Source organism: Agrobacterium sp. 22-221-1 (assembly GCF_053522445.1).
This window is the reverse complement of the sequence record NZ_JBNWCL010000002.1, coordinates 284,233-399,575: the sequence shown is the minus strand read 5'-3', so window position 1 is coordinate 399,575 and position 115,343 is coordinate 284,233. Positions and strand designations below refer to the sequence as shown.

General features: G+C 60.3%; 96 protein-coding genes (2 of these 96 only partly in view). 62 read left to right on the top strand and 34 right to left on the bottom strand.

Annotated features, from left to right (window positions below):
- The 4 genes in view from ACQZ5N_RS05285 to ACQZ5N_RS05270 are tightly spaced (at most 37 nt apart) and all read left to right on the top strand, a layout consistent with a single transcriptional unit that may run on beyond the window.
- Nucleotides 1-453, top strand: the end of a protein-coding gene (locus tag ACQZ5N_RS05285; protein WP_448732311.1) for an ABC transporter ATP-binding protein. The gene continues 627 nt to the left of window position 1, outside the view; the window shows 453 of its 1,080 coding nt (coding positions 628-1,080); its start codon lies off the left edge, out of view; it ends in the stop codon at nt 451-453.
- Nucleotides 454-490: 37 nt separating this feature from the next.
- Nucleotides 491-2,215 carry an L-arabinonate dehydratase gene (araD, locus tag ACQZ5N_RS05280; RefSeq protein ID WP_448732310.1) on the top strand — a complete coding sequence of 575 codons (1,725 nt, stop codon included), beginning with the start codon at nt 491-493 and terminating at the stop codon, nt 2,213-2,215.
- An 11-nt stretch (nt 2,216-2,226) separates the two neighbouring features.
- Nucleotides 2,227-3,024, top strand: coding sequence for an NAD-dependent epimerase/dehydratase family protein (locus ACQZ5N_RS05275; RefSeq protein ID WP_448732309.1), 798 nt, complete (start codon nt 2,227-2,229; stop codon nt 3,022-3,024).
- 34 nt (nt 3,025-3,058) lie between these two features.
- Nucleotides 3,059-3,769 (top strand): ribonuclease activity regulator RraA, encoded by a 711-nt coding sequence (locus ACQZ5N_RS05270; RefSeq protein WP_448732308.1) that lies wholly within the window; start codon nt 3,059-3,061, stop codon nt 3,767-3,769.
- Between the two features lie 3 nt (nt 3,770-3,772).
- On the opposite strand, the gene ACQZ5N_RS05265 is transcribed toward ACQZ5N_RS05270, so the two are convergent.
- Nucleotides 3,773-6,124: a response regulator transcription factor gene (locus ACQZ5N_RS05265; protein WP_448732307.1), complete on the bottom strand. Its 2,352-nt coding sequence runs from the start codon at nt 6,122-6,124 to the stop codon at nt 3,773-3,775.
- Nucleotides 6,125-6,260: 136 nt separating this feature from the next.
- On the opposite strand from ACQZ5N_RS05265, the gene ACQZ5N_RS05260 reads away from it, so the two are divergent.
- The 19 genes from ACQZ5N_RS05260 to ACQZ5N_RS05170 all read left to right on the top strand — a co-directional run bounded on the left by ACQZ5N_RS05260 (nt 6,261) and on the right by ACQZ5N_RS05170 (nt 30,762).
- Nucleotides 6,261-7,289 (top strand): ABC transporter permease, encoded by a 1,029-nt coding sequence (locus tag ACQZ5N_RS05260; RefSeq protein ID WP_035221058.1) that lies wholly within the window; start codon nt 6,261-6,263, stop codon nt 7,287-7,289.
- A complete protein-coding gene (locus ACQZ5N_RS05255) occupies nt 7,289-8,170 on the top strand; it encodes an ABC transporter permease (RefSeq protein WP_020813268.1) in 882 nt (293 codons plus the stop codon). The genes ACQZ5N_RS05260 and ACQZ5N_RS05255 overlap by 1 nt, the downstream gene beginning before the upstream one ends.
- Nucleotides 8,171-8,174: 4 nt before the next feature.
- Nucleotides 8,175-9,821: an ATP-binding cassette domain-containing protein gene (locus ACQZ5N_RS05250; protein WP_448732306.1), complete on the top strand. Its 1,647-nt coding sequence runs from the start codon at nt 8,175-8,177 to the stop codon at nt 9,819-9,821.
- A 17-nt stretch (nt 9,822-9,838) separates the two neighbouring features.
- Nucleotides 9,839-11,395: a hydantoinase/oxoprolinase N-terminal domain-containing protein gene (locus ACQZ5N_RS05245; RefSeq protein WP_448732305.1), complete on the top strand. Its 1,557-nt coding sequence runs from the start codon at nt 9,839-9,841 to the stop codon at nt 11,393-11,395.
- On the top strand, nt 11,388-12,521 hold the full coding sequence (locus tag ACQZ5N_RS05240; protein WP_059753279.1) for a DUF917 domain-containing protein: 1,134 nt from the start codon (nt 11,388-11,390) through the stop codon (nt 12,519-12,521). The genes ACQZ5N_RS05245 and ACQZ5N_RS05240 overlap by 8 nt, the downstream gene beginning before the upstream one ends.
- Nucleotides 12,522-12,564: 43 nt before the next feature.
- On the top strand, nt 12,565-14,160 hold the full coding sequence (locus tag ACQZ5N_RS05235) for an ABC transporter substrate-binding protein (RefSeq protein ID WP_448732304.1): 1,596 nt from the start codon (nt 12,565-12,567) through the stop codon (nt 14,158-14,160).
- Between the two features lie 116 nt (nt 14,161-14,276).
- The gene (locus tag ACQZ5N_RS05230) at nt 14,277-15,353 is read left to right on the top strand and encodes a DUF917 domain-containing protein (protein WP_003524597.1); all 1,077 of its coding nucleotides are present in this window, start codon (nt 14,277-14,279) and stop codon (nt 15,351-15,353) included.
- Nucleotides 15,350-16,888 carry a hydantoinase/oxoprolinase N-terminal domain-containing protein gene (locus ACQZ5N_RS05225; protein WP_448732303.1) on the top strand — a complete coding sequence of 513 codons (1,539 nt, stop codon included), beginning with the start codon at nt 15,350-15,352 and terminating at the stop codon, nt 16,886-16,888. The genes ACQZ5N_RS05230 and ACQZ5N_RS05225 overlap by 4 nt, the downstream gene beginning before the upstream one ends.
- A gap of 45 nt (nt 16,889-16,933) precedes the next feature.
- Nucleotides 16,934-17,878: an isoaspartyl peptidase/L-asparaginase family protein gene (locus ACQZ5N_RS05220; RefSeq protein WP_174036852.1), complete on the top strand. Its 945-nt coding sequence runs from the start codon at nt 16,934-16,936 to the stop codon at nt 17,876-17,878.
- Nucleotides 17,879-17,993: 115 nt separating this feature from the next.
- Nucleotides 17,994-18,899 carry a LysR family transcriptional regulator gene (locus ACQZ5N_RS05215; protein ID WP_125145754.1) on the top strand — a complete coding sequence of 302 codons (906 nt, stop codon included), beginning with the start codon at nt 17,994-17,996 and terminating at the stop codon, nt 18,897-18,899.
- A 180-nt stretch (nt 18,900-19,079) separates the two neighbouring features.
- Nucleotides 19,080-20,024 carry an ABC transporter permease gene (locus ACQZ5N_RS05210; protein ID WP_104679684.1) on the top strand — a complete coding sequence of 315 codons (945 nt, stop codon included), beginning with the start codon at nt 19,080-19,082 and terminating at the stop codon, nt 20,022-20,024.
- Entirely contained in the window at nt 20,021-20,839 is an 819-nt protein-coding gene (locus tag ACQZ5N_RS05205) for an ABC transporter permease (protein WP_078052511.1), read from the top strand. Before ACQZ5N_RS05210 ends, ACQZ5N_RS05205 begins: the two co-directional genes overlap by 4 nt.
- Nucleotides 20,836-22,470 carry an ABC transporter ATP-binding protein gene (locus ACQZ5N_RS05200; protein WP_448732302.1) on the top strand — a complete coding sequence of 545 codons (1,635 nt, stop codon included), beginning with the start codon at nt 20,836-20,838 and terminating at the stop codon, nt 22,468-22,470. Before ACQZ5N_RS05205 ends, ACQZ5N_RS05200 begins: the two co-directional genes overlap by 4 nt.
- 13 nt (nt 22,471-22,483) lie before the next feature.
- On the top strand, nt 22,484-23,320 hold the full coding sequence (locus tag ACQZ5N_RS05195) for a serine hydrolase (RefSeq protein WP_448732301.1): 837 nt from the start codon (nt 22,484-22,486) through the stop codon (nt 23,318-23,320).
- 36 nt (nt 23,321-23,356) lie between these two features.
- A complete protein-coding gene (locus ACQZ5N_RS05190) occupies nt 23,357-24,901 on the top strand; it encodes an ABC transporter substrate-binding protein (protein ID WP_448732300.1) in 1,545 nt (514 codons plus the stop codon).
- Between the two features lie 126 nt (nt 24,902-25,027).
- On the top strand, nt 25,028-26,470 hold the full coding sequence (locus tag ACQZ5N_RS05185; protein ID WP_448732299.1) for a M20 family metallopeptidase: 1,443 nt from the start codon (nt 25,028-25,030) through the stop codon (nt 26,468-26,470).
- A gap of 517 nt (nt 26,471-26,987) precedes the next feature.
- Entirely contained in the window at nt 26,988-27,917 is a 930-nt protein-coding gene (locus ACQZ5N_RS05180; RefSeq protein ID WP_003524584.1) for a sugar ABC transporter substrate-binding protein, read from the top strand.
- 239 nt (nt 27,918-28,156) lie between these two features.
- Nucleotides 28,157-29,698 (top strand): sugar ABC transporter ATP-binding protein, encoded by a 1,542-nt coding sequence (locus ACQZ5N_RS05175; RefSeq protein ID WP_059753249.1) that lies wholly within the window; start codon nt 28,157-28,159, stop codon nt 29,696-29,698.
- A gap of 32 nt (nt 29,699-29,730) precedes the next feature.
- Nucleotides 29,731-30,762 carry an ABC transporter permease gene (locus tag ACQZ5N_RS05170; RefSeq protein ID WP_003524582.1) on the top strand — a complete coding sequence of 344 codons (1,032 nt, stop codon included), beginning with the start codon at nt 29,731-29,733 and terminating at the stop codon, nt 30,760-30,762.
- An 81-nt stretch (nt 30,763-30,843) separates the two neighbouring features.
- On the opposite strand, the gene ACQZ5N_RS05165 is transcribed toward ACQZ5N_RS05170, so the two are convergent.
- Nucleotides 30,844-31,599, bottom strand: a complete 756-nt coding sequence (locus tag ACQZ5N_RS05165) for a gamma-glutamyl-gamma-aminobutyrate hydrolase family protein (RefSeq protein ID WP_020813283.1) — start codon at nt 31,597-31,599, stop codon at nt 30,844-30,846.
- 304 nt (nt 31,600-31,903) lie between these two features.
- Between ACQZ5N_RS05165 and ACQZ5N_RS05160 the strand changes: the two genes are divergently transcribed.
- The gene (locus ACQZ5N_RS05160) at nt 31,904-33,001 is read left to right on the top strand and encodes a TRAP transporter substrate-binding protein (protein WP_003524575.1); all 1,098 of its coding nucleotides are present in this window, start codon (nt 31,904-31,906) and stop codon (nt 32,999-33,001) included.
- Between the two features lie 384 nt (nt 33,002-33,385).
- Here ACQZ5N_RS05160 and ACQZ5N_RS05155 read toward each other — a convergent pair whose 3' ends face one another.
- Both ACQZ5N_RS05155 and ACQZ5N_RS05150 read right to left on the bottom strand, forming a co-directional pair.
- On the bottom strand, nt 33,386-34,855 hold the full coding sequence (locus ACQZ5N_RS05155) for a TRAP transporter large permease (RefSeq protein ID WP_003524574.1): 1,470 nt from the start codon (nt 34,853-34,855) through the stop codon (nt 33,386-33,388).
- Between the two features lie 32 nt (nt 34,856-34,887).
- On the bottom strand, nt 34,888-35,427 hold the full coding sequence (locus tag ACQZ5N_RS05150) for a TRAP transporter small permease subunit (RefSeq protein ID WP_020813285.1): 540 nt from the start codon (nt 35,425-35,427) through the stop codon (nt 34,888-34,890).
- A gap of 415 nt (nt 35,428-35,842) precedes the next feature.
- On the opposite strand from ACQZ5N_RS05150, the gene ACQZ5N_RS05145 reads away from it, so the two are divergent.
- A complete protein-coding gene (locus tag ACQZ5N_RS05145) occupies nt 35,843-36,067 on the top strand; it encodes an aa3-type cytochrome c oxidase subunit IV (RefSeq protein ID WP_003524572.1) in 225 nt (74 codons plus the stop codon).
- Between the two features lie 69 nt (nt 36,068-36,136).
- Entirely contained in the window at nt 36,137-36,670 is a 534-nt protein-coding gene (locus ACQZ5N_RS05140) for a hypothetical protein (RefSeq protein WP_448732298.1), read from the top strand.
- Between the two features lie 16 nt (nt 36,671-36,686).
- On the opposite strand, the gene ACQZ5N_RS05135 is transcribed toward ACQZ5N_RS05140, so the two are convergent.
- Complete coding sequence (locus ACQZ5N_RS05135; protein ID WP_448732297.1) at nt 36,687-37,940, bottom strand: NAD(P)/FAD-dependent oxidoreductase; 1,254 nt, start codon at nt 37,938-37,940, stop codon at nt 36,687-36,689.
- Between the two features lie 318 nt (nt 37,941-38,258).
- Between ACQZ5N_RS05135 and ACQZ5N_RS05130 the strand changes: the two genes are divergently transcribed.
- Complete coding sequence (locus tag ACQZ5N_RS05130) at nt 38,259-39,995, top strand: methyl-accepting chemotaxis protein (RefSeq protein WP_020813289.1); 1,737 nt, start codon at nt 38,259-38,261, stop codon at nt 39,993-39,995.
- Nucleotides 39,996-40,078: 83 nt separating this feature from the next.
- Here ACQZ5N_RS05130 and ACQZ5N_RS05125 read toward each other — a convergent pair whose 3' ends face one another.
- The 8 genes from ACQZ5N_RS05125 to ACQZ5N_RS05090 all read right to left on the bottom strand — a co-directional run bounded on the left by ACQZ5N_RS05125 (nt 40,079) and on the right by ACQZ5N_RS05090 (nt 49,964).
- A complete protein-coding gene (locus ACQZ5N_RS05125) occupies nt 40,079-41,395 on the bottom strand; it encodes an LLM class flavin-dependent oxidoreductase (protein WP_448732296.1) in 1,317 nt (438 codons plus the stop codon).
- Between the two features lie 18 nt (nt 41,396-41,413).
- Nucleotides 41,414-42,760, bottom strand: a complete 1,347-nt coding sequence (locus ACQZ5N_RS05120; protein WP_448732295.1) for an MmgE/PrpD family protein — start codon at nt 42,758-42,760, stop codon at nt 41,414-41,416.
- A 4-nt stretch (nt 42,761-42,764) separates the two neighbouring features.
- Nucleotides 42,765-43,565, bottom strand: coding sequence for an amino acid ABC transporter ATP-binding protein (locus ACQZ5N_RS05115; protein WP_448732294.1), 801 nt, complete (start codon nt 43,563-43,565; stop codon nt 42,765-42,767).
- 12 nt (nt 43,566-43,577) lie between these two features.
- Nucleotides 43,578-44,360 (bottom strand): amino acid ABC transporter permease, encoded by a 783-nt coding sequence (locus tag ACQZ5N_RS05110; protein WP_059753232.1) that lies wholly within the window; start codon nt 44,358-44,360, stop codon nt 43,578-43,580.
- Complete coding sequence (locus tag ACQZ5N_RS05105) at nt 44,357-45,100, bottom strand: amino acid ABC transporter permease (protein WP_035221002.1); 744 nt, start codon at nt 45,098-45,100, stop codon at nt 44,357-44,359. The genes ACQZ5N_RS05110 and ACQZ5N_RS05105 overlap by 4 nt, the downstream gene beginning before the upstream one ends.
- Before the next feature lie 195 nt (nt 45,101-45,295).
- Nucleotides 45,296-46,132 (bottom strand): transporter substrate-binding domain-containing protein, encoded by an 837-nt coding sequence (locus ACQZ5N_RS05100; RefSeq protein WP_003524556.1) that lies wholly within the window; start codon nt 46,130-46,132, stop codon nt 45,296-45,298.
- A gap of 409 nt (nt 46,133-46,541) precedes the next feature.
- The gene (locus ACQZ5N_RS05095) at nt 46,542-48,830 is read right to left on the bottom strand and encodes an NADP-dependent malic enzyme (RefSeq protein ID WP_448732293.1); all 2,289 of its coding nucleotides are present in this window, start codon (nt 48,828-48,830) and stop codon (nt 46,542-46,544) included.
- A gap of 159 nt (nt 48,831-48,989) precedes the next feature.
- Entirely contained in the window at nt 48,990-49,964 is a 975-nt protein-coding gene (locus ACQZ5N_RS05090) for a LysR family transcriptional regulator (protein ID WP_448732292.1), read from the bottom strand.
- Between the two features lie 325 nt (nt 49,965-50,289).
- Here ACQZ5N_RS05090 and ACQZ5N_RS05085 point away from each other — a divergent pair, with 325 nt between their 5' ends.
- The gene (locus ACQZ5N_RS05085) at nt 50,290-52,719 is read left to right on the top strand and encodes a glucose/quinate/shikimate family membrane-bound PQQ-dependent dehydrogenase (RefSeq protein ID WP_448732291.1); all 2,430 of its coding nucleotides are present in this window, start codon (nt 50,290-50,292) and stop codon (nt 52,717-52,719) included.
- 281 nt (nt 52,720-53,000) lie between these two features.
- The gene (locus ACQZ5N_RS05080; RefSeq protein WP_448732290.1) at nt 53,001-54,431 is read left to right on the top strand and encodes a mannose-1-phosphate guanylyltransferase/mannose-6-phosphate isomerase; all 1,431 of its coding nucleotides are present in this window, start codon (nt 53,001-53,003) and stop codon (nt 54,429-54,431) included.
- A 64-nt stretch (nt 54,432-54,495) separates the two neighbouring features.
- Here the strand turns inward: ACQZ5N_RS05080 and ACQZ5N_RS05075 are convergent, their stop codons facing one another.
- Nucleotides 54,496-55,218, bottom strand: a complete 723-nt coding sequence (locus tag ACQZ5N_RS05075; RefSeq protein WP_448732289.1) for a CPBP family intramembrane glutamic endopeptidase — start codon at nt 55,216-55,218, stop codon at nt 54,496-54,498.
- A 221-nt stretch (nt 55,219-55,439) separates the two neighbouring features.
- Between ACQZ5N_RS05075 and ACQZ5N_RS05070 the strand changes: the two genes are divergently transcribed.
- The 6 genes from ACQZ5N_RS05070 (at nt 55,440) to ACQZ5N_RS05045 (ending at nt 61,726) form a co-directional block, all read left to right on the top strand.
- Nucleotides 55,440-56,672: an ABC transporter substrate-binding protein gene (locus ACQZ5N_RS05070; protein ID WP_059758544.1), complete on the top strand. Its 1,233-nt coding sequence runs from the start codon at nt 55,440-55,442 to the stop codon at nt 56,670-56,672.
- Between the two features lie 143 nt (nt 56,673-56,815).
- Nucleotides 56,816-57,718, top strand: coding sequence for a carbohydrate ABC transporter permease (locus ACQZ5N_RS05065; RefSeq protein ID WP_269832192.1), 903 nt, complete (start codon nt 56,816-56,818; stop codon nt 57,716-57,718).
- The gene (locus ACQZ5N_RS05060; RefSeq protein ID WP_448732288.1) at nt 57,711-58,652 is read left to right on the top strand and encodes a carbohydrate ABC transporter permease; all 942 of its coding nucleotides are present in this window, start codon (nt 57,711-57,713) and stop codon (nt 58,650-58,652) included. Before ACQZ5N_RS05065 ends, ACQZ5N_RS05060 begins: the two co-directional genes overlap by 8 nt.
- A 5-nt stretch (nt 58,653-58,657) precedes the next feature.
- Nucleotides 58,658-59,746, top strand: a complete 1,089-nt coding sequence (locus tag ACQZ5N_RS05055; protein WP_059758596.1) for an ABC transporter ATP-binding protein — start codon at nt 58,658-58,660, stop codon at nt 59,744-59,746.
- Between the two features lie 57 nt (nt 59,747-59,803).
- On the top strand, nt 59,804-60,568 hold the full coding sequence (locus ACQZ5N_RS05050) for a sugar phosphate isomerase/epimerase family protein (RefSeq protein ID WP_448732287.1): 765 nt from the start codon (nt 59,804-59,806) through the stop codon (nt 60,566-60,568).
- 24 nt (nt 60,569-60,592) lie between these two features.
- Nucleotides 60,593-61,726, top strand: a complete 1,134-nt coding sequence (locus ACQZ5N_RS05045) for a Gfo/Idh/MocA family protein (protein WP_448732286.1) — start codon at nt 60,593-60,595, stop codon at nt 61,724-61,726.
- Between the two features lie 259 nt (nt 61,727-61,985).
- Here the strand turns inward: ACQZ5N_RS05045 and ACQZ5N_RS05040 are convergent, their stop codons facing one another.
- A complete protein-coding gene (locus ACQZ5N_RS05040; RefSeq protein ID WP_003523778.1) occupies nt 61,986-62,123 on the bottom strand; it encodes a hypothetical protein in 138 nt (45 codons plus the stop codon).
- Between the two features lie 224 nt (nt 62,124-62,347).
- Here ACQZ5N_RS05040 and queC point away from each other — a divergent pair, with 224 nt between their 5' ends.
- Genes queC through queE form a run of 3 tightly spaced genes read left to right on the top strand, consistent with a single transcriptional unit; the run spans nt 62,348 to nt 64,166 of the window.
- Nucleotides 62,348-63,058, top strand: a complete 711-nt coding sequence (gene queC, locus ACQZ5N_RS05035; RefSeq protein WP_448732285.1) for a 7-cyano-7-deazaguanine synthase QueC — start codon at nt 62,348-62,350, stop codon at nt 63,056-63,058.
- Nucleotides 63,058-63,414, top strand: a complete 357-nt coding sequence (gene queD / locus ACQZ5N_RS05030; RefSeq protein WP_080854548.1) for a 6-carboxytetrahydropterin synthase QueD — start codon at nt 63,058-63,060, stop codon at nt 63,412-63,414. The genes queC and queD overlap by 1 nt, the downstream gene beginning before the upstream one ends.
- Entirely contained in the window at nt 63,411-64,166 is a 756-nt protein-coding gene (queE, locus tag ACQZ5N_RS05025; RefSeq protein WP_448732284.1) for a 7-carboxy-7-deazaguanine synthase QueE, read from the top strand. Before queD ends, queE begins: the two co-directional genes overlap by 4 nt.
- Nucleotides 64,167-64,411: 245 nt before the next feature.
- On the opposite strand, the gene ACQZ5N_RS05020 is transcribed toward queE, so the two are convergent.
- The 6 genes from ACQZ5N_RS05020 to ACQZ5N_RS04995 form a co-directional block, all read right to left on the bottom strand.
- Nucleotides 64,412-65,461 carry a Gfo/Idh/MocA family protein gene (locus ACQZ5N_RS05020; protein ID WP_269832186.1) on the bottom strand — a complete coding sequence of 350 codons (1,050 nt, stop codon included), beginning with the start codon at nt 65,459-65,461 and terminating at the stop codon, nt 64,412-64,414.
- 6 nt (nt 65,462-65,467) lie between these two features.
- Nucleotides 65,468-66,253: a ThuA domain-containing protein gene (locus ACQZ5N_RS05015; RefSeq protein WP_046801358.1), complete on the bottom strand. Its 786-nt coding sequence runs from the start codon at nt 66,251-66,253 to the stop codon at nt 65,468-65,470.
- 57 nt (nt 66,254-66,310) lie between these two features.
- Nucleotides 66,311-67,339, bottom strand: a complete 1,029-nt coding sequence (locus ACQZ5N_RS05010) for an ABC transporter ATP-binding protein (RefSeq protein ID WP_020811482.1) — start codon at nt 67,337-67,339, stop codon at nt 66,311-66,313.
- 10 nt (nt 67,340-67,349) lie between these two features.
- Nucleotides 67,350-68,183 carry a carbohydrate ABC transporter permease gene (locus tag ACQZ5N_RS05005; protein WP_448732283.1) on the bottom strand — a complete coding sequence of 278 codons (834 nt, stop codon included), beginning with the start codon at nt 68,181-68,183 and terminating at the stop codon, nt 67,350-67,352.
- Nucleotides 68,180-69,154 (bottom strand): carbohydrate ABC transporter permease, encoded by a 975-nt coding sequence (locus ACQZ5N_RS05000; RefSeq protein ID WP_448732282.1) that lies wholly within the window; start codon nt 69,152-69,154, stop codon nt 68,180-68,182. The genes ACQZ5N_RS05005 and ACQZ5N_RS05000 overlap by 4 nt, the downstream gene beginning before the upstream one ends.
- Nucleotides 69,155-69,218: 64 nt before the next feature.
- On the bottom strand, nt 69,219-70,484 hold the full coding sequence (locus tag ACQZ5N_RS04995) for an ABC transporter substrate-binding protein (RefSeq protein WP_448732281.1): 1,266 nt from the start codon (nt 70,482-70,484) through the stop codon (nt 69,219-69,221).
- A 269-nt stretch (nt 70,485-70,753) separates the two neighbouring features.
- On the opposite strand from ACQZ5N_RS04995, the gene ACQZ5N_RS04990 reads away from it, so the two are divergent.
- The 3 genes from ACQZ5N_RS04990 (at nt 70,754) to ACQZ5N_RS04980 (ending at nt 72,564) form a co-directional block, all read left to right on the top strand.
- Nucleotides 70,754-71,767 (top strand): substrate-binding domain-containing protein, encoded by a 1,014-nt coding sequence (locus ACQZ5N_RS04990; RefSeq protein WP_020811486.1) that lies wholly within the window; start codon nt 70,754-70,756, stop codon nt 71,765-71,767.
- Nucleotides 71,768-71,941: 174 nt separating this feature from the next.
- The gene (locus ACQZ5N_RS04985) at nt 71,942-72,139 is read left to right on the top strand and encodes a hypothetical protein (RefSeq protein ID WP_003523793.1); all 198 of its coding nucleotides are present in this window, start codon (nt 71,942-71,944) and stop codon (nt 72,137-72,139) included.
- A gap of 230 nt (nt 72,140-72,369) precedes the next feature.
- Nucleotides 72,370-72,564: a hypothetical protein gene (locus ACQZ5N_RS04980; protein ID WP_080854899.1), complete on the top strand. Its 195-nt coding sequence runs from the start codon at nt 72,370-72,372 to the stop codon at nt 72,562-72,564.
- Here the strand turns inward: ACQZ5N_RS04980 and ACQZ5N_RS04975 are convergent.
- Nucleotides 72,533-73,114, bottom strand: a complete 582-nt coding sequence (locus ACQZ5N_RS04975; RefSeq protein ID WP_020811488.1) for a DNA-3-methyladenine glycosylase — start codon at nt 73,112-73,114, stop codon at nt 72,533-72,535. The two genes, ACQZ5N_RS04980 and ACQZ5N_RS04975, sit on opposite strands and share 32 nt — an antisense overlap.
- 97 nt (nt 73,115-73,211) lie before the next feature.
- On the opposite strand from ACQZ5N_RS04975, the gene ACQZ5N_RS04970 reads away from it, so the two are divergent.
- The 4 genes from ACQZ5N_RS04970 to ACQZ5N_RS04955 all read left to right on the top strand — a co-directional run bounded on the left by ACQZ5N_RS04970 (nt 73,212) and on the right by ACQZ5N_RS04955 (nt 76,413).
- Nucleotides 73,212-73,595: a hypothetical protein gene (locus ACQZ5N_RS04970; RefSeq protein WP_448732280.1), complete on the top strand. Its 384-nt coding sequence runs from the start codon at nt 73,212-73,214 to the stop codon at nt 73,593-73,595.
- A complete protein-coding gene (locus tag ACQZ5N_RS04965; protein ID WP_448732279.1) occupies nt 73,592-74,377 on the top strand; it encodes an SDR family oxidoreductase in 786 nt (261 codons plus the stop codon). The genes ACQZ5N_RS04970 and ACQZ5N_RS04965 overlap by 4 nt, the downstream gene beginning before the upstream one ends.
- Before the next feature lie 175 nt (nt 74,378-74,552).
- Nucleotides 74,553-75,608 (top strand): L,D-transpeptidase family protein, encoded by a 1,056-nt coding sequence (locus ACQZ5N_RS04960; protein WP_020811491.1) that lies wholly within the window; start codon nt 74,553-74,555, stop codon nt 75,606-75,608.
- 19 nt (nt 75,609-75,627) lie between these two features.
- Nucleotides 75,628-76,413, top strand: coding sequence for a L,D-transpeptidase (locus tag ACQZ5N_RS04955; RefSeq protein ID WP_059758579.1), 786 nt, complete (start codon nt 75,628-75,630; stop codon nt 76,411-76,413).
- Nucleotides 76,414-76,465: 52 nt separating this feature from the next.
- Here ACQZ5N_RS04955 and aptA read toward each other — a convergent pair whose 3' ends face one another.
- The gene (gene aptA / locus ACQZ5N_RS04950) at nt 76,466-77,800 is read right to left on the bottom strand and encodes an omega-aminotransferase AptA (protein WP_448732278.1); all 1,335 of its coding nucleotides are present in this window, start codon (nt 77,798-77,800) and stop codon (nt 76,466-76,468) included.
- A 145-nt stretch (nt 77,801-77,945) separates the two neighbouring features.
- Here aptA and ACQZ5N_RS04945 point away from each other — a divergent pair, with 145 nt between their 5' ends.
- From ACQZ5N_RS04945 to ACQZ5N_RS04930, 4 genes are all read left to right on the top strand, one after another.
- On the top strand, nt 77,946-78,494 hold the full coding sequence (locus ACQZ5N_RS04945) for a cupin domain-containing protein (RefSeq protein ID WP_003523802.1): 549 nt from the start codon (nt 77,946-77,948) through the stop codon (nt 78,492-78,494).
- Nucleotides 78,495-79,113: 619 nt separating this feature from the next.
- Nucleotides 79,114-79,794 carry a sugar transferase gene (locus ACQZ5N_RS04940; protein WP_003523803.1) on the top strand — a complete coding sequence of 227 codons (681 nt, stop codon included), beginning with the start codon at nt 79,114-79,116 and terminating at the stop codon, nt 79,792-79,794.
- A gap of 194 nt (nt 79,795-79,988) precedes the next feature.
- Entirely contained in the window at nt 79,989-81,245 is a 1,257-nt protein-coding gene (locus ACQZ5N_RS04935; RefSeq protein WP_448732277.1) for a polysaccharide biosynthesis/export family protein, read from the top strand.
- Nucleotides 81,246-81,252: 7 nt separating this feature from the next.
- A complete protein-coding gene (locus ACQZ5N_RS04930) occupies nt 81,253-82,563 on the top strand; it encodes an O-antigen ligase family protein (protein ID WP_448732276.1) in 1,311 nt (436 codons plus the stop codon).
- A 78-nt stretch (nt 82,564-82,641) separates the two neighbouring features.
- Here ACQZ5N_RS04930 and ACQZ5N_RS04925 read toward each other — a convergent pair whose 3' ends face one another.
- The 5 genes from ACQZ5N_RS04925 to ACQZ5N_RS04905 form a co-directional block, all read right to left on the bottom strand.
- The gene (locus tag ACQZ5N_RS04925; RefSeq protein ID WP_035262271.1) at nt 82,642-83,136 is read right to left on the bottom strand and encodes a hypothetical protein; all 495 of its coding nucleotides are present in this window, start codon (nt 83,134-83,136) and stop codon (nt 82,642-82,644) included.
- Between the two features lie 85 nt (nt 83,137-83,221).
- Nucleotides 83,222-84,580 (bottom strand): HlyD family type I secretion periplasmic adaptor subunit, encoded by a 1,359-nt coding sequence (locus ACQZ5N_RS04920; protein ID WP_035262274.1) that lies wholly within the window; start codon nt 84,578-84,580, stop codon nt 83,222-83,224.
- 8 nt (nt 84,581-84,588) lie between these two features.
- Entirely contained in the window at nt 84,589-86,793 is a 2,205-nt protein-coding gene (locus ACQZ5N_RS04915; protein WP_448732275.1) for a type I secretion system permease/ATPase, read from the bottom strand.
- Nucleotides 86,794-86,876: 83 nt separating this feature from the next.
- A complete protein-coding gene (locus ACQZ5N_RS04910) occupies nt 86,877-88,895 on the bottom strand; it encodes a hypothetical protein (protein ID WP_448732274.1) in 2,019 nt (672 codons plus the stop codon).
- Between the two features lie 152 nt (nt 88,896-89,047).
- Nucleotides 89,048-90,013 carry a fibrinogen-binding protein gene (locus ACQZ5N_RS04905; protein ID WP_448732273.1) on the bottom strand — a complete coding sequence of 322 codons (966 nt, stop codon included), beginning with the start codon at nt 90,011-90,013 and terminating at the stop codon, nt 89,048-89,050.
- A gap of 913 nt (nt 90,014-90,926) precedes the next feature.
- Here ACQZ5N_RS04905 and ACQZ5N_RS04900 point away from each other — a divergent pair.
- Nucleotides 90,927-91,700, top strand: a complete 774-nt coding sequence (locus tag ACQZ5N_RS04900; RefSeq protein ID WP_035262289.1) for a helix-turn-helix domain-containing protein — start codon at nt 90,927-90,929, stop codon at nt 91,698-91,700.
- A gap of 59 nt (nt 91,701-91,759) precedes the next feature.
- Here ACQZ5N_RS04900 and ACQZ5N_RS04895 read toward each other — a convergent pair whose 3' ends face one another.
- Nucleotides 91,760-92,110, bottom strand: coding sequence for a hypothetical protein (locus ACQZ5N_RS04895; RefSeq protein ID WP_035262291.1), 351 nt, complete (start codon nt 92,108-92,110; stop codon nt 91,760-91,762).
- Between the two features lie 393 nt (nt 92,111-92,503).
- Between ACQZ5N_RS04895 and ACQZ5N_RS04890 the strand changes: the two genes are divergently transcribed.
- The 5 genes from ACQZ5N_RS04890 to ACQZ5N_RS04870 are packed head-to-tail and all read left to right on the top strand — an operon-like array spanning nt 92,504 to nt 97,939.
- Nucleotides 92,504-93,526, top strand: coding sequence for a UDP-glucuronic acid decarboxylase family protein (locus ACQZ5N_RS04890; protein ID WP_425646369.1), 1,023 nt, complete (start codon nt 92,504-92,506; stop codon nt 93,524-93,526).
- Between the two features lies 1 nt (nt 93,527).
- Nucleotides 93,528-94,511, top strand: a complete 984-nt coding sequence (gene galE, locus ACQZ5N_RS04885; protein WP_020811999.1) for a UDP-glucose 4-epimerase GalE — start codon at nt 93,528-93,530, stop codon at nt 94,509-94,511.
- Nucleotides 94,508-96,445, top strand: coding sequence for a glycosyltransferase family 2 protein (locus ACQZ5N_RS04880; protein ID WP_448732272.1), 1,938 nt, complete (start codon nt 94,508-94,510; stop codon nt 96,443-96,445). The genes galE and ACQZ5N_RS04880 overlap by 4 nt, the downstream gene beginning before the upstream one ends.
- 14 nt (nt 96,446-96,459) lie before the next feature.
- Nucleotides 96,460-96,963, top strand: coding sequence for a DUF995 domain-containing protein (locus tag ACQZ5N_RS04875; RefSeq protein WP_003523821.1), 504 nt, complete (start codon nt 96,460-96,462; stop codon nt 96,961-96,963).
- Nucleotides 96,964-96,976: 13 nt separating this feature from the next.
- Complete coding sequence (locus tag ACQZ5N_RS04870) at nt 96,977-97,939, top strand: glycoside hydrolase family 26 protein (RefSeq protein WP_448732271.1); 963 nt, start codon at nt 96,977-96,979, stop codon at nt 97,937-97,939.
- A 50-nt stretch (nt 97,940-97,989) separates the two neighbouring features.
- Here ACQZ5N_RS04870 and ACQZ5N_RS04865 read toward each other — a convergent pair whose 3' ends face one another.
- Nucleotides 97,990-99,174 (bottom strand): AGE family epimerase/isomerase, encoded by a 1,185-nt coding sequence (locus tag ACQZ5N_RS04865; protein WP_448732270.1) that lies wholly within the window; start codon nt 99,172-99,174, stop codon nt 97,990-97,992.
- Nucleotides 99,175-99,607: 433 nt separating this feature from the next.
- Here ACQZ5N_RS04865 and bcsN point away from each other — a divergent pair, with 433 nt between their 5' ends.
- The 5 genes from bcsN (at nt 99,608) to ACQZ5N_RS04840 (ending at nt 108,692) form a co-directional block, all read left to right on the top strand.
- Entirely contained in the window at nt 99,608-100,510 is a 903-nt protein-coding gene (gene bcsN / locus ACQZ5N_RS04860) for a cellulose biosynthesis protein BcsN (protein ID WP_448732269.1), read from the top strand.
- 94 nt (nt 100,511-100,604) lie between these two features.
- A complete protein-coding gene (gene bcsA / locus ACQZ5N_RS04855) occupies nt 100,605-102,794 on the top strand; it encodes a UDP-forming cellulose synthase catalytic subunit (RefSeq protein ID WP_448732268.1) in 2,190 nt (729 codons plus the stop codon).
- Entirely contained in the window at nt 102,791-105,316 is a 2,526-nt protein-coding gene (locus ACQZ5N_RS04850) for a cellulose biosynthesis cyclic di-GMP-binding regulatory protein BcsB (RefSeq protein WP_448732267.1), read from the top strand. The genes bcsA and ACQZ5N_RS04850 overlap by 4 nt, the downstream gene beginning before the upstream one ends.
- The gene (locus ACQZ5N_RS04845; protein ID WP_448732266.1) at nt 105,313-106,368 is read left to right on the top strand and encodes a glycosyl hydrolase family 8; all 1,056 of its coding nucleotides are present in this window, start codon (nt 105,313-105,315) and stop codon (nt 106,366-106,368) included. Before ACQZ5N_RS04850 ends, ACQZ5N_RS04845 begins: the two co-directional genes overlap by 4 nt.
- Entirely contained in the window at nt 106,359-108,692 is a 2,334-nt protein-coding gene (locus ACQZ5N_RS04840) for a cellulose synthase (protein ID WP_448732265.1), read from the top strand. The genes ACQZ5N_RS04845 and ACQZ5N_RS04840 overlap by 10 nt, the downstream gene beginning before the upstream one ends.
- A 39-nt stretch (nt 108,693-108,731) precedes the next feature.
- Here the strand turns inward: ACQZ5N_RS04840 and ACQZ5N_RS04835 are convergent, their stop codons facing one another.
- Complete coding sequence (locus ACQZ5N_RS04835; protein WP_448732264.1) at nt 108,732-109,886, bottom strand: amidohydrolase; 1,155 nt, start codon at nt 109,884-109,886, stop codon at nt 108,732-108,734.
- A 60-nt stretch (nt 109,887-109,946) separates the two neighbouring features.
- Nucleotides 109,947-111,593 carry a GNAT family N-acetyltransferase gene (locus ACQZ5N_RS04830; protein WP_448732263.1) on the bottom strand — a complete coding sequence of 549 codons (1,647 nt, stop codon included), beginning with the start codon at nt 111,591-111,593 and terminating at the stop codon, nt 109,947-109,949.
- A 234-nt stretch (nt 111,594-111,827) separates the two neighbouring features.
- Between ACQZ5N_RS04830 and ACQZ5N_RS04825 the strand changes: the two genes are divergently transcribed.
- Both ACQZ5N_RS04825 and ACQZ5N_RS04820 read left to right on the top strand, forming a co-directional pair.
- Nucleotides 111,828-112,562 (top strand): SDR family NAD(P)-dependent oxidoreductase, encoded by a 735-nt coding sequence (locus ACQZ5N_RS04825; protein ID WP_003524050.1) that lies wholly within the window; start codon nt 111,828-111,830, stop codon nt 112,560-112,562.
- A gap of 36 nt (nt 112,563-112,598) precedes the next feature.
- Complete coding sequence (locus ACQZ5N_RS04820; RefSeq protein WP_174039884.1) at nt 112,599-113,951, top strand: aspartate aminotransferase family protein; 1,353 nt, start codon at nt 112,599-112,601, stop codon at nt 113,949-113,951.
- Between the two features lie 39 nt (nt 113,952-113,990).
- On the opposite strand, the gene ACQZ5N_RS04815 is transcribed toward ACQZ5N_RS04820, so the two are convergent.
- Together ACQZ5N_RS04815 and ACQZ5N_RS04810 are read right to left on the bottom strand one after the other, a co-directional pair.
- Entirely contained in the window at nt 113,991-114,428 is a 438-nt protein-coding gene (locus ACQZ5N_RS04815) for an EamA family transporter (protein ID WP_059758266.1), read from the bottom strand.
- A gap of 183 nt (nt 114,429-114,611) precedes the next feature.
- Nucleotides 114,612-115,343 carry the 3' portion of a dicarboxylate/amino acid:cation symporter gene (locus ACQZ5N_RS04810; protein ID WP_003519920.1) on the bottom strand. Its footprint extends 615 nt past the window's final position, so 732 of the gene's 1,347 nt are visible here — the last part of the coding sequence; its start codon lies off the right edge, out of view; it ends in the stop codon at nt 114,612-114,614.

Here is a 115,343-nt window from a genome sequence, read left to right as displayed (position 1 = left end):
GGCAAGCTGGAGCAATTCGGTGTGCCGCTCGATCTTTATAACCGTCCGGCCAATCTCTTTGTGGCAGGCTTCATCGGTTCGCCGAAGATGAATTTCTTTGCCGGCGAAGTGACCTCGGATGCAACGCCGTTCCTGAAGATCGCCACCGGCGAATTGATCCCGCTACCGCAGACCGGCTTTTCCTATAAGCCCGGCCAGAAGGTGACGCTCGGCGTCCGCCCGAACCATGTGCAGCCGGGTGAGGGCGGCGCGCTGACCATGTCGGTGCGCACCGCGGAACAGTTGGGCGGGGAATCCTATCTCTATGGTAATCTCGGTGATGGCACTCCGGTAACGCTGCATCTTTCCGGCCAGACCTCGACCTCGGCGGGAGAAGTTATCCGCCTGTCGGCGCCGCTGGAACATATCCATCTTTTCGATACGACGAGCGGGCTGACGCTCCGGCAGGACTGACAGCCTTTGGCGCAACCCGCAACGCAGGACCATTGACATGACCGATAAAAAACTCCGTTCCGACCGCTGGTTCGCTCCCGACGACCTGCGCAGCTTCGGCCACCGCTCACGCATGATGCAGCTCGGTTATGCGGAGGAGGATTTTGTCGGCAAACCCGTCATCGGTATCCTGAACACCTGGTCGGAGCTGAATACCTGTCACTCGCATTTTCCCGAGCGCGTGCAGGATGTGAAACGCGGTGTGCTGCAGGCCGGCGGCTTCCCTGTCGAGATGCCGTCGCTGTCGGTCGATGAGAGCTTCACCAAGCCGACATCGATGCTCTACCGCAACATGCTGGCGATGGAGACGGAAGAAATGATCCGCTCGCATCCACTCGACGGCGTGGTGCTGATGGGCGGTTGCGACAAGACGACGCCCGGCCTCGTCATGGGCGCGATCTCGGCCGGCGTGCCGATGATCTATCTGCCGGCAGGCCCGATGTTGCGTGGCAACTATGCCGGCAAGGTGCTGGGTTCCGGCTCTGACGCCTGGAAATATTGGGACGAGCGCCGTGCCGGCAATGTCACGGACGAGGAATGGCGCGGCGTGCAGGGCGGCATCGCCCGCTCCGCCGGTGTGTGCATGACCATGGGCACCGCCTCGACCATGACTGCCATCACCGACGCCCTTGGCCTCACCCTGCCGGGAGCTTCCTCCATTCCGGCGGTAGATGCCGAACACCAGCGCATGTCGGCAGGTTGCGGCCGGCGTATCGTGGAAATGGTGACCGAGGAGCTGACGCCGGACCGTATCCTGACCGCGACCGCCTTTCGCAATGCCGCCATCGTCGCCATGGCGACCGGTTGCTCCACCAATGCCGTCGTGCATCTGATCGCCATGGCCCGCCGCGCCGGCGTGCCGATGACGCTCGATGAGCTGGACGAACTTGGCCGGGTCACGCCGCTCATTGCCAATGTCCGCCCCTCCGGCAAAGACTATCTGATGGAGGACTTCTATTACGCCGGCGGCCTGCGGGCGCTGATGAAGCAGCTGGAAAGCCGCCTCGACTGTTCGGCGCTGACCGTGACCGGCCGCAGCATGGGCGAAAATCTCGAGGGCGCGAAGGTCTATAATGACGACGTTATCCGCTCGCTCGATAATCCCGTTTATGCGGAAGGCTCACTTGCGGTGCTGCGCGGCAATCTTTGCCCGGACGGCGCGGTCATCAAGCCTGCCGCCTGCGATCCGAAATACCATATCCATGAAGGCCCCGCGCTGGTCTTCGACAGCTATCCGGAGATGAAGAAGGCAATTGACGACGAGAACCTCGATGTCACGCCGGATCATGTGCTGGTGCTGCGCAATGCCGGTCCGCTCGGCGGTCCCGGTTTTCCGGAATGGGGCATGCTGCCCATCCCCAAGGCGCTGATCAAGAAGGGCCACCGCGACATGGTGCGCATTTCCGATGCCCGCATGTCCGGCACCTCCTATGGCGCCTGTGTGCTGCATGTCGCGCCGGAAAGCTTCGTCGGCGGCCCGCTGGCGCTCCTGAAGACCGGCGATATCGTGCGCCTCGATCTGCCGCAGCGTCGTCTCGATATGCTGGTCAGCGAAGAGGAAATCGCCAGCCGCCGCGCCGCCTGGCAGGCACCCGCGCCACGTTATGAACGCGGTTATGGCTATCTCTTCTCCAAACACGTCACCCAGGCCGATCAAGGCTGCGATTTCGACTTCCTGCAGACGGATTTCGGCCGCACCGCCGGCGAGCCCGATATTTTCTGAGAGGCGCTATCATGTTGAAGCGATTGCTCATCACCGGCGCCGGCGGCAAGCTGGGCAGCATGCTGCGCGGACGGCTCGGCCATATCGCCGAGACCATCCGCCTTTCCGATGTCGTCGATCTCGGGGAGGCAGCGCCCCATGAGGAGCTTTTTCACTGCCGGCTCGAAGATGAGACGGCGGTTCATCAACTGGTGAAGGGCTGTGACGGCATCGTCCATCTCGGTGGTATTTCGGTGGAAAAGGCTTTTGATCCCATCGAGGCCGCCAATCTTCGCGGCGTCTACAATCTTTACGAGGCGGCGAGGCAAAACGGCCTGCCGCGCATTCTCTTCGCCTCCAGCAACCACACGATCGGTTATTATCCGCAGGGACAGCAGCTCGAGCCGGAAACACCTTTCCTGCCGGACGGCCTTTACGGTGTCTCGAAGATTTTCGGTGAGGCCATGGCAAGCCTCTACCATTCCAAATTCGGCCAGGAGACGGCCATCGTCCGTATAGGGTCGTGCGAAGAAAAGCCCTCGAACTGGCGGATGTTGTCGACCTGGCTCAGCTACGGCGACTTCGTTTCGCTGATCGAGGCCACCTTCCGCGTGCAAAAACTCGACTGCCCGGTCATTTGGGGCGTTTCCGCCAATGACGACAGCTGGTGGGATAATTCCCATGTCGATTTTCTCGGCTGGCAGCGCCGCGACAATGCCGCGCGCTACCGTGCGGAAATCGAACGCGATGTGCCTCGGCCCGATCCTGAGGCCGCAATCGCAAAATATCAGGGCGGTGTCTTCACAGACGAGCCCATTCACAGGATTTGAAACACACCCATACGCCCATTGCGAGGAGACAGACATGAACAATGAAACGCGCGAAAAACTGCTGACGATTTCCGTCGCTACCCTGGCGACGGCGCTTTACAAGCGGGGTCTGCGCAACCAGGTCATTCAGGGCGTGCGCCCGCTAGGCTACAAGGGCAAGAATATGGTCGGCCCGGCCTTTACCCTGCGCTACATGCCGGCCCGTGAAGACCGCAACCAGCTCGTTGAATTCCGCAATCCCGCCCATCCGCAGCGCGTCGCCATCGAAACATGCCCGCCGGGCCATGTGCTTGTCATGGACAGCCGCAAGGATGCGACCGCCGCCTCGGCCGGCGATATTCTGGTGACCCGCCTGATGGTTCGCGGCGGTGCCGGCATCGTTTCCGATGGCGGTTTCCGGGATGCGGCTACCATTGCCGAGCTGGATATTCCGGCCTACCACAGCCGCCCTTCCAGCCCCACCAACCTCACCAAACACGAGGCAATCGAAATCAACGGCCCGATTGGCTGCGGCGATGCGCCGGTGTTCCCGGGCGATATCATCGTTGGTGACGCCGATTGCGTTATCGTCATCCCGGCGGGTATTGCGGACGACGTGGCGACCGAGGCGGTGGAAATGACGGCTTACGAGGATTTCGTGGTGGAACAGGTCAAGGCCGGCCAGACGATCATCGGGCTTTACCCCTGCACCAAGGAAGAGCACCAGACGGCTTTTGCCGAATGGCGCAAGAAGAACAACCGCTGAACCTTACAGCCAGCCCAGTGCTTTCGCCGCGCGGATCGCCTCCGCGCGGCGTTTGCAATCCAGCTTGCGGAAAAGGTTGCCGAGGTGAAACTTCACCGTCACTTCCGAGATATTGAGCGTCTGGGCGATCTTCTTGTTGGACATGCCGCTGGCGAGCAATTGCAGCATCTGCGCTTCCCGCTGCGAAAGCCCGCCATGCAGGGCGCGCGCCTGCGGTGAGTTGACCGAGGCGGCGAAAATCGACAGCGCGGTGCGCACATCGGACGAGGTTTCGATGAAGCTGCGGATGCGGCGATTGTTCAGAAGCGGTGACAGGAAGATGCGCTCCTCCGACAGGACCCCGCTGCAGCCAAGGCGGGTTGCCGATTCAAGGGCGGTGAGGATATGGGCGCGGGCGGCGGCGTTGTCGCGGCGCTGATGCGCGGCGTAGCTCTGCCAGATTCGCAGCGCGACCTTTTCGCGGTTGGTGACCTTGGGATTGGCGATCATCGCGTCGATCTGGCGGGAGAGATAGGCGCGCGGCGTGAAAAGATGCACCGCATCGCGCAGCCAGGCCATGACATAGGCGATTTCATCGCGCCGCGTCAGGCGGGAAAGATCCTCATGTGCGCTCTCCACCCAGTTGCGGCCCATGGGCATGCGGATCGCCGAAAGCGTCGCGGCCGCGTCCGCCCAGCGGTTGGCGTTCTGATAGGCGATGGCCGTCCTGATCTCCATCATCGCATGGAATTGCAGCCCTTCCGAAAGATGGATCCACAGACCGTCGAGAAAACCGGGGCGCACGGTCATCGGAAAATGATCGATCAGCACCTGCGAGGCATAATGCAGAGCGAACTGCATCAGGCTCGGCCATATCTCGGCCGCAGCGAAATGATCGAATTCATGTTCGACGAAATGCAGGAGATCACGCGGTTTTCCCGCCTCATAGGCAAGACACGCTTCCGCCAGCCGCAGCATCCGGAATTCCTGCACGGCGTCATGCGGCACCTGTTCCAGCCGCGCACGCGCCTCCTGCGCCGCGTGGCGCGCCAGAAGCGTATCGCCGCTCATCAGCCGCAGCACGATCTGGTGCAGATGGATGAAAAATTCCAGCAGGGGCTGCCCGCCCATCTTGCGCAGATAGATCAGAGCGCGTGCGGCGGCGGCCTCGGCCTCGCGGAAATTGCGGCGGCGAATTTCGAATTCCAGCAACGCATTGTAATAGGCCGCCCATTTGCCGTGGTCGTCCATGGGGTAGTCGGCCATGAACTCGGCGAGGCGGGTTATAACCGCGTCGTTGGGCGTCAGGTCCTCGGCAATCATCAGGTTCAGCCGGAAAGTGCGGGCGGCGAAGGAAAAGCGTGAGCCACGGGCAAGCACTTTCAGCGGATCGAGATAATCCGATCCGAGGCTTTTGCCGAGCAGATGGCGCACGCGCTGCAACTCACCCTGTTTCAGCAGCGCGCGGGTAACGGCGAAGAGCACAGTTTCATTCGTTGCGATCATATCCTGCGAAAACCGCATGATGATCTCGCGAAACCTGTCGACGCTGCTTCGATAGATCAGTTCGCGGCCATGGGCGCGTTCCAGGATTTGTGCGGCATGGGTCTCATAACCGCGGTCGAGCAGCATCGCCATGGCCGCAAGCGCCCGTCCTTCCTTTTCGAAAGCCGATGCGACCTCCACCACGGCGCTGCCGGCCTGCAGGGTAGCAAGACGTTCCCGTGCAGCCACGCCCAGAAGCCGTATCAGGGTGGGGTGGTTTTCGGGATTTCCGGTCAGGAATGGCGGCAGCAGTTCGGTCCAGTCCGCCTCAGGTTCCGCAGAGGGGTTTTCCAGCCAGAACGAAAGTTCAACCGTCTGCGCGGGAGAGAGATGCGGCAGGTAGTTTTCCCGCAGATAGTCGGCACACAGCGTTTCATCCGGAAAACGCGCCAGCGAGAGGAAAGCCGGCCAACCCGCATAGTCGTGGAGTGCGAGACGTTTCTGCTCGGGTGGCAGGTCTTCCACTTCGTCCTCACCAAGAAGCAGTTCATTCGGCCCGATGGTGAGCGAGCCGCGATGCAGGATTTGCCGGGCCAGCCCGCTGATCCGCTGATCCGGCCGGCAGGCGATGACCACCAGACGCACCGTCTCCAGAAGCGCGGCGGGCATGCGCGCGGCTCGCGCGAAAACCGGCACGTCCCACAGGAGACAGCCACTTTCGGTCTCGTCGCTTCGCGGCTGGTGCGTGCGGCACACCTCGGTTCCGAGCTCTTTTGCGAGCATTTCCAGCAGCACGCTTTTTCCCGCACCCGCAGGCGCCCGCAGAAAGACAACGCCGACGGTTTCGCTGGCGATGCGGCGGCAGAGGCGGGTGCGGGGAAGGAGCGTCATTCGCAAAGGCATAGAAGATTTAATCTTAAAAACCTATACTCATCTTTCAAAAAACTATACCTTTTCCAGATTGTTCGAACGGACATGTGGTGAAAACTTGTGCTCACGCAACCGATGCACAAGGAACGTTCCACCGATGCAGCAACATCCGCTGGTCGCGATTTTGAACAGGCTCGGCACCTTCGTGCTGGTCATGATCGCCCTGTCCATCATGATTTTCGTGCTGGCCCGCGTGGTGCCAGGCGATCCCGCCCGCATGGCGCTCGGTCCTGCGGCAACGCAGGAGCAGGTGGATGCGCTGCGCGGCGAGATGGGCCTCGATAAGCCGCTCGCCGTCCAATATCTCGACTACATCGGCAATGCCCTGCACGGCGATCTTGGTTTCTCGCTGGTGTCGCAACGCCCGGTGACTACCGATCTGGCGCAGACCGTTCCGGCTACCGTGGAACTGGTACTTGTCTCGGTCATCTTCATGTTTGCCGTCGCCATCCCGCTCGGCGTCATCACGGCGCATTATCGCGACCGGCCGCTTGACCATATCGGCCGCATCCTGTCGCTCACCGGGGTCACGATCCCGAGCTTTCTTTTCGCCATCACGCTGCAATTGCTGGCCGCCCGGTTTCTCTCCGGCTGGCCGATCATCGGCAGGCTCGACCACTCGCTCGGCTGGCAGGGCGGCCCCACGGGCTTCATCCTGATCGACGGCACGCTGGCAGGACGGTTCGATGTGGTGCTGGATGCGCTGAAACACCTTGCACTGCCGGCTTTTGCGCTTTCCATGGCCGGCATCGGCCAGATCACCCGCATCACCCGCTCCTCGATGATCGAGAACCAGCGCAAGGACCATGTGCTGACCCTGCAGAGCTTCGGCGTGCCGGAGCGGGTCATCATCTTCCGTTACCTGCTGAAGCTCTCTTCCATTGCACCGCTGACGATCATGGGCCTCGAATTCGCGTCGTTGATCGGCAATGCCTTCGTGATTGAGATGGTCTTCGCCTGGGGCGGTTTCGCTTCCTACGGGCTGAACGCCATCCTGCAGAAAGACCTCAATGCCGTGACCGCCGTGGTGCTGGTGGCCGGCCTGTTCTTCATCGTTGCGAACCTGATCGTGGATGTCCTGATCTCGATCATCGACCCGCGCCTGCGCCGCAAGGAGGCGCGCTGATGGCTGATATGAAAATGCTCGAACCCACCGATCGCGGCCTAAGCGCCGGTTATATGATGTGGTATCGCTTCAGCCGCAATCCGGCGGCGGTCATCGGCTCGCTGATCCTCCTGTCGGTGCTGGTGCTGGCGGTCTTTGCGCCATGGCTCACGCCCTATCCGAAACATATCGGCGCAGTTGTCGATTTCCGCGCCCGCCATATGCCGCCGGATCTGGAACACTGGTTCGGCACCGACAAGGCCGGGCGCGATATCTTTTCCCGTACCATTTTCGGGCTGCGGGTCTCGCTGCTTCTCGTCATCGGCGTGCTCGGCATTTCGGTGCCGGTCGGAACCGTGCTTGGCCTCATCGCCGGTTATTTCGGCGGCTGGACTGAAAAGCTCATCAGCGGCCTGACGAATGTGATGCTGGCCATGCCGCCGCTCGTCATGGCGCTCGCGGTCTCCAACCTCCTGGAACCGACGCTGATGAACGCCATGATCGCGATCACGCTGCTGTGGTGGACCTGGCATGCGCGGTTGATCTATTCGGTGTCGAAGTCCATCGCTTCGGAAGATTATATCGAGGCGGCGCGTCTTGCCGGTGCCGGTCCGCTGCACATCCTCTTTCGCGAAATCCTGCCCAATTGCGTCTCGGTCATATCGGTCAAGACCACGCTGGATGCCGCCTTCGTCATCCTGTTCGGTGCGACGCTGAGCTTCCTTGGTTTCGGCGTCAAGCCGCCGACCCCCGACCTTGGATCGATGGTTGCCGACGGACGCCAGTTCATGCCGGATTTCTGGTGGGAAGTGCTCTGCCCCGGTGCGGCCGTGCTTTACGTGACGCTGGGTTTCAACCTGCTGGGCGACGGCCTGCGCGACATGTTCGACGTGGAAAGCTAAGGCCATGACTGAACCGCTTCTCAAGGTCGAAAACCTCAACGTCACCTTCACCAATTACGGCCGCACGCGGCAGGTTCTGCGCGATGTTGCCTTCACGGTTGCCGCCGGCGAACGCGTGGCGCTGATCGGCGAAACCGGATCGGGCAAATCCGTCACCGCCAAGGCGATCATTGGCACTTTGCCGAAGAATGCCGCGATCACATCAGGTGCGATCGTCATCGATGGCCGGGATGTGCTGTCCATGTCGCGCAGGGAGCGTGAGGCGCTGAAGGGCACCGCGTTTTCGCTGATCATGCAGGACCCGCTTTCCTCCTTTAATCCGGTCTTCAAAGTCGGCACGCATCTCGATGATGTCATGCGTTTTGCCGACAAACGCGACGGCGTCAATTCGTCCAAGGCGGAGCGCCGCAACCGCATCGCAGCCGTTTTACGCCGCGTGCAGCTTGCCGATACCGAGCGGGTGATGAACGCCTATCCGTCCGAGCTTTCGGGCGGCATGCGCCAGCGTGTGCTGATCGGGCTTGCGCTGCTGCACCAGCCGAAGCTCCTGATCGCCGATGAGCCCGGCACGGCGCTCGACGTGACGACGCAGGATGAAATCCTCAACCTCATCAACCAGCTGGTTGCCGAAGAAAACATGGCGCTGTTGATGATCACCCACAATCTCGGCGTCGTGCGCAAGGTGGCGGACAGGGTCGTGGTCATGCATCACGGCGATATCGTCGAGACCGGTCCATGCACACAGATCCTGCATAGTCCTGCCAAGGATTATACGCGTTCGCTGCTGGATGCCGTGCCGCCGCTCTATGGCCCGCGCGTCACCGATCTGGCGCAAAGCAAGCGCTCGCCCATCGTGACGATTGAAGGGCTGAACAAGATTTACGGCAGGCGCAACGGTTATCACGCCGTGCGGGATGTGAACCTGACCCTGAAGGAAGGCGAGGTTTTCGGCCTGGCGGGTGAATCCGGCTCCGGCAAGACCTCGGTTGCGCGCATGATCATGGGCCTTTCGCGTCCCACGTCTGGCAATCTTGTCATTGATGCCCCGGCGCCTGCGCGCGGCAAGAGGCTGACGCAGATCGTCTATCAGAATCCGGGCACCTCGCTCAATCCGAAGCGCACGGTGAAACAGACGCTGGCACTGCCGCTGAAATCCATCGGCATGGATGGGCCTGCGGGTGAAAGCCGCATGCAGGAACTGATGGGGCTGGTGCGGCTGCCGCAATCCTATCTCGGCAAATATCCGCATGAGCTTTCCGGCGGCCAGAAGCAGCGTGTGGCGATTGCCCGCGCGCTGGCTGCGGAGCCGAAAATCCTCATCCTCGACGAGCCGACGGCAGCACTCGATGTCTCCGTGCAGAAGACGGTGATCGACCTTCTGCTGCAGCTGCGCGAGGAGCTTGGCCTCACCTATCTGATGATCTCGCACGACCTGTCGCTGATGCGCAATTTCTGCTCGCGCATCGCCATCATGCTGCGCGGCGAGATTGTCGAGGAAGGCGTGACGTCGGCGGTCTTTGCCGAGCCGGCTCATCCCTATACCCGCGCCCTGATCGCGGCCATCCCCGTCGTCACCGACGAGGAAGAACGTCTCAAACCCACCGTGACCGAGGAAGAGCGCATGCGCTTCCTCGTAAAAACGACCGATTGATGAAAGAGGAGCCTGACGTGTATCGCGTTGGAATTGACGTCGGCGGCACGAATACCGATGCCGTTGTGTTGCAGGATAAAACCGTTCTGGCGGGGGTGAAGGCCTCCACGACAGAGGATGTGACATCAGGTGTCATTGAAGCCCTTGAAAAGGTCATCGAGGCATCGGGCATTGACAGGGCACGCATTGGCGCCGTGATGATCGGCACCACGCATTTCACCAATGCGGTGATCGAGCGCCGGCATATGGACGAGGTGGCCGCCATCCGTCTCGGCCTGCCTTCCGGCGCCGGCCTGCCGCCCATGGTCGATTGGCCGGACGATCTCCGGGAAATCGTCGGCAACCACGGTTATCAGGTGCGCGGTGGTTACGAATTCGACGGCCGCGAAATTTCGCCGCTCGATGAGGACGAAATCGTCCGCATCGCCGCCGATATCCGCGCCAAGGGTCTGAAGGCCGCTGCCGTCACCTGCGTTTTCAGCGGTATCAACGAAGCGATGGAGCTGCGGGCGAAGGAAATCCTGCAGGAACGCTGCCCCGGCCTGCCGGTGGTCATGTCCAAGGATATTGGCCGCCATGGCCTGCTTGCGCGTGAAAGTGCTGCAATCATGAATGCCAGCCTGCTGTCGCTTGCCGACCGCACCGTTGCTGCTTTCGGCGAGGCGCTGAAGGCTGCGGGCATTACCTGCCCGTTTTATATTACCCAGAACGACGGCACGCTGATGGCGGCGGATGTGGTGCGCGGCTTCCCCGTGCTCACCTTCGCGTCCGGTCCGACGAATTCCATGCGCGGTGCGGCCTTCCTCACCGGCCTCAAGGATGCCGTCGTGGTGGATGTCGGCGGCACAACGTCCGATGTCGGCTCGCTGTCGCACGGTTTCCCGCGTCAGGCCTCTACCACGGTGGATATTGGCGGGGTGCGTACCAATTTCCGCATGCCGGACGTCTTCTCCATCGGTCTCGGTGGTGGTTCGCTGGTGGTCAATGGCGACCACGGCCTGACCGTCGGCCCGAAATCCGTCGGTTACCGTGTTCGCCGCGAGGCGCTCTGCTTCGGTGGCTCGACCCTGACGGCGACCGATATCGCCGTTGCCTCCGGCAAGGCCGATGTGGGCGAGAAGGCGCTGGTCTCCAGCCTCGACAAAAAGCTCGTGGATGCGGCGGTCGACAAGATCAACGACATGCTCGAGGCCTGCGTGGAGCGCAGCCGCATCTCGTCGTCGCCGGTGCCGGTGATTGCCGTTGGCGGCGGTTCCATCCTGATGCCGGACCGAATCGGTGACCTCGAAGTCATCCGGCCCGAGAATTTCGCGGTGGCCAATGCCGTCGGCGCGGCCATTGCGCAGATCAGCGGCGAGACCGACCGGGTCTTCTCGCTGATCGACGGACGCACGCGCGAGAGCGCGCTGGCCGAGGCGGAAGCGGAGGCACGCGAAAAGGCGATTGCCGCCGGTGCGATTGCCGCGACGCTGGAAGTCATCGAGCGCGAGGATATGCCGCTTGCCTACCTGCCCGGTAACGCCACCCGCATTCATGTGAAAGTTGTTGGAGAAATGGGAGCCAATCATGGCTGAGACACGCAAGCTGAAATATGACGAAGCGGCATTGCGGACGCTGACCCGTGAAGATCTCGACGCGCTGGAAATCGGCGCTGGCATCCTCGGCACGGGCGGCGGCGGCAATCCCTATCTCGGCAAGCTGCTGGCGCTGGAAGCCATGAAGGCCGGTTACGAGATGAAGATTCTTGCGACCGACGCCATCGAGCCGGACGCGCTCTGCATGTCCATCGGCGGCATCGGCGCGCCTGTCGTCGGCGTCGAGCGTATTCGCGAAGGCCGTGAGGGCCTGCGTTGCCTGCGGGCGATGGAAGAGCTGATCCGCACGCCGGTCGACGCCATCGTCTGCGAGGAAATCGGCGGTTCCAATTCCATGAACCCGCTGGTGACGGCGGCGCTGGGCGGCCTGCCGATTCTCGATTGCGACGGCATGGGCCGGGCTTTCCCGGAAATGCAGATGACCACCTTCTCCATCTATGGTCATAGTTCCACACCGTCGGTGATGTGCGATCTGCACGGCAATGCCGTCATCTTCAGCCACGCCGTTTCCGAAGTCTGGCACGAGCGCATGGCGCGCGCCTGCGTCGTTTCGCAGGGCGGCGGCGCGATGCTGGCGACCGCGCCGATGCAGGCGCATTACGTGCACCAGTATGGCATTCCGAAAACCTATACCAAGGCGATCGCCATCGGTGAGGCGGTGATCCGCGCCCGCAAGCAGCAGGAAGACCCGATTGCCGCGGTCTGCGCGCTGGAAGGTGGAAAGCGCATCTTCAACGGCAAGATCACCGATCTGAAGCGCCACCTGCGCGGCGGTTTCGCGGTCGGCGATCTTACGCTCTCCGGCTTCGACGATTGCGCCGGCCAGACGGCGGGCGTCGCCATCCAGAACGAATTCCTGCTGTTTTCCCGTGACGGCAAGGTGGAAGTGACGGTTCCCGATCTGATCGTCCTGCTCGATGTCGACACCGGTTATCCGATCACCACCGAAGTGCTGCGCTACGGCCAGCGTGTGGCCGTCATCGCCATCCCCTGCCACGATCTGCTGCGCAGCGCCCGCGCGCTTGAGGTCGTCGGGCCGGCGGCCTTCGGTTACCCGGACATTCCTTTCTCACCGCTGCCCGTTCCGGTCAGCAAGGCTGCCTAACCATAAGCGGGGCCAATGCCCCGCAATAAAGAGGAGAACGATAATGAAAATGCCTGTACTTTCTTCCCGTCTCGCCGCGCTGGCGCTCGGTACGGCGCTTGCGTTGCCGCTTGTTTCTTCCGCAGCCCTTGCGGAAGACAAAGTGTCAGTCGCGGTCAACACCATGCAGATATTCAGCTCGCTCGACCCGGCGAAGGTGACCGATTATACCGGCTACATGGCCATCGTGAACATGTATGACGGCCTGACCACGGTGAACGCCAAGGGCGAAATCGTGCCGCATCTGGCGAAATCCTGGGAGATTTCGGAAGACGGCCTGACCTACACCTTCCACCTGCGCAACGATGCGAAGTTTCAGGACGGTACGGCGGTAAAGGCTGCCGATCTTGCCTGGTCGATCCAGCGCCTGCTCGGCATCAACAAGGGTCCTTCGAACCTCATCGTCGGCGTGCTGAAGCCCGAAAACGTGACCGCGCCTGACGATGCGACGCTGGTCATGAAGATCGAGCGCCAGTTCTCGCCCTTCATGGCGGCAACGCCGCTGATGATGGCGATGAACAAGACGCTGATCGAAGCCAATGCCAAGCCCGAAGACAAATGGGGCGAGGCCTATGTCGGCGAACATTCCGCCGGCTCCGGCCCCTACAAGCTCGTCAGCTACAACCGTTCCGCCGATATGGTCATTGCCCGCAATGCCGATTATTTCCTCGGCTGGACCAAGGGCAAGCCGATTGACGAAGTACGCTTCGTGCAGACCAGCGACGACGCCACCGTTAAGGCGCTGGCGGAAAAGGGCGAACTCGGCCTTTCCTCGCACGGGCTTGGCAACGACACCTATGAATCCATCGGCCGTATGAAGGGTTACAAGCTGATCCAGACCCGCACCGCCGGCGGTTTCGTCATCAAGCTCAACACCAAGGTCTATCCGACTGACGACGTTCACGTTCGTCGCGCCATCGCCTATGCGACGGATTACAAGACCATTCAGGAAGTGATCTATCCTGGTTTCGACATGCGCGGACCGCTTTCCGACGCCTTCAAAGACGCGCATAACGGCGATATCCAGCCCGGCGTCTACGATCTGGAGAAGGCGAAGGAAGAGCTGGCGAAGTCGAAATATGCCGGCCAGAAGATCACGCTGGTCAACAGCTATGTCGCGTCGCTGGCCTTCGAGGCGGAAGTGGCGCTGCTTCTACAATCCAGCCTCGAGCAGATCGGCATCACGCTCGATATCAAGCCGGAGCCGTGGAACCGTATCGTCGAGCTTTCCTCCAAGCCGGAAACGACGCCGGCATCGACGCAGGTGAACATCTCGCCGACCTATCCGTCGCCGGATTCGATGTTCTACAACCAGTATCACTCCAAGGCTTCCGGCACCTGGATGTCGATGGAATGGTTGCAGAATGCGGAAATCGACGGCCTGATCGACAAGGTCCGCGCCACCACCGATGTGAACGAGCAGAACACCACCTACAAGGAACTGCAGACGAAGATCGCCGATCTTCAGCCTGACGTCTGGGCCGTTGCGCCGAACCGCCGTTATGCGGCGAACAAGTGCCTTCAGGGTTACGAGTTCATTCCCATGCAGAGCTGGGACCTGAACTTCTCCAATTTCCATTGGGACTGCAAGGCGGAGTGATCTCCGCCTCATGAAAACCGGCCCCGCCACAAGGCGGGGTCGGCCAGACTTGGAACTTCAAAGGGAAGGAGCATCGCCTGCGGCCGGAAAGGCTGCGGCATGCCCGAGGATGACGCATGATCCAGGAATTTTCCGAAGACGATATCGAACCTCTGGCCACCGGCGCCTGGATTCTGGGAACCGGCGGCGGTGGCAATCCCTATATATCGACGCTCAATCTGCGCCGTCTTTATGCCGAGGGCAGGCGGGTGAAGGTCATGGATCCCATGGCGCTTGCCGATGACGATATGGTTGCCGTCGTCTCCAAGATGGGTGCGCCGCTTGTCGGTCAGGAGCGGTTGGGGGACCCCGTGCATCTTGCCCGCGCCGTCGAGGTGATGGAGGATTATCTTGGCAAGCCGTTCCGGGCAATCATGAGCGTGGAAATCGGCGGCTCGAATGCGCTTTCCTCTTTCCTCGCCGCTGCCGTGCTCGACCGGCCGGTCGTTAATGCGGACGCCATGGGACGCGCCTATCCCGAAGCGCAGATGACATCTTTCGCCATCGGCAACCTGCCGATGTTTCCGCTGTCGCTGGTCGATGTACGCGACAATGAGGTGATCGTGACCCGCGCGGCTTCCTGGAAATGGATGGAGCGCATATCGCGCAAGGTCTGCACCGAAGTAGGCTCCACCGCCGCCACATGCAAGGCCCCCCGCACCGGCAAGGAAGTGAAGGAATGGGGTATTCATTACACCGTCACCAAGGCGACCGAACTCGGGCGCGCGGTGATGGCAGCCCGTGCGCGCCATGACGATCCGGTTCAGGCGGTTCTCGACCACGAGGGCGGCAAGCAGCTGTTCCGCGGCAAGGTGGTGGATGTGGCGCGCGAGACCACTGGCGGTTTTCTGCGCGGCAGCACGACCATTGAAGGTATCGATGCCGACCGCGGTTCGCGCATGGAGCTCGCCTTCCAGAATGAGTGGGCCGTTGCCTTCCGTGATGGCCAGCCAGTCGCCATGACGCCGGACCTGCTCTGCCTTCTCGATACGGTTTCCGGTGGCGCCATCGGTACGGAATCGGTGCGTTACGGCCAGCGCGTGACGGTTGTCGCCCTGCCGGCGCCGGAGCTTTTGACAACACCTGCCGGCATCGCCGCCGTCGGCCCGCGCGCCTTCGGTTATGACATTGACTTCAGATCGGTATTCCCATGAAACGCATCGGTATTGACGTTGGCGGCACCAATACGGATGCCGTTTTGATCGATGGCGACACCATCGTGGCTTCCATCAAGGTTCCGACCACGCAGGATGTCCTATCCGGCGTAAAGGCGGCGCTTGCCAATGTGGCGGGCCATGTCGGCGCGGCGGACCGGCCGATTGATGCGGTGATGATCGGCACGACGCATTTCACCAATGCGGTGGTGGAGCGCGCCCGGCTGGAGCGGGTTGCGGCGATCCGCATCGCGCTGCCAACAGGTTCTTCGCTGCCGCCCATGTGCGACTGGCCGAAGGATCTGCGCGATGCCGTCGATCCGCTGATCTTCATGGTGCATGGCGGCCATGAATATGACGGTAGTCCGCTGGTGCCCATGGTTCCCGATGAAATCCGCGAAGCGGCGATGAAAATTCGCGATGCGGGCATCACCTCCATTGCCATTTCTGCAACTTTCTCGCCGCTGACGACGGAGTGCGAGGTGCGGGCGGCGGAAATCGTCCGTTCGGTGATCCCTGATGCACGCATCACGCTTTCCCATACGCTTGGCCGCATCGGGCTTCTGGAGCGGGAAAACGTCGCCCTGCTGAACGCAGCGCTGCAAACCCTGGGCAAGACTACCGTTCAGGCATTTTCGGATGCGTTGCGCGAAGCCGGCGTAAAAGCGCCGTTTTATCTGACCCAGAATGACGGCACGGTGGCGCTGGCGGATGTCGCGGCTGCCAACCCGGTGCACAGCTTCGCTTCCGGCCCGACCAACTCGATGCGTGGTGCGGCCTTCCTCACCGGGCTTTCCGACGCCATGGTGGTGGATGTTGGCGGCACCACCTCCGATATCGGCTGCCTTGTCGGCGGTTTTCCGCGGGAGGCGAACAATATCGTCCATATCGGAGGGGTGCGCACGCTCTTCCGTATGCCCGATCTTCTGCCGATTGCGCTCGGCGGCGGCACCATTGTCGACCCTGAGACGGGCAAGATCGGTCCGCGCTCGGTCGGTTATCGCATCCTCACAGAAGCCCGCGTTTTCGGCGGTGAGACGCTGACGACATCGGATATCGCCGTTGCCGCAGGCTTGATCGAAATGGGTGATCGCGACCGTGTAAAAGACCTCGATCCGGCTTTCGTGCAGGCCACGCTTCAACGCATCCGTGACATGGTGGCCGACAGCTTCGACCAGATGAAGACATCAGCCGAAGACGTACCGTTGGTTGCCGTCGGCGGCGGGGCGTTCCTGATCCCCGAGACGGTTCCGGGTGCGTCGGAAGTGCTGCGCGTGGAAAATGCCGGCGTTGCCAATGCGCTGGGCGCGGCGATGGCGCAGGTTTCCGGCGAGGTCGATCAGGTCTTTTCCGGCCTGAGCCGCGATGAAGCCCTTGCGAAAGCCGAGACCGAGGCGCAGAACGCGGCGGTCGCTTCGGGCGCGGAGCGGGCGAGCCTCAAGACGCTTGAGGTGGAAGATATTCCGATCGCCTATTTGCCTGGCGGCGCGCGGCGGGTCCGCGTGCGGGTCATCGGCGATATCGCCTTTAATTGATGCTAAGAGGCCCTGCCGCTGGTGGGGCGACGAGGGAGTGAGCACATGACGAAGATCGCACTGGCCATTCACGGTGGTTGCGGCGTGATGCCGGAAGACAGCATGACGGCCGGGGAGTGGGCTGCTGCGCGCGACGATCTGGCAGCGGCCCTGCGTGCCGGTTATGGCGTGCTGAAGGCTGGCGGAACGGCGCTTGAAGCGGTTGAGGCGGCGGTCGTCGTCATGGAGGACAGTCCGCATTTCAATGCCGGCCACGGGGCGGCGCTCAACGAAAACGGCATTCACGAACTCGATGCCTCGATCATGGATGGTGAAACGCTGGCGGCAGGTGCGATCAGCGCCTCTCGCGCCATCCGCAACCCGGTAAAGGCGGCCCGTGCGCTGATGGCGGATGAGCGTGCCGTCTATCTGACGGGAGAGGCGGCCGACCGCTTCGCGAAGGAAAAGGGACTCGCCACCGAGCCGCAATCCTATTTCACCACCCAAAAGCGCCTTGAGGCGCTGGCGGCGATGAAGCGCCATGCCTCCGCCGGTACGGAAGCGACGGAAAACGAAAAACACGGAACCGTCGGCGCGGTGGCGCTCGATGCGGCGGGGCATCTCGCGGCGGCTACTTCGACCGGCGGTTACACCAACAAGCCTGATGGCCGGGTGGGCGATAGCCCGGTGATCGGGGCTGGCACCTATGCGCGGGATGGGGCCTGCGCCGTTTCCGGTACCGGCAAGGGCGAGTTTTTCATCCGTTATGTTGTCGGCCACGAGATCGCGTCGCGCGTTGCCTATCTCGGGCAGGATCTGGAGACCGCCGCCGGCGATCTGGTCCACAAGGATCTGGCGCCCTATGATATCGGCGCGGGTCTCGTCGCAATCGATGCCGAAGGCGGCATATCCGCGCCCTATAATACATCAGGCATGTTTCGCGGCTGGGTGACGCCATCGGGAGAGGCGCGTGTGGCCACCCATGACGCGGTCTATGAGGTGGAATTGTAACCGGCGACGGTGCCGGCCAAGTGGCGGCGTAAAAAAACCGGTGACATCAAGGTCTATCGGCGGCAAAACGTCTGAACCGAAACCGGCTCGTCTCTTCACCCATGGTGCTGGCCTCATGAACATCAAGCAGCTCGAAGTTCTGCGCACGCTTCTTTCCACCGGCTCCACCATCGCCACCGCGAAGGCCATGGGTCTCAGCCAGTCCGGTATCAGCCGGCTTCTGGCGCAGCTTGAGGCGGATTTGTCGCTGACGCTGTTTGCCCGTGACAAGGGGCGACTGATACCGACACCGGAGGCGGTCCTTCTTGCGCGGGATGCGGAAAACGTGCTGCTTGCCGTGGACCGCATGTCCGGCCACGCCGAGGATTTGCGCAATGGCGCGGCCGGTCCGGAGATCGTCCGGATCGGACTGCCGAGCAGCATGTGGGAAAATTTTGCGCCTGCCATGCTGATCGACTATGTCCGGGATTTTCCTGGCGTTCGCATCGAGACATTTTTCGAAACGACGACCGCCATCAACAAGCTCGTCGGCGAGCGGGTGATCGATCTCGGTTTCCTGCGGATGGAAGGCGAGATCGGGCCGGGCATCGATGTCGAGCGTGTTGCGAGTGGCAAGAGTGTCTGCGTGGTTCGGGAGGATCATCCCTTGGCCAAGCTTGAGGAAATCACCGTCAAGGATCTGCGCAATGTTCCGCTCATCCTGATCGGCCGGCAGCGGCCGAACCGCATGGCGCTCGATCAGGTCTTCAAGAAGGCCGGCGTCAAGCCGATGGTGAAGATCGAGACCCACACCAACAGTTCCGCCTGCGCCTATGTGGCCCACGGGTTGGGAGTGACGATCATCAGCAGTTTTTATGCCAACCTCTACCGGCATCTTCCCGTTGTCGCCCGGCCATTCGTTCCGCAGGCGACGCAGGAATTCGGCCTAGCCCGTGCTTCCGGCGCACCGCTGTCCATCGCTGCGCAGGCGCTGAGCGATGCCTTGAAGCGGGAAATCCAGCTTTCGCAAAAAATCGACTGAAAACGGGATTTTGGGCGGAAAATCTCATTGTCCTCATCAGGATGAAACGCGCCGTCATTCTGCATAGATATATGACGTTTATGCATAATATTGCGCATTATTTATCAATCCGTCATAGTCACCAGCAACGAAACCGATAGAGGCGGGATACCATTCCCCGCCATCAATCGTGGGGAACCGATGATAAGATTCATACTGAGCCGTCTTTTGATGGCGCTGCCGACGATCGCATTCGTGTCGATCACGGTCTTTGCGCTCATCCGCTTCATTCCGGGCGATCCGGCTGCGCTGATGCTGGGCGACATGGCGCAACCGGAGCAGATAGAGGCGATGAGGACCGAACTCGGCCTCGACAAATCCATGCCGCAACAGTTCCTCATCTGGGCCGGCAATGTGGTGCAGGGCGATTTCGGCCGCTCCATCGTCAATGATGAGGCGGTGCTGCCGCTGGTCGTCTCGCGTTTTCTCGTCAGCGCCGAGATCGTCGTGGTCGCGGTGCTGCTCGCCAGCCTGATTGCTGTTCCGGCCGGTGTGATCGCCGCCTGGAAACAGAACAGCCTCACCGATCTTGCACTGGTGGGAACGGCGACCCTGCTTCTGTCCATTCCGACATTCTGGCTGGGTCTTCTGCTTCTTCTGTTTTTCGGCCTCAAGCTCGGCTGGTTGCCGGTGCTGGGATATGTGTCGATCAGCGACAATTTCGTCGGTGGCCTACTCTATCTCGTCCTGCCCGTCATGACGCTGGTGATCCATGAAATGGGCGTTCTGATCCGCATGGCGCGTGCCTCCACGCTGGAAGTGCTGCGGCTGGATTACATCACCCATGCCCGCGCCAAGGGCCTTTCGGAAAGCGCCGTTCTCTGGCGGCACGCCTTCAAGAACGCCTTCGGCCCGACATGGACGATGATCGGCCTTATCCTCGGCAATCTTCTCGGCGGCATCGCCGTCATCGAGACAGTGTTCACCATTCCGGGGCTCGGACGGCTGATGGTCGACAGTATTTTCGCCCGCGATTACCCCGTCATTCAGGGATGCCTGCTGTTCGTCTCGCTGTCCTATGTGCTGGTCAACCTCTTCGTCGACCTTCTTTATCCCCTCTTCGATCCGCGTGTGGTTGCCGAATGAAAAAGTTCACACTTAACGGGCTTATCGGCGGCTTTCTCATCGCCCTCCTGCTCATCACCGCCGCAACCGGTCTGTTCTGGACGCCCTATGACCCGATGAAGCTCGGCTTTGCCTCGCGTCTGGCCGGCCCAAGCGCCAGCCATCTTCTCGGCACCGATGAATTCGGGCGCGATGTTTTGAGCCGCCTGATGGTGGGTGCCCGCGCCAGCGTCTGGATCGGCTTCCTGACGGTCAGCTTCGCGACGGTCTGCGGCACGCTGATCGGCCTCGTCAGCGGTTATGCGCGCGGCTGGGTGGATGGCGTCATCATGGCCATCAACAATGCGCTTCTCGCCTTTCCGGGCATTCTGCTCGCGCTCGGCCTGCTCGCGGTTTTCGGCGCCAACCAGTATGGCATTATCTTCGCGCTCGGCATCGCCTATACGCCATCCATGGCCCGCGTGGTGCGCGGCGCGGTGCTTTCTCTGCGTGAGCGGGAATTCATCGAGGCGTCGCTGGTGATGGGCAATGGTGAGATCTACACCATGTTCCGCCACATCCTGCCCAATTGCATCGCGCCGATCACGGTTCTTGCCACCTCCATGTTCGGTTGGGCCATCCTCTCGGAAAGTGCGCTCTCCTTCCTCGGCCTCGGCGTGCCGCCGCCGGCGCCCACCTGGGGCAACATGCTGGCCGCCGGCCGTCCCTTCATCCAGCAGGCCGTTTGGCTCGGGCTTTTCCCCGGTCTCTGCATCGCACTGACGCTGCTTGGCATCAATCTTCTGGGCGATGCCCTTCGCGACAGGCTTGACCCGCGCATGAGAGGTCTCAAATGACGGACAACACACTTCTCACCGTTCGCGGCCTTTCGCTCGAAGTCGCCAGAACCGGCCACCGGGTGGTCAAGGATGTCTCCTTCGATATTGCCGCGGGCGAAATCTTCGGCATCGTCGGCGAAAGCGGCTCGGGCAAGACGCTCGCAACCCGCGCGCTCATTTCGCTTCTGCCTCCGGCTATCGCCGTCACCGGCGGATCGATCGTCTACAAGGGGCAGGATGTCATGTCCCTGCCGGTGAAGGAGCTTCGGCGTCTGCGCGGCGCGGAAATCGGCGTCGTGTTTCAGGAGCCGATGACCTCCCTCAACCCATCGATGACGATTGGCCGGCAGCTGGAAGAGGGGCTGATCCTTCATACGAAATTGTCGCCGGAAGAGCGCCGCGAGAAAATTCTCGACATGCTGCGCCGGGTCGGCATCCGCGATCCCGAAGGTGCGCTGGCGGCCTATCCGCACGAGTTTTCCGGCGGCATGCGCCAGCGCATCATGCTGGCCTCGGTCATGTTGCTGAAACCGGCTTTGCTGATCGCCGATGAGCCGACGACGGCGCTTGACGCGGTCATCCAGCGCGATGTCATGGAACTGATGGTGGAGCTGACGCGGGCGGAAGGCACTGCCGTTCTCCTCATCAGTCACGATCTGCCGATGGTGGCACGTTTTACCAGCCGCATCGTGGTGATGGAAAAAGGCACGATCGTCGAACAGGGCCGCACCGAGGACCTGCTGGACGCGCCGCAGCACCCCTATACGAAGAAACTTCTTTCCTCCCTGCCGTTTCGTGGTGAGCCGCGCAGTATCGACACCTCCAGGGCGCCAATGGTTTCGGCCCGCGATATCGTTGTGGATTATGCCGGCCGCAAATCTTTGTTGAAGAAAGCCAAATCGAAGCGGGCGCTGCATGGCGTCAGCATCGATATTCATGAGGGTGAGGTCGTGGCGCTCGTTGGTGGTTCCGGTTCCGGCAAGACGACGCTTGGCCGCACCATTGCCGGGCTTGTGCAGGAAAGCGAAGGGCGTATCCGCTTTCAGGGCCGCGAGCGCAACGAGGACTGGAAGGATTATCGCCTCAACTGCCAGATGGTGTTTCAGGATCCCTATTCCTCGCTCGATCCGCGCATGACCATTCAGGCGCTGGTGGAGGAGGCATTGCGCCTCGTGCCTGACCTCGATCAGGCCGCCAAGCGCAAGCGGGCGCTGGAAACGCTGGAGGAAGTGGGGCTCGGCGCCGATTTTGCCGCCCGCTATCCGCATGAGCTTTCCGGGGGGCAGCGCCAGCGCGTGGCGATTGCCCGCGCCATTGCCCGCCGTCCGCGGTTCCTGATTGCCGACGAACCGGTCTCGGCGCTCGACGTGACGGTGCGGGCGCAGGTACTCGATCTCTTTTCCGATCTGCAGAAACGTTACGGTTTTTCCTGCCTGTTCATCAGCCACGATCTCGGCGTGGTGGAGCAGGTGGCCGACCGTGTCGTCGTCATGCAGGACGGCCGCATCATCGAAGAGGGTGACCGCGACACGATTTTCGACAGTCCGAGGGAGGCCTATACGCGCCGGCTGCTCTCGGCCATTCCCGCCCTCGACCAGAATGAAAAGGGTGGCGTGACACTGAAATGGCGTCTGGAAGATGAAGTTTAACAGGAAGATGACAATGACTGTGGCTGCCCAATTAAATGCGATCTGTGATGCACAGCCTTTCGTGACGCGCTTCATGGTGCGCAATCTCCTGACCGGCGAAGAGATCGGCCGGGGAGAAAACGAGGAGACGCCATCGGGCAGCACCCGCAAGACGTCGATCATGATGGCCGTGCTCAAGGCCGCCAGCGAAGGGCGGATCGATCTCGACCAGCCCGTCACCTATGAAAAGCGGCTGGCGGAAGAGGTTGCGAGCGGCATGTTCCGTTATATGACGCCGGGCATCGTCATTTCGCTTCGCGATGCCGTCGCCGGAATGATGGTGCTGAGCGACAATGTCTGCACCAAGATGGTGCTGGAGAGGCTGACGCTGGAAGAGGTGGACGGCTATTGCAAATCGCTCGGCATGGCCAATACCCATCATCGTTTCCTCATTCCGCCGCTGGCGCTGGCGGCTGACCATCCGTTGAAGACAGTTACGACCACCTCGGCGGCGGATCAGGTGCTTCTGCTGCAGACCATTCTCGATGCGCAATCGTCGCCGGAGGCGCAGGCAAAGCTCGGTTGCAGCCCGCAATTGTGCGAATGGGCGATGCAGACGCTGAAGAACCAGATTTTGCGTTATGGAATTCGCTCCCGCCTGCCTTTCGAGGCCGTGGTGGCCAGCAAGAGTGGTCGCGGCAAGCGCGGGCGCATGGATGCCGGCATCGTCTACAGAAACGGCGCGCCGTCCTTCATCATCACCACCTATACCGACGAGGTGCCGCAGGTGATGCCTGACGGTACGCCGGGATACACCATCGCGCTCGAAACGATCGGCCGGCTGGCACAGGCCTGCTGGGACGGTTTTTAATCAATCAATATCAACGACAACAAAGAGGGTAGAACAGTGAAAAAACTTCTTCTCGCAGGCGTTGCCCTGCTGGTAACGGCCAATATCGCGGCGGCCCGCGACATCACCATCGCCCAAAGCTCGGATCTGCGCAGCAACAATCCCGGCGTGAACCGCGACGGCAATACGGATGGGGTGATCCTGCACATCGTCGAGGGCCTTGTCGGTTATAACAATGCCGGCGAGGTGAAGCCGCTTCTCGCTGAAAGCGTCGATGTTTCGGGCGACGGCCTGACCTATACGTTCAAGCTGCGCAAGGATGTGAAGTTCCACAATGGCAAGCCGCTCACCGCGGAGGATGTCGTCTGGAACTGGACGCGCTATCTGAAGCCGGAAACCAAATGGGCATGCCTCAACGATTTTGCTGAGGGCGGGGCAGCACACGTCACCGGCGTCAAGACCACGGATGCATCCACGGTTCAGATTACCCTTGAAAAACCCTCCGCCGTTTTCCTCGGTCTCATGTCGCGGCCGGAATGCGGTTATACCGGCATGATCTCGCCGGAATCGGTTGCTGCCGATGGCAGCTTCGTCAAGCCCATTGGCACCGGACCGTTCCAGTGGGACGAGTGGAAGAAGGGCGAATATATCCGCCTCGCGAAATTTGCCGATTATGTTTCGCCGGTAAATGACGGCAAGCCGGACGGTATGGTCGGCTCCAAGCGGCCGCTCGCCGATGGCATCAAATTCATGGTCATTCCCGATGCCTCGACCGTGAAGGCCGGGCTTGAATCGGGCGTGCTGGACACGGCCGAAATTTCGCCCGATCTCATTCCGGAGTTCAAGACCAATGAGAAGATGCAGCTCATCGTCGCCCGCAACAACGGCAAGAACCTGTTCTACATCCAGACCCGGGACAAGGTGCTGAGCAATCCCGGCGTGCGCCGCGCCATGGCGATGGCGCTCGATCTCGATGAACTGGTCGCTGCCGCATCGAACGGTACTGGCGAAGCCAACGGCTCGATGGTCTCGCAGGACTCGGTTTATTATGACGAGGCCCAGAAAAAGCGCCCGGCCTATGATGTCGAGGCCGCGAAAAAGGAGCTGGAGGCAGCCGGTTACAAGGGCGAGCCGATCTCCATCATCGCCAACAAGCGTGGCAACGTGCCGAGCTTCCCGGCTGCCGTCATGGCGCAGGCCATGATGCAGCAGGCGGGTCTCAATGTGCAGATCGAGGTGCTGGACTATGCCACGCAGGTGGATCGTCGCCGCTCCGGCAATTATCAGGTGATCTCGCAGTCGGTCGCCCCGCGTCTCGACCCGGCGCTGATGTATGCCTTCTATGTCGGCAACAAGGACAAGAATGCCTCCCTGATGTGGGACGATCCGAAGGCGATAGAGTTGATGAAGGCCGCTTATGTGGAGGCCGATCAGACTAAGCGCCAGAAGATTTTCGACGAGTTCCATGAGCTGATGCTGAAGGAAATGCCGGGCATCTTCCTTTACGACATGGTCGATGTCTGGGGCGCGACGAAGAAGTTGAAGGGCCAGCCGGTCTGGCAGTCGAACGCCCGTCTCTGGGAAGTCTCGGTCGACAACTGATTCACTATGCCCGCGCCGGAGGCGGACCCCGGCGCGGGCTTTCCATCATAGAGCGTAAGGATTTGGCGGTGCATCTGCCGAAGCGCTTGCGCGTGCCCGCAAAGGGCGGAAATGCGAGGAAAAGCCATGAACCGTGATGCCGTGATGTCGATTGCCGCCGAAGTCGAGGCAATAAAGCCCGATTTCATCACCTTGAGCGACAGCATCTGGGATTTTGCCGAACTCAAATTCGAGGAGCAGCAATCTGCCGGCGTTCTGGCGGGCGCGCTCGAGGAAAATGGCTTTGCGGTTCGCCGTGGAGTGGCAGGCATGGAGACGGCCTTCATAGGCGAATTCGGCAGCGGCAAGCCGGTCATTGCTTTTCTCGGTGAATTCGATGCGCTGGCCGGCATGAGCCAGGTGGCCGATGTGGCCGAGGTGCAGCCGCGCGAGGCGGGCGCCACCGGCCATGGCTGCGGCCACAACCTGCTTGGCGTCGGCTCATTGATGGCCGCTATTGCGCTCGCCCGGCATCTGAAAGCCAATAATCTACCCGGCGCCGTGCGTTATTACGGTTGCCCCGGCGAGGAGGGCGGTTCCGGCAAGACCTTCATGGTGCGCGCCGGGCTGTTCGACGATGTCGATGCGGCGCTGACGTGGCACCCCGCGCCCTTCAACGGCGTGCGCTCGACCAATAATCTGGCCGTGCTGGAATATTTTTACCGTTTCAAGGGTGTTGCGGCCCATGCCTCCAACGCTGCCCATCTAGGGCGTTCGGCGCTCGATGCCGTCGAACTCATGAATGTCGGCGTCAATTTCCTGCGCGAACACATGCCGCAGGATTGCCGGGTGCATTATGCAATCACCGATACCGGTGGCAAGGCGGCGAATGTGGTTCAGGCCAGGGCGGAAGTGCTCTATCTGATCCGTGCCCCGGAAATGCGCCAGGCGCTCGATCTTGCCGCGCGGGTGGACAAGGTGGCGCGCGGCGCGGCGATGATGACCGAAACAGAGGTGGAAATCGTCTTCGATACCGCCTCCACCAATCTCCTGCCCAACATCACGCTGGAAATGGCGATGCATGAAAACATGGTGACGCTAGGCCCCATCGCCTTCGACGAGGCGGATATCGCTTTCGCCAAACGCATTCAGGACACTTTCACTGACGAGGCGATCAAAAGCAGCATCCGGCTCTACCAGATCAAGGGCGATGTCTTTTCCAACCGGAAGATCGATGGATCGACACCCCTGCATCTCGGCCTGCGGGATTTCGAGGGCCAGTCGCATTTTAGGGCGGGTTCCACCGATGTCGGTGATGTGAGCTGGGTGACGCCAACCGCACAGTGCTGGACGCCCGCCTGGGCGATCGGCACCAATCCGCACACCTGGCAGGTGGTGGCGCAGGGCAAAAGCCCCGCCGCCCACAAGGCCATGGCCCATGCCGCCAAAGCACTCGCATCGACCGGCTTTGTGCTCATGACCTCGCCTGAACTGCTCGCCAATGCTAAAAGGGAGTGGCAGGAAAAGACCGAGGGCAGCAAATATGTCTGCCCGATTCCCGCCGATGTCATGCCCGGTTCCCATCGATAGAATGTGGTGCACCAACACGCCCATTCTACTGAACCCGTTTCCTTACCGCGTATTTTCGCCGGTGGAATGGTGCCTCACATGGGCGCGGCAAGCGAAAAGATGTGACCCGCCGGTGGCCTTGCCAATGGCGGGGTCTGCGGGTCCGGCATTGAAAACGGACCTTCCGCCATATTCCTCGTGATCCTCGGTTTCGGCCCGAGGATCCATGATTTCAACGGCTTATCGATCCTCGCCTGATGGGTGGGGGCGACGTTGAAAAAGCTTCGGCTCGGTTCTCGGCAATACGCCCCCGAGCTCCTTCCTCCTGAAATCCTCCTTAATCACCGCCTTGTGTGCCGCTTCGCCGCCTTGCCGTGAAGAAAGCATTGACGTTCGGACCAAAAATGGAATAAATATATCGAACAGGCAGAAAATCGGTTTCATTATTCCGTTTTCTGGCTGTGAGGAGGTAGCGGCGGGCTCTCGGGTTCGCCTCCGGCTGGGAGAGGTGGCGCCGGACACCGAGGAGGAGAAAACAATGAAGAAATTTATCATCGGCGCAGCCATGTCTGTGCTTCTGGGCACGGCGGCGCATGCGGAGACCGTAGGCGTCTCGATGGCGCTGTTCGACGACAACTTCCTGACCGTGCTGCGCAACGGTATGCAGGATTATTCCAAGGAACTGAAGGGCGTGACCCTGCAGGTCGAGGACGCCCAGAACGACGTCGCCAAGCAGCAGAGCCAGATCCAGAATTTCATCGCGTCCAAGGTCGACGCGATCATCGTCAACCCGGTTGATACGGATGCGACGGCGGCCATGTCGAAGCTCGCCGCCGACGCCAAGATTCCGCTGGTTTACGTCAACCGCCAGCCGGTGAACGTCGATAGCCTGCCGGACGGCCAGGCATTCGTCGCCTCCGATGAGACGGTGGCCGGCACGCTTGAAGCGAAAGAAGTTTGCCGCCTTCTCGGTGGCAAGGGCAATGCGGTCATCATGATGGGTGAGCTTTCCAACCAGGCGGCGCGCATGCGCACGCAGTCTGCCAAGGACGTTCTGAAGACCGACGAATGCAAGGGTATTTCGGTCGTTGAAGAGCAGACCGCGAACTGGCAGCGCACGCAGGGTTCCGACCTCGTGACCAACTGGCTCTCCAGCGGCATCGAATTCAATGCCGTCATCGCCAACAACGATGAAATGGCGATTGGCGCGATCCAGGCCCTGAAGGCCGCAGGCAAGGACATGAAGAGCTATGTCGTCGCCGGCGTTGACGCCACGCAGGACGCCCTTGCCGCGATGCAGGCGGGCGATCTGGATGTGACGGTATTCCAGGATGCGGCAGGGCAGGGCAAGGGCGCTCTCGATGCCGCGCTGAAGCTCGTCAAGGGCGACAAGGTGGAGAAGAAGGTCTACATTCCTTTCCAGCTCGTCACGCCTGAAAACGTCAAGGACTACGTGGCCAAGAACTAACGGCCGCCTTCCGGCATCTGCGCCCGTTCAGATCGATATTGGAGGCAGATGCCGGTTTCCGACGGCGCCGAAGACAAGCTTCGGTGCGCAAGCGGATTACGATTGAATTTCAGTGAATTCAAAGTGTTGCAGCGCCTTTCATGTCGTGATCGGCATGGCGCTGCAAGCCTCCCCGGAGGCAAGGTGCGCCGTCTGGCGAAGCCTGTTTCCGGTCATTTTTGTCTATTGTGGAGGATGAGATGGTCGTCAGTCCATCGACAATGGCCGCCGTGCGCGCCAGCGGAGCCGTGCCGAATGCGGAGTATCTTCTCGCGGCGGAAGGCATACGCAAGGAATTTCCCGGCGTCGTGGCGCTTGATGATGTGCAGTTCAAGCTGAAGCGCGGTACCGTGCATGCGCTGATGGGCGAGAATGGCGCCGGAAAATCGACGCTGATGAAAATCCTGGCCGGCATCTACCAGCCGGACAGTGGCGAAATTCGCCTGAAAGGCGCCGACATACGTCTCGATTCCCCGCTCGATGCGCTGGAAAACGGCATTGCCATGATCCATCAGGAACTGAACCTGATGGCCTATATGACGGTGGCGGAAAACATCTGGATACGACGCGAGCCGAAGAACCGGCTGGGCCTTATCGATCACGGCGAAATGTATCGCCGCACCGAAACGCTGCTGGAAAGGCTCGGCATCGATCTCGACCCGGAAACCCGTGTCGGCGAGCTTTCGGTGGCAAGTCGCCAGATGGTCGAGATCGCCAAGGCGGTTTCCTATGATTCCGATGTTCTCATCATGGACGAGCCGACATCTGCGTTGACGGAGCGCGAGGTCGAGCATCTCTTCCGCATCATCCGCGATCTCCGGGAACGCGGTATCGGTATCGTCTACATCACCCACAAGATGAACGAACTGTTCGAGATCGCCGATGAATTTTCGGTTTTCCGCGACGGCAAATATATCGGCACCCACGCCTCGACCGATGTAACGCGTGACGACATCATCCGCATGATGGTGGGCCGTGAAATCACCCAGATGTTCCCGAAGGAAGAGGTTCCGATCGGCGACGTGGTGCTTTCGGTCAAGAATCTCACGCTCGACGGCGTTTTCCATGACATTTCCTTCGAGGTGCGCGCCGGTGAAATTCTCGGCGTTGCCGGCCTTGTCGGATCGGGCCGCTCCAATGTGGCGGAAACGGTGTTCGGTGTAACGCCCGCATCCTCGGGCACGATTGCAATCGACGGCAAGCCGGTTTCGATCGACAGCCCGACGAAGGCTATCAGTCACCGCATGGCGTTCCTGACGGAGGATCGCAAGGACACGGGATGCCTGCTGATCCTGAATATTCTGGAGAACATGCAGATCGCCGTCCTGCAGGACAAATATGTCGCCAATGGCTTCGTGCAGGAAAATGCGCTGTCGGATGCCTGCGAGGAGATGTGCCGCAAGCTCCGGGTCAAGACGCCGCATCTTTACGAGCGCATCGAGAACCTGTCTGGCGGCAACCAGCAAAAGGTGCTGATCGGCCGCTGGATGCTGACCAAGCCGCGTATTCTCATTCTGGATGAGCCGACGCGCGGCATCGATGTCGGGGCCAAGGCGGAAATTCACAAGCTGGTTTGCGAGATGGCGCGCCAGGGCGTCGCCGTCATCATGATTTCCTCCGAAATGCCGGAGGTTCTGGGTATGAGCGACCGTGTCATGGTCATGCATGAAGGTCGGGTGACGGGCTTCCTCGATAGAAGTGAAGCCACGCAGGTTAAAGTGATGGATCTCGCATCGCGGTGAGGCGCGCCGGGATTTCTCGAGGAGGAATGACTATGAATACGAACGCCGCCGCCAACACAGAGTTGGACGCAAAATCCGGACGCAAGCCGCACCGGCGCATCCCGCCGGAGGCCAATATCTTTTTCGTGCTGATCGGCATCGCGCTGGTTTATGAAATTCTCGGCTGGATTTTCATCGGCCAGAGCTTCCTGATGAACCAGCAGCGCCTGACGATCATGATCCTGCAGGTCTCGGTGATCGGCATCATCGCGGTTGGTGTCACGCAGGTCATCATCACCGGCGGTATCGATCTCTCTTCCGGTTCCGTCGTCGGCCTGACGGCGATGCTGTCCGCCAGCGTGGCGCAATCATCCACATGGCCGCGGGCGCTTTACCCGGGGTTGACCGATCTGCCCTTCTTCATACCGCTCGCCGTCGGGATATTGGCTGGCGCCCTTGCGGGCTTCATCAACGGGCAACTCATCGCCCGCACCAAAATTCCGCCCTTCATCGCAACGCTTGGCATGATGGTGACGGCGCGTGGTCTTTCTAAGTGGTATACGAAGGGCCAGCCGATCTCCGGTCTGACGGACGGTTTCAACTTCATCGGCACGGGCATCTGGCCGGTCGTGGTGTTCCTCGTCGTTGCCGTCATCTTCCACGTGGCGCTGCGTTACACCCGCTACGGCAAGTTCACCTATGCCATCGGCGCCAACCAGCAGGCGGCACGCGTGTCCGGTATCAATATCGAGGCGCATCTGATCAAGGTCTACGCCATTGCTGGACTGCTCGCCGGTCTTGCCGGTGTTGTCACCGCCGCCCGCGCACAGACGGCGCAGGCCGGCATGGGCGTGATGTATGAACTCGACGCCATCGCCGCAGCCGTCATCGGCGGCACATCGCTCGCCGGCGGTGCCGGCCGCATCACCGGAACGGTGATCGGCACCATCATCCTCGGTGTCATGACGTCGGGCTTCACCTTCCTCCGGGTGGACGCCTATTACCAGGAAATCGTCAAGGGCCTGATCATCGTGGCCGCGGTCGTTGCCGACGTCTACCGACAGAAGAAACGCGCAAAGCGCTAAATCCTCCTCCCAGACTTGGGGCAGGCCTTCAGGCTTGCCCCTTTTTTGTGTTCCTGTGAGCCGAGGGGGATCGGCTAAGGTTCATGCCTTGCTGTTTCGATAGTCGTGGACGGCCTTGCCGAAGGCCTCGAACAAAGCGCGCGACGGCGCGTCGGTCTCAGCCCAATATTCCGGGTGCCATTGCACGCCGACGGCAAATCCCTTGGCGTCGATGACTGAAACGGCCTCGATGGTGCCGTCTGCCGCTGTCGCCTCCACCTGCAGGCGCGGCGCGGTTTCGGCGATTGCCTGCCGATGCAGCGAATTGATCTGGATTTCACCCGACATGCCGAGATGCTGTGCGATGCAGGAGCCTTCGCGCACATGCACCGGCTGGCGGATGGCGAAGGCCACGTCGCGGTCGTCATGTTCCGGCTTGCGATGGTCCCATATGCCGGGCTGTTCCTGAATTTCGGACGCAAGCGTACCGCCCAGCGCGACGTTCAGCTCCTGAATACCGCGGCAGATGGCCAGCATCGGGATGCCGCGTTCGATGGCGCGGCGGATGAGCGGCAGGCTGGTGGCGTCGCGGGCCTGATCGAACGGGCCGTCACTTTCCTGCGCCTCTTTTCCGTAAAGGGCAGGATGCACATTGGTGGCGGAGCCGGATACGAGCAGGCCGTCCACCCGGTCGAGAATGGCGTCTACCTCGTTCCCGTCCTCGAAGGCCGGAACGATGAAGGACATGACACCAGCCACTTTCAGCGCGGCGGAAACATACTGGTTCTGCGCGGCGTGCCAGTCGGCTCCGGTGAAATGCCGGATGTCGGCGGGAACGGCGATAATGGGTTTTGGCATGGTGGCTCCGGGACGAATCTTCGAAATTTGTGCGACTGCCGGCTGGCCAAGTCAAGCACGCGTTTTGCGTTATGACGATCCTTTATGCGCCTAAAGTATAAGGCGATGCCGGGATATTTCAGTCGAAAATAAAATACGAAGCAGAGTTTCCAAGAATTCCCCGAAAGGCCGGTTTTTCCGCGATTAATTCTTGGTGCGGGTGCTTGTCAGCCGGGCCGTAACCGTGCTTACTTTGCTGTGATGCCTGAACAGCAACGAGGGGAATTCAAAGCTGCGGGCAGCGTTCATATCTGGGAGGATATAGATGGATCGCCGTTCCTTTATGAAAAAAGGTGCGCTTGCGGGAGCTGCCACGGCAGCGCTGGCCGCGCCCGCCATTGCACAGCAGAATACCAAGATCAACTGGCGCCTGACGTCGTCGTTTCCGAAATCGCTCGACACGATTTATGGCGGCGCGGAAGATATTGCCAAGCATGTCGCCGCCGCAACCGACGGCAATTTCACCATCCAGCCCTTTGCCGCCGGTGAAATCGTGCCCGGCCTGCAGGCGGCCGATGCCGTATCATCCGGCACGGTGGAGATGTGCCACACCTGCTCCTATTATTACGTCGGCAAGGATCCGACCTTCGCCATCGGCACGGCCATACCTTTCGGCCTCAATGCCCGCCTCACGAACTCATGGTTCTATGAAGGCAACGGCAACAAGCTGCTCAACGAGTTTTACGCCAAGCACAATCTCTACGGTATGATTTCGGGCAATACCGGTGCGCAGATGGGCGGCTGGTTCCGCAAGGAAATCAATACCGTCGACGATTTCAAGGGCGTGAAGATGCGCATCGCCGGTCTGGCCGGCAAGGTGGTGGAAAAGCTCGGCGTGGTACCGCAGCAGATTGCCGGCGGCGATATCTATCCGGCGCTGGAAAAAGGCACCATCGACGCGGCGGAATGGGTCGGCCCTTATGACGACCACAAGCTCGGCTTCCAGAAGGTGGCGAAATATTACTATTATCCCGCTTTCTGGGAAGGTGGCCCGGTCATCCATTCCTTCGTCAATCTGGAGAAGTGGAACAGCCTGCCGAAAAACTACCAGACGGCGCTGCAGGACGCCTGCGCCTTCGCCAACACCAGCATGATGGCGAAATACGACGCGAAAAACCCGATCGCCATCAAGCAGCTCGTCTCTGAAGGTGCGGTGCTCAGGCCGTTCAGCCAGGAAATCCTCGAGGCCTGCTACAAGGCCGCGCTGGAAGTCTATGCTAATATTTCGGCCTCCAATCCGGACTTCAAGAAGATCTACGAAGATCAGGTCGCCTTCAAGCGCGAAGGTTATCTGTGGATGCAGCTTGCGGAATACACGTTCGATACTTTCATGATGATCCAGCAGCGTAACGGCAAGCTCTGATTATTCGGTGACGGCGGACCGAGCAAAGGCCCTGGGGATTTCGGTCTCCGGGGTTTTTGTTGCGCGCGCATGCCTTCACGCATCCGACAACAAAGGATGATTTACGATCAATTCCGTTGTGGGCAAAAGCAGCAGGCTCCGCGACCAGCCGGAGTGTCGGCGAGGATTGGCCACGCCGACCTCGGCAAAGGCCTTGCTCTCAACTGTGGAGGTGATGCGATGTGGAAAACGCTGAGCATTGCATTCGTCATTAGGAAAAACCGGACAGGCTGGTCAGTGACTGTCCGGTTCCATTTCTAAAGAGAATAAACGGAAGGCAGGGGCGCAACCCTGTCTTCCACTCCGCAATCATAAGCGTTTCGCCTAGTCCTTACAAGACGCCGATCAGGGCCCGATCTTCGGGGGCTCGCCAAGATTCGGCATGCCCGGCAATCCACCCGGCTGGCCGAAATTGGGCATGGTGTTGCCACCCTGATTGCCGAAGGCGGGCACTTCGATCTTGATGGAATTCAGATCGACCTCGGGCGCCTTGTCCAACCAGTAGGTGACGGATTCCGGCCAGAAGATCACGATGGCGACGAGGATGAGCTGCATGCCGAGCCATGGGATGGCGCCCATGTAGATATCCGATGTCTTGACCGTGCGCGGCGCGATGGAGCGCAGGTAGAACAGCGCAAATCCGAAGGGCGGGTGCATGAAGCTCGTCTGCATGTTGATGCAGATCAGAACGCCGAACCAGATGAGGTCGATGCCGAGCGACTGGGCGATCGGCGCCAGCATCGGAATGACGATGAAGGCGATTTCGAAGAAATCGAGGAAGAAGGCGAGGAAGAAGATGAAGATGTTGACGAAAATCAGGAAGCCGATGGGGCCGCCCGGAATGCCCGACAGCATATGCTCGATCCAGAGCGAACCGTCCATGCCCTGAAAGACGAGGGAGAAGCAGGTGGCGCCGACCAGAATGAACACTACCATGGAGGTAATATGCATGGTGGAATGCATGCCCTGCTTGATGAGGTCCCAGGTGAGGCGGCGGTGCGCGGCGGCCAGCGCCATGGCGCCAACGACCCCGAGCGCACCGGCTTCGGTGGGCGTTGCGAGGCCGAGGAAGATGGTGCCGAGCACGAGGAAGATCAGCACGATGGAGGGGATCATGCCCGCCAGCACACGGAACACCAGCGCCCGGTTGAGCTCTCCCCGCGCTTCCGGCGGCAGCGCCGGCAGGTCCTTCGGCCGCACGACCGACATGAACAGGATGAAGAGCATGAAGATGGCGACCTGCAGGATTGAGGGGCCGATGGCGCCCAGATACATGTCGCCGACGGATTTGCCGAGCTGGTCGGCAAGCACGATCAGCACCAGCGAAGGCGGGATGACCTGCGTGATCGTTCCCGATGCGGCGATGACGCCGGTGGCAAGCCGAGGATTATAACCATATTTCAGCATGATCGGCAGCGAGATGACGCCCATGGTGATGACCGAGGCGGCAACGGTGCCGGTAATCGCGCCAAGGATCGCGCCGACGATGATGACGGCATAAGCGAGACCGCCCGGAATGGCGCCGAACAGTTTGCCGGTCCCTTCAAGCAAATCTTCCGCAAGCCCGCATCGCTCGAGGATCGCGCCCATGAAGGTGAAGAAGGGGATGGCGAGCAGAAGGTCGTTCGAGACGATGCCGAAGATGCGCAGCGGCAGGGCCTGAAGAAAGGCCGGTGAAAAATGCTCCGTGAAGATGCCGATGACACCGAAAACGAGACCGACGGTGGCGAGCGAGAAAGCAACCGGAAATCCGTAAAGCATGAAGATGATCATGCCGAGGAACATCAGTGGCGGAAGAATACCATATTCGAACATGGGAAATATCCTGAAGGTTCAGATCGGTGCGATCATTGCAGGGGTTTTTCGTACTTCGTATCGAGCGCATAAAGCCCGTTGAGGGCGCCTATGCGCTTGATGAGTTCGGAAAAACCCTGAAGAACCAGAAGGGCGAAACCGGCGAAGATGATGAATTTCACCGGCCAGCGGATGAGGCCGCCGGCATTGGAGGACATTTCGCTCTGATGCCAGGATAGCGTGAACATGGGCCAGGAAAGCCAGGCGAGGTAAAAGCAGCCGGGAAGCAGGAACAGCACGATGCCGATAATGTCCACCCAGATGCGGCTGCGCGGTGAAATCGCGCCATAAATGATGTCCACTCGCACATGTTCATTCATGCGCAGCGTGTAGGATGCACCGATCAGCACGATGAAAGCGAACATGTACCACTGGATTTCCAGCCAGCCGTTTGAACTGTAGTTCAGGGCGTAACGGACCATGGCATTGCCGGCGCTGACGAGGCAGCAGATGAGCACGAGATAACCGGCAACCTTGCCCAGAGCTTCGCTTGCAAGGTCTATCAGCGCACTTAGTTTTAAAAGCGATTTCATAACTTTCCCCTCTTCCCTTTTCGGGCCCTTTGCGGGTTTATGGCGGAGAGCAAAGCCCGGCGCCCCTGCTGCGGCCACGCCTCCACGTGCTTCCGCTGCCACAGGTTCCAGAGTTCCTCCCCACAGAATCCCGTGTATGGTCAGGCGGTTCGAAAAGCAACCAAAACCACCATGAAACAGCTTGGCGGACCGCCCTTTTCAACCGTTTGCGAAAGAATGTTGCCCTATGACATGTTTTGCCCGGTTGAGCGGTAACGATGCATGCCGTTGCCGCTCTTTCACTGAGAACGCATTGCGCTTTTCGGCGACTTCATGTTACCTCTGGCTACGGAGAATCCGGCATGGGCCCGTGATCGTTCGCGGGCAGATTTTCCCGCACGACGGGCATGGCGGATGGAGCACAAGGGGAAGCGGAATGAGCGAACACCACACGGGTCCTGTCGAGGTCGGCGCCGAGATGAACTACGCCGAGCACGAAAAGACCTATAACGGTTTTCTGGCCTTGACGAAGTACGGCACCATGATGCTGTGCGTGCTGATGCTGGCCATGGTCGCGGGTTTCTTCACCACCGCCGGCTTCCTTGGTGGTCTGGTCGTCTTCGTCGTGCTGTCGGCTGCGGGTTTCTTCCTGCTGCGCTGAACGATCCCGTTCATGAGCGGTTCCCGTTGCGGGGACCGGGCGATGCCGGATAACCGGAAAGGCCAAGCCATGAAGCGTCTGTTATATTGTCTGTTTCTGCTGGTGGCGGTTACGCATCCCGCTTTGTCACGCGATCTCTCACCTGCCGAGCAGGACAGTCTTCGCACGCAGATAGAGCGATTTCAGACGGCTTTGAGCGCGCAGGATTTCGATGTCGTCGGCAAGACGGTGCCGCCGAAAATCTTTGAATTCATCGCAGGCGAAGCGGGTATTACCGTGGAGCAATTGCGTGGCGCTTTGACCGCGCAGATGCAGATGGCGCTCGCGGCCGTCAAGATAACCGAGTTCACCATGGATACGCAGGCGATCAGCCTTGCGCAAACGTCTGATGGAACGCCCTATGCACTCATTCCGACCAGGACGGTTATGGAAACCGGCGGCCAGACGATCGAGGCGAAATCCCACACGTTGGCGCTGATGGACGGTGCGGACTGGTATTTGCTGCGGGTGAGCGACCAGCAGCAGGTCACTATCCTGCGCAAGGTCTATCCGTCCTTCGCCGAGGTGGTGTTTCCAGACGATTCCATGCAGCCGGTGAAATAGTCCCGTCTTCCTGAACTCAGGAAAAACGTCCCGGCCGGAAAGGATCGACCGAGATTTCCGTCTCCTCGCCGCTGGCCAGTTGCGTCACCAGACGGGCGGTTGCTGCCGATTGTGTCAGCCCCAGATGGCCATGGCCGAAGGCATAGATGACGGAGGGCGTGGCGCGTGCCGTGCCGATGACGGGAAGACAGTCCGGCATGGACGGGCGGAACCCCATCCATTGTTTCCCGCCTTCCAGTTTGAGGCCGGGCAGGAAGCGTCCTGCTTTCTTCAGCATGGCTTCCGCACGGCGGAAATTCGGCTTCAGTTCCAGCCCGCCGAGTTCGACCGCGCCGCCAATGCGGATGCCCGTCGATAGCGGGGTGACGACGAAGCCATGGTCGTTGAAATAAAGCTGGCGCGTCAGGTTGAAGGCCTCGGGGGAAAGCGTGGTGTTGTAACCACGTTCGGTTTCCAGCGGCACGATGTTGCCAAGCGTCGCGGCAAGTTTTCTCGACCAGGCGCCGCAGGCGATCACCACTTTGTCGGCATCGATCTTGTCGCCATTTTCCAGCGTCACGATCGTACTTTCGCCGACGGCGTCGATGCGTTCGGCCTCGCCTTTGCGCAGGTTGGCGCCGCGGGCGATTACCAGATCGAAAATGGCGCGGGTGAAATCGTAAGGGTCGGAGACTTGCAGGCCATCCGGTGAAAACATGGCATGGCGGAACTGCGGCGCGAGACCCGGCTGCAGTTCCTCGATTTCAGGGCGGCCGACGCGCTGAAAGGTGAAGCCGGCGCTTTCCTTTTCGTCCCAGTCCCTGCGGGCAGCATTGAGACTTGCCTCGCTGTCATAAAGATCGAGCGTGCCGCTTTTCGAAACGAGGTGCGAAAGTTCCGGCATCGCCGCGACATGGGCCATTTCCATGGCAGCGAGCCGGTTGATGTCGGTGAGTGACTTCAGCCCATGGCGAAAGTTGCGCTCGGCGCTCGCGCGCCAGAAACGCCACAGCCAGGGAGCGATCTTTGCCGCATAGGCGGGCGGCACACTGAGCGGGCCGAGCGGATCGAACAGCCAGCGCGGTGCTTTTTTCATGATGCCGGGAGCCGGAATGGGGATGATTTCGGGGAAGGCCAGAATGCCGGCATTGCCGGAACTCGCGCCCCGGGCAACCTCGCCGCGCTCCAGCAGCACCACCTCGCGTCCGGCATTCTGCAGATAAAGCGCCGCCATGGAACCGATAATGCCGGTGCCGATCACCAGCACATCGCATTTCAGGGTTTTGGTCATCGGCGCTCCTGCAACACAAATCTTTCAACCCCGCATAACAATGAATGCCGCCCCGATGAAAGGCCGTATCGTGTTGCCGGCGCAGAAATATCAGCACTGTGGCAAATAAGCGGTCCGAAATAGACAAGGCGAATATATTCGCGATGAAGCATACCGGCAGTCGATTGAGGCTCCGGATCAATAGTTATAGTTCATTATTAATCGCTATTTAACGGTGTCCGGCTAGTTTCGCGTGCAGGCGGGCCGACCGTTTTTCATCTCTATATTTCGAGGGTGGAACAGGTCTGCATATGGATTACTGTTTGAGGGTTCAAAAAGATGTCTCACTTTTCCAAACTCGGTCTGGATGCTTCTGCGGTGCTTGATGCGCTGAGCCGCTCACAGGCCATCATCGAGTTCGATCTGACCGGCAAGATTTTGAAAGCCAACGATAATTTCTGCAAGGCCGTCGGCTATCAGCAGTCTGAAATCGTTGGGCGTACCCACAGCATGTTCCTGTCTCCCGAAGATGCGGCCTCGCCTGAATACAAGAGCTTCTGGGCGAAGCTGTCGCGTGGCGAATACGATCAGGGTCAGTATCGACGTCGGGCCAAGAATGGCGATGAAATCTGGATCGAAGCTTCCTACAATCCGGTGTTCCGTTTCGGTAAACCCTACAAGGTGGTCAAGATTGCAACCGACATCACCTCGATCAAGCGCAAGAGCGCTGAGGATGACGGGAAACTGGCGGCGCTCTCCCGCGCGCAGGCCATGATCGAATTTACGCCTGACGGAAAAATCCTCAGCGCCAACGAAAATTTCCTCTCGACGCTTGGTTACACGGCGGAAGACATTATCGGCAAACATCATTCGATGTTCTGCGAGCCGGCCTATGCCCAGTCCCAGGACTATCGGGATTTCTGGAAGGAACTCGGAAAGGGCCATTTCTCGACGGGGCAGTTCATGCGCCTTGGCAAGGATGGCAAACGCGTCTTCATTCAGGCCTCCTATAATCCGATCATCGATGATCGGGGCCGCGTCTTCAAGGTGGTGAAATTCGCTTTCGATGTGACGGACCGGATGCATGCGGTCGAGGAACTTGGTGCTGCGCTCGAGCGGCTTTCTCAATGCAACATTCGTATTACGCTGGACAAACCCTTCGTCGGCGAGTTCGAACGGCTGCGTTGCGATTTCAATAAATCCATCGCTGAATTCCAGAAGACGCTGGAAAACGTTCTCGGCCAGACCGGAGACCTGACCCGCAGCAGCCAGGAAGTCAGCGAAGCCTCCGTCAATCTCGCCGAACGTTCGCGTGAGCAGGCGGTGGCGCTCGAGGAGACTTCGGCAGCACTCGAAGAAATCACCGCGACGGTCCGTTCATCGACAGAAAACATGAAAGAGACGCGCAAGCTCGTTCAGAGCGCGCGGACATCCACCGTGGCTTCCACCGAGGTCGTGGAGCGGACCGTCGATGCCATGCAGCGTATCGAGACGGCCTCGCGGGAAATCAGCCAGATCATCGGTGTGATCGACGAAATCGCCTTCCAGACGAACCTGCTGGCGTTGAATGCCGGCGTGGAAGCTGCGCGTGCGGGCGAGGCGGGCAAGGGTTTTGCCGTCGTGGCGCAGGAAGTGCGCGAGCTGGCGCAGCGTTCCGCCAATGCCGCGAAGGAAATCAAGGCGCTGATCAACAATTCCGGCACCGAGGTTCTGGAAGGCGTCAGGCTGGTGGGTGAAACCGGCGAAGCGCTGAAGCAGATCGACGCGCTGGTCAGGCACATTGACGGCAATGTCGACATGATCGCCAAAGCGGCGGACGAGCAGGCCGTCGGCATCAGCGAGATCAACAAGGCGGTCAACCGGCTGGACCGGATGACACAGGAAAACGCCGCGATGAGCGCCCGTACCACGGTGATCAGCACGACGCTGGCGCAGGGTGCGGATGCGCTGGCGCAGCTTGTCAGCCTGTTCAAGCTGAACCGCCGCACGGTTCAGCGGGAAGACGGATCGTCCACCCGCTCGGATACTCCGAATACGGCCCGGCGCGACCAGACGTCGGCACGGGCGGCCGCGTAAAGGTGCGGGCTCAGGCCCGCTTCAGCTTGAGAATGAGATTCGGTGGATGCGGATGCCTTTGAACGGGCATCCGCATGGCTTTTTCACCGCAGCGCCGGTCGTTCGATACCGAGGTGGTCGCGCAGCGTCGAGCCTTCGTAGTCCTTGCGGAACAGGCCGCGCTCCTGCAGGAGCGGAACGACCTCGCGGTTGAATTCCTCCAGCCCACCGGGGAAGAAGGGCGGCATGACGTTGAAGCCGTCGGCTGCGCCGTTTTCGAACCATTGCTGCATCCGGTCCGCCACATCCTTCGCCGTGCCCATGACGATATGGTGGCCGCGGCCGGCGGCGACACGCAGCGCCAGCTCCCGGATCGTCAGCTTTTCGCGGCGCGCCAGTTCGGTCAGAAGTTCGGCGCGGCTGCGCAGCTGGTCGGAAATCGGCAGGTCCGGCAGCGGGCCGTCGAGATCGTAATCAGTGAGGCTGTGGCCGATGCGTTCTTCAAGCAGCGGCATTGCGCTCTTGATGTCCGTCCACCGGTTCAATTCTTTCAGCTTTTCGCCGGCCTCTTCGAAGCTCCTGCCGATGATCGGCATGAAGCCGGGCATCACGGCGACGCTGGCCGGGTCGCGGCCGAACTTCTCCACGCGCGCCTTGAGGCTGGTATAGAAGGCCTGCGCTTCGGAAATCGCCTGCTGGGCGGTGAAGACGATATCGGCGGTGCGGGCGGCGAGATCCTGCCCCGGCCCGGAAGAGCCGGCCTGGATGAGAACCGGGTGGCCCTGCGGCGAGCGCGGAATATTGAGCGGTCCCTTGACCGTGAAATATTTGCCCTCGTGGTTGAGGATATGGACCTTTTCCGGATCGACATAGCGGCCCGCCTGCTTGTCCTTGACGAAGGCGTCGTCATCCCAGCTGTCCCACAGGCCTCGAACGACATTCACATATTCTTCCGCCACCGCATAACGTTCGTCATGCTCGGGATGGTCCTTGGAAAAATTAGCCGCCGTGCGGGCATAGGAGGTGGTGACGATGTTCCACGCCGCGCGGCCGTGGCTGAGATGATCGATGGAAGCGAAGGCGCGGGCGGTGTGGTAAGGCTCGCCATAGGTGGTGGAGGCGGTGGCGGCCAGCCCGATCTTGTCGGTGACCATGGCAAGGGCTGCCAGCAGGGTCAGCGGCTCGAAACGCGCGATCATCGAGGGATGGGCGTCAACGCCGCTGGTCAGGCCGTCGGCCAAGAATACCATGTCGAACTTCGCCGCTTCGGCCATTTTCGTCACACGGGTGAGCAGATCGAAATTTTCGCTGCCGGCTTCGGCATCGGGGTGACGCCAGCCGGAAACGTGGTGCCCGGCGCCCTGCAGGAAAAGGCCGAGATGCATCTGTCTTTTGCGTGTCGTGGTGGTCATGGGGATCATGCCTTCATGTCGGTCGAGTTATATTTGCGATACCAGAAGCGTTTCGAGCTTCCTGAGGTCGGCTGCGGTTTTCATGGACCGCACCAGTGCCGGAATGCCGGCGAATTTCTCATTGCCGCCGGTCGCATCGGCAAATTTTTCGGTCGGGTCATCGATGCCGGGGAGGCCGTCGACACGGCGCGACAGCATCGTGCCGCCCTTCTTCGTCACATCAATGACCACGAACCGGGTGGTCGGATCGGGCGAGAGGCGGCGGGCGGTCTCGTCATGCCGGCGCGAGACTCTGGCGGAAAGGGCAAGCAGATCGCCGCGTGTCGGGCGCTCATCGAAATGGCCGATACCGAGTGCTCCATCCGTCAGCGCTGCGGCGAAGACATATTCAGCGCTGAAGCGTGCGTCGATGCCGGTCGTGGGCGTGGCGGGCCCAACGAGGGCGGCGTCGCCGCCCGGCGGGAAGGTGATGGTGACCGTTTCGATCTCATCCGGCGTCAGATCATTGCTGTTGCGCAGCGCCAGCGCGCCGACGGCGACGGGATGGCTGGCGGTGCAGCAGGGAAAGGCCTTGAGGGTGAGGCCGGGCGAGACGATCTGCCAGGGTGCGCCCCAGCCGGAGAGAACACGTTTCGGCTGCTCGGCGCCGAAGGCGAAGGCGGAATAAAAGCCGATGGAGTTTTCCAGAAAATCCGGCGCGCCCTGAAAGCCCGATCGCGCCAGCCGCGCGGCGGTAAGGCCGGCGCGCGTGGCGAGCCCGGCATGCAGCGGCTTGGCGTCATAACCGAATTGCAGGCGAAGCCCGGCCGATTGCGTGGCAGCGAGGCCAAGCGCGACGGCCGTTGTCTGCGGATCGAATTTCAGGAGATGGGCAATCGCCGCCGCGGCACCGATGGGGCCGAGCGTGGCGGTGGCGTGGAAGCCGTTTTCGTAGTGCTTCGTTCCGAGCGAGAGGCCGAGACGCGCCATGGTTTCCAGCCCGACGATATAGGCGGCGATGAAGGCATCGGCCGTGGAGCTCTCTTCGACTGCGATAGCCAGCAAAGCGGGAATGATGGCGACGGTCGGGTGGCCGCGCACGCTGCCATGGACATCGTCATAATCAAGCACATGCCCGGCGTGGCCGTTGATGAGGGCGGCGGTAAAGGCATCCGTGCGCAGATCGTGGCCGATAATGCCCGCAGTGCCTGACGTGCCGGGTGTAAAGCTGTCGATCAGGATTTTCGTGCTTCTGTCGGCAGCGCCGCCCAGCACGCAGGCGAAAAAATCGATCAGCGCCATGCGGACGATGGCCACCGCCTCCTCGTCACGCAGGGGATCGGAGGCGGCAATCGCTTCGGCGAGATGAAGGGTGAGCTTTTCGTCGGCGGTCATGGCATCAAATCCCTTCGCCGTCATTCACGCGCGCGCCCTGTCCGCCGAGTCCCTTCACGAAGGCGTTGATGCGCGGATTGGTCGACTTGTAGAAAATATGCTCCGGCGTGCCCTGATCGACGATCAGGCCATTTTCGGTGAAGACGATATTGTCGCTGATTTCTTCGGCAAAACGCATTTCGTGCGTGACGAGAATGCTGGTCATGCCGTCATTGACGAGATCGCGGATGACGGCGAGCACTTCGCCTACGGTTTCCGGGTCGAGCGCGGAAGTGACCTCATCGAACAGCACCAGTTCCGGCCGCATGGCAAGCGCGCGGGCAATCGCCACGCGCTGCTGCTGGCCGCCGGAAAGCTGGCCGGGATAGGCATCGACCTTTTGAGAAAGACGCACTTTTTCCAGCAGTTCGCGGGCATGGCGCTCGGCTTCAGCTTTCGGCGTGCCGAGAATCTTGATCGGCGCGATGGTGATGTTTTCCATCACCGTCAGATGTGGGAAGAGGTTGAACTGCTGGAACACGATGCCGATGCGCTTGCGCAGCGCAATGCGCTCAGCCTCGGTCTTCAGCTGGTCGACACGGGTGCCGCCGACAGTGATCTTGCCCGATTGCGGGATGAGCAGGCCGTTGATGCAGCGCAGAATGGTGGACTTGCCGGAGCCGGAAGGGCCGATGATGGAGACGGCGTCGCCCTTGTTCACCGTAAGGTCGATGCCTTTCAGAACCTGATTGTCACCGAAGGACAGGTGTATGCCTTCCAGTTCAACCAGAGCTTTTGTGGCGGTTTGTGGTGCGGGTGCGGACATGGCTTGTTCCAATCAGCGGGAAGCGAAGCGCCGCTCGAGGCGCTGCGTGAAACGGGAGACGGGATAGCAGAACAGGAAGAACGCCATCAGAACGGTGAGGTAAACCACGACGGTGAAATCGTTGCGTTGCACGGCGGTGCTGGCGTCCGTCGCGGCATGAAGAAGCTCATGCACGCCGACCAGCGAGGCGAGCGCCGTACCCATGGTGATCGACGCATAGAGGTTCATCCATGGCGGCAGCGAGCGCTTCACGCATTGCGGCAGGATGATCCAGCGCAGTGTCTGGTTGCGCGAAAAACCCAGCCCCTGCGCCGCTTCCCATTGTGCCGTCGGAATGGACTGGATGGCGCCGCGGGTGATTTCGGCGATATGGGCGCTGGCTGGAATGGCGAGACCGACGACGGCCTTGATCCAGTCCGGGAAGGGAATGTAGTTGCCGAAAGCGACGATCTCGAAGGGGAAGATGTAGGTCGCGGCAAAGATCAGCACCAGATGCGGGGCGTTGCGGAATATCTGCACATAGGTGAGCGCCGGCGCCCGCACGAGGCGGTAGGGCGCAAGCTCCATGATGCCGAGCAGGACGCCGATGAAGGTGCCGATGGCGATCGCAAGGATGCTGATCAGCACGTTCATGGCAAAACCCTTGGCCAGATAGGGCAGCCATTGCAGCAGTACCTGACCGAGCGAAGGATCGAGGATCAGCCACAGAATGACTGATATCAGCACGCCGAGCAGCAGAATGGTGCCGAAGGGCGGCTTCTTCACCGCCTGTGTTGGAGAAACCACCGCACTCATTGACCGAACCCCGGAACCGCAAGACGCCGTTCAAGCCACAGACCGGCCCTTGCGACGATAAAATTGATGACGCTGAAGAATATCAGGATGACGATCATCAACTCGACCACATTGTCGCGCTGCGTCCAGATCAGGATCGAGGCATAGGTGATTTCACCCACCGCAATTGCCGAGCCGACCGTGGTGAGCTTCACCAGATTGACGAGGTTGTTGATGATGGAGGGCAGCGCCGTGCGGATGGCCAGCGGAAACTCCACATAGCGTAAAATCTCGAAGGAGCTGAAACCGATTGCACGCGCCGCCTCGATGGTGGTGGCCGGCACCGCCTCGATACCGCCGCGCAACGCTTCCGCATGGAAAGCGGCAATGTGCAGGCCGGTGATGGCGACCACCCAGAAAAAGGGTGTCAGCGGATTGTTCTGCGCGCCGCCCAGCGCATTGGAAATCAGCATGTTGAGCACGAGGAAACCGCACATCAGCTGCACCAGCGTCGGCGTGTTGCGCGTCAGTTCCACATAGGCGCGGACGGGACCGGCAAGCCAGACCTTGCCCGATGTCAGCATGGCCGCGAAAATGAAGCCGAAGATGAGGCTGAGCGGCAAAGTGACGGCGACGAGGATCAACGTCATCTTCATGCCGTCGAGCCAGATCTGAACCTCGTAACCGCTGTTCAGAAAGTCATAGTTGAGGCCGAGATGCGCGGCCAGTTCTATGAAGCGCGCTGTAAATCCATCCTGCATCGGAAATCCATGCTGTTGTCGCGGGTGCGCCGCCCTGCAGGCGGCGCCAGAATGACCTGTCTTGCTTTAAAGCAGAAAAGAACGGCGGGCGAAACCGGCCGTTCCTGATGGTCATAGGAAATCACTCCGCCTGTTCGGCATCATCCTCACCCTGCGGTGAGGACAGGCAAGGAACGGAGAGACCCTGCGCCTGTCTTATTGCGCCGAAAGCTTCTTCTGCTGCTCTTCCATATAGCCGATGCTCGGCAGACGGTTGGCCTTGGCGAATTCGAGCATCTTGCCGGATGCGTGCAGTTCCTTGACGATCTTGTCGAGAGCGGCCTGCGTGTCGCTTTCGCCCTTGCGCAGCCAGATCACAGAATCAGACGGGATAAGGTCGGTGGGGATGAGGATGCCGTAATCCTTCCACTCATCGGCGCGGTCCTGAAGCATCAGGCTGAGCGTGCCGTTGACGTGAACGGAGACGTCGCAATTGCCGCCCTTGAGCGCCAGCAGCGATTCCGGCTGGCTCGGCAGCGCCTTTACCTGCGCACCATATTGCTCGATCAGCGGCTGGGTGTAGTTCGAGCCTTGCGAAACGCAGGCGATCTTGCCCTTCAGGTCCGGCCAGTCCTTGATGCCACTGTCCTTGCGGCCGATGGCGGCGCCACCCTGGCGGTCATAGGGGGTCGGTACGTAATCGAGCGTTTTGGCGCGCTCTTCCGTGTACTGCATGTTGGCGATCAGAATATCGACCTTGCCCTGCTGCAGGAACTGCACGCGGTTCGGCGGGGTCACGGTTTCGGTGACCAGCTCGACACCGAGGCCGGCGGCCAGCGCCTTGGCGACGTCGATGTTGAGACCCTTCTGCTCCTGCGTCTTCGGATCGATAAAGCCGAAAGGCGCGCCGGAGAGGATGACACCGACGGTGAGCTTGCCGCGACCCTTGATCCGGTCGAGCGTTGCATCCGCGTGAGCGGCAGTGGCCATCGAAGCGATGACAACGGTTCCGGCGATGAGTTTTGCGGCAAATTTGGAGAAAGAGAGGGCCATGGGTATTTCCTTTTGATTGTAGGTGGAAACTACATGAGGCACCCGCCAAGAGCGAGAATTGGCATTGCGTGAAAAATAGTATGAATAAAATCCGGTTCCAATAAATCTTATGGAGGGAAAAATTATCCTAATAATTTGAGATCGTAGAATCTTGTTCTTTGCTTCCGCTATTTTATGTCTGGCCGTGAGGGCGGGAGGATAATCAAGACGCCGTGTGTGGGCCAAATGGCCACAGGGAGAGCGAGCGAATGCCGCTTGTTTCTTCTCCCCGCCGGGGAGAAGTCCGCGGCAGCGGGATGAGGGGGCAAGCTCTCGGTTTATCGCTAACGCCGCCCCCTCATCCGACCCTTCGGGCCACCTTCTCCCCGGCGGGGAGAAGAAACGTGCCGCAAACGTTCCGCCCCTGCCGTCACCGTCCGGCATTATAGGCCGCGATTGCCGCCATATTGACGATATCGCTGTCCTTCGCTCCCATCGAGGTGATCTGTACCGACTTGTCGAGACCGACGAGCAGCGGGCCGATGACGGTTGCACCGCCCAGTTCCTGCAGCATCTTGGTGGAGATGGAGGCGGAATGAATGGCGGGCATGACCAGCACATTGGCCGGGCCGGAAAGTCGGGCGAAAGGATATTGGCTCTGCATGCGGTGATGGTTCAGCGCCACATCGGCCGACATTTCGCCGTCGACCTCGAAATTGACGTTGCGCCTGTCGAGGATTTTCACCGCCTCGCGCACCTTGTCGGAGCGTTCGCCGGTCGGCTGGCCGAAGGTGGAATAGGCGAGCATGGCAACGCGCGGCTCATAACCGAAACGGCGGGCAAGGTGGGCTGCTTCTTCGGCGATATCGGCAAGATCTTCCGCATTCGGCATGTCATGCACGGCGGTATCGGCCACGAAGACGGTGCGGTTGCGCGAGACGACCAGCGATACGCCGATGACACGATGGCCGGGCTTGGTGTTGATGCAGCGGCGGATATCCTCCAGCGCCGTGGAGTAATTGCGGGTAACGCCGGTGACCACGGCGTCGGCATCGCCCATCGCCACCATGCAGGCGGCGAAATGGTTGCGGTCGTTGTGGACCAGACGCTGCACGTCGCGCAGCAGGAAACCGCCGCGCTGCAGACGCGCATAAAGATAATCGACATAGGCATCGACGCGGCTGGAAAGGCGCGCATTGGTGATCTCGATATTGGCGCGGTCGAGATCGATGCCGGCGCGTTCCGCATTGGCCTTGATGATATCATCACGGCCGAGCAGGATGGCGGTACCGAGGCCCTGCGCGGTGAAGGAAATCGCCGCGCGCATGACCTGTTCTTCTTCGGCTTCCGCAAAGACCACGCGCTTTGGCGAGCGGCGCACCCGCTCGTAAAGGCGCTGCGTGGTGGAAGCCATCGGGTCGCGGCGGGCGGAAAGCTCGCGGGCATAGGCGTCGAAGTCGGGCAGTTCGCGGCGGGCGACGCCGGTCTCGATGGCGGCTTTCGCCACGGCCACCGGAATGGCCGAAATCAGGCGCGGATCGAAGGGAACCGGAATGATATATTGCGATCCGAAGCGCGGGCGGTTGCCCTGATAGGCGGCGGCCACATCGTCAGGCACATCCTCGCGGGCAAGATCGGCGAGCGCCTGTGCCGCCGCGATCTTCATCGCGTCGTTGATCTGGCTGGCGCGGACATCGAGCGCGCCGCGGAAGATATAGGGGAAGCCGAGGACATTGTTGACCTGGTTCGGGTAGTCCGAACGCCCGGTCGCCATGATGGCGTCGTCGCGGATGCGCGACACTTCCTCGGGGGTGATTTCCGGGTCCGGATTGGCCATGGCGAAGATGATCGGCTTCGGCGCCATGGAGCGGATCATCTCTTCGCTGAAGGCGCCCTTCTGGGAGAGGCCGAACACCACATCCGCGCCCTTCATGGCTTCCGCCAGCGTGCGGTTGTTGGTTTTCACCGCGTGCGCGGATTTCCACTGGTTCATGCCTTCGGTACGGCCCTGATAGATCACGCCCTTGGTATCGCAGAGCGTGATGTTTTCAGGGTTGAAACCCATGGCCTTGATGAGGTCCATGCAGGCGATTGCCGCAGCGCCTGCGCCGTTGCAGACGAGCTTCGTGGTCTTGAAGTCGCGGCCCGTCAGTTCGATGGCGTTGATGAGGCCGGCAGCGGCGATGATGGCGGTGCCGTGCTGGTCGTCATGGAAAACGGGAATGTCCATCAGTTCGCGCAGGCGGCTTTCGATGATGAAACATTCCGGCGCCTTGATGTCTTCCAGATTGATGCCACCGAAAGAGGGGCCGAGGTAACGCACGCAATTTATGAATTCATCGGCGTCTTCGGTATCGACCTCGAGATCGATGGAATCGACGTCGGCGAAGCGCTTGAAAAGGACCGACTTGCCTTCCATCACGGGCTTGGAGGCGAGTGCGCCGAGATTGCCGAGGCCGAGGATGGCCGTGCCGTTGGAGATGACCGCAACCATGTTGCCGCGTGTTGTATAGTCGTAAGCGGTCGCCGGATTTTCGGCGATGGCTTTCACCGGCACGGCCACGCCCGGCGAATAGGCGAGCGACAGGTCCCGCTGCGTCGCCATCGGTTTGGTCGGGGTGATTTCCAGTTTCCCCGGTCGGCCTTCCGCGTGGAAATCCAGGGCTTCCTGATCCGTAACCGATGTTCTGGTGCTGGCGGGTTTCGTCGTGTCGGACATGGGCTGAGCGTGCTTTCGTGTCGATAACAGTGTAGAAATATCCGCCGTTGTTATTGTATTTTTCGCGCGCCTGCCAAGCCTTGAATGTTGTTCAGTGCAGCAAATTTAAGCGTGATGAAATTTGCGGCCGATTCAATCGATTAATTCCCGTGGTTCGCATCAGAGGCTCGGCCGATAGGCCTGTCGGGCCATGTTCACGAAGGCTTCGACATGCAGGGCGAGGGCGCCGCGCCTGACGACCAGCACACAATCGGACCATGCATCGGCGCTTTCCAGCGGCACGCCGACAATGCCTCTTGCGGAGCGCACCGTGGTTTCCGGCAGGATGGAAATGCCCGCGCCGGCCTCCACGAGCGCGAGGATCGTATTGACGTTGGCGATGCGCATGCCGATTTCCGGCGCACAGCCAGCATCCTCGAAAAGCGAAAGTGCGCTGCTACTGAGGCCAAGACCGATCTCGTCAACCGGCAGCAGCAGTTTTTCCCGCACGATATCGTTGACCGAAATCCGGGAGCGACCGGCGAGTGCGTGACGTTCCGGCAGGGCGACGCAAAGCCTCGAGCGATCGAAGGGCATGGCCCGCAGGGTCTGCGGTAGCGAGGGGAGAGGGGCGCGGATGAAGGCGACGTCGGTCTTGCGCGTCGCCACCTGCTCGATCAGCTGTTCCATCGTCATGCCGGGCAACAGTTCCAGCGTCACATCCCTGTGCTCATCGCCGTAACGCGTGATCAACGCCGGAAGTTTGCGCTCGGCCATGACACTGGTGCCGTAACCGATGCGCAGCGTGCCGAGCTGGCCGCGCCTGATCTGCTGCGCCTTTTCCAGCGCGCCTTTGGTGCGGGCGAGGATTTCTTCGGCCTCGATAAGCATGGACTGACCGGCCGGGGTGAGTTCGACGCCGCGATTGATACGATGAAAGAGCTTAAAGCCCAGATTTTCCTCCAGCTGGCGGATGCGTTGTGTCACGGCGGGCTGGGCGATGCCGAGCTGCAGGGCGGCGGCGCGAAAGTTCCTGGCCCTTGCGGCTTCCACGAATATTGTGAGCTGGCGAATATCCATCGGCGGACAGGTCTTTGTATTGAGGGGCTTGGTGTGGTATAAGTACAGCTTATCAAAATTGCCCATCTTGCGCATTGTCATCTTGTCGCAGGCGACGTTATACCGCAGCCAGTGTTTCGGTCGTCTTTGCCGCTTATGTGGGGTTTGGCGATGCGAACCGGGGAGGATTTGTTCAAGCACCTTGTCCGCCGTCCATGAGGCCGGCGGTTACCTGCAGTGAATGGGTCAAAATGACAGTCACGACGGAAGTCTTCCCCACCATTGTTCCCCGTTCAGCCGCGCCGCCCCTGGCGCAACTTCGTCTGGCCGCAGTGGCGGCGGACTGTCCGGGCTTTGCCGGACACTGAACGATCATCGGGCGTCAGCCTTATGGGCGGCTCTTCCAAACGGACATTCTTCCATGGGTAATCCAGCAACTTCATTATCGCTCCCAGCCAGATTATGGCTGTTGGTGCTCGGTGCGGTCATTATCGCCGCAGGCCTGTTCTTTGCCATTGGCGGCGGCCAGCTCGTGGCCCTCGGCGGCAGTCTTTATTTCATCGCGGCGGGTATCGCGCTGATTGTCTCCGGCCTGCTCATCCTGCTGCGCAAGCCTGCCGGCGCGCTTCTCTTCGGCCTTGTCTTCGTTCTCACCGGCGTCTGGGCGGTGTGGGAAGCCGGGCTGCACTTCTGGCCGCTCATTTCCCGTCTTCTGGCGATGGGGGTCGGCGCCACGGTCGTTGCGCTCTCCTATCCGCTCTTGCGCCGCGCGGCCGGCAAGGCCCCGGCATATGGCTCTTCTTTCGCCATCGCCGCCATTCTCGCCATTGCTTCCGGTGCCGGTTTTGCCGGCATGTTCGTGCCGCATCCAACCGTCGCCTTCAATGGCGAGGCGGCCGCGCTGACGCCGGTAACCCCGGAAACGGAACAGAGGAACTGGGAGCATTACGGCAATACATCCGGCGGCAGCCGCTTTGTCGCGCTTGACGAGATCACGCGGGACAATGTCAGGAACCTTGAAGTCGCCTGGACCTATCATACCGGCGATACCCCGATCAGCCCCGGCGCGAATGGTGCGGAAGATCAGGAAACGCCGCTGCAGGTTGGCGACACCGTGTTCCTTTGCACGCCGCACAATAATGTCATCGCCCTCGATGCCGATACCGGAGCTGAGAAGTGGAAGACGGAAATCAACGCGAAATCCTCCGTCTGGATGCGTTGCCGCGGCCTTGCCTATTTCGATGCCAAGGCGCCGCTGAAGCAGCCGACTGCGCCGGGCACAACACCTGTCACGCCGGCGGTGGTGGCTGAAGGCGCGCTTTGCCAGCGCCGCATTCTGATGAACACCATCAATGCCGAATTGATCGCGCTCGATGCAGATACCGGCGCGTTTTGCCCGGATTTCGGTACCAATGGCCGCGTTGATCTGAAGATCGGCCTCGGTAATGCGCCGGACCCGCAATATGTTCTGACCTCCGCACCAACGCTGGCGGGAACAACCGTCGTTGTCGGCGGCCGTATCGCTGACAATGTGCAGGTGGACATGCCCGGCGGCGTGATGCGCGGTTTCGATGTGGTGACGGGCGCGCTCCGTTGGGCCTTCGATCCCGGCAACCCGGAGATCACCGGACTGCCACCAGAAGGAGAGACCTACACGCGCTCCACACCCAACGTCTGGGCATCCATGTCCTACGATCCGGAGTTGAACACCGTCTTCATGCCGGTCGGCAGCCCTTCGGTGGATTTGTACGGCGCGACGCGCACGCCGCTCGACCATAAATATGGTGCTTCGATGCTGGCGCTCGATGCCACCACCGGTCGGGAAAAGTGGGTCTACCAGACGGTTCATAACGACCTCTGGGATTTCGACGTGCCGATGCAGCCAAGCTTCATCGATTTCCCGAAAGCGGATGGAACGATTGTTCCGGCACTGGTTTTCGGCACCAAGGCGGCGCAGATCTATGTCCTCGACCGGGCGACCGGCCAGCCGCTGACCAAGGTGGAAGAGGTTCCCGTCAAGCCTGCCAACATTCCGAACGAGCCTTATTCTCCAACACAGCCACGCTCGGTCGGCATGCCTGAGATCGGCGCGCAGACCCTGACGGAAGCGGACATGTGGGGTGCTACCCCATTTGACCAGCTTCTTTGCCGTATCGCCTTCAAGGGCATGCGCTACGAAGGGCTTTATACGGCGCCGGGTACGGACCTCTCCCTGTCGTTCCCGGGCTCGCTCGGCGGGATGAACTGGGGCGGTCTCTCGACGGACCCGACGACGAACACCATTTTCGTCAATGACATGCGCCTCGGCCTCTGGATTCAGATGAAGGAAGCCGCGCCCAGCAAGGCGACGGCAAGCGGCGGCGAAAGCGTCAATACCGGCATGGGCCTCGTGCCGATGAAGGGCACGCCCTATGCCGTCGACAAGAACCGTTTCCTTTCGGCTCTCGGCATTCCCTGCCAGGCTCCGCCCTATGGCACGATGACGGCCATCGACATGAAGACCCAGAAGATCAAGTGGCAGGTGCCTGTTGGCACCGTTGAGGATACGGGTCCGCTCGGCATCAAGATGGGCCTGCCCATCCCGATCGGTATGCCGACGCTCGGCGGCACGCTTGCCACACAGGGCGGTCTCGTCTTCATCGCCGGCACGCAGGATTATTATCTGCGCGCCTTCGATACGGCGACCGGCAAGGAAGTCTGGAAGGCCCGCCTTCCGGTCGGCAGCCAGGGCGGCCCGATGAGCTACAAGTCCCCGAAGACCGGCAAGCAATATGTGGTCATCTCGGCTGGCGGCGCACGCCAGTCGCCTGATCGCGGCGACTATGTGATCGCCTATGCGCTGCCGGATTGATCCGGACGGTTCATCGTTTTGAAAAGAAGCCCCGGGGCATGGTCCCGGGGCTTTTTCTTTGCCTGTGGTCGGTTTGAGCGGCCATTCTGTGCGGAACCTCGCATTCCCTCTTGCGTTAGGAAAACGTGCCTGCCGGCAAATGCCCCCGCCGTTCACCAAGCTTTCACAAGGCGAATTTATGAGCTTGCGCTTATCCGCCCGTGAACCGATGATGGCGGTATTTCGAAATATGTATATTGTCCGGCGCGCCGGGAAATTTTTAGAGTTGGAAAGGTTTTGTTGTGAAGGAACACTCTCGAAAGATCACGCCGGTTCTTCTTGCCGGCGGTGCCGGTTCGCGGCTTTGGCCGGTATCGCGCGATCAGTTGCCCAAGCAGTTTCAGCCGCTGGTCGGCAATCTTTCGACCTATCAGCAGACGCTGCAGCGGGTGGGCGACAAGGGGCTTTATGCCGAGCCGCTGGTGATCACCAATGAGGATTTCCGGTTCTTCGCCCGCCGTCAGGCCGAAGAGATCGATCTGCCGGCAACGGTGGTGCTGGAGCCCGCCCGCCGCGACAGCGCCGCCGCCATGGCCGCCGCCGCCGTGCTGGCCGAGCGCCGTGAGCCCGGATGCCTGGTGCTGGCGCTTGCCGCCGACCATGTCGTGCTCGATGCCGACAAGTTTTCAGACGCCGTGAAACTCGGCGCGAAGGCTGCCGATCAGGGCAATATCGTCGTCTTCGGCCTGGTACCGACCGAACCGCGCACCTCCTACGGTTATATCAAGCCGGGCGAGGCGATCGATGGCGAAAAAGACCTCAGCATCGTCGACGCCTTCGTGGAAAAGCCGGATATGAAGACGGCGATCTCCTATCTGGAAAAGGGTTATCTCTGGAATTCCGGCAACTTCCTGTTCCGCTCCGATGTGATGATCGCCGAACTGGAGGCCTTCGCCCCGGAAATCCTGGCAGCGGTGACGCAGGCGGTCGAGCAATATGAAAGCGACCTCGGTTTCGTGCGCCTGCATCAGGCAAGTTTCGAGGCTTCCCCGAAGAACTCCATCGACTATGCGGTGATCGAGAAGACCAAACGCATGGCGGTGGTGCATGGCCATTTCCGCTGGTCGGATATCGGCAGCTGGGATGCGATCTGGGAAATTGCCGACAAGCGCGGCAACGACAATGCGCTGGAAGGCAACGGCGTCTTCATCGATTCCGAAGGCTGCCTCATCCATTCGACGCAATTGCTGACGACGGTGGTGGGCGCCAAAGACATGGTGGTGGTGGCCACCAAGGATGCGGTTCTGGTGGTGCCGAAAAACCGGGTGCAGGATGTGAAGGGTCTGGTGGAGACGCTGAAGGACGGCGAACACGCACCGCAGACGCAAAGCCACAAACGCGTCTATCGCCCCTGGGGTTATATCGAACACATGTATGTGGACGAGCGTTACCGGGTGGGCCATATCACGGTCGATCCCGGCCACCGCATCTCGTTCCAGAAACATTATCATCGCTCGGAACACTGGATCGTCGTCAAGGGCACGGCGACGGTGACGATCGGCGAAGAGACGAAGTTGCTGACGGAGAACCAGTCGGTCTATATCCCGATCGGCCAGCCGCACCGGCTTGCCAATGAGGGGCAGATCCCGCTCGAGTTGGTCGAAATCCAGACCGGAGCCTATATCGGCGAGGACGATGTCATCCGCATCGAGGACGATTATAAAAGGCAATAGAACTGCCCCAGCGCCGAACGTTTAGGGAAGGTGAGCGGATAGTTGTCCGGCTTGCCTTTTCGGCTCAGGAGATCAGCGCGTTCACGCAATGGGCAAGGGCATGGGAAAGCATCGCCGCCTCCAGCCCCCGACGCCAGAACAGCCATCCGAACAGCAGGCCGGGAATGAAATTGGTGAGCAGGACTGCAAGGATCAGCGCCGCCTGCGGCCGAGCGACAATCGCAAACAGAAACGGCAGATGACCTGCGGCGAAGAGTGCCGCCGCCATAAGAATGGCAGCCCACAAAATCACCGGTCGAATCTGTCCTCTTCCTGTCATGCGCCAGAACGCCCAGGCGAAAAACGACATCAGGCCCCATCGGGTCAATAGCTCTTCCGTGATCCCGCCATAGAGAATCCGGGTCGCCATTGGGACATTAAAAGCGGTCATTTTTGTCATGGTGGCCGCATCCGCGACCGATGGCAGGATCACCGATGAATAGGCGATCATCAGCAGGCCGACGGCAATGCCCACCATGAGCGCGGGCGGCACCTGTGTTCGCAGAACCGCTCGCGGGTTGCCGCCCGTCAGCAAGCTGTCGACCAAGGGCGCGTCAAGTCCGAGTTTTGCGGCCAGAGCCTGACCGGTTGCAACCGCCGCAATGGTCAGCATTGCCGGCTGGATGAGGATCAGCAGGCGCATTCCGAATGAAAGTTGCTGTCCCGGTACAAGCTGCTCAAATGTCGCCAATAAAAGCGATGCGACGCCGGCCAGTCCGATGACCAAAAGAATATGCCAGCGCTTCATGGTCTCTTCACCTGTTTTCCTCGCTGCGAAGTTTTATAAGCGACTGGCATTGCGTGTGGATTACGCAGCGCAATCCCCTGTGTCGCAAGCTTATCCGGCGCATTTTCCAATGGTTCGAAATGCCTCCTGAGGGCGCTGTGAGATTCGTATTTTAGGCGGTTGCCTAATCAAAAATCTTCGCATACGTTCCAACTGCAACGTTTCAGTGAGGGAGGAGACTCATGCGAATGCGTGTTATTTCTGCGGCCTTTTTGGCCAGCGTCATGATTCCGGCGGGTATCGCCGGGGCCACCGATCTTGAGGTGACCCATTGGTGGACATCGGGCGGCGAAGCCGCAGCGGTGGCCGAACTGGCCAAGGCTTTCGACGCAACCGGTAACAAATGGGTGGATGGCGCGATTGCCGGTTCGGGCGGCACGGCCCGTCCGATCATGATCAGCCGCATCACCGGCGGCGACCCGATGGGTGCGACCCAGTTCAACCACGGCCGTCAGGCGGAGGAGTTGGTGCAGGCAGGCCTGATGCGCGACCTGTCCGATGTTGCCGCAAAGGGCAACTGGAAGGACGTCATCAAGCCGGCAAGCCTGCTCGACAGCTGCACCATCGACGGCAAGATTTACTGCGCGCCGGTCAACATCCATTCCTGGCAATGGCTGTGGCTTTCCAATGAAGCCTTCAAGAAGGCGGGCGTCGAAGTTCCGAAGAACTGGACGGAATTCGTTGCCGCCGCGCCGGCGCTGAAAAAGGCCGGCATCCAGCCGCTCGCGCTCGGTGGGCAGGCATGGCAGGCCAACGGCCTGTTCGACACGCTGACGCTTTCGATCGGCGGCAAGGATCTTTATCAGAAGGTCTATGGCGACAAGGATGCCGAAGCGGCAGCCGGGCCCGAGATGGCGAAGATTTTCGCGGCTGCCGTTGAGGCGCGCGACATGGCCAAGGGCACCAATGTTCAGGACTGGAACCAGGCCACCAACATGGTCATCACCGGCAAGGCCGGCGGCCAGATCATGGGTGACTGGGCGCAGGGTGAATTCCAGCTTGCCAACCAGAAGGCCGGCACGGATTACACCTGCCTGCCGGGTCTCGGCCTCAACGATTACATAACCACCGGCGGCGACGCTTTCTATTTCCCGCTCCTGAAGGATGAGGCGAAATCCAAGGCGCAGGATGTGCTGGCCGAAACCATCGTCGATCCGAAAACCCAGGTTGCTTTCAACCTCAAGAAGGGTTCGCTGCCGATCCGTGGCGACGTCGATCTCAACGCCGCCAATGACTGCATGAAGAAGGGTCTGGAAATTCTGGCCAAGGGCAATGCGCTGACCAGCACCGACCAGCTGATTTCCGCCGATACGCAGAAACAGAAGGAAGACCTGATGGCCGAATTCTTCGCGGGCTCGATGTCGGCGGAAGACGGGCAGAAGCGCTTCGCGGACATTATCGGTTCGGCGGACTGAGTGTGATCTCTCCGGGTGGGAAAGCGGTTCGCCGCTTTCCTTTCCAGCGTCCTGCCTGTGCAACAATCACCAGCACGGGCAGGGGTTTCATGCGGTGAGGCCTTTGCCTGACCGTTGACTGTAACGTTACAGGAGGAGGTAACATGGCAGGTCAAGCGCGCTCGGGGCGCCCCAACCAGCTTTTCCGCAATCTCAATTCCAAGATTGCCTCCATTCCCATGATCTTGACCGCCATGGTGATCTTCCTCGGCGGAACGATCTGGACGGTGGTTTATTCCTTCACCAATTCAAAGCTTCTGCCGCGCGCGAGCTTCATCGGTTTCGATCAATATGAGCGTTTGTGGGCAGCACCACGCTGGATCGTGTCCATCCAGAATCTGGCGATCTACGGCATTTTGTCGCTTATCTTCAGCCTCGTCATCGGCTTCGTGCTGGCGGCGCTGATGGATCAAAAAATCCGTTTCGAAAACACCTTCCGCACCATTTTCCTCTATCCTTTCGCCCTGTCCTTCATTGTCACAGGCCTCGTCTGGCAATGGCTGCTGAACCCGGAATTCGGCATCCAGTCCGTGGTTCGCTCGATGGGCTGGGAAAGTTTCACCTTCGATCCGCTCTATAATTCCCAGATCGTCATCTACGGTATCCTGATCGCGGCACTCTGGCAGGGCACGGGGCTGGTTATGTGCCTGATGCTGGCCGGTCTTCGCGGTATCGACGAGGACATCTGGAAGGCGACGCGTGTTGACGGCATTCCGATGTGGAAGACCTATATCCTCATCATCATTCCCATGATGCGGCCGGTCTTCATCACCACCCTCGTCATCATCGCCAGCGGCATCGTCAAGGTTTACGATCTGGTGGTGGCGCAAACGAGCGGCGGGCCGGGTATCGCGTCCGAAGTACCGGCGAAATATGTCTATGACTACATGTTTCAGGCGCAGAATCTCGGGCAGGGCTTTGCCGCCTCGACCATGATGCTCCTGACGGTCGCGATCATCGTCATTCCATGGGCCTACCTCGAATTCGGAGGCAAGAAGCGTGGCTAATATCAGCACATTGAACACGGTTGTCGCCGCCAGCGATGCGGTTGCTTCGGACCTTTCCGGCCCGCGCGGCAGGAAACCGAGGAAAACTTTTTCCCGCCGCAACATCATTCTTTACGGCACGCTCATCGTGGCTGCCGCTTATTATCTGCTGCCGCTTTACGTGATGGTCGTCACCTCGCTGAAAGGCATGCCGGAAATCCGGCTCGGCAATATCTTCGCGCCGCCGGTGGAAATCACCTTCGAACCCTGGGTGAAGGCCTGGGCCAATGCCTGCACGGGCCTGAACTGCGATGGGCTCTCGCGCGGCTTCTGGAATTCGGTGCGCATCCTCGTGCCTTCGGTGGTGATCTCGATCGTCGTCGCTTCCCTCAGCGGCTACGCCATGGCCAACTGGAAGTTCAAGGGATCGGAGCTGTTCTTCTCGATCCTCATCATCGGGGCCTTCATCCCCTATCAGGTGATGATCTATCCGATCGTCATCGTGCTGCGGGAAATGGGCGTTTATGGCACGCTGACTGGCCTCGTCATCGTGCACACCATCTTTGGCATGCCGATCCTGACGCTGCTGTTCCGTAATTACTTCGCCTCGCTGCCGGAGGAATTGTTCAAGGCGGCGCGCATTGATGGCGCCAATTTCTGGCAGATCTATTTCCGCATCATGCTGCCCATGTCGCTGCCGATCTTCGTCGTGGCGATGATCCTGCAGGTGACCGGCATCTGGAACGACTTCCTGTTCGGCGTGGTGTTCACGCGGCCGGAATATTACCCGATGACCGTGCAGCTCAATAACATCGTCAACTCCGTGCAGGGCGTGAAGGAATACAACGTCAACATGGCCGCAACCCTTCTGACCGGGGCCGTGCCGCTGATCGTCTATTTCGTCTCCGGCAGGCTTTTCGTCCGCGGCATTGCTGCCGGCGCAGTAAAAGGTTGAGCTATATGAACAAAAGCGTTTCCATTCGCGATCTTTCCCTGTCCTTCGGCGCCGTTACCGTGCTGAAAGACCTCAATCTCGATATTTACGACGGCGAATTCCTCGTGCTGCTCGGCTCTTCCGGCTGCGGAAAGTCGACCCTTCTCAATTGCATCGCCGGCCTTCTGGAGCCAACCGACGGGCAGATCTTCATCAAGGACCGCAACGTCACCTGGGAGGAGCCGAAGGATCGCGGCATTGGCATGGTGTTCCAGTCCTATGCGCTTTATCCGCAGATGACGGTGGAGAAAAACCTGTCCTTCGGCCTTCAAGTCGCCAAGGTGCCGAAAGAGGAGATCGACCGCCGCGTCAAAAGGGCGGCCGGCATACTCCAGATCGAGCCGCTGCTGAAACGCAAGCCCGCCGAGCTTTCCGGCGGCCAGCGCCAGCGTGTGGCCATCGGCCGGGCGCTGGTGCGGGATGTGGATGTTTTCCTGTTCGACGAACCGCTCTCCAACCTCGACGCCAAGCTGCGCTCGGAACTGCGCGTCGAAATCAAGCGGCTGCACCAGTCGCTGAAGAATACCATGATCTATGTGACGCATGACCAGATCGAGGCGCTGACGCTGGCGGACCGCATCGCCATCATGAAAAGCGGTGTCATCCAGCAGCTCGCCGATCCCGTCACCATCTACAACAAGCCGCGAAACCTCTTCGTTGCCGGTTTCATCGGCTCGCCGTCGATGAATTTCCTGCGCGGCGAGCTGATCGAAAAAGACGGCAAGGTGGTTTTCACCACCAATGGCGTGACTTTCGCGCTGGATGGCTATCATGCGGAAACGCCGCTTGCCGCCGGCCGTGCCGTGGTTCTGGGTGTCCGTCCGGAACATGTGCGCGTCGATGCCGATATCGTTGGCGGCGAAGTGCATGAGGCGATTGTCGATATCGAGGAGCCGATGGGCGCCGACAATCTGATCTGGCTGAAACATGCCGGGCATACCATGTCCGTGCGTGTCGGCGGCCACAGGCGGTTTTCACCCGGCACCAAGGTGCGCCTCGGCCTCGACATGACGATGGCCTCACTGTTCGACGCGCAAAGCGAGGACCGGCTCTAGAACAGCTTCGATTTACCCCCACACAATCCCAAGACCCAGATCTCTATGGAGGAGACAATGACAGAACTCGGTTTCCAGCTTTACAGTGCCCGTAATTTCCAGCCTTTTTCCAACATTCTGAAGAAGCTTTCGGCGGCGGGTTATAAACATGTCGAAGGTTATGGAGCGATGTACGCTTCGCTGGATGATGCCGGTTTGAAAGGCCTGCGCGCCGAACTCGACGCTAATGGCCTTGCCATGCCGACCGGCCATTTCGGTCTCGACCTTCTTGAGGGCGACCCGAAAAAGGCGCTCAATATTGCCAGGGTTCTGGGCGTGGAGGCGATCTATTGCCCTTATCTGATGCCTGACCAGCGCCCGACAGATGCGGCAGGCTGGTTCGCTTTCGGCAAGCGCCTGCAGGAGGCTGGCAAGCCTTTCGTCGATGCCGGGCTGGTCTTCGGCTGGCATAACCACGATTTCGAGTTCAAGACGCTTGGCGATGGCTCGACGCCGCAGGAGCAGATTTTTGCCGGTGGTCCGGATTTGAAATGGGAGGCGGATATCGCCTGGATTATCAGAGGCAATGCCGATCCGCTCGCCTGGATCGAAAGCTATGGCAAACGCATTACTGCGGTACATGTGAAGGATATCGCACCAGCAGGCGAGAATGCGGATGAGGATGGCTGGGCCGATGTCGGCCATGGGACCGTGGACTGGAAGGGTCTCGTCGCGGCGCTGAAGGCTAAATCCGCCACGAAACATTTTGTGGTCGAGCACGACAATCCCAAGGATATCGACCGGCTGATCACCCGCTCGATCGCATCTTTCAAAACCTACTAAGTTTCAATTTTCGGAGTTTGCATAATGGCCAGGGATCTTGGCGTCGGCATCATCGGATGCGGCAATATCTCGTCTGCTTATTTCTCGCTGGCACCGCTCTTCAAGGGCATCAAGGTGCTTGCCTGCGCCGACCTCAACCGCAATGCGGCGGAGCTGAGGGCGGAAGAATTCGGTGTCGTCGCGCAGTCCATCGAGGACCTGCTCGCCAACAAGGATATCGATGTGGTGGTGAACCTCACCATTCCCGCCGCGCATTTTCCGGTGTCGAAAGCCGCCCTTGAGGCAGGCAAGCACGTCTATTCGGAAAAGCCGCTGGTGCTTTCGCTGGAGGAAGGCGAGGAGCTACGGCGCATCGCCCGGGAGAAGAACCTCTCCGTCGGCTGCGCGCCGGATACCTTCCTCGGCGGCGCGCATCAGCTTGCCCGGCAATATATCGATGACGGTAAGGTCGGGCGTATCACCTCCGGCACCTGCCATGTGATGAGCCCCGGCATGGAGATGTGGCACCCCAATCCGGGCTTCTTCTTCCTGAAGGGCGGCGGGCCGATCCTCGATCTCGGGCCTTATTACGTTGCCAACCTCATCAACCTCATCGGCCCGGTGAAGCGCGTCGGCGCGCTGACCTCGATGGCCAATCCGACCCGTACGGTGACCAGCCAGCCAATGAACGGCGAGATCATTCCCGTCGAAACGCCGACCAATATCCATGCCCTGCTGGAATTCGTGAACGGCGCGACGATCACGCTTTCGGCGAGCTGGGATGTCTGGTCGCATCGCCACGCCAATATGGAGCTCTATGGCACGGAAGGCTCGATCTACGTGCCTGACCCGAATTTCTTCGGCGGCGTGGTGGAAGCGAGCGGGCGCGACAAGAATATCCAGCCGCTGGAAGACTGGGCGCATCCCTTCGGCATTGCCAATCAGGAAAGCCCGAACGGCCCGCGCGCCAACTATCGCACGGCGGGCCTTGCCGATATGGCGATTGCGATTTTGGAAGGCCGTGATGCCCGTTGCTCGCTGGATCGCTCCCTGCACGGTATCGATGTGATGACCTCGATCCTGAAGTCCGGTGAAGAGGGCCGTTTCATCGAAATGACGACGACCTGCACCCAGCCGGCGGCACTCGGCATCGAGGAGGCGCAGGCGCTGCTGCGCTGAGCCTGTCGAGTTTAAAAAAGGCCCGGCGCACTGCCAGTTCGCCGGGCCTTTTCCGCTCAGCCATGTAGTGGCGAGCGTCGCGTGTTCATCAGATTTTCATAGGCCGATAAAAAGACCCAGCCAGCGCGCAACGGTCCTGACCATCCAGATCAGGAACACGAAAGGGGCTATGCCAACAGCCGCGACGAGCGCCGCCGAGGCGATAACGAGCGCTGTGGTGAGATTACGCCTGAACCGGTGGCGTTTTGTGTCGAGAGCCTTATCCATGACGTATGGCGGTGATCAGCCCGCGAATGGTGAGCATGACATAAAGCATGCCCGCCATCGCCATCAGCAGGCCGGTGCCGAGAGAGCTGAGGTTGCTCAGCGAAAACAGAAATGTATCAGCCGCCACCATTGGCAAGACCCTTCAAGAACAGCAGATTTCGCATCGTTCTAGATCGTGCCGGTTTCCCGCATATGTCCCGATTGTTTCATCTTGTTGCTGCCGAGGGACATTTTCGTGATGGCGCGGCGTTGCGCGATTTCCGCAAGGCCCTTCACAAGCCCGTCGGTTTGGTTTAAAGCCGCTCCCCGTAATCCGGTCGCAGCCCACCCGGTCAAAACAAGGGATCCCAAATTATGAAAACCATCGTCATCTGCTCCGGCGGATTGGACTCCGTTTCGCTTGCGCATAAAATCGCGGCGGAACACGAACTTCTCGCTCTCGTCTCCTTCGATTATGGCCAGCGCCACAAGAAGGAGCTGGATTTCGCGGCCGATTGCGCAAGGCGTCTCGGCGTGCCGCATCATGTCATCGATATCAGAACCATCGGCGCCCATCTCACCGGTTCGGCGCTGACTGACGACATTGCGGTGCCGGACGGGCATTATGCGGAAGAGACCATGCGCTCCACCGTGGTGCCGAACCGCAATGCCATCATGCTCACCATCGCTTTCGGTCTGGCGGCGGCACAGCAGGCGGATGCGGTGGCGATTGCCGTGCATGGCGGCGATCACTTCATCTATCCCGATTGCCGGCCGGGCTTCATCGACAGCTTCAACGCGATGCAGGCGCATGCGCTGGAAGGTTATGCCGACGTCAAGCTCTTTGCGCCCTATGTCACGGTTTCCAAGGCGGCGATCGTCACCGATGGCGTGAAATACGGCACGCCGTTTGGCGAAACATGGTCCTGTTACAAGGGCGGCTTGCGCCACTGCGGCCGCTGCGGCACCTGCGTCGAACGGCGCGAGGCCTTTCATCTGGCGGGCGTCACCGATCCGACCGACTATGAGGACCGGGATTTCTGGGTGGCGGCCACCCATGCCTATGCGGCGCAGGAGGTGCGCTGATGTTCCGCATCACCAAGGAATTTCACTTCTCCGCCTCGCACCAGCTGAAAAGCCTGCCGTCGGACCATCAGTGCAATCGCCTGCACGGGCATAATTACATCGTCGAGATCGAGCTTGCGGGCGAAGCGCTGAACGAGCACGGTTTCGTGCGTGACTATCACGAGCTTGCACCGCTGAAACGCTATATCGACGATCATTTCGACCATCGCCACCTGAACGACGTTCTCGGCCATGACCGGGTGACGGCGGAATGCCTGGCGAAGCATTTTTATGACTGGTGCAAGGGCCGCCTGCCGGAAACCAGCGCCGTGCGCGTCAGCGAAACCGCCAAGACCTGGGCGGAATACCGGCCATGACGGCGGCTGCACACAAGATTGCAGCGAAGGAAACCACGATCCGCATCAGCGAAATCTTCGGACCGACCATTCAGGGCGAAGGCGTGTTGATCGGTCTGCCGACAGTCTTCGTGCGTACCGGCGGCTGCGATTACCGCTGCTCCTGGTGCGATACGCTGCATGCCGTTGACAGCGAGTACCGCGACACGTGGAAACCGATGCCGGTCGAGGTGATCTGGCAGGAGGTGCGACGGCTTTCCGGCGGCGTGCCGCTGACGGTCTCGCTCTCAGGCGGCAATCCGGCCATTCAACCGTTCGCGGCCTTGATCGCGAAGGGGCAGGGCGAGGGGTATCGTTTCGCGCTGGAAACGCAGGGCAGCATCGCCAAAGACTGGTTTGCTGCTCTCGACCATCTGGTGCTGAGCCCCAAGCCGCCATCGAGCGGCATGGAAACGGACTGGCAGGCCTTCGAAGACTGTCTTGCCGCCGCCGGCGATGGACCGCAGGTGGCGCTGAAGATCGTGGTGTTCGACGATGCGGACTATGCCTATGCCAAGGCGGCATCCGCGCGTTTCCCGCATCTGCCGGTCTATCTCCAGCCCGGCAACCACACCCCGCCGCCGCCCGATGACGACGATGCGCGTGTGGATATCGATGGGGTGATGGACCGGATGTTGTGGCTGGTGGAGAAGGTGAGCGAAGATCGCTGGTTTTCCGCCCGGGTGCTGCCGCAGCTGCATGTGCTGTTGTGGGGGAATAAGCGCGGGGTGTAGATTGTGCGGAAGGATTGAAATTCCACGTCGTAGTCCGCGTCTTTGAGAAAGCGCATAGCGGATTGAGCGAGCGGGTGCCCCTTGCTTCTTCTCCCCGAGGGGGAGAAGTCCGCGGCAGCGGGATGAGGGGGCGACGGTAGAGATATTCGGAAACGTTGCCCCCTCATCCGACCCTTCGGGCCACCTTCTCCCCGGCGGGGAGAAGAAACATGCGGCAACGTCGTGCCGCATGTTGTTCTTTCACATCAGGCCGAAACGGCCAGTTCGCGCCTCTCCCGATCCGCAATGATCGATAGATCGAGCACCTTCTGCAGATTGGCCGCATGACGGAAATCTGGATCGGCGGGGCCGCCTTCCATGACGGCCCTGGCGAATTTTTCGTAATTCGTCGGCACCGGGTCGACATCGATGGTCTTCCAGATCGCCTTTTCCACATCCTCGCCGATGCAGGCGCGCAGGCTGGAATAATCCGGGGTGTGGATCACTTCCAATGCGCCCTTGTCGCCATGGATGCGCAGGCGAAGTTCGTTCAGATGCCCCGTCGCCCAGCGGCTGGCATGGATGACGCCCATGGCGCCGTTTTCAAGCTCGGCGGTCATGGTGAAGCTGTCATTGGCGTCGAGGTCGTAGACGCCGATTTTATTGCCTTCATATTTGTCGAAGGTCTTCAGCCGCGTGAAGATGCGTTCCACATCGCTGCCTGCACCATAGGAGGCGAAGTCGAGAATGTGGATGCCGACATCGCCCAGCACGCCGTTCGAGCCATGCTTGGTGGAAAGCCGCCACAGCCACTTGCTCTCCGTCATCCAGTCGCCCCAGGCCTTGGAAACGAGCCAGCTCTGGAGATAGGAGGCTTCGAGATGCCGCACCTTGCCGATCTTGCCGGCCAGCACCATTTCGCGCGCCGCCTGCAAGGGTGCGACGTTGCGATAGGTGAGGTTGACCATGGCGACGAGGCCGGCCTTTTCAGCGGCGTCGGCCATTTCGGCGGCCTTGGCGTAGTTTTCCGCCAGCGGCTTTTCGCAGAAGACATGTTTGCCGGCCGCCAGAAGTTTCAGGCTGGTCGGGTGGTGGATCGCGTCCGGCGTGACATTGGCCGCCGCGTCGAATTCACCCCAGGCAATCGCATCATCCAGTGAGGTGAAAGAGAGCGGAATGTTGTGGCGCAGCGCAAAGCCCCGCACCACCACATCGTCCACATCCACCGCTGCGACGAGTTCGACGCCGGGGATTTCAGAGAAATATGTGGCATGGTTGTTGGCCATGCCGCCGGTTCCGAGAATGAGAAGTCTCATGGCTTGTTACCTGTAACCTGCTTCGCCTGCCTTGTGCAGCTTGGGGCCGCGTTCTTCGATGGGCTCCAGAGCCTTGTCGACGGGAACATTGGGGGCGTCGTGAATGCTTTTCAGTGCGCCAACGGGATTATAGGCCCATTTCACAGAGTTGCTGATGACCTTCTGCACATTGGCGTCGTGATAGGTCGGATAGGTCTCGTGGCCGGGGCGGAAATAGAAGATATTGCCGGCGCCGCGACGCCAGGTGAGACCGGACCGGAAGACTTCGCCGCCCTGGAACCAGGAGATGAAGACGGTTTCCAGCGGCTCCGGCACGGAGAACTGCTCGCCATACATTTCCTCGTTTTCCAGCTCGAAATGCTCAGGCAGACCGGCGGCAATCGGGTGGCGCGGATTGATGGTCCACAGGCGCTCGCGTTCGCCCGCCTCACGCCATTTCAGCGCGCAGGGCGTGCCCATCAGGCGCTTGAACGGCTTGGAGAAATGGCCGGAATGCAGGACGATAAGGCCCATGCCTTCCCAGACGCGCTTGGCGACACGCTCGACGATTTCATCCTGAACCGCACCATGGTCCTTGTGGCCCCACCAAACCAGCACATCGGTCTTGTCGAGGCGTTCCTGCGAAAGCCCGTGTTCCGGCTCCTGCAGCGTGGCGGTAGTGGCGTTGATCTCAGGATTCTGGTTCAGCGCGTCGGCAATGGTGTTATGCATGCCGTTCGGATAGATCGAACGCACCGTCTCATTGATGTGTTCGTGGATATTTTCGCCCCATACAACGGTGTTGATGGTCATTGTCATGCTCCTCGGTGAAAGCCGGGACCTTGGGTGAGCCCGGCGAAAGTTGAATGTTCAGGCGGCACCCCGGGCAGGGTTGCGGGCAAGCGCCCGGCCCTCGGCATCGAAACGATGTATCTGCGCCGCATCCGGCGCTATGGCGATGCGTTCACCGGCCGTGCGGCCGGTCACGCCCTCTTCACGAACGACGACGGGTTCATCCGCGCCGATCTCGACATAGATATAGCTGTCCGATCCCAGCATTTCCGAATGCACGATCTCGCCGCTCCAGCCGCTGCCATCGGTGGCGATGGCGATATGTTCGGGGCGGATGCCGATGGTTTTCGCCCCTTCGGCCTCCGCATATTTGCCGGTGAGGAAGTTCATCTTCGGTGAGCCGATGAAGCCGGCGACGAAGGTGTTGACCGGGCTTTCGTAAAGCTCCAGCGGCGTGCCGATCTGCTCGACCCTGCCGTCACGCAAGACGCAGATACGGTCGGCGAGCGTCATCGCCTCCACCTGGTCGTGGGTGACATAGATCATCGTCGTGTCATGCATCGAGCGATGCAGCTTGGCGATTTCGAGACGCGTGGCGACGCGCAATGCCGCATCGAGATTGGAGAGCGGCTCGTCGAAGAGGAAGACCTTGGGATCGCGCACGATGGCGCGGCCGATGGCGACACGCTGGCGCTGGCCGCCGGAAAGCTGCTTCGGCAGACGTTCCAGATAGGGCGTGAGCTGCAGCATCTCGGCGGCGGCTTCGACGCGCTTCCTGCGCTGTTCCTTGTCCGCGCCTGACAGTTTCATGCCGAAGGCCATGTTCTCGAACACGGTCATATGCGGATAAAGCGCATAGGACTGGAAGACCATGGCGACGCCGCGTTTGGCGGGCGGCAGGCGGTTCACCGTCTCGCTGTCGAAGGAGAGCGTGCCACTGGTAATTTCCTCCAGCCCGCAGATGAGGCGCAAAAGCGTGGACTTGCCGCAGCCGGAAGGGCCGACGAAGACCATGAATTCGCCGGAGCGGATGTCCATGTCGATGCCCTTGATGACATCGAAGGCGCCGAAGGATTTGCGAAGATCGCGCAATTGAATGGTGGTCATTTGTTTTCTCCTAGCCTTTGACGCTGCCGGCGGTGAGGCCGGAGATGATGCGTCGCTGGAAGATCAGAACGAGGACGACGAGGGGTGCGGTAACGATGACGGATGCGGCCATGATCGTTCCCCAGGGAATTTCGAACTGCGAGCCGCCCGACAGAAGCGCGATGGCGACAGGCACCGTGCGCTGCTCGTTCGATGAGGTGAAGGTAAGTGCGAAGAGGAATTCGTTCCACGCCGCGATGAAGGCGAGAAGCCCTGTCGTGACGAGTGCCGGCCACATCAGCGGCATGAACACCTGGGTGATGATGACCCATGGCGTTGCACCATCGACGATAGCCGCTTCCTCGATCTCGATCGGCAGGTCGCGCATGAAGGTCGTCAGCACCCAGACCGTGAAGGGCAGGGTGAATATCATGTAGGAAAAGATCAGCGCCAAGGGCGTATTGAAGATTCCAGCCCAGCGGATCAGTTCGAACAGGCCAGCGAGAACGGCAATCTGCGGGAACATCGAAACCGACAGGATGGTGAGCAGCAGCAGCGCGCGGCCACGGAAGCGGACGCGGGCGAGAGCATAGGACGCCGTTACCGCAAGGAACAGCGAGAGTATGACGACGGAAGATGCGACAAACAGCGAATTGCCGAGATTGCGCAGGAAAGTGCCGTTGCCGATGACGAAGCTGTAATTGGTCAGCGAGAAGTCACGCGGCCAATAATTGACCTGGAACAGCGCCGAGCCGGATTTCAGGCTCGTCAGGATCGCATAATAGAACGGGAATACCGAAATCACCATGATGATGGCGACCAGCGCGTAAAAAGCGGTGGTTTTCAGGATGCTTGGCAGGGTCATCGCGCGGCTCCATCGGTGTTGACGCGCCCGAGCCACATGTAGATGACGGTGATCGAGGCGATGATGAGGAACAGCATGGTGGAGGCTGCAGCACCGTAGGAGAACTTGTCGAAATCGAACAGGTTCTCGCGCGCCAGCACCGACATGGTGCGGGTCTGGGCGTTGTTGGGCGTCAGGATATAGATGAGGTCGAAGACGCGCATCGCATCCAGCATGCGGAAGATGACGGCGACCATGAGGGCCGGGCGGATCATCGGCAACGTGACGCGGAAGAACACCTTGACGGGATGAATGCCATCCACCTTTGCCGCCTCATACATGTCCTTCGGCACCATTTGCAGGCCGGCGAGAATGAGCAGCGCCATGAAGGGCGTGGTCTTCCAGATGTCGACGATCAGCACGGCGATCATCGCGGTCTCGGGATTGGCCGTCCAGGCGATCTTGCTGGAGATCAGCCCGAGATTGAGGAACAGGTCGTTCAATATGCCGAACTGGTCGTTCAGCATCCACGCCCACATCTGCGCCGAGACGATGGTGGGAATGGCCCAGGGCACGAGGATCGCGGCACGCACGAGGCCACGTCCCTTGAATTCGGCATTCAGCACCAGCGCGACGATGAGGCCGAGCACGGTTTCGAAGCTGACGGAAAGGATGGTGAATTTGAGCGTGTTGAGAACCGCGCCCCACCATGCGGGATCGGCAAGCAGGCCGCGATAGATGGTGCGGCCGCTGCTGAGCGTGATCCAGGTGAGGTAGTTCTTGAGGCCGACGAACTGCGCCCCCTCGAGATTGGTGAGCGAGGCGTCGGTGAGGCTGAACCACACGGTGCGCACCAGCGGCCAGCCCGCCACCAGCGCCAGCACCAGAAATGTGGGGGCAAGAAACAGCCAGGCAGATTTCAGTCGTTCCGACTGCAGGTCGGAGCCGGTGCCGGATGCCGCGACCGGTCTTTGAAGGGCGATGTCGTTCATGGGGATATCTCGCGGTTGGGGCGCGGGAGACGATCAGTCAAGACCGCCTCCCGCGCGGGCCGGATTACCAGCCGTTGCCTTTGAGATCGGTCAGTTCAACCTCGAGAAGTTCGAGATTTTCCGCTGCCGTGCCGTTGCCGGAGAGCGTGTTGTGCACGGCGCCCCAGAACTTGGCGGAAACCTCGTTATATTTCACCTTCGCCGAGGCGGAAGGACGCGGAACGGCGGTCTGGAAGATCGGCTTCCATGTCGGCATGAAGGGCTGCGCGGCAGCGACATCCTTGTCGTCGTAAAGGGATGCGATTGTCGGCATGTTGGAGAGCTGGATCGCGCGCATCTTCTGGGTGTCTTTCGACGCCAGGAATTTCACGAGCTGAATGGCTGCTTCCTGATCGTCGGAATATTTCGAAACGGCGAGGTTCCAGCCGCCGAGTGTCGAAGCAGGGGCTTCGCCTTCCGCGCCAGCTGGCAGCGGCGTGACGCCGAACTTGCCCTTGATGGCGCTGTCGTCGCCATTACCCAGTGCATAGGCATAGGGCCAGTTGCGCATGAAGACGGAATTGCCGGTCTGCCAGACGCCGCGCGCTTCCTCTTCCTTATAAGCGAGCACACCCTGCGGCGCGATGGTGCCGACCCAGCCCTTGGCGGTTTCGATGGCGGCTGCGGCTTTCTCATTGTTGACGGAGATATCGCCGTTGGTCTCGACAATGTGGCCGCCGCCGGCGGAAGCGATCCATTCCAGCGCGTTGCAGGTCAGGCCCTCATAGGCGCTGCCCTGGAAAACGAAGCCCCAGAGGTCCTTCTGGCCAGCCTCGCGCTCCTTGTCCTGGATTTCCTTGGCGGTCTCGCTCAGTTCCTTCCAGGTCTTCGGCGGCTGCTTGCCGTATTTTTCCAAAAGGTCCTTGCGATAGAAAAGCGCCGGCGCGTCGGTGAACATCGGCATGGCAACGAGCTTGCCGTCAACCGTCTGCGAGGCGACGATGGAAGGGAAATGATCGCCGATGACATCCTTCGTCGCTGCGGTCAGATCCACGAACTGGTCGGCCAGCTGCGGCGCCCAGATCACGTCCGTCTGGTAGACGTCGACGTCCTTGTTGCCGGCGGCAAGCCACAGCCGGTACTGGCTGAACTGTTCGCTGGACGATGACGGCATGGTGACGAGATTGACCTTGTGACCGGTCTCTTTCTCGAAGGCGGCGATCCGTTCGCGGAAGAACGCGACGTTCTTGCCGGTCGAGTTGGCGGCGATGGAAAGCTCGTCCGCCTCAGCCGAAACGGCGGCGGAAAACGCAACTCCGCACAGGAACAAAGTCTTCATGGAAATATTCATTGTCAAACTCCTCCGTTGACGCTTCCGATTGTCCTCAAAATTGAAAGCGCTTTTGACTGACGCGAGGCTCTCAAAAGCCGAGCATTCTGTCAATACTCTTTCTAATCCCCCGGAAATCGGCTGTTTTCGCCTACAATTTTTCGGCGTTTGCCTTTGGGAATGATCAACTGTAAGGTTTCAGGTGGAGGAAAATTGAAATCGTTTTCAATTTTTGTCGGCTTGAAAAATCCGCGGCGGCGACGCATGCAGGGGCAAATTGGCAAAAAATTATGAAGCTCAAGGAATTCGCAGAGAAAGTCGGGCTCTCGCCCACCACCGTCAGCCGGGCGCTGGGCGGCTACCCCGAGGTGCGCGAGGAAACGCGCCAGCGGGTGATGGAGGCTGCGCTGAAATACGGCTACCGGCCGAATGCAAACGCCGTCAGGCTGGCGACGGGCAGGGCAGGCGCCATCGGCGTCGTCATGGGCCGTTCGGGCGGCGGGCACTTCTTTTCCGAATTCATGGGCGGCATGGCGACCCGGCTGGAACGGGAGGAGACCGACATTCTCGTCAGCGTTACCGTCGACAATAATCTCGATGAGGAACTGGCGATTTTCAGCCGGCTGGCGTCGAGCGGCCGGGTGGATGGCATCATCGTGCATTCGCCCCGCCCCGAGGATGAGCGTATCGCGCTGCTCAACCGGCTGGGCGTGCCCTTCATCGTGCATGGTCGCTCAAAGACGCCTTTCGAACATGCCTGGCTCGATATCGACAACCACGACGTCACCTATCGTCCGACGATTCATTTTCTGGAGCGCGGACACAGGCGCATCGCCCTTATCAATGGTCCGGTTGGCCGCACCTTCGTGCAGGACCGCGAGCAGGGTTTTCGCGAGGCGCTGGCGACGCACGGCATTACGCCGGATCCACGTTTCATGATGAATGAGCACTTCAGCGAGGAGACGGCCTTTCGCTTCGCCCGCTCGCTGCTGGAACAGACGCCGCGCCCCACGGCCTTTGTGGCGGGTGCGATGATGACGGCGCAGGGTGTCTATCGCGCCGCGACGCAGATGGGGCTGACGATCGGCAGGGATGTCTCAGTCATCGCCCATGACGACGTGTTTCCTTACCTTACGCCGGAAAGCATGATGCCGCCGCTTTCCACCACCCGCTCGCCCATGCGCATGGCGGGTATGCGGGTGACGGACCTGCTTTTGCAGATCATCGGCGGCCGTCCCGTTCGCGAGGTTCAGGAATTGTGGCCGGTCGAACTGATCTTGCGGGAATCGGTCGGCCCTGCCTGAACTTGTCGCCATAGCTCACTGATTCCACTCCATTTTGTGAACGTCAGTTGATAACGTTCGCCTTTCGTCATCTATACGTCCGCGCCGTCTCATGTATAATCGGAACAGTCACGGGTGTTATGGAACAGGACCCGGGCCGGCGCGTTGAGGGGACGTGTCGAAGGAGGTGGACGGATGTTTGAATTTTTAAAACCGCAACAGCAGACTGTGATCGATGATGTCGAGGCGACCGGCACCTATGCCGATGCGCTGCTCAACGTTCCGAGCCCGGAACTTAACCGTTCGACCGCTCGCGAGCATGGTCACGAGGCCCACTCCCGCGACTATTGCGAAAATCGCGATATTTCCCGCAGCGCGCTCGGTTTCGCCTGAGCCATCGCAAAAACCTTCCTTAAAAAACGGAACGGACAGGCCGTGCCCGCGTTTTCCCTGTACGACCCGCAGGGCGGCGCAACCGGACCGAAGGGACCTGACCGGCATTTGACCGATGGGCGAATTGGGTGTTGCGCCGCCTGATTGGCGACAGCGCAAAGGCGCTGTCCCACGAGATAAAAACGCAGCTTGTGCCCATCGTGGCAAAGCGTGTTTATCAGGAGGCCGCGATGCCAGCCGTTCCCGTCGAACCCTATCCCGAACCGCCGATGCCCGTGCCGCCGCAGCCGGATATTCCGCCGGTGGAAGAACCGGAACCCGACCGGTTGCCGGACGAGGCGCCGACACCCAACCCCGACGAAAATGACGGGCCGCCGAAGGTGCTCTCGTCTTTTATGCCTCTCCGTTCTCGAATTTCTTGCTGACGAAAGCCGAGCCCTTGAGCCCGAAGCGCCATGGATATTCCGTCGCGCGGCTGATGCCGATTCGTCTGCCGCTGGTGACGGCGGCGGCTTCTTTCGGCAACCGCAGGAAAAACGGCGCTGCGTTCAACGGCGCGCCGTCCATCTCCCCCGTAATCGCCAGCGCCTGACAGAGCCTGCCCGGACCTGAGCAGAGAAGTTTCGGCTTGTCAGTTCCCCGTCGCAGTTTCATCATGTCTATGCCGGTCAGGGGTTCGATGGCGCGCAGAAGCACGGCGGAACCCGGGGCGCAGACAAAGTTGGCGCACCAGTGAATACCATAGGACCGGTAGACATAAAGACGGCCGGCCGGGCCGAACATTGCCCTGTTGCGCGGGGTCTGCCCGTTAAAACTGTGGGATGCCGGGTCGTCCGGATGATAGGCTTCGGTCTCCACGATGATGCCGCCGGTATTGCCGATGCGGAACTCCGCGCCGATGAGGGCGCGGGCCACATCCAGCGCATCGCGCAGGAAGAAACTCTCCTGCATTTCCGGGCCAAAGGCCTGATCCATCTGGAACCCTTCCGCTCTGCCGTCGTTGTGAATTCAGGTTCTAACCGTTTTCCAGCATCGGATTCGTACCGGTGCTTTCCAAGCCGGAGGGCATGTCATGCAACTTTCGACGACCTATGTAAAACGCAATAACGGGGTTATCTCCGTCGAGTTCGTCGGCAACGACGGCGATCAGGTCTCGGTTCGCCTCGCCGACGGTCTTGAGGGGATCGACGATGCCGAGGCCATCAAGCGGGCGAGCGCGGTGATGGTGCAACTGACCGCGTTCGGAACGCGCCATGGTGCGGATGCGCCTTCGCAATTTTCCGCTCTAGCTACGGCGCAGGATGAAGCTCCGCACGGACAGGCGAGCGCCCGCACATCGAAGGATCGCGACATTCTGGAGGAGGAGTTGGAAGAGGGGCTGGAGGACAGCTTTCCGGCGAGTGATCCCGTCTCGGCGACGGTCACGTCCATTGCTTCCCGAAAAGGGGGGCGGTGACATTGGTTGTTCGCAAAGTCGCTCTGGTAACCGGCGCTGGCTCCGGCATTGGGCGCGCCGCCGCCCTTCATCTGTCGGCGCAGAGCTTCTCGGTCGGTCTGTTGGGCCGCACCGAATCGGAATTGAACGATGTCGCCCGGGAAATCGGCGCTGCATCCGGGTCTGCGAAGGTGCTTGTGGCCGATGTGGCGGATGAAGCGGCCATGCGTCACGCGGTCGCAGCGCTGGTTGAGAATTTCGGCCGGCTTGATGTCGTGGTGGCCAATGCCGGCGTCAACGGCATCTGGGCGCCCATCGATGAGCTGAAACCGTCCGAATGGGACGATACGATCCGCATCAACCTGCGCGGCACCTATCTCACCGTCCACGCCAGCGTGCCGCATCTGAAAGCGGCCGGCGGCGGGTCCATCGTCATCATTTCATCGATCAATGGCACCCGCACCTTCACATCGCCCGGTGCTACGGCCTATTCCGTGACGAAGGCAGGGCAATTCGCCATGGCGCAACAACTGGCGCTGGAGCTGGGGCGTCACCGTATTCGCGTCAATGCGGTGTGTCCGGGCGAGATCGAAACGGCAATCGATGAAAATACCGATATACGCGGGCGGGAAAAAACGGAGGTTCCAGTTCGTTTCCCGGCTGGGGATATTCCGGTAACCGGCGGTGTGGCCGGGACGAGCGATGACGTCGCCGCGCTGATCGGTTTCCTGGCGTCGGATGCGTCCCGCCACATTACCGGAACGCCGGTTTGGATCGATGGCGGCCAGGGGCTGCTCCGATAATCTGCAGCCTTTAAGCTCAACGCCAGCGGCATCACGGGCTTGTGTCCTTATGATTAACGAATGGGTAACGTCTGTTCACGAGACTTTGTCCATGGCGAGGTTGCCGTCTTGTGGCCACCTTCGATAGTTAAGCGTCTGCCGGAAAGGCGGGCAAATCAGGCGGGCAGAACGATCCATGGGCATGCAGGCACTGCTGGATTTCGCGGTTGCGGGGTTGCGGCAAAAGGTAAGGGCAGGGGCAAGAATGGCTGCGATCGTTGCGATCGGTGGCGGCCTTGCCGCGTGCACTTCCATGGGGCTCGATAGCGTCAAGAAAGACCCGCCGAAATTGTCGTCCAAGATGATGGCGCAGATGTCGGCCAAGAGCATGCGCCCGGAAAGCCCTGTCCTCGTTCGCATTTTCAAGCAGGAAAGCGAGCTTGAGGTCTGGAAGGTCGACAAGACCGGAAATTACGCCTTGCTCAAGGCCTATCCCATGTGCCGATGGTCCGGAAAGCTCGGCCCCAAGATGAAGACGGGCGACCGGCAGGCGCCGGAAGGTTTTTATCATGTCTCCGCCGGCATGCTGAACCCGAACTCACAATATTACGTCTCCTTCAATCTCGGTTATCCCAACCGGCTGGAATCGGCGCTCGGTTACACCGGTGAGGCGCTGATGGTGCATGGCGCCTGCTCCTCTTCGGGCTGCTACGCCATGACGGATGCCCAGGTGGGCGAGATTTACGCCATCGTCGCGCGTGCGCTTCAGGGCGGGCAGGACCGTTTTCAGGTACAGGCCTATCCCTTCCGCATGAGCGCCCGGAATATGGTGGCGCATCGGGACGACCCCAATATGCCGTTCTGGAAGACGCTGAAGGAAGGTTACGACTATTTCGAGGTGACGCGCCGGCAGCCCAAGGTTTCCGTCTGCGGCCGTCGTTATGTCTTCAACAGTGAATTTGCCGAAGGCGAACCTGCCGATCCGCTGGCGGCCTGCCCGCCGGCCATCAACCAGCAGGATCCGCTGGTGGCTTCGAAACTGGCCGAAGAGCAACAAAAATTTGCCGCCGCGATGAGTGAGGGAACTTCCAGCCCGCTCAGCGCGTATGTAGACGGCGGCATGCATCCGAGCTTCCGGGCCATTTTGAAATCGAACGGCGCCAAGGCCATGGCATCGCAGGTTTCCGGCACGAAGTACCCTATCAGCCGCCCAGAGGCGGCGCTGGCAGATCCCTTTGCCGGCGTGAGATGACGTAAATGAGGTTTTTCAATTGAACGAGACGACGACGACCCGGCGGGGTTTCCTGCTTGGAGCAGGTGGACTGGCGCTTGCCGGCCTTGCGGGCTGCAACACAACCGCGCGTGAGGCCGCCCGGCCTGCCGCACCCGCGGACGACCCTATGTATGCCCTGATGTACGGGCCCAAGCCGGACGAGCAGTTCCCGCTGCCGGAAATCCCCTACAAGCGGATTCCGCGTCAGTTCCTGCGGCAGATGGTTGCGAACCCGACGGGTGAACGCCCCGGCGTCATCGTCGTCGATACCGCCAATCATTTCCTCTATCTCACCTATGAAAACAATCAGGCCATGCGTTATGGCGTCGGCCTCGGCCGTGCGGGCTTTGAATGGGCCGGTCGCGGCGTCATTCAGTACAAGCGGCAATGGCCGCGCTGGACGCCGCCCGATGAGATGATCGCGCGCCAGCCGGAACTGGAACCCTATAGCAGCCGCAATGGCGGCATGGAGCCGGGCCTCAAGAACCCGCTCGGTGCGCGCGCGCTCTATATCTTCAAGGATGGCAAGGACACGATCTACCGCCTGCACGGCTCGCCGGAATGGTGGACCATCGGCAAGTCGGTATCCTCCGGCTGCGTGCGCCTGCTCAACCAGGATATCATCGACCTTTATAACCGTGTGCCCGATGGCACGCCGATCGTAGTGACGGCGCTCGGCCCCGCACAGCAGGGCGTGCCGATCGGCCAGGAAGGTGTGCCCGTGGCGCAATATGGTAACGGCGTGATCGGCGACGGCCTCTCGCAACCGATGCAGGCCTACTGACAGGGCACAAAAAGGCCGCGCTTCCAGGCGCGGCCTTTTTGTTTGCATGGTTTTACTGCGCGCGCTTCAGCGCATCCCCGAGGATCGAGACGATATCGTCGAAATGGGATTTTTCGGCGATCAGCGGCGGCGAAAGGGCGATGACGTCGCCGGTGACGCGAATGAGCAGGCCGCGCTCGAAGCAATCCACGAAGACATCATAAGCGCGTGCGCCGGCAGCACCGTCGCGCGATTGCAGCTCGATGCCGGCGATGAAGCCGATGGTGCGGATGTCGATGACATTCGGCAGGCCCTTCAGGGAATGGATGGCGTCGTGCCAGACATCCTGCAATTCGGCCGCGCGGGTGAAAAGGCCTTCATCGCGATAGATGTCGAGCGTCGCGATACCGGCGGCGCAGGCGACGGGGTGGCCGGAATAGGTATAGCCGTGGAACAGCTCGATCTGGTTTTCCGGCCCATGCATCAGCGCATCATGCACCTTGCGGCTGGTGAAGACCGCACCCATCGGGATTGCACCGTTGGTCAGCCCCTTGGCGGTGGTGACGATATCGGGCGTAACGCCGAAATAGTTGGTGGCGAAGGTGGAGCCCATACGGCCGAAACCGGTGATGACCTCATCGAAGATCAAGAGGATGCCGTGCTTGTCGCAGATGGCGCGCAGGCGCTCCAGATAACCCTTCGGCGGCACCAGCACGCCGGTGGAGCCGGCGACCGGTTCGACGATGCAGGCGGCGATGGTTTCCGCGCCATGCAGGGCGACCAGACGTTCCAGATCGTCCGCAAGCTCGGCGCCGTGCTCGGGCTGGCCCTTCACGAAACTGTTCTTCGCCGGATCATGGGTATGACGCAGGTGGTCTGCCGGGATTTGCGGGAAAACACGACGGTTGTTGACGAGGCCGCCCACGGAGATGCCGCCGAAACCGACGCCATGATAACCGCGCTCACGACCGATCAACCGGCTGCGGGTGCCCTGGCCGATGGCGCGCTGATAGGCGATGGCGATCTTCAGCGCCGTATCGACCGATTCCGATCCGGAGCCGGTGTAGAAAACACGATCGAGTTTTGCACCTTCCGGACCCGGCGCAATTTCCGCCAGCCGCTCGGCGAATTCAAAGGCAACCGGGTGGCCCATCTGGAAGGAGGGCGCGTAATCCATCGTCGAAAGCTGGTGCTTGACGGCAGACGCGATCTGCTGGCGGCCGTGGCCGGCATTGACGCACCAAAGGCCAGCCGTGCCGTCGAGAACCTGGCGACCGTCATTGCTGGTGTAATACATGCCCTCGGCGCTCGTCAGCAGGCGGGGATTGGCCTTGAACTGCCGGTTGGCGGTAAACGGCATCCAGTAGCTGTCGAGAGAGGTGGAATTGGATCGGCTCGGGTTGTCCATGGTGGTCTCCTGTTCGTTGCCGGTGATTGAATGCTATTTTCGCGACTGAACAAGCCCTTTTCTCTCTGTGGCCAAGCCATTGAAAATGCTATAGGCCTGAACTCATGTTTTCGATATTTCGAACAAGGGCAACGGGGGCTCAGGCATGTCGGTGGATATAGGCGGGCGTTTGCGCCATTTGCGGCTGCGCCACAATATTTCGCAGCGGGAACTGGCAAGGCGTGCCGGTGTCACCAATTCGACGATTTCTCTGATCGAATCCAACACCTCGAACCCCTCCGTCGGCGCGCTGAAGCGCATTCTCGACGGCATACCGATCGGCCTTGCCGAGTTTTTCGCTTTCGAGCCGGAGACGAGCCGTAAGGCTTTTTACCGGGCGGATGAACTGGTTGAAATCGGCAAGGGGCCGATCTCCTTCCGGCAGGTGGGTGAGAATGTCTTCGGCCGCAGCCTGCAAATCCTCAAGGAATGTTACCAGCCGGGAGCGGACACCGGCAAGGTGCCGCTGGTTCACGATGGCGAGGAAGGAGGAATCATCCTCTCCGGACGGCTGGAAGTGACGGTCGACGAAGAGAGGCGGGTGCTCGGGCCGGGGGATGCCTATTATTTCGAAAGCCGCAGGCCGCATCGTTTCCGTTGCGTCGGTCCCGTGCCCTGTGAGGTCATCAGCGCCTGCACACCGCCAACCTTCTGATTCCAGCGGTTTTTGAGCTTCGTAACGCTCGTAGAACGGCCAAGTCGGAGCAATTCGGTAAAAAATGGCCGTAAGCCACGGCAATTTTGCGTGGCTGCCATGACTAGAATGCAGTTTCTTGCCACTCTTTTGCCGTGTTTGCGCCCTTTTAGCAATTTTTCCATCGCTTTTTCTTGGCGGCTTGGCAATGTCAGGCAAAAAAATCCCTACGGATATGTCAAATTTTATATGCATTGCCACAATCTTGCTGCGATGCAAAAAATTTTTATATTCTGTTACAGACGGGGCTGTTCTTAACGTTCCTGTCTCATCTCGCCAAGTCATAAGAAACACATAAGAAAAGACTGTCGCTGGCACAAAACCCAATACATGCCGGGGCGGTACCCATGCTCTCAACACATGGCCGTCGGCACATTTGTTGCTTTTTTATGCAACCGTTAATATTGCCCGGACGTTGATCGGCCGCTCGCGCAAGAAATCGCATAGACGGTTATGGCCAATGTGCCTTACAAAAAATCCATTAGCATCAAATTCCGAACACAGACTTGTTATCTCTTTTAGACGGAAAGACGCGCCTCCGGGCACCGACCAATCGCAAAACATAAATGGAGTTCTCTCTATGAAGTCCGCGACCCAATCGGCTGAACAGACACTCAGCAGCTCCGAAGACTTCGATGTCAGTTTCCCTATCGGGGGCATCGCAAAACGCAGTTTCGATATGACATCGGCTGCGCTTGCGCTGCTCATCTTCAGCCCGATATTCCTGTTGATCGCCGCGCTGGTGAAATTGTCTGATCCAGGCCCGATCTTTTATGGCCACCGGCGTGTGGGACATAATGGCCGCTATTTCCATTGCCTGAAATTCAGGACGATGGCGATGAATGGCGATGAGATTCTGCGGCAATACCTTGCCGCCAATCCGGAAGCCGCCGAAGAATGGCGCGCCACCCGCAAGCTCAAGAACGATCCGCGTGTTACGGCTGTCGGCGCCGTGCTGCGCAAGCTCTCGCTCGACGAACTGCCGCAGCTCCTCAACATCATTCGCGGCGAAATGAGCGTGGTTGGCCCACGCCCGGTCGTCGATGAGGAACTGAGCTATTATGAAAGCGCTGCCGCTTATTATCTAAGCACCCGCCCTGGCCTGACCGGCCTGTGGCAGATCAGCGGCCGCAATGACGTATCCTACAAGACCCGCGTCGCTTTCGACACGCACTATGTGCAGAACTGGTCGATGCGGCAGGATGTCTTCATCATCGTCAAGACCATTCCCGCCGTGTGCCTTTCACGCGGAAGCTACTGAAAACCGATATTGAGTTCGGCTTTATCGATCTTCGTTTCGACACGCACCCCGACCGGGATCCCAAGTCCGGTCTTTGGGTGCGTCATTGGTGCTAATCATACCGGCCGCTTTTCGCGGCGCTGTGCAGCCGGCCTTGCCCAGTTGCGCGACGGCCGGATCGCCCATGTGGCGATCCGCTAACAGGGAGTTTCCCGATGAACGGCTTGTATGCCGCCCGCCGCCCGTTTGTGGCCTTCGTATTTGCCGCTTCCGTCGCTTTTGCCGCGCCGCTCTCCGCCATGGCTGCGGACGGCGCTCAATATAAGCTCGGTACTGCTGACAAGCTGCGTATCCGCGTTGCCGAATGGCAGCCGGCGGATGGCAGCATCCGCAACTGGGATGTGATCAACGGCGATTATTCCGTCGGTCCGTCGGGGGCGCTGTCCCTGCCTTTCATCGGCCAGCTGGATGTTGCGGGCAAGACCCCATCGGAGGTCAGCGAAGAGATTGGAGCCCAGCTTCAGAGCAAGTTCGCCCTTCGCAACCTGCCTTCGGCCTCCGTCGAGATCGCGCAGTTCCGACCGATCTTCTTGAGCGGCGACGTGCAGACGCCGGGCGAATACCCCTATGCCGCCAATCTCACGGTGCTGAAGGCGGTCAGCCTTGCCGGCGGCCTGCGGCGCTCGGATGCCGGGCAGCGTTTTGCCCGTGATTTCATCAATGCCCGTGGTGACGCCGCCGTCTATGACAACCAGCGCGCAAGGCTGCTCGCCCGTCAGGCGCGGCTGGTCGCCGAGGTCAAGGGTGACGCGACCATCGCCAAGACGCCTGAAATGGAAAAGATCGGCGAGATCGACGTGCTGCTGGCCAGCGAAAGCGCGCTGATGAAATCGCGCACCGAACGTTACACCCTGCAGCTCAAGGCGCTGACGGACCTGCACGCCCTTCTGCAGAGCGAAGTCGAATCCCTGAAAAAGAAATCGGAGACGCAGAATCGTCAGCTCCAGCTTGCCAACGAGGACCGCGACCGCGTCAACCGGCTGAACGAGCAGGGGCTTGCGCTGTCGCAGCGGCGTATTTCCGCGGAAGAACGCGCGGCGGAAGTGGAATCCAACCTGCTCGATATCGATACGCAGTCGCTGCGCGCCAAACAGGATATCAACAAGGCGACCCAGGACGAGATCAATCTGCGTAACGACTGGGTGGCGCAGCGCTCCAAGGAATTGCAGGACACGGAAGCGGAGCTGGACAAGCTCAATCTGCAACTGACCACCAGCCGCGAATTGATGTCGGAAGCGCTGGCGCAATCGGCCGAAGCGATCCGTTTCGACCCGTCGGGCAAGTCCGCGACGATCGGCTATGTCGTGGTGCGTGAGGAAAACGGCAAGCCGAAGGAGCTGAAGGTGGATGAAAACGCCATGCTCCAGCCCGGCGATGTCATCAAGGTCTCGTCTGAAATCCTGATGCAGTGAGGTTTCAATGCGGATCGCCAAATCGGCGCTGATCGATCCCGAACGCAATGAGATTTACGGAATGGCGGCGGTTGCGCTGTCATTCTTCGTATTCGCTTACTCGTCGCGTTTCGGGCAAATCTCGGTTCTGGCCTATTATGGCATGTGGCTGCCGCTGGTGGTGGTCGATTACCGGCGCGTGCTCGGCAATTATCCGCGCTATCTCTGGATATTCGCCTTCGGCATCTTGACGGTTCTGTCCAGCTTCTGGTCGGAAGCGGCGTCGGTGACCATGCGCGCCTCCATCCAGTATATGACACATATCGTCTGCGCGCTGATAGCCATGCGGGTGATCTCCATCCGGACGCTGACGCGCGGCGCGCTGATCGGCATCGCCGTCGTTCTGCTCTATTCGCTGCTGTTCGGCATATATCTCTTCGATGCGCTGGATGGCACCTATAGTTTCGTCGGCGCTTTTTCTTCCAAGAACCAGCTCGGCTTTTATGCATCGCTCGGCGTCATTTTCGCCGCCGCATCGGTGCTGGTGCTCAAGCAAAGGGGCATCTGGTTGCCGATTGCCGGCGTCACCGGGCTCCTGTCGGCCTATAGCCTCCTTGCGTCCCAATCGGCCACATCCACTATTACCACGGCGGCGGTGGTCGCGCTCATCATCGGCTTCATTCCCATCGGCATGCTTTCGCCAGCGAACCGAAAGATGACGTTTTTTGTGCTCGGTGGTCTCGGCGCATTGCTGGCTGTCGCATCCCTGCAATTCGGCCTGCTGGATGCCATTCTCGGCATTTTCGGCAAGGATTCGACGCTGACTGGCCGAACTTACCTCTGGCAGCAGGGCATCGAGGCGGCGAAACAGACGCCGATCCTCGGCGTCGGTTATCAAGGGTTCTGGGTTGCGGGTTTCCCCGATGCCGAACGGTTGTGGAACGATTTCTTCATTACCGGCCGCAGCGGCTTCCATTTCCATAATACCTATATCGAAACCGTGGTGGAAAACGGCTTCGTCGGCATGCTGCTGCTTGGCATGGTGCTTTACGGAACGCTGCTCGGGCATCTGCGCTCGGTGCTGATGCGCAAGAGCGATCCGCAGGGCGTCATCCTGTTTGCGATCTGCGCCCTGTTTGTGGTGCGTTCCTTCGTGGAGATCGACATCATCTTCCCCTACCAGATCGGCTCGTTCCTGCTTTATTTCGCAGCCGGTAAACTGTGCCTTCCGGCAAGGGCTGTGGAGGGCAGCGTTCACCTAACTGGAGTTCGTGGCGGTTTCTCTCTCCGTCATTCCGGCCTTGAGCCGGAATCCAGCCAACCCAAGTCCTTGGGCTGAAAGAACTCGTCTTCGCCGCGCGAGAGCCGCGTCGGCTGAATTCTGGCTCAAGGCCGGAATGACGAAGGCGAGGTGGTTTTAGAGATAATCCGCCGAGACATGCGGGCTGGCGTGGATGAAACTCCACATGTCCTTGCTGACCTCGACGATGTCGGCGATCGATTTTTCAAGCTGTCCGATTTCCTTCTCGTCCATGCGCTCCACCTTGCCGTAGCGCACCTGGCTGTCATCCTCCACCAGCCGCATGAGCTGCGTGCTGGCGATTTCGCCTTTTTCGTCGAAGGAATAGATGCAGTGATTATATTTGTTGCGCGTCTTCGCTTCCTTCTTCAGCCGCGCCATGATGGAGAGGATGGTTTTGCGGTCCTTCGCATCGGTGGAAGGAAGCTTCGCCAGGCGCTCGATCAGATCCATGCGCGCCCGCGTGGTGTTGAGCGTCAGGAACACGACGATGGCCGCTTCCTTTTCCACTTTCAGGAGATGGACGATCAGATAGATCATCAGGCTTTCCGTGTTGGTCCACACGTAATTCAGCCTGCCGACCAGCAGCAATACATCCGACATCGCCGCCATACTGCTTCTCCCGCCCCGACGAAACATATTTGGATATTATATGCCGACCGCTGCGGAAAAGACAGTGTAGGTTACTGATATTTCTTCATCTTTCCTTGAAAGCACGGGACATGCTGTCGGAGATCGGCTTGGTCAGATATTCGAAGAAAGTACGCTCCGAAGTCTGGATCAGCACGTCGGCCGGCATGCCGGGCACGGGGTGGAAATTGTGAACCTTGGCGATTTCCTCGTCGGGTATCTGCACCCGCACAATATAGACGTCCTTGACCTGAAGGCCGGCATTTTCCTCGATGCTGTCGGCTGAAACGTAAAAGACCTTGCCGTTCAGAACCGGCGTGGTGCGGCGGTTGAGCGCCGACAGGCGGATCGCCGCGGTCTGGCCCTCATGCAGCTGATCGATGGAGGTCCTGAGCACCTGCGCCTCCAGAATAAGGGGCACATGAGCGGGCAGGATTTCCATGATCGGCTTGCCGGTGGTGATGACGCCGCCCGGTGTATGATAATAGGCACGCACCACGGTTCCGTTGACGGGGGAGCGGATGACGGTGCGCTCCAGCACTTCGGCGGCGCCACGCACCTGTTCGCGCACGCTGTCGAGATCGGATTCGGCGGTTTCCAGCGCATCGAGCGCCGCCTGCTTGTTGGCGTTGACGGCAATGACCGCTTCCTGCCGGAACTTGGCGATTTCCGCCTCGCTCTGGTTCATTTCGCCGCTCAGCCGGGCGATATCGCCCATGGCGTCGGCGATGGCGCGCTCCAGCGCCAGCATGTCGGTCTTGCGGATGACGCCGTCCTTGGCGAGCCGCTCCTTGGAATCGCGCTCCTGTGTCAAAAGCGCCAGTTGCCGGTCGAAGGACTGTTTTTGGCCGTCATAGCCCGCATAGCGGAACTCCAGCGACCGGATATTCTTGTCGATCAGGTTCATCTGTTCCTCAAGCTTGATGAGCTTGCTGTGGAACACGATGTTCTGGCTCTGGATGATGGAATTGATATCCGGATCGCCAGCTTCCTTCATGACGATATCCGGCACCTTGAAGCTTTTTGCGCCCTGGGCCTCGGCGCGCAGGCGCACCACGATGGTTTCGAGGCGAAGCCGCCGCAGCTGCAACATGCGCTCGTTGGCAAGCGCCGTCGTTTTGTCCAGCGTCAGAAGAACGTCGCCTTCCTTGACCGTGTCGCCTTCGCTGACCATCATTTCCTTGATGATGCCGCCTTCCAGATGCTGGACCACCTTGTTGTTGCCGGTGGCGACGAAACTGCCCTGGGCGATGATGGCGGAGGAGAGCGGCGCAGTGCCGGCCCAGAATCCGAAACCGCCGAAGGAGGCGAGCAGCACGGCAAGACCGATCGAGCTGTGCAGGCGGATCGAGCGCGGCACTTCGCTGTACCATTCGAGCTGGCCCTGGGGTTTGACTTCGGCAATGGCGTTTTTCTTCTTGAACATGACGGTTCTCAACCCTCGATCTGCGGGGACTGGTTGGCCTGGCGGCCATTGCCGGAAAGCGCCTTCAGCACGTCCATTCTTTCGCCGAACATGGCGACCGATCCGTCCTTCAGCACCATGATCTTGTCGACGCATTGAAGCAGTGCCGGCCGCTGGGTGATGGTGACGGTAGTGATGCCCTGTCTTTTGGCATGCAGCAGCGCCTTGGCCAGCGCCTGTTCGCCCTGCGTATCCAGATTGGAGTTGGGCTCATCCAGCACCACGAATTTCGGATCGCCGAAAAAGGCGCGGGCAAGCGCGATGCGCTGTTTCTGGCCGCCGGAAAGCGGTGCGCCATCGGCTGCGACCACGGTTTCATAACCCTGCGGGAAACCGGCGATCAGCTCATGCACATCGGCCAGCACCGCTGCCTCGTAAATCTGCCGGTCCTCGATATCGTCGCGCATGCGGCAGATATTGGCCTTGATGGTGCCGGGGAAAAGCTGCACGTCCTGCGGCAGATAACCGATGCTTTCACCGAATTGTCGCTGGTCCCAGTTGCGCAGATCCATGAGATCGAGGCGCACATTGCCTGATGTGGGCAGGATGGAGCCGACCAGCATCTTGCCGAGCGTCGTCTTGCCGGAGCCGGAATTGCCGATGATGGCGAGCGACTCCCCCTTTTTCAGCGAAAAGGAAATGCCGTTCAAAATCACCTTTTTCTGCGGCGGCGGCACGAAGAGGATGCGCTCCACATCGAGACGCCCTTCCGGATTGGGAAGGCGCAGACGCGGGAAGTTCAGCGGCGAATTGATGAGAAGCTGCTTGATGCGGCCATAGGAGGCGGCAGATTTGTTGAACTGGTGCCAGCCTTCTATCGCGCCTTCGATGGGCGCCAGTGCGCGGCCGGAAATGATGGAGGCTGCAATCACCATGCCCCCGGTCAGTTCGCCGGATAGCGACAGATGCGCGCCCCAGCCGAGCAGCGCCACCTGGGTAATCATGCGCGCCGCCTTGGAAACGCCGGAGAACATGATGTTGCGATCCTGCGCCGCCACATGCGATTTCAGCGAGCCGGCGGTCTCGCGGCCCCACATCTTCACCGCTTCGGGGATCATGGCGAGCGCATTGATGATCTGCGAATTGCGCGACATGGAATCGAGGTGGAAATTGGCGCGGCTCAAATAACCGGAAGCCTCGGAGAACTGTCTTGCGGTGAAGCGCTGGTTCAGCCAGGCGATGCCGAACAGCACGACGCAGCAGACCATGATGATGATGCCGAGATGCGGATGGACGAGATAGACCACCACGATGAAAAGCGGCATCAGCGGCGCATCGAGAAAGGCGATAAGCGTGCCGGAGGTGAGGAAGGAGCGCAATTGCTGCAGATCCTGCAAGGTCTGGTAGTCCTTGCCGCTGCCATGCAGGGAGGCGCGGGCGGCGGCGGACAGGATCGGCGCGCCAAGCTGCACCTCGAGTTCGACGGCGGTGCGCATCAGGATGAAGCGGCGGATGGCGTCCATGAAGGCCTGCAGCAGAACCGCGCCAAGGACGGCGACCGTCAGCATCACCAGCGTATCCATCGAGCGGCTGGTCAGCACCCGGTCGGAAATCTGGAACAGATAAAGCGGGATGGCGAGCAGCAGGACATTGATGGCGACCGTGAACAGCATCACCACCACCATGTTGCGCCGCACGGCGGCGATGCCCTTGGCAAGGCTTGCGGCGAAATTGATCGGCTCGCTGCGTTTGTGAAAACCGCTCTGGCTTCCACCACCGCCGCCGCCACCACCGCCGCCACCATTGTCCGTCGGCTCCTTGCCGCCGCCGCCCGTCACTGGCCGGCGTTCGTTTTCACGGATCGGTCCGTCATTATTGTCGATGGTCTTGACGAAAGGCAGGTCGGCATTGTCGATCTTGGCCTGCGGTTCCGGCGGGGAGGCAGGTTGCCGGTCCCGTTGAGGTGCCGGCCTTTCCGGGGGAACATCCCGCAACTGTTCCGTCTGCTCCGTTTTTGCATGCGGTTGGGAGAGAACTTGTGGGGGGGCGGTCTGTGCAGGGGAGGAAACTTCTTTTGCCGTCTGTTCCGCGCCGGATAATTGGCGCAGGTTTTCGACGGCTTCATTGATTGCTGAAATACAGGCGTCCGTCAGTTTGCTGTCTTCCGCATCCTGATCCAGCGGCAAGTCCAGCGAGCGTCCATCGGCAATGGTTTTTCTAGAAATATGATCCATTTTATATCGGTCCCCTCGGTGATCTAGCGGTGTTTGCGGTTCTGGCTGCGGCGGGGTGCGTTTGCAGCCCCGCCTGCCAGAGGTTACGCAACGACCGTCTGCATGACGTCGGCCGGATGGGCATTCGACCATGACAGGTCGTGACCGGCATTGATGACGCCATTGGATTCGTTTTCGATGGTGGCGGGATCGTCGTGAAGAAAGGCGATGACCTCGTTCGCCAGTTGGCCTTGCTGGGGTTGCGACGTGTCGTTTTCGATGATGCCGCCCTGTATCAGTATGGCATCGGAGTAAACGCCGCCGGCGACATAGGTGGTGGAGCCGAAGCTGTCGTAGTCGACGATCTGCGCCAGATTGACCACGGCGTTGCTGCCGGTATCGATGTGGACGGTGGCGTCCTCGTTATTTTCGAGAACCTTGGCGGCGGCCTGCGTCACATCGTCGGAATCGCCCAGGACGCTTACCTGTTTTATGATGCTGACATCGTAGAGATTGCCGGTGATATAGAGGACGTTCAGACCCTCATAGCCGGCGAAATTGACGTCATGGGCAAGCGCATCCGGCATGTTGGGATCGCGCTCGTTGATGGCGTTGACCGTCTGGATCATATAGTCCGGCATGGTTTCGAAACGATCGTTGCTGCCGACATTGTGAATGGCGGCGTCGTTCCACAGCAGGTTGTTGCCGGACTGGATGGTGGCGCCGTCCGGCGCATCGGGATTGGCGCGCGCCCAGTCATTGTCGTAGAGCACGGCGATCTGGCTGATGATGTTCATGTCCAGCACATTGCCGCCGACGATGATCAGATCGTATTGCATGCCGATGCCGAGGAAATTCGCAATGTTGAGCGCGGCGTTGCCGCCAGTCAGCAGGCTGACGGTTGCGCCCGAGGTCGTTATCGTCATCGTGTCGTTGTCGCTGACGAACTGGTATTGCTCGATCCAGTGCACGAACGAAACGTCGCCTTCCAGCACGCTGACGCGCCAGGCGGTCGGAAATATCGGCGGTTCGCCGTTTTCCTGGCTGCTGTTCTCCGTGTTTTCCGCGCCCGGATAGACGCTGCGCTCGAAGCTGGCGATATTGAAGGCTGCCGTCGCCGCCTGATCTTCCGACCGTGTGAAAACGGAGTCGATCTCGTCCCGGTCGCTATAGATATAGGCCTGGGTGATCGCGTCGATCTGGTGATAGTCGCCCATGACGGCGGTTACCGACGTCATGACGCCGGTATTGACCAGCGTGGCGATGTTGGCGACGACATTGGCGCCTGCGGCGACGTCGAGGCTGTTGCCGGCAGGGCTGTCCTCATGCAGCGAAACATCGCTCTTTTCCGGCTCTTCCGCCGGCTTGGCGATACCGCGATCGGGCATGTAGTCGTCGAGCATCGGCTTTTCGCTGGCTATCGAGCCATTGATGTAAAGCCCGTCGATGTTGTTGCCGGCCAGAACGAAATCCTGATCCGCACCGGTGCCGAGCGACGTCACGTCGTTTTCGCGGGCATGGTCGATATAGTCGTGCGCGGATTTGGCGAGCGCCTGCAGGGCGTCGTAACTGTCGGTGCGCTGGAAACCGGCGAAAGGCGTGAAGACGGACGCTTCATTGTAGAACTCGACGGTGCGCTCTGTGACGAAGCTGGTGTCGCGCCACACATAGGGGCCGTCCGTCATGTTCAGATAGTCGTCGTCCTGAAGAATATTGACCTGCGCCACATGCGCGATGACCGAACCGGGACCGGTGTGAACCACCAGCTCATATTCCTCCTCAAAGGAAAGCCGGCCGGGAAAACGGAAATTGACGCCGGAAATATCGACAGGGATGGCATCTGCGAGCCGCTGCATGTCGTGTTCGACCATGCGCGCGAAATGCGGCTGCAGATAATCGAAATCATAATAGCCGGCGCGGTAGTTGACGCCGGGATCGTAGTCCTTGAGCGGAACGTCATAGTTCTTGTCGAGCAGCTTTGCGGCTTCATCGTCCGGCAAACGGTCCGGATCGGAATGCGCCGGGCCTTCGCTGTAGTTGGTCCTCAGGCGCGCTTCCTCGATCACCGTGTCGAACAGGCCGATGAAATGCGCAATCATGTCCGAAATCTTGTCGATATGCATTGGAGGTCCCTCCCTGATCATCGCGGCAGAGCCTTAAGGCTGCGGAGGGCACACGTCCTGGAGGCGGTGCTTCGTTTTACGCAACCCCGGTCCTTCAACCGCGAACTGCACCGGCGGGTGCCGGTGCAGCTCTTTTCGTCAAGAGGTGGTTATCAGGAGTGATCCTCACCGACATCAGACACATGCGAGTTACCGCCTGTGATCGTGACATCAACTGCGTTGGAGAGCATGTTGGCGCCCTGCACCAGTTCCAGATGGAAGCCGGAATTTGCAAGGATTGCCGATGCATCCGCAGTGCTGGTACCTGCTGCGTCGTCGCCGGCCTTGAGGTCCCATCCCTTGCCGTCGATGCCTTCGGCGCCGAAGGCGTCACCGGCATTGGCGCTCAGGTGGTTTTCCGCACCGCCATTCTGCATCTTGATGTCGTAGGCCTCATCCTGATCCGCCAGGTGGTTGGCCTGCACCATGCTGAAGCCGGTGTCGTTGCCATCGCCGTTGAGCGAGCCGTTGAGGATATTGTCGACATCGAGAGTGAAGGAGAAGTCGTCACCCAGATTGAAGGTGAGGTCTCCGCCGGCGATGCCGAGATTGCCGACATCCTTGACGCCCGTGATGTTGCCGAAGTCGTCATCCGACTTGTAGAAACTGTCTGCGGAGTTGAAGCTGTCGGAGGTCGTCGTGGTCTTGGTGGAGGTGTCGTTGTCGGAATAGTTGGACGTCTTTGTGTCCGTATCCGTGATCGTTTTCACATCGGTGTCGTTGTCGCTGTACGACTTGCTTTCATAGCTCCAGTCGTAGTCGACCTTGATATCGGTATTGGTTTCGGTGCTGGTCTTGGTGGTCGTGTCGTTGTCGCTATAGGACTTGCTGTCATAGCTCCAGTCATAGTCGTTGTCGCGATTGTCACCGTTATTGGCTTCAACATCGATCTTGGCGTCAACATCCACATTGGTGCTGTTGTCGCTGTTGTCGTTGTTGCGGTTTTCACCGTTTGCGGTGCCGACGTTGCTGTCTTCCACCTTGGCGTCATTGGTCGACGTGTTGGCGAAACCATCGGAAAGCGCGCCGATCTTGGTGATATCGTCGTCGCTGCCGGATGCCTTGTGATCATAACCCATTTCGATTTCCTCCGAAAAAGCTCGGAGCAGCTTTCGAAATCCCTCTCATCTCAAACGGGATTTTTTCGCGCTTGCCCCGGGTAGCATGAAGATTGATGTTTTGCAGATGCACTCGGTACGCATCATCTGCGGTTCGGTAGTGGCCCGTGATCGGGCTCTTTTCGTTCAGCCCTTGTGCGCTACTCGGTAAAACGGCGCACAAATCCGTTCCTCGCTCCATAAGGGGAGCGCGGTGGCTTCGTCTTTTCGCTTGCATGTTTTCTTGAAAAGGGACCGGCGTTTTTCAAACACACGTCAAGGCCGGAGGTGTCTTTCCATCGGCCGCCGTTCAGCGACGGTCAGACTGTGCCGCAGAAAAATCGCGCTTCCTAGATATCAATTCGGGCTAAACATATCGGCGCTTTACCCGAATATATATGTCTCAGGCGGTTGTCCGGCGGGTCGTTTGGCCGGTTTGGTCTTAAAAAAACGGCGCTTCGTCCGGGCAGGGCGGCTTTTTCGAGAAACATGGTTTATTTCGGTGGAAAAGGGCCTTTATCCCGAAAAGGAACAGGCTCCAGCGTGCTTCGCCGGCGAGCTATGTAAAGGGATATCAACTAAAAGTTATATTTTCCCGGAAGGCAAAACCACAGCGAAAGCTTTTCCGATGTGATTGTTTTTGCAGCGGTTACAGAATGAATGATTCTATCTCGGCGTAACCTATTTTGTATGTCAATTGTAAAAAATAACCCGTTTGGGCCATTTATTTACACAGCTTTTCGTATTAGCGTGTGTTAATTAACGGGTAATTAATGATAGTTGACATGGCCTAAAGCGGAGAATCGCCCCCAAGTATTCAGGGGAAAGATAGCCGGCGGACAACAGACTGCACAACCAAAAGAAAGTAATGCGTAAGCGCTTGAGGGAGGCGTCAATGTTCATGGGAACGTCAGATTATGCGGCAAAACAAAAAAACGCCGTTGCTCCTATAAATGGAACTTTATTGGTCATAGCGGATCCGGACCTGTTTTCCGAGTGCCTCATGGAGGCGCTGGGCAAAAAGTTCCCCACATTCGCGGTGGTGAGCGTAAGGTCGTCGGCAGGCATCGAGGACGACTACGGTAATAATGTACGGCTGGTTTTGCCTTACCGGATGTCGGGGGATCGTCTTCATGCCGTTCTTTCGGAGGTTCGGGAAAAACATCCCGATGCGCCGATCGCGCTCGTCGTCGAAACCATCGATAAATTCGAGGAGCCGCTGAAGAGGCTGGTGGGAATGCGCGTCATCGATGGCGTGCTGCCGCTCAACCTCAGGCTCGATGTCTTCATGGCGGCTGTGGATCTGCTCATGAAGGGCGGGGAACATTTTCCTGCTGCTCTTCTCGGCAAGCTCACGCCCTATTCGCCTTCCGTCAACAGCAAGAGCGTTCAAAGCAATGCCGTGATCGCCAACCGCGCCGATGCCCTTGCCGCAAGCAGGAGCGACGTGGCGGCGCTGACGACTCGCGAGGTGCAAATCCTCGACCTGCTTTGCAAGGGAACGCAAAACAAGATCATCGCTGATCGGCTGCATCTGTCCGAGAACACCGTCAAGGTTCACGTTCGCAATATCTATAAGAAAATGAACGTGCGCAACCGCACGGAGGCGGCGTCGCGCTTCTTCAACAAAGATGAAGACACGACGTTCTCCGGCGGCTGGAAGAACTGAGCGTCAGGGCGGCTAGAGCCGTCCGGACGCCAGTTCCCTCCGGTATTTCTCCAGGAGGCTCAGGGCCTCAGGAAGCAGCGGGATTTCTGCCCGAATCCGCTCGGTGAGCAGATATAGGGAGAGGAGCCCGAGTAGGACTGCCGCGATACCGCGGGTGTGCCCGAGGCATCGGCAACAAGCGTAACGGCCGCGTTGCCGGTTTTTTGATAACCGTAGGACGCCTTCGCCGGAACGACCCGGCTCTTGGTCGTGGCGGTATTGGCCGACGCGGTTTTGATGAGAACGGCGTCTTCGACCACGGAGCATGAAGCCGTCGCGAAGGTGAAAGTTACTAGTGCTGCGGCAACAAGCGCGAAGCGACAATGGCGGGCTGCTTTGCCGCTATGGGAATAAGGCATTTCATTCGTCATGTGTGTCCCCTGAAATCGACTGTCTGTCGCATCTCGCCGGGCGGTTTTGTTCCCGGTGGACCGAGCCTTACAAAACCAGGATAGCCCCGACTGGTTGAGCGAAGCTTGCGCTAATGCTCAATAAGAAAGGCATAATAGAGGCATAGTTAAAAAGTATTAAATCAAGGGGCTATTTTGAGTAATTTTGGGTAATCAATTGTAATATTTTGATAAAATGAAGTTGACCTGTTTTCTGCTGCGCCTATCATGAAAGTTGAAATTTATCCGATCGAAATATTAAACCTCCAGAAGAAGTAAAAACCGGAGGATGATATTCAAGATATCGTACAATCGGGAGTTTGATCCAGTTTAGGTGAATCAGCTGCGCTGATTCCTCATGGGGAGGATTGTGTAATGCGTAATTTCGTTCCCAACGACCACGACAACGGCGTCACCATCTACTCCGAATGGAGACCTGGCCAACGCGTTCTCGTCAATGGCGGCGCCGGTTTTCTCGGTTCCCATCTTTGCGAGCGCCTGTTGAGCTGCGGTCACGAGGTGATCTGTCTCGACGATCTTTCGACCGGACGCACCGCGAATGTGGCGCATTTGCGGGAGAATAAGCGGTTTTTGCTGGTTGAGCACGATGTGCGCAAACCCTATGACATCGATGTCTCGCTGATCTTCAATTTCGCCTCGCCGGCTTCGCCGCCAGACTATCAGCGCGATCCGGTCGGTACGCTGCTCACCAATGTCCTGGGTGCGGTCAATGTACTGGAAGTGGCACGCAGATGCGGTGCAACCGTAGTGCAGTCATCGACATCGGAAGTCTATGGCGATCCGCACGTCAATCCGCAGCCGGAAACCTATTTCGGCAATGTAAATACAATCGGGCCGCGAGCTTGTTACGATGAAGGGAAACGCAGCGCCGAAACGCTGTTTTTCGATTATCACCGTAGCTTCGGTGTCGATATAAAGGTGGGACGCATCTTCAACACCTATGGGCCGCGCATGCGACCCGATGATGGACGTGTGGTTTCGAACTTCATCGTCCAGGCTCTGAAGGGCGCCGACATCACCATTTACGGCGATGGCAGCCAGACCCGTTCCTTCTGCTATGTCGATGACCTGATCGACGGTTTCCTGCGCTTCTCGGCCAAGCCGAAGGATTGCACCGGGCCTATCAATCTCGGCAACCCGAGCGAAATTCCGGTGCGGCAGCTCGCCGATATCGTTATCCGCATGACGGGTTCCCGTTCGCGCATCGTGCATCTGCCCGCCGCGATCGACGATCCGCAGCAGCGCCGCCCCGATATTTCGCGGGCAAAGGAACTGTTGAGATGGCAGCCGCGCGTGCCGCTCGAAATCGGCCTGGAAAAAACCATCGTCTATTTCGATGCATTGCTGGCCGGCAAGACTGTGGCGGAGGCCGTATGAGATGCCCCGCACAATCCTCGTCACGGGCGGGGCCGGATTCATAGGCAGCCACATCTGCAAGGCGCTGGCCCAATCCGGCTTCAAGCCCATCGCTTACGACAATCTCTCGACGGGTCACGCGGATTCGGTTCGCTGGGGTCCCTTCATCGAGGGCGATATTCTGGATCGTGGTCTTTTGAAAGCCACGCTGAAAGAGTTTTCGCCGGCCTTCGTCATCCATTGCGCCGCCAACGCCTATGTCGGTGAGTCCGTCGAGGATCCGCGCAAATATTACCGCAACAACGTCGGCGGCAGTCTTGCGCTGCTGGATGCCTGTCTCGACCAGAATATCGGCGGGCTGGTGTTTTCTTCCAGCTGCGCCACCTATGGCGTGCCGCCGCAATTGCCCATTCGTGAGGAAACGGCGCAAATGCCCGTCAATCCTTACGGGCGCACGAAGCTGATCTTCGAAATGGCGCTCGATGATTATGCCGCTGCCTACGGTCTGCGTTTCGTGGCGCTGCGTTATTTCAATGCCGCCGGGGCCGACCCGGACGGTGAGCTTTACGAGCGCCATGAGCCTGAAACCCATCTGATCCCGCGGGCATTGATGGCGGCTGCCGCAAGGCTGCCGCAACTGGATGTCTTCGGGGCGGATTACGACACCAGCGACGGCACCTGCATTCGCGATTACATCCATGTCAGCGATCTGGCCGATGCCCATGTGGCTGCCGTCAATTATCTTGCCGAGGGCGGAGAGACGCTGCGCGTCAATCTCGGTTCCGGCCACGGTACATCGGTCGGCGATATCATCCGGGCGATCCACCGCGTAACGGGGCAGGAAGTTCCGGTCCATTTCGGCGCAAGGCGCGCCGGCGATCCGCCAGCCCTGTTTGCGGATATCAAACGTGCGGAAGAGACGCTCGGCTTTATCCCGAAGCGTTCGGATATCGACACCATCATCCGGACGGCAGGTCCCGGTTTCGGACTGGAGGTGCGGTCATGAAAGCCCATTCCACCCCTTCCGTTCCATCGGCCCGGGCAGTCGCAGTCGCCAGCGATTTGCGGATGCTGCCGGTCTTTGCCGGCTGGAACCGCACGGCTTATCTTCTCGGCATTGGCGGCTGGCTGGTGACGCTCGCTTATTTCTGGATCTGGTGGCTCGATCGCGATCGCGTCATCGACTGGCCCTATTATACCGTCGTTACGATGACGCTCGCGTGGATCACGCTTCTGCCATCCTATTTCATCTTCATCTTTCTGAACGCGAAGGTTGTCGACCGGCGCTCCCCTCTGCCACGGGGCAGGGTGGCGATGGTCGTCACCAAGGCGCCGTCGGAACCTTTCGCGGTGGTGCAGAAGACGCTGCTGGCCATGCTCGAACAGAAGGGCCTGGAATTCGACGTCTGGCTCGCGGATGAGGCTCCGGATGCGGAAACGCTGAAATGGTGTGGCGCGCACGGCGTTTTCGTTTCCACCCGACAGGGGGTTGCGGAGTATCATCGCAAGACCTGGCCGCGGCGCACACGCTGCAAGGAAGGCAATCTCGCTTATTTCTACGATCACTACGGCTACGAGCGTTATGATTTCGTCGCCCAGTTCGATGCGGATCATGTGCCGGAACCGGATTATCTGCGCGAGATCGTCCGTCCCTTTGCCGATCCGAAGGTTGGATATGTTTCGGCCCCGAGCATCTGCGACGCCAATGCCGGTGAAAGCTGGGCCGCGCGCGGCAGGCTTTATGCCGAGGCGAGCCTGCATGGCGCGCTGCAACTGGGTTACAATAATGGCTGGGCGCCTCTCTGCATCGGCTCGCATTATGCCGTGCGCACGAAAGCCCTGCGGGAAGTCGGCGGCCTTGGGCCGGAGCTTGCCGAGGATCATTCCACCACGCTTCTGATGAACGCCGGCGGCTGGCGCGGCGTTCACGCCGTCAACGCCATCGCCCATGGCGACGGGCCGGTGACCTTTGCCGACCTCATCGTGCAGGAATTCCAGTGGTCGCGCAGCCTGATGACCATTCTGCTGCAATATTCAAGGCACTACGTGCCGAAGCTGCCGCCGCGGCTGAAGTTCCAGTTCCTGTTTTCGCAGCTCTGGTATCCGCTGTTCTCGGGCTTCATGGCGCTGATGTTCGTGCTTCCCGCCGTTGCGCTGATACGCGGCGATGTGCTGGTCAACGCATCCTATCCGGCGTTTCTGGCGCATTTCCTGCCGGTTTCGCTGATCATGATCGTGTTTGCCTTCTTCTGGCGATCAACGGGTGCATTCCGCCCGCATGATGCGAAGCTCTTCAGCTGGGAGGCCATGGTATTTCTGTTCCTGCGCTGGCCCTGGTCGCTGATGGGCGTGCTGGCGGCGATACGTGACACGATCCGTGGCGATTTCGTCGATTTCCGCATCACCCCCAAGGGCACGCAGGCAAAACCGCCGCTGCCGCTGAGGGTTGTCGCGCCTTACATTCTTCTGGCGGCGCTCAGCCTCGTGGCCATGGTTCTGGCGCCGCGGGAAAACGGGGCGGAGGGCTTCTTCGTCTTCGCCGCCATCAATGTGGCGATCTATGCGGGCCTTTCGGTATTTCTGCTCATCCGCCATGCGATGGAAAACGGCTTGCCAAAGCTGCCGGCATTGCGCGGGGGAGCGACCGCCGCCGCCTGTTCGTTGCTGCTGGTGGCGGGCAGTGCCGTACAGCTCAGCTCCCATGCGATCGGCGGGCTGGAGGCCCTGTCGCACGGGCAGTCCTATGTCAGTTTTACCGAAACGCGGTTCACGGTCGCCGGGGCGGGCGTGGAAGGTGCGAGATCGGTGCGTCTGAAACTGCGCATTACCGTACCGGGACTGCGCGGACCGCAGGAAATGCAGGCGGAACCCATCGTGGCGCCGCCGCCGGCGGTGGCGACCGGAGAGATCATGCTGGCCGACAATAGGGTCGGACAATGAAGGAGGAGGCTGTGATGAAAACAACAATAAGCAAATGCGGATTCTCCGCTTTCGTACTCTGTCTTGCGGTGGTCGTGCCAAGCGCGGTCCACGCTGCAGGCGGCACGAAGACGCCGAAACCGCTCAGAACCAGCGAAGTCGTGGACATGTACTTCGACAAGACCTGGAAATGGGAAACGGGCGGTGGACGCTTCATCGCCCAAGACCGCAAATTCATCGCCGCAACGGAAGAAAAGGGCAAGAAGTCCATCGGTGAAGGCCGCTGGACCGTCGATGCCAACGGCACCCTGTGCATGCGCGCCACCTGGAAAAGCGCGGCAGGAAACGGCAAGGCCGATACCTGCTTCGACCATGGCCGCATAGGCAAGGTGCTCTACCAGCGCAAGCAGGGCGGGCCATGGTACGTGTTCCGGCACAACCCGCCACGCCCTGGCGATGAATTCCTCAAGCTCGTCCGCAAGGACGATGTCACGCCGCAGATCGCCGCTTACGACAAGGCGATGACGGCAACAAGGTAGGGAGTAAGGTGTCATGCAGATAACAAGAAGAAAACTTCTGTTCGCAGGTGGTGCCGCCGCAGCCTTTACCGCCGGCATGTATCCGGTGCTCAAGCTCGACGCACAGGGTGTCGCCCCTATGACGTCGACGGGCATGAAGACACTTGCCGACAAAAGACCGACATTGCATGCGGACGGCATCCGTTTCGGTGCCTACGATCCGCACGGCGATTTCACGGCCCAGATCGGGGTGGCGTCGGAACATCTGTTCCTGCCCTGGGAAGACGTGGATCTCGACAGTCTCGCACTTGCGGATGCCTACGCTCTGGAGCGCAAGCGCAACGTGCTGATCACGGTAGAACCCTGGTCCTGGGACGTTAATTGGCGGCTCACCTCCGACGAGTTGCGCCGCAAGGTGATGAGAGGCGACTATGACCAGAACATGCAGGCGATCGCCGCACGCATGTCGGCGATGAAAAGTCCGCTGATCCTGCGCTGGGGACAGGAAATGGAAGACACGTCCGGCCGCTTCTCGTGGTCGGGCTGGAACCCGCGTGACTACATCACGGCGTATAAACGCATGGTGGACATGACCCGCAAGGCGGTTCCCAGCGTCAAGGTGATGTGGTCACCGAAAGGTTTGGACGGTCTGCAGGCCTACTACCCAGGTGACAGCTACGCCGATCTGGTCGGCCTCTCGGTCTTCGGTCTCGAGGAATACGACAAGATCGAATATGGCGGACCGAAGACCTTCACAGATCTGCTGCGCAAGGGCTATGGACTTGTCGAAACCTTCAACAAGCCGGTCTGGGTTGCCGAACTGGGTTATGAAGGCGGCGATTCCTATGTTCGTCCGTGGATGAATGATGTGACGCTGAAACAGGCGGATTTTCCGAAGCTGGAAGAGGTCGTCTATTTCAACGACAAGGATGTTCATGCCTGGCCGCACAATCTCGGCAGACCGGACTGGCGCGTCGTGCGCCCGGCCAAGGCCTGATCGACGCCGAAAACCGGCGAGCGGCGATGCCGCTCGCCGGCGGTCCGATATTAGCTGGCCGTCGCCAGCACAGCCTCGGCTTCATATATGGCGCAGACGATGTGATAAAACGTGCTTGCCGGCGCCGGTTCGTCGAGCATCGGCCTGTCGGCCGGCCATTTGTCGAACCACAGGCCCTTGACCGGCGTGTCGAGGAAAGGCTGCAGCGCGCCGATGGCGCTGAGACCGGAGGCGAGGTAACGCTGACGCTCCTCGCCGCTTGTGACGCTCGCAAGCCGCACCGAAGCCTTCAGCCATTCCGTCTGCGGCCATAACCGCGCCAGCCCGTCATGCACCGAAAAATCGTCGTAGAGGCTCATCACCGCCACCTTGCGGCGCGGGCAGATGCCGTAGGCCTCGCCGATCTCGAACAGCCGTTTTGCCTTGCCGATCGCATCATCGTTTCCACGCAGGCTGCCCCAGCGCACCAGAAGCCAGGCCCATTCGAACTGGTGGCCCGGCTCCATGATCCGGCCTTTGTCGCTGTCATGCGGTGTCCAGTCATGGGCGAAGAATTCGCGCAAGCCGCCATTGCCGCCATCGATGAAGCGGTTAAGCGCAAGATCGGCGATCTCGTCGGCCAGCGCCGACCACGGGCCGTCCGGGTCCTGCACCTCCCAGGCCAGCATCGCCTCGAAGAGATGCATGTGCGGATTGGAGCAGAGCGGCGTGCGCGGCGGGTTCGCTTCCTCGAAGCCGGCGACTGGATGTTTGTAGTCGCGTTCTAGGATGGCAAGGATATCCAGCGCCCGGCCGCGCATCTCGTCCCGGCGCTCGGGAAGGCTCTCGGCCGCCTGTGCGGCGGCAAACAGCGCAAAGGCCTGATTGTAGAGATCGAAGGAGGGATCGATCAGCCGGCCGGTCTGGTCGGCAAGGTTGCCGTAAAGGCCGTTTTCAAGGCGATAGACCTTTTCGAACCAGGAAAGCCCTTGCAGGAGCGCGTCTTTCCACGGCCCCTGCCAGCCGTGCTGGCCGGCGGCGGCGAAACAATAGGCCTGGCGCGGCTGCACGCGGGCGCGGCGGTCATCGGAAAAAACCGGTTTCGCATCCTGGCCGAGACGTTCGTAAAAGCCGCCATCCGGCCGCGCCGAACCCGCCTCCCACCACAGGGGCAGGGCGTCCTCATCCAGCCATTTGCGTAATCTTCCGATCTCTTCGGCAAGCGTCTGCGCGATGCTCGGAAATGGCAATGTCATGCGTCAACTCTCTGTTTTTACAGTTGAATAAAAAGCGGACCAATAAAAATACGTCATTATGGGGGCAAGTAGACCATGGGACATATTGCGCTGCAACCGTAAAATTATCGACCTGACAGGAAGCCAACCCCCGGCAGCGCGATTGGTTCCACCTTCTTCCATGGCGAACATCGGGCGGCAATGGTGATTCGCTAGCCATAAAGTGTCAGAAATTACAACGCAAATTTGAGATTGCTTATTCGTAGTCCTCACGTATTTCGTAACAATGGTCTGGTCATTAGTGATTCGGTCTCCTTTTAACCTGGGCGGCGTTGGGGAAATAAAGGGGCGTAAGGCAGTGAATTTTTCTGCCTATACTTCATTGCTGTTCTCCATTGCGGTTCTGTCGGGCTGCAATACTCCCGCGGGCGTTCGGTCCTTCGGGGGACCCCAGATGCTGTCCCCTTCCGAGGCGCTGGTTTTCCCGCCGCCCGGTGGCCCCGAAATCGTGACCGTGGTCAACCGCACCTATTCCAACGCCGTGGCGCAGCAGGTCATCTTGCGCTCCGAGGCCGCTACGCCCGGGCAGAATTACATCAAGGCGGAGTTTTTCGGTCCGCAACAGGCCGGCGATACCGGTGGCGACGCCCTGGCTTTTTCGGGTTTCAGGGCATCTTCCGTCGCGCGGGAAATCCGCGCCGAGTTTCCGGGCGAAAACATCGCCATGTCGGCAAATTACCTGCAGAACGGTTATGGCGCGTTCTCCTATGCCGCCGGCAGCGGCCGTGGCGACGATACCTGCCTTTATGGCTGGCAGGACATACGCTCGCCGGAAAGCATGCGGCAGGATTTCCGCAATCTCGGACGCATCAAGGTGCGGCTGCGCCTTTGCCAGTCGGGCGCCAGCGTCGAGCGGCTGCTGGCGGTTATGTATAATTACACAATCACCGGCACCTATGCCTCGCCCAGCTGGAACCCTTACGGCACGCCGCAGGCGGTGGATAAAAATCTCGGACGGCCGGGCCATCCGGTCTATCCCATAAAAGCGGATGAGGTGCCAATGCGGCCCGGCGGCGAGGTGACCGCGAGCGTGCCGCCCCGGCCCGTTCGTCGCACGGCTGCCGTTGCACCGCCCGCCCAGCCGGAACCGCAGCCGCTTCCACCCGTTGCTGCAGTCAGTATCCCGTCGCCCGCATCGGCTGGCGCACCCCTCCAGCCTGCAAGGCCCACGGTGGCGGGCAGGCGCCTGGATGCTGTGCCGGCGGCTAGCGGCGGGCAACCGTCGCAGGTCCCTCAGGTATCCATTCCGTCACCCGCATGTCTGTCCGGTTCGGGGGTGGCGTCAGGATGCAGGTGATCGCCGGAACCAGCGGGAAAGAGCACGCCAAGGCGCAGATCGCAAAAATTCCGGGCCGAAATTCCGGGTGGGGAAGACAACGGAAAGTTTCTGGATGAGCAAGGCCATCACAATCATTGTCTGGTTACTTGTGTCGCTTTGCGTTCTGGCCATCGTCACGATGCCGGTCAGCCTGCAGACGCATCTGGTCGCCACGGCGATTTCGCTCATTCTGCTGGCGACGATCAAGAGCTTCAATGGGCAGGGGGCCTGGCGTCTGGTAGCGCTCGGTTTCGGCACGGCCATCGTGCTGCGCTATGTCTACTGGCGCACCACCAGCACGCTGCCGCCCGTCAACCAGCTCGAGAACTTTATTCCCGGCTTTCTGCTTTATCTGGCGGAAATGTACAGCGTCGTGATGCTGGCGCTCAGCCTCGTCATCGTGTCGATGCCGCTGCCGTCGCGCAAGACGAGGCCCGGTTCACCCGATTACCGGCCGACGGTCGACGTCTTCGTGCCGAGCTATAACGAGGATGCGGAGCTTCTCGCCAATACGCTCGCAGCGGCCAAGAACATGGATTATCCGGCCGACCGGTTCACCGTCTGGCTGCTGGACGATGGCGGCTCGGTGCAGAAGCGCAACGCCAGCAATATTGTCGAGGCGCAGGCGGCGCAGCGCCGTCACGAGGAGTTGAAGAAGCTCTGCGAGGACCTCGACGTGCGTTATCTGACGCGCGAGCGCAACGTCCACGCCAAGGCCGGAAATCTCAATAACGGGCTTGCCCATTCGACCGGCGAGCTCGTGACCGTGTTCGACGCCGACCACGCGCCCGCCCGCGACTTCCTTCTGGAAACGGTTGGCTATTTCGAAGAGGACCCGCGGCTCTTTCTGGTGCAGACGCCGCATTTCTTCGTCAATCCCGATCCCATCGAGCGCAATCTGCGCACCTTCGAGACGATGCCGAGCGAAAACGAGATGTTTTACGGCATCATCCAGCGCGGCCTCGACAAGTGGAACGGTGCCTTCTTCTGCGGCTCGGCCGCCGTGCTGCGGCGCGAGGCGTTGCAGGATACCGAAGGTTTCAGCGGCGTCAGCATCACGGAAGATTGCGAAACGGCGCTGGCGCTGCATTCGCGCGGCTGGAACAGCATCTATGTCGACAAGCCGTTGATCGCCGGGTTGCAGCCGGCCACCTTCGCAAGCTTCATCGGCCAGCGCAGCCGCTGGGCGCAGGGTATGATGCAGATACTGATCTTCCGCCAGCCCCTTTTCCGGCGCGGTCTCTCGTTTACGCAGCGCCTCTGCTACATGTCGTCGACGCTGTTCTGGCTGTTTCCGTTCCCGCGCACCATCTTCCTGTTCGCACCGCTGTTCTACCTGTTCTTCGACCTGCAGATTTTCGTGGCCTCGGGCGGCGAGTTTTTGGCCTATACGGCGGCCTATATGCTCGTGAACCTGATGATGCAGAACTATCTCTATGGCAGTTTCCGCTGGCCATGGATTTCGGAACTTTACGAATATGTGCAGACGGTTCACCTCCTGCCCGCCGTCGTTTCGGTGATTTTCAATCCCGGCAAGCCCACCTTCAAGGTGACGGCGAAGGATGAATCCATTGCCGAGGCGCGGCTTTCAGAAATCAGCCGGCCGTTCTTCGTCATTTTCGCGCTGCTGCTGGTGGCGATGGCCTTTGCCGCCTGGCGCATCTACAGCGAGCCTTACAAGGCGGATGTCACGCTCGTGGTGGGCGGCTGGAACCTGCTCAATCTCATCTTTGCGGGCTGTGCGCTCGGTGTCGTCTCCGAGCGCGGCGACAAGTCGGCGTCGCGGCGCATCACAGTCAAACGGCGTTGCGAAGTCAAGCTCGAGGGTAGCGACGCCTGGGTGCCGGCTTCCATCGATAACGTCTCGGTGCATGGCCTGCTGATCAATCTCTTCGACAGCGCGACAAACATCGAAAAAGGCGCGACGGCAATCGTCAAGGTCAAGCCGCACAGCGAGGGCGTGCCGGAAACCATGCCTGTCAACGTGGTGCGAACGGTGAAGGGCGAGGGTTTCGTGTCGATCGGCTGTACCTTCTCGCCGCAACGCGCTGTCGATCACCGCCTGATCGCGGACCTGATCTTCGCCAATTCGGAACAGTGGAGCGAATTCCAGCGGGTGCGCCGCAAGAACCCCGGCCTTATCCGTGGTACGGCCATCTTTCTGGCCATATCGCTCTTTCAGACGCAGCGCGGCCTTTATTATCTGGTCCGAACGCTTCGGCCTGCTCCCAGAGACGCCAAACCTGTCGGAGCGGTAAAATGACCGGCCGTAAACCCATCCGGGATTCTCTGGCAATGTTGATATGGGGGGCCGTCGCCACGGGGGCGATGGCGCAGTCCTCCCCCTTCGACATGTCGCCGGAACGGCCCGCCCAGACGGCTCCGACACCCGTGCCGCCGTCCGCCGTTGCGCCTGCCGCGCCGCGTCAGCAGCCACCTGCCCAGATGCCGGTCCAAATTCCGGCCCAGGCGCCGGTCCAGACGCCGTCTCAGCCATCCGTCCCGCCGCCATTTGCGGTTCAGCCCGCGCCGCAGCCGCAACGGCGCCCAGTCGTTCCGTTGCCGCCGCCGGTTGCGGCTCCTCCGCGTCAGGACGGCGCAAGACCTCTTCCGGCAACGGCTCCGTCGCTCAACGCCGACAGCCGCCGCCGATACATCCTGCCCTATGAAAAGCTCAGCCTTTCCGGGGAGATGGACAGGCGGCAATGGAGCATCTATCTGACGCCGGAGCAGGTGAGCGCCGCCGTTTCGCTCAATATCGGTTATCAGAACGCTATCGTGGTTGCGCCGGAAAGCTCGAATTTTCAGGTCAGCCTGAACAATGTCGCGCTGGATCCGGCGCGTATCGAAGCGCCCGACAGCGAGGGCAATGTCTCCTTGAAGATCCCGCCCGGCGTCTTGCAGGTCGGCTCCAATGTCGTGAGACTGGGCGTGCAGCAGCGCCACAGGACCGATTGCACGATCCAGTCCACCTACGATCTGTGGACCGATATAGACCCTGCCAATACCTATATCGGCTTTAATGCGGATGTCGCCGGAAGCTTTGCCAATATCGACGATATTCAGGCAACCGGGCCGGATGGCAAGGCGATGACATCGATCGAGATTGTCGCACCGGCGCTCGGCAATCCGGCATTTGCGGATTCCCTCCTGCGTCTTTCACAGGCGCTGGCGCTCAGAACCCAGATGCCGAACCAGACGATCCGTTTCGTGGCGGCTCCTTCCGCTGAACGCAAGGCGGGCACACTGACGGTCTTCGTCGGCACCGCCCGCGAGATTGCCGGCATCGCCGGAACGCTGCCCCCCGAGGCTTCAGCGGGCGCTTTCGCCGGCTTTGGCGCCGCCGCGCCGGGCGGTCTTTCACCGCTTTTCGTCAGCGGCCCCACCCCGCAGGCGGTGCAGGCGGCAATTGAGACGCTGTTTTCGTCGATATCGCGCACACCCGGTGCGCAGAGAACGACTTTTTCGACCCGAAGCTGGCATGCGCCGGATGTGCCGCTCGTCATGTCGGATCGCCGTATCGCGCTTTCCGAACTTGGTTTCGAAAGCACCGAATTTGGCGGCCGGCGTTTCCGCAACGAATTTTACGTCGGCATGCCAGCCGATTTTTATGCGTCCGCCTATGGTGAGGCGTCGCTTCTCCTCGATGCCGCCTATTCGTCGCAGGTATTGCCGGGCAGCCACGTCGATATCTACGTCAATGACCAGATCGCCTCGACCGTGCCGATTTCCAACAATGGCGGCGGCATTTTCCGGCATCTGCCGATCAATGTGACGATGCGTCATTTTAAGCCCGGGCCGAACAAGGTGACCATCGAGGCAGTGTTGATGACGGCGCAGGATCAGGCCTGTGCCCCCGGCGCGCCCGCCAGCACCACGCCGCGTTTTGCATTGTTCGACACGTCGGAACTTCATATTCCGGACTATGCGCAGATCGGCCGAAAGCCGGATCTTGCCGCTATGGCGGGGGCCGGACAGCCCTATCGGACCGGCGGAGCGCCTGTTGCCCTGTCGCTCGACCGTTTCGACACCGACACCATGTCTGCGGCAGCCACGCTTATCAGCCGGCTGGCAAGCGTGGCGGGGCATCCCATCGACATCGAGACTGTCGCCTCGCCGCTGGTGATCGGCGATCGCGACGCGCTGTTCGTCGGCACGATTTCGCAATTCCCGCAGGCATTGATCGGCCAGTTCAATCTCGTTCCTTCGAGCCAGATATCCTGGAAAATGGGAACCGGCGTTCAGCCGCCCGCCCAGAGCAGCGAGACCCTTTTCAACGACTGGCGCGAGCGGGTGGACGGCGGTGTCTGGGAGGGGCAGGTGTCTTCTCTCGAGGAATGGATGAAGCGGAATTTCGACCTGAGTTCGGATACGCTGCGCTTCCTGCCGGCCGCCGAGCAGCTCTATGCGCCGCCAGGCAATGTCTCCTTCATGATTGCCCAGGGACTTAGCCCCTCCGGCGAAGGGGTGTGGACGCTTGCCACTGCGCCGACGTCCGCCGAACTTCTTGACGGCATGGCTGCGATGACGCGGGAAAACCGCTGGCGCGGCGTCACGGGACGTGTTGCCGCTTACGATGCCGCTGCCGAAAAGCTTGAAACGGTGGAGGTGGAGCGACCGTATTTTTACGTCACGCGGGCGTTTTCCCTTTCCAACTGGAGGCTGGTCGCCGCCAACTGGCTGTCGTCCAACGTTCTTTCCTATTCGCTGGCGTTCATCGGTTTCGTATCTCTCCTCGGCCTCGCCACTTTCACGATGCTGCGCATGATGGGACGGCATCGATGAAGAACGGGATCTCGAAACTGGCCGGCATTTTCTTCCTGTCCATGATGACGGTGATTGCAGGTATTTCCGTCAGCCGCGCCGCTTCGGTTTCGCCGGAGGCGTGGTCCGCCTATAAAGGCGTTTTTCTCGATCCCGGCGGCCGCGTCATCGATACCGGCAACGGCAATATCAGCCATAGCGAAGGCCAGGGCTATGGCATGTGGCTTGCCGTGCTTGCCGACAACCTGTCCGACTTCGAACTGATCTGGAGTTTCACGCGCACCGAACTTTTGGTGCGTGACGACGGGCTTTCCGCCTGGAAATGGGATCCGCGCACCAGACCACATGTAACCGATATCAACAACGCCACGGATGGCGATATTCTGATCGCCTATGCGCTGGCGCTGGCGGCCGGGCAATGGAACCGGCAGGATTATGCCGAAGCATCCGCGGCCATCGCATCCGCCATTCTCAAGAAGACGGTGGTGCAACGCGGCGGGCGAACGCTGCTTCTGCCGGCGGCCAGCGGTTTCGACGAGGATGACCGGGAGGATGGGCCAGTGGTCAATCCTTCCTATCTGATTTTCGAGGCCTTTCCGGTGCTCGATCTTGTTGCGCCATCGCCGCTTTGGAAAGCGCTTGCCGATGACGGTGTGGCGCAGATCGGCACATTCGCTTTCAGCGATAGAAAACTGCCGGCCGACTGGGTATCGGTGAAGACGAAGCCGCAGCCGGCATCGGGCTTCCCGCCGGAATTCGGCTATAATGCGGTGCGCATACCGCTTTACCTCGCAAGGGCGAATATGGGCTCGCCGGAGCTGCTCGCCCGGCTGAAAGGCGGCATGACGCTGGAAAGCGGCGCTGCCGGAATCTTCGATCTGAAGAACGGAGCGGTCAAGGATGTCCTGTCCGATCCCGGTTATCGCATCATTCCGGCGCTTGCGGCCTGTATCGGCGGCGGGCCGGCCGTTTCCGCCGAACTTAAAAACTTCCAGCCAACACTTTATTATCCTTCCACATTGCATCTTCTGGCATTGTCGTTTCTGGCAAGGAATAACGGGGAATGCCGATGAACAAGCCACTGTCGACCTCGGCTCTCATTCTGCTTCTGATAGCGCTCGCCGCCTTTCACTGGCGCGACAGCATTCTCGGGCGGGTGTCGGACGTGCATACCTCGGCGGTCGGCGACAACCGGGCGGTACAGCGTGTTTTGCCGACGGCGGCCAATCCGGCGCAGATCAACGCTTTCGTCAAGAGCCGTGAAATGGCGCAGGTAACGCAGCCCGCGACACCGCCGGTCACTGTGCCGGCGACCGACCCCTTGCCGGTGACACAGGCTGGCGGGCAGGCGCCGCAAACACAGACGGCGCAGACGCCGGCCCCCCGTGCTACCCAGCCTGCATCGGCCGATATGCCCGAGGTCGATCTGAGTGCGTTGCGCTATTTCGCGGCGAGGGGCGATACGCAGCGTCTTCAGGCCGAAATCGCGCGCCTGCGCACGCTTTATCCCAACTGGACGCCGCCTGCCGATCCTCTCGCCATTCCCGAAAACGGCGATCCTCGGCTCGACGCCATGTGGCAACTTTATACCGACGGCCGTTATGCCGAAGTGAGGAAGGCGATTGCCGACCGCCAGCAGGCGGAGCCCGGCTGGCAGCCGCCCGACAATCTGACGGGCATGCTTGCCCTTGCCGAAGCGCGCCAGCGGCTCGTCAATGCTTCCGATCTCAAGCAATATGCGACAGTGGTGGATACGGCCGCCAATAATCCCGGCCTGCTGACCTGCGGCGAGGTCGATGTGCTGTGGCGGGTTGCCGATGCCTTCGCCAATACCGACCGGATGGGACGGGCGCGCGACGCCTATCTCTACATCCTCAACAATTGCACGGTCGCCAGCGACAGGCTCGCCACCGTGCAGAAGGCATCCGCGCTTTTGCCGGCGGAAATGATGGACGAACTGCTGGCCAAGGAAAAACCGGGCGCCGACGGTCAGCTGGAATTCGAACCGGTCAAGAACGATCTTGCCCGTCAGTTCGTGGCCAAGGCAGGGGAGAAAGAGGGCGTTGCCGTTCCTTCGGCCTATGTAATGCGGCTTCAGCGGCTTGCCGAGACCGACAAGCTTGCAAGCGACGCCCTCCTGCTCGGCTGGTACAATATCCGGCAGAAGAACATGACGGAGGCGGAAAAATGGTTCCGCAAGGCGCGGGAAGAGGAAGACAGCGCATCGGCCTCGCAGGGGCTGGCGCTGGCGCTGATTGACCGTAACGAGCCGCGTGAGGCCGAGGACGTCATGTATAAATGGCGCAAGGCATCCGACGATGCGCTTGCGACATATCTCGCCGCAACGGCCAATCTTCTCGCGCTGGAGCCGCCGGTCGTTCTGCCGCCGGAGGTGCTGCAACGTATCGCCGCCGAAACGGTGGCGCGCAAGGATGCGGCGACGGCGCAGCAATTCGGCTGGTACTCACTTGCCTTCCGGCAGACGCCGCTTGCTTTGCAATGGTTCAGTACGGCCCTTGGCTGGAAACCCGATGATGAGCCGTCAGCCTACGGTATGGCGGTCAGCTATCACGATCTTCGCAATCTCGCCGGCCTGCGTGGCATCCAGCAGCAATGGGGAGGCCGTTCGCAACGTATCGCCGATGTGGGAACGGCGCGCATGGTGGACCAGTCCGGGCAGGCGGTTGCTCCCATAACCGCGCCGCCGGTTATCGCACAGGTGACGGCGCCGCCCGTGCAGACCAGTGCACCGCAGGGTGAGACGGCGGTGGTCTACAACCCACCTGTCGTCCAGCAGCCTGAGCCTTCGCGCAAGCAGGCGCGCCGCCCCGCGCAGGTGCAAAGGGAAACCAGCGCCGCATCGCGCCCGCGTTCCTGCGCGGCCTATCCCGATCCGCAACGTCTGCCGCCACAGCAGGCGCTCGATCTCGGCTGGTGCCTGATGGAGACGAACCGGCCGGCGGAGGCTCTCAAAGCTTTCGAATCCGCAATTGAAAGCGGTCAGTCCAATGTCAAAAGCGATGCAGCCTACGGCCAGAGCCTTGCCTATCTGCGCATGGGCTTGACGGACCATGCAGCCGTCTCGGCGACGAAATCGCGTATGGATCGCCCACGCGCGACGGAGCTGCAGGTTTCGATCCTTGCCGATCGAGCGGTTTCCGCGTTCGGGTCGAAGCGATATGCCGAAACGCTTCTTCTGCTGGACCAGCGGGCGCGGCTGGCGGATGAGCGCACGGACCTGATGGTGCTGCGCGGTTATTCCTACCTCGCCATGCGCCGTTATGGTGAGGCCGCCCAGATTTTCGAAAGCCTGACGGCTATCGGAAACAAGGATGGCATCCGGGGGCTGGCTGCGGTGCGTGCCGCCCGGCCGAGCAACGGTCCCCAGGGCGGCTGACGGGCGGCTGATCGCGGCTGGATATAGCCGCTGCCGTTGCTATTTCGCGTCGGTGAGGTTGCGGATGATGCGCATGAAGATGCGCGCGCCAATGCCGATCAACGCATCCGGAAAGTCGTAGTCCGGATTGTGCAGGTTGGGATAATCCCGACCGGCGCCGAGAAAGAACATCGCCGATGACGAAACGGCGCGAAAGCGGCCGAAATCCTCGGAAGCCCGCATGGGCAGACCCTCCGAACCGTGGGAGATTTTCTCCTCGTCCAGCGCTCGCCGGATATGCCCGACCGCGTCAGGCGCATTTTCGCAATGCAGGAAAATATCGTCATAGGTGATGTCGAGCGTCAACTGCTGTTCGTCCGCCACCTTTCTAGCCAGAGTTTCCGCAGCCTCGCAGAGTTTTTCCATCCGGTCGTCGGTCAGTGTCCGGAGTGTCGCCCAGATTTCAGCATCGGCTGGGGAAATGCCGAAGGCGGCTTCGCCCATCACGGCATGGGTGATCGTCACCATCGAAAAATCGGGCTCTGGCGGGAAACCGGAGCCCAGTTCGGCCAAGGCCGGCATCAGCCGGGATATTGCCCGCATCGGGGAAATGCCGTGTTCGGGCGAAGACGCATGCGCCGTCTTGCCGGAAAGGTGGATTTTGATGCCGCGCGACGCGCAGTTGACCGGTCCCTCCACCACGCTGACATGGCCGAAAGGCAGGCCAGGCAGGTTATGGAGCGAAAAGGAATAATCCGGCTTTATCTGCCCAAAACGCCGGTCGGCGAGGACGGCGGCGGCGCCCGCGCCAGTTTCTTCCGCCGGCTGGTACAGAAGGATGACGCGGCCTGTCGCGGGCCGCTGCCGGGAAAGGCCAAGCGCCAGCGCCGTCAGGATGGTGGAATGACCGTCGTGGCCGCAAAGATGGCCCTTGCCGTCGGTGCCGGAGCGGTGTTCGGCGTCACTCTTTTCGTGAATGGGCAGGGCATCGAGTTCCGAACGGATCAGGATCGCCGGGCCGCTTTTGCCGCTGTCATAGACCGCAGCCACGCCGTGGCCGCCGAGATCGGCGAAAAGCTGGTCGGGCTGCGCCTGATCGAGGAAAGCGCGGATGCGCCGCGCCGTTTCCTTCTCCTCGCCGGAAATTTCCGGATGACGGTGAAGATCATGGCGAAGCTCAATGAGATCGAGCATGTCCTTGTTGGTCAGAAACATCAAAAATCCTTGCAAGTCGTCAGGCCGGTTTTTCCTGCCGCAACTTACAGGGCGTAGCCTTTAATGCAAAACCTTTGGCGGGTGCCAGCGTTTGCCCGCCGCTTTCGGCTTGATGGCGAGCGTGACGACATCGGCTGGCAGCGGAACCTTGGCTTTTGCCAGTTCCAGCCGGGCAAGGGCTGCACGGGCCTTCTCCGCATATTCCAGATGCGCCGCATCGTCCGAATGATAGTGCTGCAGTCTGTCGAGGATTTCCGCACCTTCCATCGTTCTTTCGACGGCAATCAGCGCTACGGCGCATTTGTAAAGCGCCTCCCGGTGGAAGGGCGCGCGATTGGTCACCTGGCGGAAGGCCTCGGATGCCTCATGGTAATGCTGCTGCGCCAGCCGGGCCTCGCCGATACGCAGCCACAGGACGACGGGTTCCTGCCCGGCGGCCAGGAGGCTGAGAAAGGCGATTTCGGCCTCCCGGAATTCGCCCCGGTCGAACAACAGATTGGCGAGCCCGAATTGCGCGCCGAGATGGTCAGGTGCCGCAGTCAGCACCTGTGCGAAGGCAATATTGGCGGCTGCCTTCTGACCGGTCTTATAGAGTTTGAGGGCCTGTTCGTAGACAAACCGGATGCTGCGCGGGTGAAGCGTGCCGCCGAGATTGTCGCCCGAGCGGGTGCGGAACAGCGTGCAGCTCAGCTTCTGCTCCTCCGGCCCGAAGAAATATTTGTAAGGCTCGTTGCCGCGCAGGAAATCATAGGTTTTGAAACCCTGCTCGATTGCCCTGCGAATACAATGGCCATGCAGCACGAGGCCGGGGGAAGGGGTCTTCCAGTTCTCGTCGCGGCCGGTGATGTAGAACAGCACCGATTTCTTCTGGCGGTCGATGATATTGGCGAGCGCGCCGAGCGGCTGGTCGCCGAACCAGAGCACCGGCACTTCCAGATCGCCACGGATATAGACATCCATCAGCATCTGCCGTGTCGCGCCGATCAGGAGTTCCGTGCGTTCCTTGCCCTTGTGCGGCGCCCAGCGGATGCGCCAGAAATCGAACAGAATGTCCATATCCCGCTTGATTGTTTCCCTCGTTGCAAAGGTGATGCGATATTCGTCGCCGCCCTCCACTTTTCTCAGGAAACGCCTCAGCTTCTGCCGGGTCTGGCTGCTCATATGGCTGTCGAGATAGCCGTCGAAGGTCTCCGGCAGGGCCACCACCGGGCAGATGCAATTGTTGATGTTGTAGGGGTTGGTCGGCATGTTGTCGCGAAACATGACGAGCGGGCCCTGAAGTGCGCGGATCATCGCCTCGCGGCGTTCCGGCGGGCCGGAAAGATAATCGAGCTTCAGCTCGGTCCAGTTCTGCTGGCGTATATAGGAACAGAAACCGGCGACTGCGTGATTTTCATAGTCTGGCAGGGTGATGAAACCCGTGTAATCCGCCGCCGCATTGCCGGCCATGACGATGCTGTCGTGGAAGCGTCCGGTTTTCTTGTCCGGTTCGGTGACGATGCGCAGCGGGAAAAACGCCACATAGGGCGAGCCTTCCGCCCGTTCGCGCAGCGCAAGAATGAACCAGCGCCTGCGGCGCGGCATATAATCCCTCAGCCACCCCCAGGAGAGGAAATGCCGGGCATGGGGATCGGCCATGAACACCGCATCCCAGTTTTCGCGGATCGCCTCGAAGCCGGCGTCCGTGTCGATGATATCGATGCGCATTCGTCCCCCTCCCAATACTGATCACACATTCGGGAGGCTTCATTTTATGGGTAAACGGTCGGCTTCAAATATTCCGTTCGGGTGAAAGCCGTGCATCAAATGGGATTAGCCCGTCGCCGATCCGCCATCGCTGCGCCGCGACAAAAAAGACCTTGTCAGCCGGTGGCAGCGCTCTAACATGCGGGGCTGAATGCGCGGCCGGCTCAACGGTCCGCATGGCACAGGAGTTCTCACATGGCTGTTCCTTATATGCTTCTGACCGGCGCAAGCCGCGGAATAGGGCACGCCACCGTCAAGCTGTTTCAGGAAAAGGGCTGGAGAATTCTCACCGTATCGCGGCAACCTTTCTCCGAGGAATGCCGTTGGCCGTCGGCGCGGGAGAGCCACATTCAGGCCGATCTGGAGGACCTGTCCCGCATTGACGATCTGGCGGACGAGGTGCGTTCACGCCTGCCGGAGGGAAAGCTTGCGGCGCTTGTCAACAATGCCGGAATTTCGCCGAAGGGTGAGGGCGGTAGCCGTCTCGGTGTCATGGATACGACGGCGGAAATCTGGACGCGGGTGCTGAACGTCAATCTCGTTTCGACGGCGCTGCTCGCCCGCACGCTTTTGCCCGAACTGGAAGCGGCAAAAGGCTCCATCGTCAACGTTACATCGATTGTCGGCTCACGGGTGCATCCTTTTGCCGGCGTGGCCTATGCCACGTCGAAGGCGGCGCTCGCGGCGCTGACGCGGGAACTAGCGCATGAGTTCGGCCCGCGCGGCGTGCGCGCCAATGCGATTGCGCCGGGCGAGATCAACACCGCCATCCTCTCCCCCGGAACGGCGGAACTGGTGGAAGCCCAGGTGCCGCTCGGGCGGCTCGGCACCACGGCCGAGGTGGCGCAGACCATCTATTTCCTGTGCTCGGAGCAGTCGAGCTACATCAACGGCGCGGAAATTCACATCAATGGCGGCCAGCACGTCTGACACGCCGAGCATCAACCGAAAATGGAGCCTTCATCGATGACCATCCTGCCGAATTCCGTCGAGGCACGCGATATCGCCTATCAGATGCATCCGAACGTCAATCTGCGCAAATTCGAAAAGACCGGCGGTCTGGTGATCGAGAGCGGCGAGGGCATCTATGTCACCGATAGCAGCGGCAAGCGCTATATCGAGGCGATGGCGGGGCTGTGGTCGGTGGCGCTCGGCTTCGGTGAACAGCGGCTGGTGGAAGCGGCGACGAAGCAGATGCAGAAGCTGCCCTATTACCACACCTTTTCCTACAAGACGCACGGCCCGTCGGTCGATCTGGCCGAGCTGCTGATCGAGCTTTCACCGGTGCCGATGTCCAAGGTGCATTTCACCTCCTCCGGCTCCGAGGCCAACGATCTGGTCGCCAAGATGGTCTGGTATCGCTCCAATGCGCTGGGCAGACGCGACAAGAAGAAGATCATCGGCCGCATCAAGGGGTATCATGGTGTGACGATTGCCTCGGCCTCGATCACCGGCCTGCCGCGTAACCATGAAAGTTTCGACCTGCCGCTGGACCGCATGTTGCATACGGCCTGCCCTTCCTATGTGCATTTTGGAAAGGAAGGGGAAAGCGAGGCGGATTTCACCGCGCGTATCCTGAAGGAGCTGGAGGATCTGATCCTCCGCGAAGGCCCGGAAACCATTGCCGCTTTCTGGGGCGAGCCGGTAATGGGCGCCGGCGGCGTGCTCCTGCCGCCGGAAGGTTATTGGGCGGGCGTACAGGCGATCCTGAAGAAATACGATATTCTGCTTGTGGTGGATGAGGTGATCTGCGGTTTCGGCCGAACCGGCAAAATGTTCGCCTGCGAGACCTATGGCATCAAGCCGGATGTGCTTGTCGTCTCCAAGCAGATTTCGTCGTCCTATATGCCGCTTTCGGCAATCATCATGAATGACAATTTCTACCAGCCGATTGCCGATGAATCCGACCGTATCGGCTCCTTCGGCCATGGTTACACCGCCTCCGGCCATCCCGTCGCGACGGCTGTGGGGCTGGAAAACCTGAAGATCATTCAGGAGCGCGATCTGGTCGGCAATGTCGCCCGGCTGGAAGGCAAGTTTCTCGATCATCTGAAGGCGCTGGCCGATCATCCGCTCATTCATTCCTCGCGCGGTATCGGCCTGATCGGCGCGCTGGAGGTGAAACCGTGGGAGGGCATGAAGCCGGGCGATACCACGCTCGCCCTTGCCGCCGCCATCGAGGAAGAGGGTGTCATCACCCGGCCTATCGGCGAATCCATCTGCTTCTGCCCGCCGCTTATCATTACGGCCGAACAGCTGGACGAGCTGTTTGCCGGCGTGAAGCGTGGTCTCGACAAGGTTGCGGCTGCCCGAGGCTGACGACTCCAGCGATTGTGCCGGCCGGTTTATCCGGCCGGCCTATCCCCGATAGGCCACAAGCACCGCGCCGCAGGCGATCAGCACCACGCCGAGCCAGTTGGGCAAAGACAGCCTTTCGCCCAGAAACAGCACCGCAAAGACGGCGACAAACACGACGCTCAGTTTGTCGATAGGCGCGACGCGGGCGGCGTCGCCGAGTTTAAGCGCCCGGAAATAACATATCCACGATGCCCCGGTCGCCAGACCGGAGAGCACGAGGAACACCCAGGTTTTACCCGAGATGGTGGAAGGCTGCTGCCAGTTGCCGGTGATGTAAACCATCAGGCCGGCGGCGGCGAGAATGACGACGGTGCGGATGAGAGTGGCGAAATCGGAATTGATATTTTCGACGCCGATCTTCGCAAAGATGGCGGTCAAAGCCGCAAAGGCCGCCGATAGCAGCGCCCAGAATTGCCAGGCCAGAAACAGGTTCTTCATGCCGCCACTCCGCTTATCGCATTGGTTACGCTTCGGCTCTATCGCATCTTCCGGCCGATAAAAACCCCATTGGGTGGGTGCGAGCCTGAACAATGAAAGCCCGGCGCATCCAGTCGATGCGCCGGGCTTTCCATATGTGCCTGCCCGGAGAAACCGGGACAGGCCGGACCTTGGGAGGTCTTATTATTCGGCGGGCTGCACCGAAGCCGGAAGCTGATCCACATCGGCGATGCCGGTGAACTCTTCCTGGCCGCTCAGCACGCGGGCGAGCTGATCCTGATCCAGTTCGCCTTCCCAGCGGGCGACGACGATGGTGGCGACCGCATTGCCGACGAAGTTGGTGAGCGCACGGCATTCCGACATGAAGCGGTCGATGCCGAGGATCAGCGCCATGCCGGCAACCGGAACCGAAGGCACAACAGAGAGGGTTGCCGCGAGCGTGATGAAGCCCGCGCCGGTGATGCCGGCGGCACCCTTGGAGGAGAGCATGGCCACGAGCAGCAGCAGGATCTGCTCGCCGAAGGACAGGTGGATACCGGTCGCCTGCGCGATGAAGAGGGCTGCCAGCGTCATGTAGATGTTGGTGCCATCAAGGTTGAAGGAATAACCGGTGGGGATGACGAGGCCGACGACGGAGCGCTTGCAGCCGGCCTTTTCCATCTTGCTCATCAGGCCCGGCAGGGCGGCTTCGGAAGACGACGTGCCGAGAACCAGAAGCAGTTCTTCCTTGATGTAGCGGATGAGCGCGACGATGGAGAAGCCGTTGTAACGGCATACCGCACCGAGAACCACGAACACGAACAGGAAGGACGTGACGTAGAAGGTGCCGATCAGCATCGCGAGGTTGGTGACGGACGAGATGCCGTATTTGCCGATGGTGAAGGCCATGGCGCCGAAAGCGCCGATGGGGGCGGC

Excerpts from the sequence above, each read along its gene's own strand:
- ACQZ5N_RS04870 (WP_448732271.1), top strand. The coding sequence starts at position 96,977 with ATGCAGATAACAAGAAGAAAACTTCTGTTCGCAGGTGGTGCCGCCGCA.
- ACQZ5N_RS05185 (WP_448732299.1), top strand. The coding sequence starts at position 25,028 with ATGAACCGTGATGCCGTGATGTCGATTGCCGCCGAAGTCGAGGCAATA.
- ACQZ5N_RS05235 (WP_448732304.1), top strand. The coding sequence starts at position 12,565 with ATGAAAATGCCTGTACTTTCTTCCCGTCTCGCCGCGCTGGCGCTCGGT.
- ACQZ5N_RS05100 (WP_003524556.1), bottom strand. The coding sequence starts at position 46,132 with ATGGCCCTCTCTTTCTCCAAATTTGCCGCAAAACTCATCGCCGGAACC.
- ACQZ5N_RS05210 (WP_104679684.1), top strand. The coding sequence starts at position 19,080 with ATGATAAGATTCATACTGAGCCGTCTTTTGATGGCGCTGCCGACGATC.
- ACQZ5N_RS04995 (WP_448732281.1), bottom strand. The coding sequence starts at position 70,484 with ATGAATATTTCCATGAAGACTTTGTTCCTGTGCGGAGTTGCGTTTTCC.
- ACQZ5N_RS05090 (WP_448732292.1), bottom strand. The coding sequence starts at position 49,964 with ATGCGCAAGATGGGCAATTTTGATAAGCTGTACTTATACCACACCAAG.
- ACQZ5N_RS05130 (WP_020813289.1), top strand. The coding sequence starts at position 38,259 with ATGTCTCACTTTTCCAAACTCGGTCTGGATGCTTCTGCGGTGCTTGAT.
- ACQZ5N_RS05110 (WP_059753232.1), bottom strand. The coding sequence starts at position 44,360 with ATGAGTGCGGTGGTTTCTCCAACACAGGCGGTGAAGAAGCCGCCCTTC.
- ACQZ5N_RS04980 (WP_080854899.1), top strand. The coding sequence starts at position 72,370 with ATGCCAGCCGTTCCCGTCGAACCCTATCCCGAACCGCCGATGCCCGTG.
- ACQZ5N_RS04915 (WP_448732275.1), bottom strand. The coding sequence starts at position 86,793 with ATGGATCATATTTCTAGAAAAACCATTGCCGATGGACGCTCGCTGGAC.
- ACQZ5N_RS05230 (WP_003524597.1), top strand. The coding sequence starts at position 14,277 with ATGATCCAGGAATTTTCCGAAGACGATATCGAACCTCTGGCCACCGGC.
- ACQZ5N_RS04970 (WP_448732280.1), top strand. The coding sequence starts at position 73,212 with ATGCAACTTTCGACGACCTATGTAAAACGCAATAACGGGGTTATCTCC.
- ACQZ5N_RS05125 (WP_448732296.1), bottom strand. The coding sequence starts at position 41,395 with ATGATCCCCATGACCACCACGACACGCAAAAGACAGATGCATCTCGGC.
- ACQZ5N_RS05160 (WP_003524575.1), top strand. The coding sequence starts at position 31,904 with ATGGATCGCCGTTCCTTTATGAAAAAAGGTGCGCTTGCGGGAGCTGCC.
- ACQZ5N_RS04825 (WP_003524050.1), top strand. The coding sequence starts at position 111,828 with ATGGCTGTTCCTTATATGCTTCTGACCGGCGCAAGCCGCGGAATAGGG.
- ACQZ5N_RS05020 (WP_269832186.1), bottom strand. The coding sequence starts at position 65,461 with ATGAGACTTCTCATTCTCGGAACCGGCGGCATGGCCAACAACCATGCC.
- ACQZ5N_RS05135 (WP_448732297.1), bottom strand. The coding sequence starts at position 37,940 with ATGACCAAAACCCTGAAATGCGATGTGCTGGTGATCGGCACCGGCATT.
- ACQZ5N_RS04900 (WP_035262289.1), top strand. The coding sequence starts at position 90,927 with ATGTTCATGGGAACGTCAGATTATGCGGCAAAACAAAAAAACGCCGTT.
- ACQZ5N_RS05240 (WP_059753279.1), top strand. The coding sequence starts at position 11,388 with ATGGCTGAGACACGCAAGCTGAAATATGACGAAGCGGCATTGCGGACG.
- queC (WP_448732285.1), top strand. The coding sequence starts at position 62,348 with ATGAAAACCATCGTCATCTGCTCCGGCGGATTGGACTCCGTTTCGCTT.
- ACQZ5N_RS04845 (WP_448732266.1), top strand. The coding sequence starts at position 105,313 with ATGAAGAACGGGATCTCGAAACTGGCCGGCATTTTCTTCCTGTCCATG.
- ACQZ5N_RS05170 (WP_003524582.1), top strand. The coding sequence starts at position 29,731 with ATGAATACGAACGCCGCCGCCAACACAGAGTTGGACGCAAAATCCGGA.
- ACQZ5N_RS05250 (WP_448732306.1), top strand. The coding sequence starts at position 8,175 with ATGACTGAACCGCTTCTCAAGGTCGAAAACCTCAACGTCACCTTCACC.
- ACQZ5N_RS05055 (WP_059758596.1), top strand. The coding sequence starts at position 58,658 with ATGAACAAAAGCGTTTCCATTCGCGATCTTTCCCTGTCCTTCGGCGCC.
- galE (WP_020811999.1), top strand. The coding sequence starts at position 93,528 with ATGCCCCGCACAATCCTCGTCACGGGCGGGGCCGGATTCATAGGCAGC.
- ACQZ5N_RS04875 (WP_003523821.1), top strand. The coding sequence starts at position 96,460 with ATGAAAACAACAATAAGCAAATGCGGATTCTCCGCTTTCGTACTCTGT.
- ACQZ5N_RS05005 (WP_448732283.1), bottom strand. The coding sequence starts at position 68,183 with ATGACCCTGCCAAGCATCCTGAAAACCACCGCTTTTTACGCGCTGGTC.
- ACQZ5N_RS05270 (WP_448732308.1), top strand. The coding sequence starts at position 3,059 with ATGAACAATGAAACGCGCGAAAAACTGCTGACGATTTCCGTCGCTACC.
- ACQZ5N_RS05260 (WP_035221058.1), top strand. The coding sequence starts at position 6,261 with ATGCAGCAACATCCGCTGGTCGCGATTTTGAACAGGCTCGGCACCTTC.
- ACQZ5N_RS04830 (WP_448732263.1), bottom strand. The coding sequence starts at position 111,593 with ATGCGCATCGATATCATCGACACGGACGCCGGCTTCGAGGCGATCCGC.
- ACQZ5N_RS04920 (WP_035262274.1), bottom strand. The coding sequence starts at position 84,580 with ATGTTCAAGAAGAAAAACGCCATTGCCGAAGTCAAACCCCAGGGCCAG.
- ACQZ5N_RS05065 (WP_269832192.1), top strand. The coding sequence starts at position 56,816 with ATGGCAGGTCAAGCGCGCTCGGGGCGCCCCAACCAGCTTTTCCGCAAT.
- ACQZ5N_RS04850 (WP_448732267.1), top strand. The coding sequence starts at position 102,791 with ATGACCGGCCGTAAACCCATCCGGGATTCTCTGGCAATGTTGATATGG.
- ACQZ5N_RS05120 (WP_448732295.1), bottom strand. The coding sequence starts at position 42,760 with ATGACCGCCGACGAAAAGCTCACCCTTCATCTCGCCGAAGCGATTGCC.
- aptA (WP_448732278.1), bottom strand. The coding sequence starts at position 77,800 with ATGGACAACCCGAGCCGATCCAATTCCACCTCTCTCGACAGCTACTGG.
- ACQZ5N_RS05150 (WP_020813285.1), bottom strand. The coding sequence starts at position 35,427 with ATGAAATCGCTTTTAAAACTAAGTGCGCTGATAGACCTTGCAAGCGAA.
- ACQZ5N_RS04865 (WP_448732270.1), bottom strand. The coding sequence starts at position 99,174 with ATGACATTGCCATTTCCGAGCATCGCGCAGACGCTTGCCGAAGAGATC.
- ACQZ5N_RS05015 (WP_046801358.1), bottom strand. The coding sequence starts at position 66,253 with ATGACCATCAACACCGTTGTATGGGGCGAAAATATCCACGAACACATC.
- ACQZ5N_RS04985 (WP_003523793.1), top strand. The coding sequence starts at position 71,942 with ATGTTTGAATTTTTAAAACCGCAACAGCAGACTGTGATCGATGATGTC.
- ACQZ5N_RS05255 (WP_020813268.1), top strand. The coding sequence starts at position 7,289 with ATGGCTGATATGAAAATGCTCGAACCCACCGATCGCGGCCTAAGCGCC.
- ACQZ5N_RS04820 (WP_174039884.1), top strand. The coding sequence starts at position 112,599 with ATGACCATCCTGCCGAATTCCGTCGAGGCACGCGATATCGCCTATCAG.
- ACQZ5N_RS05165 (WP_020813283.1), bottom strand. The coding sequence starts at position 31,599 with ATGCCAAAACCCATTATCGCCGTTCCCGCCGACATCCGGCATTTCACC.
- ACQZ5N_RS05010 (WP_020811482.1), bottom strand. The coding sequence starts at position 67,339 with ATGACCACCATTCAATTGCGCGATCTTCGCAAATCCTTCGGCGCCTTC.
- ACQZ5N_RS05155 (WP_003524574.1), bottom strand. The coding sequence starts at position 34,855 with ATGTTCGAATATGGTATTCTTCCGCCACTGATGTTCCTCGGCATGATC.
- queE (WP_448732284.1), top strand. The coding sequence starts at position 63,411 with ATGACGGCGGCTGCACACAAGATTGCAGCGAAGGAAACCACGATCCGC.
- ACQZ5N_RS04960 (WP_020811491.1), top strand. The coding sequence starts at position 74,553 with ATGGGCATGCAGGCACTGCTGGATTTCGCGGTTGCGGGGTTGCGGCAA.
- ACQZ5N_RS04895 (WP_035262291.1), bottom strand. The coding sequence starts at position 92,110 with ATGACGAATGAAATGCCTTATTCCCATAGCGGCAAAGCAGCCCGCCAT.
- ACQZ5N_RS05225 (WP_448732303.1), top strand. The coding sequence starts at position 15,350 with ATGAAACGCATCGGTATTGACGTTGGCGGCACCAATACGGATGCCGTT.
- ACQZ5N_RS04890 (WP_425646369.1), top strand. The coding sequence starts at position 92,504 with ATGCGTAATTTCGTTCCCAACGACCACGACAACGGCGTCACCATCTAC.
- ACQZ5N_RS05175 (WP_059753249.1), top strand. The coding sequence starts at position 28,157 with ATGGTCGTCAGTCCATCGACAATGGCCGCCGTGCGCGCCAGCGGAGCC.
- ACQZ5N_RS05265 (WP_448732307.1), bottom strand. The coding sequence starts at position 6,124 with ATGACGCTCCTTCCCCGCACCCGCCTCTGCCGCCGCATCGCCAGCGAA.
- ACQZ5N_RS05075 (WP_448732289.1), bottom strand. The coding sequence starts at position 55,218 with ATGAAGCGCTGGCATATTCTTTTGGTCATCGGACTGGCCGGCGTCGCA.
- ACQZ5N_RS05205 (WP_078052511.1), top strand. The coding sequence starts at position 20,021 with ATGAAAAAGTTCACACTTAACGGGCTTATCGGCGGCTTTCTCATCGCC.
- queD (WP_080854548.1), top strand. The coding sequence starts at position 63,058 with ATGTTCCGCATCACCAAGGAATTTCACTTCTCCGCCTCGCACCAGCTG.
- ACQZ5N_RS05180 (WP_003524584.1), top strand. The coding sequence starts at position 26,988 with ATGAAGAAATTTATCATCGGCGCAGCCATGTCTGTGCTTCTGGGCACG.
- ACQZ5N_RS05040 (WP_003523778.1), bottom strand. The coding sequence starts at position 62,123 with ATGGTGGCGGCTGATACATTTCTGTTTTCGCTGAGCAACCTCAGCTCT.
- ACQZ5N_RS05145 (WP_003524572.1), top strand. The coding sequence starts at position 35,843 with ATGAGCGAACACCACACGGGTCCTGTCGAGGTCGGCGCCGAGATGAAC.
- ACQZ5N_RS05115 (WP_448732294.1), bottom strand. The coding sequence starts at position 43,565 with ATGTCCGCACCCGCACCACAAACCGCCACAAAAGCTCTGGTTGAACTG.
- ACQZ5N_RS05085 (WP_448732291.1), top strand. The coding sequence starts at position 50,290 with ATGGGTAATCCAGCAACTTCATTATCGCTCCCAGCCAGATTATGGCTG.
- ACQZ5N_RS04880 (WP_448732272.1), top strand. The coding sequence starts at position 94,508 with ATGAAAGCCCATTCCACCCCTTCCGTTCCATCGGCCCGGGCAGTCGCA.
- ACQZ5N_RS05195 (WP_448732301.1), top strand. The coding sequence starts at position 22,484 with ATGACTGTGGCTGCCCAATTAAATGCGATCTGTGATGCACAGCCTTTC.
- ACQZ5N_RS04935 (WP_448732277.1), top strand. The coding sequence starts at position 79,989 with ATGAACGGCTTGTATGCCGCCCGCCGCCCGTTTGTGGCCTTCGTATTT.
- ACQZ5N_RS05220 (WP_174036852.1), top strand. The coding sequence starts at position 16,934 with ATGACGAAGATCGCACTGGCCATTCACGGTGGTTGCGGCGTGATGCCG.
- ACQZ5N_RS05000 (WP_448732282.1), bottom strand. The coding sequence starts at position 69,154 with ATGAACGACATCGCCCTTCAAAGACCGGTCGCGGCATCCGGCACCGGC.
- araD (WP_448732310.1), top strand. The coding sequence starts at position 491 with ATGACCGATAAAAAACTCCGTTCCGACCGCTGGTTCGCTCCCGACGAC.
- ACQZ5N_RS04940 (WP_003523803.1), top strand. The coding sequence starts at position 79,114 with ATGAAGTCCGCGACCCAATCGGCTGAACAGACACTCAGCAGCTCCGAA.
- ACQZ5N_RS04840 (WP_448732265.1), top strand. The coding sequence starts at position 106,359 with ATGCCGATGAACAAGCCACTGTCGACCTCGGCTCTCATTCTGCTTCTG.
- ACQZ5N_RS04905 (WP_448732273.1), bottom strand. The coding sequence starts at position 90,013 with ATGGGTTATGATCACAAGGCATCCGGCAGCGACGACGATATCACCAAG.
- ACQZ5N_RS05050 (WP_448732287.1), top strand. The coding sequence starts at position 59,804 with ATGACAGAACTCGGTTTCCAGCTTTACAGTGCCCGTAATTTCCAGCCT.
- ACQZ5N_RS04990 (WP_020811486.1), top strand. The coding sequence starts at position 70,754 with ATGAAGCTCAAGGAATTCGCAGAGAAAGTCGGGCTCTCGCCCACCACC.
- ACQZ5N_RS05200 (WP_448732302.1), top strand. The coding sequence starts at position 20,836 with ATGACGGACAACACACTTCTCACCGTTCGCGGCCTTTCGCTCGAAGTC.
- ACQZ5N_RS05095 (WP_448732293.1), bottom strand. The coding sequence starts at position 48,830 with ATGTCCGACACGACGAAACCCGCCAGCACCAGAACATCGGTTACGGAT.
- ACQZ5N_RS05045 (WP_448732286.1), top strand. The coding sequence starts at position 60,593 with ATGGCCAGGGATCTTGGCGTCGGCATCATCGGATGCGGCAATATCTCG.
- ACQZ5N_RS05140 (WP_448732298.1), top strand. The coding sequence starts at position 36,137 with ATGAAGCGTCTGTTATATTGTCTGTTTCTGCTGGTGGCGGTTACGCAT.
- ACQZ5N_RS04835 (WP_448732264.1), bottom strand. The coding sequence starts at position 109,886 with ATGTTTCTGACCAACAAGGACATGCTCGATCTCATTGAGCTTCGCCAT.
- ACQZ5N_RS05215 (WP_125145754.1), top strand. The coding sequence starts at position 17,994 with ATGAACATCAAGCAGCTCGAAGTTCTGCGCACGCTTCTTTCCACCGGC.
- ACQZ5N_RS04975 (WP_020811488.1), bottom strand. The coding sequence starts at position 73,114 with ATGGATCAGGCCTTTGGCCCGGAAATGCAGGAGAGTTTCTTCCTGCGC.
- ACQZ5N_RS04925 (WP_035262271.1), bottom strand. The coding sequence starts at position 83,136 with ATGGCGGCGATGTCGGATGTATTGCTGCTGGTCGGCAGGCTGAATTAC.
- bcsN (WP_448732269.1), top strand. The coding sequence starts at position 99,608 with ATGCTGTCCCCTTCCGAGGCGCTGGTTTTCCCGCCGCCCGGTGGCCCC.
- ACQZ5N_RS04815 (WP_059758266.1), bottom strand. The coding sequence starts at position 114,428 with ATGAAGAACCTGTTTCTGGCCTGGCAATTCTGGGCGCTGCTATCGGCG.
- bcsA (WP_448732268.1), top strand. The coding sequence starts at position 100,605 with ATGAGCAAGGCCATCACAATCATTGTCTGGTTACTTGTGTCGCTTTGC.
- ACQZ5N_RS05070 (WP_059758544.1), top strand. The coding sequence starts at position 55,440 with ATGCGAATGCGTGTTATTTCTGCGGCCTTTTTGGCCAGCGTCATGATT.
- ACQZ5N_RS04945 (WP_003523802.1), top strand. The coding sequence starts at position 77,946 with ATGTCGGTGGATATAGGCGGGCGTTTGCGCCATTTGCGGCTGCGCCAC.
- ACQZ5N_RS04930 (WP_448732276.1), top strand. The coding sequence starts at position 81,253 with ATGCGGATCGCCAAATCGGCGCTGATCGATCCCGAACGCAATGAGATT.
- ACQZ5N_RS05275 (WP_448732309.1), top strand. The coding sequence starts at position 2,227 with ATGTTGAAGCGATTGCTCATCACCGGCGCCGGCGGCAAGCTGGGCAGC.
- ACQZ5N_RS05105 (WP_035221002.1), bottom strand. The coding sequence starts at position 45,100 with ATGCAGGATGGATTTACAGCGCGCTTCATAGAACTGGCCGCGCATCTC.
- ACQZ5N_RS04910 (WP_448732274.1), bottom strand. The coding sequence starts at position 88,895 with ATGCATATCGACAAGATTTCGGACATGATTGCGCATTTCATCGGCCTG.